The sequence below is a fragment of the Roseobacter sp. HKCCD6576-2 genome (assembly GCF_013179285.1).
Taxonomy (GTDB): Bacteria; Pseudomonadota; Alphaproteobacteria; order Rhodobacterales; family Rhodobacteraceae; genus Rhodophyticola; species Rhodophyticola oceani.
In genome coordinates this window covers 1-114,260 of record NZ_WVNW01000002.1, presented here as the reverse complement: position 1 = coordinate 114,260, position 114,260 = coordinate 1, and the positions used below count along the sequence as shown (strand labels likewise).

The following is a 114,260-nucleotide window of genomic DNA, read 5'->3' as shown; positions in this document are numbered from 1 at the left end:
TTGCGACAAGGATGTCGAGGCCATCCTGCGCGGCCAGGATCGCATCCAAATGCGTTTTTGCCTCCGGTCCGGTCAGATCGAGCGGGATCGGGTGCCAGGCTTTGGGCAGATCGGCCTTGGCCAGCGCATCGGGCAGATCAAGCACCAGAACCCTGGCGCCGGAGGCGGCAAACCTGTCGGCGATCGCCCGGCCGAGGCCTTGCGCGCCGCCGGTGATCAAACAGGTTTTGCCGCCCAATGTGGTCATCTCATTCGACCACGATCAGATCTTGGAAGCCTTTGGTCAGGGCTTCACCGCCGCCAGGCCGGGCCACGATACAATCCTCAACCCGCGCGCTCATGCCGCCATCTTGGAAGATCGACGGCTCGATGGTGAAGATCATCCCTTCTTGCACCAGGGTCTCATCGCCTTTGGTGAGGAAGGGCGGTTCATGCACATCCCACCCGATCCCATGGCCCAAACGGTGCCGGAACGCGTGGCCGTAGCCCGCATCGTCCAGCACATCGCGGGCAGCCTTATCCACCGCTTCGCAAGTGACCTCACCCGCCTTCAGCGCCGCAATCCCGGCAGCTTGGCTTTCCATGATCAATTTGTGGACCAGCACTTGCTCATCGCTTGGCGCGCCGAAAGACACCGTCCGACCGAAGTCATAGCACATCCCATCATGAACCGCGCCGAAGTCGAACAAGACCGAAACCGGCGCTGTCAGAACCCGGGGCCAGCTTTCCAGCTTGGCGCCAAACCGCAGCGGGTGATTGGGGCCGGTGTTATAAAGCGAGGTGGTGAAGGACGGCCCAAGAGAGCCGTGTTTCTTCATCTGGTAATCCACCTCGGACACCACATCGAGCTCGGTCATGCCGATCTTCAACTGCGCGACAACTGCCGCAAAGGCTTTCTCGGTGATCTCACCCGCCTCGCGCAGTTTCTCGATCTCATCGGCATCTTTGATGACCCGAAGCTCCCGCAAGATCGCCGTGGCGGAGATGAAGCGCGCATCGGGGCGGAGCGACTGCAACTCCATCAGCGACTCCGCCTCCGCATCATCGCTTGTCGCGATGCGCGGCGCGTCGGGCAAACCGAATTCGGCCAAGAGACCTTTCACCATCTCCACCGGATCGTCCCAATCGCCAAGCACCCGCACATCCATCTGGTCAAGACCGTCAGGTGCACCATATTCCACGGTCATACGCGGCAAGGTCAGGACCGGCGCGCGCCCTGGCGCCAACCACGCCCCTTCCAACCACATGCCCGGATGCAGGTTGCGGCCATAATTGGGAATGTCTCGGTGGATGCCGGTGAGATAGTCCAGATCGGTCCCGATCGGGATAAAGACCAGATCGGCCCGCCCTTCGATTAGGGTTTGGAACTTCTTCATCCGGTCTTGGTAACTGGCCATTCTGCGGTCTCCTTGATGGTGGTATCGGTATCGGTGGTAATCAGATGACAGGCCGCCTGCCGCCCCGGCGCGATCTCGAGCAACACCGGGGCCTCGCTGCGGCAGCGGTCGGTTGCCAACGGGCAGCGCGGATGGAAATGGCAGCCTTTCGGCGGGTCGAGTGGCGAGGGGATGTCGCCTTTGATCGGTTCATAAGCAACGCGGCGACGGTCCAGCTTTGGAACGCCGTCGATCAACGCGCGGGTATAGGGGTGCTGAGGATGGTCGAAGACTTGTTCCGCCGGGCCGCTTTCGACGATCCGCCCCAGATACATCACCACGATCCGATCGGCGATATGCTCGACCACGCCGAGATCGTGACTGATGAAGACATAAGTCAGGCCAAATTCGTCGCGTAACTCCATGAACAGATTGATGATCTGCGCCTGGATCGAGACATCGAGGGCGGAGACCGCCTCGTCACAGACCAGGATTTCGGGCTTCACCGCGAGCGCGCGGGCGATGCCGATCCGTTGCCGTTGGCCGCCGGAAAACTGATGCGCGAACCGGTCCCGATAGGCCGGATCGATGCCACAGCGGTCCATGATGTCTTTGACGTAACGGTCCAGATCCTCGGGGCTGACGATGCGATGAACGCGGGGGGCTTCCCCGATCAGGTCGCTGACCCGTTTGCGCGGATTGAGCGAGGAAAACGGATCTTGAAAGATCATCTGCATATCGAGCGCACGGGGCGCGCGTGCGCCCTGCCCCTCGGCGGGTTTGGCCAAGCGCGCGGCAGGTGCCTGCCCTTCGATCAAAATCTCGCCCGCGCTTGGCTCCAGAAGCCCGGCGATCATCCGGCCGAGGGTCGACTTGCCGCAGCCGGATTCCCCGACCACGCCAAGCACCTCGCCGCGCGCGAGTGTGAAGCTCACATCTTCCACTGCACGGACCTGTGGGCGCGGTTTGGCCAAGCCAAGCGCCGCCAGCATCTGGGCCAGCAGATCGCCCTTTCCGCCGAAACGTTTCGAGACATGGGAAACGGATAGGATCGGTTCTTCAGTCATTCCGTGGCCTCGGTCAGCGGATGGGCACAGCGCAGCGTGTGATCGGGGCCAATCTCCCGCATTTCTTGCGGGTTACGGCAGGCATCGGTGGCATAGCTGCAGCGCGGTTGAAACGGACAGCCCTCGGGCAAGTCGGTCAGGGCCGGCATGCGGCCCGGGATCTGTTGTAACTTCTCACCCCGCATCCGGCGTGTGGGCACCGATGCAATGAGGCCTTTGGTGTAAGGATGCGCCGGGTGGTCGAGCACCTGATCCACCGGGCCCATCTCGACCACGCGCCCGGCATACATCACCGCAATCCGATCTGCGATGCCCGCCACAACGGCCAGATCGTGGGTGATCCAGATCAGCGCGGTGCCGCGCTCGCGGCAGAGCCGCTGCACGAGGGACAGGATTTGCCCCTGGATGGTGACATCAAGGGCGGTGGTCGGCTCATCGGCAATCACCAGATCGGGCTGATGCAGAAGCGCAATGGCGATGGCCACGCGCTGCCGCATACCGCCGGACAGTTGGTGCGGATAGGCGCGCAACCGCTCTTCGGGCGATGGAATGCCGACCTCGTCAAGCGCGGCGATCGCACGGGCCCGCGCTTCAGACCGGCTCAGTTTCAAATGCGCGGCCAGAACATCGCGCATCTGTGTCTCGATCCGCAGCACCGGGTTCAGCGTCATCATCGGGTCTTGGAAGATCATTGCGATCTTGCGACCGCGGGCTTGGCGCATCTCTTCCGGACCAACCTGCAGCAGGTCTTCGCCGTGGACACGCACTTCGCCGCCCACGACCTGCCCCGGCGGGCTGATCAAACCGTTGATCGAGAATCCGGTGAGCGATTTGCCCGAGCCGCTTTCGCCCACGAGGCCGAGGATTTCGCCCCGAGCGACGCTTAGCGAAATGCCGTGGAGCGCCCGAAGCTCTCCATCACCGGTGAAAAACGACGTCTTGAGGTCGCGCAGTTCAAGGACAGTGGTCATTGGGGTCAGGTCCTCAAATGCGGGTTCAAGACATCGCGAAGACGGTCGCCAAGCAGGTTCGCACTGACGATGATCGCCAGCAGCACCAAGCCCGGCAGGACACTGATCCAGTAGCGGCCCGATTGCAGGTAATCGAACCCATTGGCGATCAGGAGGCCAAGCGACGGGCGTGTCGGCGGCAAGCCAAGGCCAAGGAAGGATAAGGTTGCTTCCAGCGAGATCGCGGCAGCCATCTGCATCGTGGCCACCACCAGCATCGTTGGCAGGCAATTGGGTAGGATATGCCCGAGCAAGATGCGCAAACCGCCAAGCTGAAGCCCACGCGCCGCATCGACATACTCCCGCGCGCCTTCGACCAGCGCGACGCCGCGCACCGTCCGCGCGAAATAGGCCCATTGCACGACAACCAGCGCGAAGATGATCTTGTCCACACCGCGCCCCAGGATCACCAAAAGCACCAGCGCCACGAGGATGGTGGGGAAGCTCAATTGCAGATCGACAATCCGCATCAGGACAGTTTCGACCCAACCCCGGCGATAGGCCGCGATCAGCCCGACAATGGTGCCCACGATCAGCGCGAAGAAGCCCGAGAGGAGGCCGACGATCAGGCTGATCCGGATACCGTAGAGGATCGCCGATAGCATATCGCGCCCCTGCCCGTCCGTCCCGAGCCAATAGGTCATGCCGGTGAAGCTCTGGCTGCCCGGCGGCATGAGACTGTCGAGAATATCGACCTGCGCCAAATCATAAGGGTTCTGCGGCGACAGCCAGGGGGCGAAGAGCGCGGCAAGGCAAAAACCGACAAAGACAACCAGGGCAACCGCCGCCGTCGGCGAGGCCAGGAACAGACGCATGCCCGCGCGAAAACTGCCCGGGCGCGGCCCGGTTGTCGTTGAACTGGCTCCACTCATGCCGCGGCCCCTCCCAAACGGACCCGCGGATCAAGCAGCGAGTAGAGAATATCGACGAACAGGTTCAGAGCGACGAACATGATCACCACGAAGATCAGGTAGGCGACGATCAACGGGCGATCCAAAACCGCAATCGCATCGATCAGCATCTTGCCCACCCCGGGCCAGGAGAAGATCGACTCCACCACTACGGCGAAGGCAATCACACCGCCGAACTCCATCCCCAGCACCGTGACGATGGGGATCAGGATGTTTTTCATCACATGCAGGCTGAGGATACGGCGCTCGCGGATACCATTGGCGCGGGCGAATTTGATGTAGTCGGCATAAAGCACTTCGCGCATCCCCGCGCGGGTCAGCCGGATCACCATCGCCATCATGATGAGCGAGAGCGTGAAGGCCGGCATGGCCAGGTGGTGCAACCCATCAAGGGTAAAGAAACTCACATCGGTGCCCAGAAATGGCACCGTATCGCCGCGCCCGATGGCGGGCATCCAGCCCAATTGGACCGAGAAGACGACGATCATGATCAGCCCGATCCAGAAGACCGGCACCGAAAAGCTGAGCATGGAAAACCCCATGATCATGCGAGACGAGAATGCCTCGGGTTTCAGGCCGGCCCGCATCCCCAGCGGGACACCAACGACCAGTGCGATCACAAGCGCGGAGAACGCCAGTTCCAAAGTGGCTGGCAATCGCTGAAAGATCAGTTCCAGCGCCGGGATCCCGTGGGTGAAGGAATTGCCCAACTCCCCCTGAAACAGGTTGCCCATAAAGATCAGATATTGCTGCCAAACCGGCTTATCGAGGCCGAGATCGGCGATGATCCGGGCCAGGCAGGCTTGGTCGCATTCCGACGAGGCGAAGATGTAGACCGGATTGCCGATCACATTGACGCCGAAGAACACCAAAACTGTCATCACCAGCAGGACGAACAACGCCTGAATGCTGCGACGGATGATGAATTCGGTCATGAGTTTTCGCCTCGTCGGGGGATAGCGCCGGTTACTCGGCCGGGCTTACTTCAATGGCGAGCATGCGCTCGTTGGTGCGAGGGCTATGCTCAAGCGAGCTGATCATCGCCCATTGGTTCACCTGGAAGTGCAATGGGATGTAAGCATAGTCTTCCATGCCGATCCGGATCGCTTCCTGCAGGATCTCCAGACGCTCGTCATTGTCGATCGTCTGCTTGGCCAAGACCGAGCGCGCATCAATCGCCGGGTTCGAATAACGACCGAAGTTGCCATTCCCGCCGCCGGTCGCCGCGTTATAGGTCTCCAGCGTGCCCGAGACGGTATACGTCGCCTCGCCCGCCACAGTGCCCCAACCGGTCATCGAGACCGAGAATTCCGGCACATCGAAACCTGGCATCGTCAGCTCATCGCCCCGGATCAGGCGCGAGAAGAAGACGTTGCGCGGCATGGCGTCAACCTCGGTGGTGATCCCAACACGGCTCCACATCTGCGCTACCGCTTCCAGGATGCGGGCGTCGTTGATGTAGCGGTCATTCGGACCGTGGAGCGTGATCTGGAACCCGTCTTCATAACCCGCCTCGGCGAGCAGCGCCGCTGCGGCCTCGGGATCATAAGGATCGGCTTCCAGCTCTTCGACATAGCCGAAGAAGCCCGGCGGCACGATGTTGCGCGTCGGCAAGGAGGCCCCGCCCATGATCCGATCCCGGATCGCTTCGCGGTTGATGGCCAAGCTCATCGCGCGGCGCACACGCCAATCGCGCATCGGGTTCGGGACCATGACATTGCCGTCATTGTCGCGGATGAACTCTTCGACATGCCGATAGCTTGGCATGATATAGATCAGCCGGTCCGACGGGATCGTGGAAACCGTGAAATCCGGGTCTTCCTGAAGCTGCGGCAAATCGATGGTCGGTGGATAATCGATCATATCCACATCGCCATTCAACAACGCGGCCAGACGGGCGGCGTCTTCGCCGACGGGGCGGAACACAACGCGATCCCAATGAACATCGCCGCCCCACCAGTTCGGATTTCGCACAACCGAAACGCGGCTGCCCGGCACGAATTCTTCGAGCATGAATGGGCCGGTTCCGATGGCCGCTTGTCCGCTGTTGAAGTCCACCGACGCGGTCACCCCTTCGGCCGCGTGCTGGGCCACAATCGGCACCATCGCGAGGTCTTCGGCAACGGTCGGATAGGGCCCATCAGTATAGATACGCACCGTCAAATCGTCGACGATTTCCCAAGTCTTGCCCCCCTTTTCCAGCGTGAAAGCGGGGCTTGCCGGCGCACCGGAAATCCCACCGCGCAGACGGTCGAAGGAGAAGACCACATCCTCAGCGGTGAACGGCTCACCATCATGCCAGGTCACGCCCTCGCGCAACCGGAATTCCCAGGTGGTCTCATCAATCGCTTCCCAAGAGACTGCCAAACCCGGTGATGGTTGCGACGCAGAATCGAGATCGACCAGGTGTTCGAAAATATGTTCTTGCACCTGCAAGTCGGCCGAAAGTTGGGTCCAATGCGGATCCAGCGAGCTGGCCTCCGATCGCACGCCAAATGTCAGCACTTCTTCGGCCAGGACGGGCGTTGCGGCCAGGACCGCCCCCGTCACCAAGCCGGTGATCCAGTGTTTCATCTCAATTACCCTCCACGTGTTGGTGGGGCATCGCGCAGGACTAGAGAGCCCGCACACCCCGGGTTTTGGCGCGATTTCGATCTCGCCAATTTCTGGATTTGTTAGGTAAAAAAAGTTTACTTCGATTCGGGCCGGTGTCTATAGAAAATTTTACTATGCGAACCAAAGTTCGCGTTTTTACTATCCGGTCAAACCGCCGACACAGGTGTATTTCATCTCAAGATAGTCATCGAGGCCTTGCCAACTGCCCTCTTTGCCCAGGCCTGACTCTTTCAGCCCGCCAAAGGGCACTTCGGGGGTCACAATCAGCACTTCGTTGATCCCGATCAGCCCGTATTCCAAGCCATCTTGCAACCGGAACGTCCGACCAAGATCGCGGGTGTAGGCATAGGCCGCCAGACCATATTCAGTGTCATTCGCCGCGGCGATTGCTTCCGCCTCCGTCTCAAAACGGAAGACTGGCGCGACGGGGCCGAAAATCTCTTCCTGCGCCAAGCGCATATCCGCAGTGGCCTCCGTCAAAACAGTGGGTTGAAAGAACAACCCACCGCGATCATGCCGCCCGCCACCAGCCGCGACGGTTGCCCCGTGCTCGACAGCGTCGGCAATCAGCTCTTCTGTCTTCGCCAAGGCCGCCATATCAACCAGCGGGCCCTGCTCCGACCCGGGCTCATCGCCCGGCGCAACACGAAGCGCCGCCGCCTTCTCGGCCAGTTTGGCAACAAACGCGTCATAGATGCCCGCCTGGGCGTAAACGCGGTTTGAGCAGATGCAGGTTTGCCCGGCATTGCGGAATTTCGCGATCATCGCCCCTTCGACCGCCGCATCAAGATCGGCATCGTCGAACACAATGAACGGCGCGTTGCCGCCCAGTTCCATCGATACTTTCTTAACCGTTCCGGCAGATGCTCGGATCAGCTCTTTGCCGATCTCGGTCGATCCGGTGAAGGTCAGCTTCCGAACCGCCGGATTTGACGTCAACTCCCCACCAATCGCGCGGGCCGAGCCGGTGATCACATTCACGACGCCCGGCGGAAACCCGGCGCGTTCGGCCAAGAGCGCCCAGACCAATCCGGAATAGGGCGTGGCCGAGGCCGGTTTCACCACCGCCGTGCACCCCGCCGCCAACGCCGCCCCCAGTTTCCGCGCCAGCATCGAGGACGGGAAATTCCATGGCGTAATCGCGGCGACGACGCCCACGGGATGCCGCGTGGTCATCAGTTTACGCCCCGGCCAGGGCGAGGGGATCACCGCGCCATCGGCGCGCCGCGCCTCTTCCGCAAACCACTGCACATAGGCCGCCGAGGAGAGGACCTCCGCCTTGGCTTCGGCGAGCGGCTTGCCCTGCTCCGCCGTCAGAAGCGCGGCCAAGGCATCGGCATGGTCCACAATCTCCGCGTGGAGGCGCCGCAGCAGCGCCCCGCGCTCGGTCACGGTCAGGGCCGCATATGCCGGAAACGCCGCTTCCGCCGCCGCAATGGCTCGCCGGGCTTCGGCGGCGCCCGCATTGGGCACGGTTCCAATCTCGGCACCTGTCGCAGGATTCGTGACGGATATGACGTCGCCCCCATCGGCCGCGCACCAGGTTCCATCAATGTAATTGGCATCCTTTTGCATCGATGCATAAGCGGACATGGCGGTTCTCTCCCGGGCTGGACTCTATATCGAACATTTGTTCGTATATCGAACAGACCAGAGAGGTGCAATCTGTTTGAGTGCCGCGCGATGTCAGATGTCTGACCCCAAACTGAACGGGGAAAGATCTAGGGCTGGCTGATACCCAAGCGCCAAATCCGCCAGCGCTTCCGAGACCGCCGGGGCCGCCGTGAACCCCATCCAGGGGAACAGATTCAAGAAGAAACCGGGCACACCGGGCGCCTCTCCAAGAATCGGGTGCCAATCGGCGGTTCCATTGACGATGGCCGCCCAAGATCGCACCACCGAGGTATCTGCCAGGCCCGGCAAGACCCGCTTGGCCACGGCCAGATTGCGCAGCATCGAAACCTCACTGACCACCGGCCTGCCCCGCATCCGCGCGGGCCAGCCACCGCCGATCAGAAATCCACCTTCTGCCGCCTGCTTGAGGGTGAGCCGGTCGCCCGTGTAATAGAGCAAATAGGGCAGCAGCGGCGGGCGCTTTTCGGTCACGGCCACCTGAATCGGATGACCTTCCAGGGCCAGATCGAGCCCCAGCATCCGGCCGACCCGCGCGGCCTCCGCCCCGGCGGCATTCACCACGCGATCACAGCGGATCGTGCCGCCTGGCACCCGCAGCGAGAACCCAGTTCCGCAAGCGTCGATGGCCTCCACCGGCGTATTCCTGCGAATCTCGGCCCCCGCCTCAACCGCGCGGCGGGCGAAAAGCGGCGTCGCCCGAAACGGATCGGCCTTGCCCTCGATGGGGCAGAATGCGCCGCCTGCGAGGCCCGCTCCCAAATAGGGGGCCTTGGCATAGAGATCAGAGGCAGACCAGATCTCGACTGGCAACCCGGCTTGGCGCTCAATCTCGGCCTTTTGCTCCAACGCAAGAAGGTCGCGATCGGACGCCGCCACCATCAGCCCGCCCTTGGTCGCAACCCCGAGATCTCCGCCAAGCTCGGCCTCCAAGGCCGCCCAACGCGCAATCGACGCCATGAAAAGCGGAATCGTCGCGGCGTAGCGCGCAGCCCAGTCCGGCCCATAATCACGAAACGCGTCGAACGGGATTTGCGCGTGGATCGACCCCGCATTTGACCCCGACGCCGCAAGGTTCAGATCGCGCCGCTCCAACAGCAGCACACGCGCGCCCCGTTTCGCCGCAAAATAGCAGGTCGCCGCGCCAGACAGCCCCCCGCCAATGATGACCAGATCATATTGCTCCAAAGTCACAGAAATCCCATTGAGTCGGCCCTTGTGTTCGCTATACTAACTTTTGTACGCATAATGAACACCATGACATGCGATACCAACAGGAGGTTTTCCCCATGTCTCAGCTCCAAGTGGCGGCGAGCACCTTTCCATTCTTGTATGCGATGGATGGCCTGGAGGCCCTGCAACATCTGCATGGGCTCGGCTATCGCAAATTCGAGATGATGATCTTCCCACCGCATTGCTGGCCCTCTGAATTGAGCGCGGAGCAGCGCAACGCCTATAAGAGTTGGCTCGACGGCGAAGGTGGCGAGATCACCTCGTTCTGCTACCCGCTTTTGGACAACAACCCAAACTCCACCTGCCCGATCATGCGTCGCTACACGCTTGACCGCTATCGCGAGGCGATTGACCTGTCGGCGGAATGGAACTGCCCCTATGTCGTGGCGATCCCGGGGCCGATCGGCAGTTTGATCAACCCACCGACCAAATGGATGCTGGATTGGTTTGTTGAAGGCATGAAAGAGCTGGTGGACCATGCCAAAGGCACCGGTGTGAAACTGCTGCTGGAAAACGTGCCCTTTACCTTCTTGCCAACCGCGCAGGATATGAAAGACACCGCTGCCCTGATCGGCCCGGAGGTCGGCGTGAATTTCGACGTCTGCAACAGCGCCTATATCAAAGAAGACGTCGGCGCCGCGATCCGGCTCTTGGGTGATCTGGTCGAGAATGTGCATATCTCCGACAGTGGCTATGAGGAGTTTAAACATGACCGGCTTGGCACCGGTATTGTCGACCCTGCGCCAGCCTATGAGGCCCTGACCGAGATCGGCTATGACAAGATGACGGTCCTGGAAATCATCACCGATGCGAATATGCCGGGCGTCGACCCGGATGCCGATATCAAAGCCAGCCACAAGATCCTCGCCGATCACGGCTGGTCCTCCCTCTAACCTCTCAGGAGAGCATCTATGACTCCGTTTCGCGGCAGTTACTCTGTCAATGTCACCCCTTTTACCGCAGATGGCAGCGCCATCGATCTGGAGGCGAACCGCCGTCTGATCGACTGGCAAATCGACCAGGGCGTGCCCGGCATCATCATCCTGGGCACCACCGGCGAGTTTCTCACGCTCACGGATGCAGAACGCGCCAGCTTCGTCGAGGATACGGTGGCCCATGTGAATGGCCGGATCGACGTCTTGGTTGGTGCCTCCAACGCCTACACGCCGAACGCGGCCCGCTATGCGCGCGAGGCGCAAGCAGCCGGGGCGCAGGGGTTGATGATCATCCCACCCTATTACTACACGCCAACCGAAGATGAGATTCTGCACTATTATGCGGGCATCACCGCGACCTGCGATCTGCCGATCATGCTCTACAACAACCCATTCACCTCGAATGTGGACATGTCGGCCAAGCTGGTGGGCAAGCTGACCCGCGAATTTGACACGATCCGCTATATCAAAGAAGCCAGCATGGATGTGGCCCGCGTCTATGACATCGTGGAAGAGACCGAAGGTGTCATGAATGTCTTTGCCGGGGAACGGATTGTCGAAAGCTTCCTTCTGGGCGCGGTCGGCTATGTGAACCCGTTTGGCAACTACATCCCGCGGGCATCGACGCAGATCTGGGATCTGCTGGTCGCCGGACGGATCGATGACGCCAAAGCGATTCAGCGGCATATCAGCGTGATCGAACATACAATTGCCGAGGGTCATCCAACCTATGGGCATCAGTGCTATTCCAAAGCGCTCGCCGCCGAAGCCGGATGTCCGGTGGGCGATGTCCGCGCGCCGCTGACACCTTTCGCCTCGCTTGGTGAGGAAGGTCGGAGCCGTGCGGCGAAACTAAAAGGGATCATGTCCGATCTCGACCGCCTGATGGATCAATTGGAAAGCAAAGCCGCATGAGTGACCTGCCCCCGCTCTTCACCCCCTTCTCGCTCAGGGGGGTGACCTTCCGAAACCGGATCGTCCTCTCGCCGATGTGCCAGTATCAGGCGATCGACGGGCTGCCGAATGACTGGCATCTGGCGCATCACGGGCGCTATGCCACGGCGGGCCTTGGCGGCGCGATTGCGGAGGCCACGGGCATCTCGCCCGGGGGTCGGATCAGCCCTGGCTGCACCGGGATTTACAGCGACGCTCATGTGGCCGCCTGGAAACCGATCACGGCGCTTTATCGGCGCGAGAACATTCCGACCTTCCTGCAAATCGGCCATGCCGGGCCGAAATCCTCCACCATGCGCCCCTGGGATGGTGCAGGGCCGCTGGACGAAACCGGGCCGGAACCGGCGTGGCAGACCTATGGGCCTTCTGCCGTGCCCGCACGCGAGGGATGGCATGTGCCCAAAGCTCTGACCGAGCCAGAGATTGCGCAGATCGTCGAAGATTGGGCGCTAGCCGCAAAGCGGTCGCTGGCCGCCGGGTTTGACGGGGTAGAGATCCACGGTGCCCATGGCTATCTGCTGCACAGCTTCATGTCCCCGGTCATGAACAAGCGTAGCGATGGCTATGGCGGCGACCTGGCTGGCCGTATGCGCCTGCCGATTGAGGTGGCCAAGGCCGTGCGCGCTGCGGTGCCGGACAACACGCCCGTGCTTTATCGCGCCTCCTGCGTCGATGGCGAGGGCGGTGAGCTGACCTTGGATGACACCATCGCTCTGACGCATGCCCTGAAAGAAGTTGGAATTGATATGGTCGATGCCTCCGGCGGCGGCATTCCGTCGGGTGTGCGTTTGGCGCAGATGAAGCCCGAACCAGGGTTCCAGGTGCCCTATGCGGAGCGGATTCGGAATGAGGTCGGTCTGCCAAGCATGGCGGTCGGCATGATCACCGAAGCCGCCCATGCCAATCAGATCATCGCAGAGGGGCGGGCCGATCTGGTTGCGATGGCGCGCGAGATGCTGCGCGATGCCAATTGGCCCTATCACGCGGCGATCACGCTTGGGCATCCTGAACCCGCGTCGATCCTCCCGAAACTCTACGCCTTCTATCTCAAGATAGCCGCCTAACAGGGGCGATCTGAGGGGGCACCGTCATCGGTGCCCCTTTTCTTTAGCGAATGTAACTCGCGCCATTCACATCCAGCGTCGCGCCCGACAATTGCCGACAGCGGCCCGAAAGGCAAAATGCCGTGAGCGTTGCGAGGTCGGACGGCGGCACAAACTCCCCCATCACCAGGCGCTCTTCAATCGCCGCGCGCCCGCCCGGTTGCGTTTCGGCAAAGTCGCGTGACATCTGCGTGTCCACGACACCGGGGGCGATGATATAGGTCTGTATATTGTCCTTGGCATAGCCGGTTGCAGTGGTCTGCAAGGCCGCCTTGAACGCAGCTTTTGAGGCCGAATACGCCATGGTCCGCGGATTGGTCACGCCTTTCTGCGCCGCCCAGCTCGAAATCCCAACAATTGCGCCGCCGCCGCGCGGGCGGAAATGGGTGATCGCCGCGCGGAGCAGCATCGCGGCGGAATAGACATTGATCTGAAATGTGTCCCGCCAGACGCGGTCCCAGACCTCGGGCGGATCGTCGACCCCGCCTTCAAAGGTCATGACCGCCGCATTATTGACCAACCCGTCGATGCCGCCGGTTTTCGCCACGGCCTCGTCAAACAAAGCGGCTGCGCCGTTTGGATCCGCCAGATCGGCCCCGATCAACACCCGCCGTTCCGCAGGGATATCTGCCAATGCCGCCTCGGCCCCGGCCCGGTCCCGCCCGTAATGCGCCACGACGCGCGCGCCCTGCGCCCCAATCTCGCGAGCAACGGCGTGGCCGATCCCTTTCGACGCGCCGGTTACCAGGATTGTCTTGCCTTCGAGCATTTTCCGCCTCTTTCATCGGGAGAGTGATTGACGTCACATACGATATGCGCACATTTGTTCACATAACGAACAAACCATAGAGGGGCAACAGCCGGTGCAAAACAGAGTATTGATCCTTGGGGCGGGCGCGATTGGAACCGCCATCGCTGCCGTCTTTCGGTCGGCTGGCCGCTCTGTCGAGATCGCCGACCCGGCTGAGGCAGCCCGCAAAGCCGCGCCAGAAGCGGTCATGCGCCATCTGGGCGCAATGGCACGCGCCGGATTTCGACAGACGGGCGCGATGGGTCCGCTGCAACTGACCTCCGATCTCGCGGGCGCCTGCCCGGCGGGCCTGGTGATAGAAGCGGGCCCCGAGAATCGCGAAATCAAGGCGGCGCTCTTTCAACAACTACTGTCCCAAATGCCGGATGAAACCGTGCTGACCACGACCTCCTCCGCCATCCCAATCTCCGAAATCCTGCCAGCGCCGGTCGATCAAGCGCGCTGCCTCGTCGCGCATCCCGGCAACCCGCCAAGCCTGATCCGAGTGCTGGAGCTTGTGCCTGGCCCTGGCACCACACAAGCGGCGACCAATACAGCGGTGGCGCTGTTCTCTGGCGCCGGGTTCGACCCTGTCGTTCTCGGCCAAGAAATCCCCGGCTTCGTCTTCAACCGGCTGCAATCGGCGCTCCTGCGCGAAGCGTATCGTCTGGTGGATGAGGGTGTGATCGATGTCGATGGCGTCGACCGGTTGGTGCGGGATGGGTTGGGGCCGCGTTGGGCGCTATCCGGGCCCTTCGAGACCGCCGATCTGAACACGGCGGGCGGGATCAGCGGCCATGCCAAACGCATGGGCCCGGCCTATGCCGCGATTGGGGCGGCCCGCGGCGAGACGCATCCTGACTGGCCCCCTGCCCTGGTGGAGAAAGTCACCGCCGAACGACGCGCCTTGCTCGCCGAAGACGGGCTGCCTGACCGCCGCGCGTGGCGCGAAACCGCGTTGGCCGACCTGTTGGCGGCACGCCGTCCGCTGATTGAGGCGGGCGAAACATGACCGAACCCCTCTCTTTCGAGTTTAACGGCACGCCGCTGGATGCCCGCCCGGGCCAATCGCTCGCCGCCGCCTTGACCGAGGCCGGGGAGCGTCATTTTCGCGATACGGATGCGGGCGGGGCGCGCGGGATTTTTTGCGGCATGGGCGTGTGTCAAGATTGCCTGGTGACCATTGACGGAACGCCAAATCAACGGGCCTGCATGACACCCGTGACCTCTGGCATGGTGGTGACGCGACAGGCGGCGCGGCCACCGCTGACCGCGCCACCGGCTTCGCCGAAACAAGCCACAAAATTGACACCCGAAGTGTTGATCATCGGTGGCGGTGCCGCCGGATTAGAGGCCGGGATTGCCGCGCGGGCCGCGGGGGCCGAGGCCCTTCTGCTTGATGAACGCAAGGTCTCTGGCGGGCAGTATTTCAAACAATCCGCCCTGCCCGACGCGACTCCTTTGGACCCGCAGCAAGCCGATGGCGCGGCTCTTGTCGCCAAGGCGCGGCAGGCGGGCGTCGAGATTAAAAGCGGCGTTGAAGTTTGGGGCGCGTTCGACGGCCCGGTGATCATGGCCAGCAGCGCAACCGATGTCTTCGCGATCACGCCCGGCAAATTGATCGTGGCGACCGGCGCCTATGAGCGCCCGGCGATGATCCCAGGATGGACGTTGCCCGGCGTGATGACCGCGGGCGCGGCGCAGACCCTCTGGCGGAGTTACCGCGTGCCGCCCGGCAAACGTGTGGCGGTTTTCGGCAACGGACCATTGAACGCGCAGGTTGCATTGGAGCTTTGCCAAGGCGGCGCGGAGATCGCCCTTCTGGCGGAGGCCGCACCGGCGGGCTGGCACGACCCGATCAGCGCGGCTCAGATGGCGTTGCGTGACCCGGCGCTGGCCTGGAAAGGAGCCAAGATGCTCTCGGCCCTCCGCCGTCATGGCGTGCCGGTCCGTTGGAACACCCTGCCCCTTGAAATTGCTGAGACGTCTGAGGGGTTGCGCGTGCGATACGCGCAAAGGGGCAAAGTATCGGATGTTACAGTCGATGCGGTCTGCTTGAACTTCGGCTTTCAACCACAAAACGAAATCCTCCGGTTGCTGGGGGCCGATATGAGTTATGACGCCCGCTTCGACCAGCTTCGCCCGACGCGCAGCGCCGAGATGGCGACCAGCGTTGCCGATGTTTATGCGATTGGCGATTGCTGCGGTCTGGGTGGTGCGCCCGCCGCCGCCGTTGAAGGCCGGATTGCGGGCCGCGCTGCAGCAGGCGGCGGCCCCGCCACCGCGGCAGACCAGGCCGAGTTGACGCGACACCGACGGTTCCAGGATGCGCTCTGGCAGGTTTATGCGGCGGAGGTTCCGAAGATGGAGAATGCCCCCCCCGAGACGCTGATCTGCCGCTGCGAAGAGGTCAGCTATGGCACGCTCTCGGCGGCACTTGCGACCGGCACCGAAGATATTGGCGCGGTGAAACGCGCAACCAGGATCGGCATGGGCCGATGCCAAGGCCGCTATTGCGCCCCGGCGCTGGCCGGGATTCTGGCGCATCGGCATGGGCGTGCCTTGGAGGATTTGTCGTATTTTGCACCGCGTGTCCCGATCAAGCCAGTCGATATCGGAACGCTTGTCGCCACCGAACCGCTTTTGGACGATAGCTCCGGAGATGGCTGACCATTTCGACCTTCTGATCATTGGTGGGGGCATTACCGGCCAATCGGCAGCGCGCGTCGCGGCGGAGGCCGGGGCGCGGGTCGCGATTGTCGATTTCGGGCGCAATGCCGGATCTCATGCCAACGCGGGGAGCCTGCATGTCCAAATGCAAAGCCGGTTCCTGCGCCTGAACCCACATCTGGCGGAGAATCTCGAAAGCTCGCTGCCGCTCTATCTGGCCGCCGTCGCGGAATGGGAACAACTGGACCAGGCACTTGGCGGGGTGGAGCTTGGCCGAGATGGCGGGTTGATGCTGGCCGAGACCGAGGCGCAACTCGACTTCTTACATAAGAAAGCCGCGCGAGAGACCGCCAAGGGCCTGTCTGTGGAGATTTTGGATCAGACAGAGCTCCATCGCATTGCGCCCTATCTTGGGCCTGGGATCATCGGCGCAGAACTCTGCCACGACGAGGGCAAGGTGAACCCGCTTGTCGTGAACCGCAAACTAGACGCCGCGCTGGAGAAGGCCGGAGTCATCCGGATCACCGATCGCATTCGGGCGCTTGAGATGGAGCCCACCCCCGTCGCGATTGGCGAGACACGCTATCACGCCGCGCATATCTTGATCGCCTCCGCTTGGGGCGCCGAGGCGCTCACCGCGCCGTTTGGTCTGCAGCTGACGACCCCGCCCGAACCACTGCACATGAACATCACCGAGGCCGGAGAGTATGCGATCCGCCATCTGGTCCAACATGCGGAACGGTCGATCACCCTAAAGCAGTTCCGCTCTGGCCAGGTTGTGATCGGCGGGGGGTGGCCCGCGCAAGATCATGGGCCGGAACGGCAACCCGGCGTGATGCGGGACAGCCTGCTGCCCAATGTGGCGCTCGCGGCCCGCATTGCGCCCGGCATCACGGGCTTGCGTGTTTTGCGAAGCTGGGCGGGCATCAACACACCTGTGGATGGCAAAGCGACAATCGGGCCGATCCGGCAAGGTGCGCGCATCTCCGTCGCGCTGCCGGGCGATGCGGGCTATACACTTGGGCCGATTGTCGGGCGCTGCGCGGCGGAGCAGTTCCTTGGGCAACCGCCGATTATCGACCCTGCCCCCTATGCGCCGAGCCGTTGGCTCGACTAGCGGGCCAATGATTTCTGAATCTGATCCGCGGTGTCCTGCAATTGCGGCAGGTAAATCTCCACCATATCCTCCGGCGTCGCGCGCACCGAAGGAATGGCGATGTTGATCGAGCCGGCCAACACGCCGGAGCGATAATGAAGCGGGATCGCGATCGAGAGCAGGCCCAACTCCAACTCCTGATCAACCAGGGACCAGCCCTTCTGCCGAACATCGGCCAGGATTTCTCGGAACTGCGCCTTCTTCGTGACGCTGCGGGGCGTGCGCGGGATCAGCTGCGCGTTTTTGATGATCGCGTCCCAATGCTCCTCGGGTTGCGCGGCCAGCAATACCCGTCCGTTCGCCGTGTAGAAGGCCGAGATACGGCTGCCCACGGTGATCCCGACGCTGATGATATTATGGGCCTGCACACCGGCGACATAGACAACGTCCAACCCGTCCAAAATGGCTGCGGAGACGGATTCGCCTGTCTGATCTGAAAGACGCTCCATAAACGGACGCGCGCGATCCCAGACGCCAATCGTCGAGAGCACCGAAAACCCGAGGTCGAGCACTTTCGGCGTCAGATCAAACATCTTGCCATCGGTGACCACATAGCCTTCCTTGACGAGGGTCAGGAGAAAACGGCGTGCGGTGGCCCGGCTCATGCCCGTCTCGGCGGCGACCTGGCTGAGCGTCATTTTACGGGAGGTCTGGGAAAAGCTATTCAAGATCGACAAGCCGCGCGACAGCGAGCTGACAAAATCGCGGCTGGAGAGCTTCTCTTCCCCCTCCAATCCGATTTCGGGGTCGACAGTGCCCAAGCGATTCTCACTGACCGCCGAAGGCGCGTTGCGCGAGGTCTGTTTGGCCATGAGTGTCATCTCCTGTTTCGGGTTCGGTTGCCTACCATAATGGCCCCTATGTTGAGAAGACGTAGACCTGTTTTTAGCGGTGCGGTTGCAGGATAAAAAACTGCTTGCGTCATCCAGGGGCGTTCATGCATGATACGAACATAAGTTCGTTATGCGAACACAAATGACAACGGGGAATACAAAGATGAGTCTCAAGAATGTTCTGTCTGCCGGTGTTGACCGCCGGTCCGTCCTGGCCGGGATGGCCGCATCCGGGGCCGCAGCCGCGATTCCCCGCCGGCTTCGGGCGCAAGAGCAAATCACACTGCGCTGGTGGTCGCCGCAAAGCTCGCCCGAGCAGTTGGCCGCCTATGAAACCCAGATCCGGAACTTCGAAGCGCAGCATGAAAATGTCCGCGTCGTCTTCGAACGCACCTCCGATGAAGGCTATGCCCCGCAACTGGCCGCGGCCTTTGCGAGCGGTGAAGTGCCGAATGTCGTCACCCACCTGCCCTCTTTTGCGGTCTCGAACTACTGGCGCAACGGACTCTTGGAGCCCTTCAATGACGTGATCGAGATGATCGGGCCCGAGAAATTCTATGACGGGGCCAATCAGATTTATGAAGTCGATCCGGGCCAATATGCAGGCACGGGCATCGGCAACTCAGCCGCCAATATGATGTGGCTCCGCACTGACCTGATGGAACAGGCCGGTATCGAGGCCGCCCCGCGCACTTGGGACGAGATGCTGGCGGCGGTCGCTGCGATGCAAGGCGGCGGCATCTTTGGCGCGCCCCTGCCCTATGGCCGGAACTCGATGACCTCACTGATCTTCATCGGCGTCATCCACCAGGCAGGCGGCCAAGTTTTCAGCCCCGATCTGCAAGTGGCCATCGACAGTGACGAGACCCGCGACGCGCTGGAATTCTACCGCGCGATGCGTGAGTTCTGCCCGCCGGGTGCCACCAACTACAGCTGGGGCGACAGCCTGACGGCCTTTGTCTCTGGCGCCTGTGCCACCGGTATCTATACCGGCCGCGTGCTGATCAATGTGGCGACGCAGAACCCCGGCATTGCCGATCATGTGACCTGCGAGCTCTATCCGACCAAATCGGCAGATATCGCACCCTGGACGTTTAACGACTTCCCATCGGTCTTCATCCCGCGCGCTGCCGACAACATGGAGGCGACGAAACAGTTCGCGGCCTTCCTGTTCGACCCCGAAGGCTACATTCAGCAGCTTCACGCCGCACCGGGCCATGTTCTGCCGGTGCTCAGCACGATTGCGGATGACCCGGCCTATCAGGCCAATCCGATCATTGAGCGCTATTCGGACGAGGTCAACAAAATGGCCAGCGCAGCGGCCGGCGGGTTCAATCTCGGCTGGGAAAGCACGGCACATCAACCCAATGCAAAGGCCGGTGAGATCATCAATTCCAACGTGATCTCGGAAATGGTTCAGCGCATCGTGTTGAATGACGAGAATGCAGATCAGGTTTTGGGCGAGACAACCGCCCGGATCGAAGAGATCATGACAACCTGAATCTGCACCCTCGGGCGGCGCGCCCACTCCCGTCCTCTCCCTGTCGCGCCGCCCGACATTAACTGAAAGTGCCCATGTCCAGCACCGTCCTTGCCGCCCCTTTGCTCGAGCGCCGTTATGCCCGGCTTGGGGCTCTCCTTATCGCGCCGACCATCGTCGTGTTCAGCTTGGTGATCGTCTATCCGCTTCTGGCGGCGATCTATCTCAGCGTCTTTTCGATCTACACGCCGACCTTGGAAGGCGAGTTCGTCGGGGTCGACAATTACATTCAGCTGTTTACCGAACCTGCTTTCTGGCAATCGCTCTGGACAACCCTGGTCTGGACGGTTGGCACACTGAGCCTGCAAATCGTTTTCGGCGTCGGGCTGGCGCTGCTTCTGCATCAAAACCTGTGGTTCCGGTCGCTGGCCCGCAGCTTGGTTTTGTTTCCCTATTTCGTCTCCACCGTCGTCGCGGTTCTGGTGTGGCGCTGGCTGTTCAATGACCTCTATGGCGCGGTCAATCACGGGCTGATGCAGCTTGGGATAACGGATATGCCCGTCGATTGGTTGGGGTCGATGCCCAACGCGATGATCGGTGTGATCCTGGTCGGCGCTTGGAAGTATTTCCCTTTTGTGGTGATTGCCGTCTTGGCTCGGCTGCAAACCATCCCCGATCACCTTTATGAGGCCGCGAAGATCGACGGCGCGGGCCCAATCTCGCGCTTCTGGGATGTGACCTTGCCGCAGCTTCGCTCGGTTCTCGTTGTCATCATCCTCTTGCGCGCGATCTGGGACTTCAAAGAGTTCGACCTGATCTTCCTGCTCACGGGCGGCGGGCCTGTGACCTCGACCCAAACCTTGCCGCTTCTGGTCTATCAAGAGGCTTTCGCGCTCAACAATATGGGTCAGGCGGCCGCCTATTCGGTGGGGATGATGTTGGTCATGCTGGTCTTCATGTTGATCTATATCCGCCGCACCGGACGGGAGAGCTAGGCCATGCCATTCCTACGCAAACTCGCCTTTAACCTGTTCACCTGGTCGCTCGTCCTCCTGATCGCCTTCCCGCTGTTCTGGATGATCGTGACCTCGCTGAAACCGCAGACCGAGCTGTTCCGTATCCCGCCAACCTGGCTACCCGAGACGGTCACGTTCGAGCATTACGCGCGCCTGCTTTTCGACACGCCTTTCCTGCTCTATTTCCGCAACTCGGTGGTTTTGGCGACGACCACGACGATCTTTGTGGTGCTCCTCGGCACCGTGGGCGCCTATAGCCTGGTGCGGTTCAAGTATCGGGGGCGGGATACGCTGGCGATGTTGGTGCTGTTCACCTATCTCTTGCCATCGGTCGTGCTGATCATTCCGCTCTATCTGATGATGGTGGAGCTTGGGCTCTCCAACACGCTGACCAGCCTTGTGTTGGCCCATACCACCTTCGCCCTGCCCTATGCGCTGTGGCTACTCCGATCCTTCATGGAAGGGGTGCCGGAAGATTTGGAGTCGGCGGCCTTGGTCGATGGCGCGACCCGGCTTGGCGCGTTCAAGGATGTAATCCTGCCGCAATTGCTGCCCGGGATCATCTCGACTGCGCTCTTCACCTTCATCCTGTCTTGGAACGAATATCTTTACGCGCTGGTCCTGGTGAACTCCGACTCCGCGCGCCCGCTGACAACCGGCGTGATGACGATGCTGATCTCGGCCTTCAATATCGAATGGTCGCTCCTGATGGCCGCCTCGGTCATGATGAGCCTGCCTTTGATCATCGTCTTCGCCTTCTTGCAAAGCTACCTGACCCGCGGCTTCGGCGCGGGCGGGGTAAAAGGATAAACACGTGGCTGAGGTAGAGTTAAAAGACGTCCGCAAGGAATTTGGCGCGTTTGTCGCGCTAGAGCGGCTGAACATTTCGATCAATGCCGGCGAATTCGTCGCGCTTCTTGGCCCCTCGGGCTGCGGCAAATCCACAACCCTACGGATGCTGGCCGGCCTAGAGTTTCCCACCTCGGGCGAGATTTCGATTGACGGGCGGGTGGTCAACGATGTGGCCCCGGGCAAGCGCGACATCGCCATGGTGTTCCAATCCTACGCGCTTTATCCGCATATGACGGTGGGTGAGAATATCGCCTATCCGCTGAAGAAACGCGGCGTGCCCAAGGCGGATCGTGCCGCGGCCGTGGCCAAAGCCGCCGCCCTTTTGCAGCTTGACCCCCTGCTCGACCGCAAACCCAAGCAACTGTCTGGTGGGCAACAACAGCGCGTCGCCTTGGGCCGGGCCCTGGTCCGTGAACCCAAAGTCTTCCTACTGGATGAGCCGCTTTCCAATCTCGACGCAAAACTCCGCAGTTACATGCGCGCGGAATTGATCGAGCTGCACCGCCGGATCGGCAAAACCATGGTCTACGTGACCCATGATCAGCTTGAAGCCATGACCATGGCGGATCGGATCGCGGTGATGCATGACGGCCTGTTGCAGCAATTCGATACACCGGATGCGGTCTATAACCGCCCGGCCAACCGCTTTGTGGCCGGGTTCATCGGCACCCCGTCGATGAACCAATTGGAAGGCGAGATCGCTGACGATCGGTTTATGATCGCGGGGCAGTCCGTGCCGATCAACCGCCGCCTGTTCAAAGCGGATATGGCCGATGGCCCGGTCGCGCTTGGCATCCGCCCGGAGAATATCACGCTTTCTGGCGGTAACGTCGACGCCTCGATCCGGCTGATTGAGAACACTGGCCATGAGCAGATCGTGACCCTCGAAATCCCAGGCGGCCATCGCCTCTTGGCGCGCGCGCCCGCTGGTCAACCGCTCTCTATTGGCGAAGCGCTGAAGATCGGCTTCGCGCCCGAGGCCATCCATCTGTTTGAAATCGATGGGCGCGGCACACGGCTTAATCTCGACGATCCGACCACTGTAGTTCCCCTCACTCCATCAAAGGTTGCTGGCGATGACCGCTGACACTCTCGACACCCGCGAGCTTGACCGCCGCTATATGTTTCATCCGTTCAGCGCGCTGAACGCCCATTCTCAATCTGGCGCGGCGATGATGGCACGTTCCGCCGAAGGTGTGTGGATCACCGATGATCAGGGCAAACGCTATCTGGATGCGATGGCCGGGCTCTGGTGTGTGAATGTCGGCTATGGCCGGGACGAGATTGCCGATGCGCTGGCCGATCAGACGCGCAAGCTCTCTTATTTCCATGGGTTTTCCTCCATGGCCACGGAGCCCGCCGCGATCCTGGCCGAACAGGTCATTGCGAAAGCCCCTGAAGGCATGTCGAAGGTCTTCTTCGGCGCCTCCGGCTCGGATGCGAATGACACGCAGGTCAAGCTGGTTTGGTATTACAACAATGCGCTTGGGCGCCCCGAGAAGAAGAAAATCATCTCTCGCGATAGGGGTTATCACGGGGTGACGGTCATGTCGGCGGGCCTGACCGGCCTGCCGGGGCTGCATGCCGGGTTCGATCTGCCCTTGCCGATGATCCGCCATGTCAGCGCACCGCATAACCTGTGGGTACGGCAGCCGGGCGAAAGCGACGATGCGTTCGGCGACCGTCTGGCGCAAGAGTTGGAAGATATGATCCTCGCGGAAGGTCCCGAAACCGTCGCGGCCTTTATCGCAGAACCCGTGATGGGCGCCGGCGGTGTGATTGTTCCGCCGGAGGGGTACTTCCCCAAAATCCAAGCCGTGCTCGACCGTTACGACGTCTTGATGATCGCCGACGAGGTGATCTGCGGGTTTGGCCGTTTGGGCACCTGGTTCGGCTCCGATAAGCTTGGCATTCGTCCCGATCTGATGACGGTCGCCAAGGGCATCACCTCGGGCTATGCGCCGCTCTCAGCCTGTATCGTCAGCGAGAAGGTCTGGCAGGTGATCGCCAATGAAGGGGCCGCGAAATTCGGCCCCTTCGGCCATGGCTACACCTATACCGCGCATCCGGTGATGGCTGCCGCCGGGCTGGCCAATCTCGCGCTCATGGAGCGTGAAGACCTCGTGGCCCGCGCCGATGCCATGGGCACCGTCTTGCAACGTGCGCTTGCCGATACTTTCGGGGATATGCCGATCGCGGCCGAGATCCGGGGCCTTGGCTTGGTTGGCGCGGTCGAATTCGCCAACCCAACCCAAGATGGCTGGACCCGGTTCGATCCGTCCCAAACCGTCGCCCCCCGGATTGCAAGAGCCGCGCTGGAGGCGGGTTTGATCGTCCGCGCCCTGCCCAATAGCGACGCGATCTCCTTCTCGCCGCCCTTCATTATTGACGAGGAACAGATCGGGCTTGCCGTCACGACGCTCCGTCAAGCGGCCGATCAGGTCTTGGAGGCGCTGCGAAGCGACAAAGCTGTAAGTGTTTGATAAAGTGAGGATAAGAAGTTGGATAGAACCAGCGTAAACTGGACCGGCGCGATGCCGGCCATCACAACGCCATTTGCTAGAGACGGCAGCATTGATCATGCCGACCTGGCGGCCAATATCAGCCGGATGATGGCCGCTGGTTCAACCGGCGTCATCGCGGCGGGTTGCACCGGCGAGTTTTGGAGCCTGACCGACCGTGAACGCAGCGCCGTCTACCGCACCGCGAAACAGGCGGTCGGCGATGCCGGGACGACCATCGTCGGGGCCGCCGCGATCACACCTCAGGCGGTGATCGAAGCGCTGCACGATGCCAAAGAGGCCGGTTGCGATGGGGCGCTGGTTCTGCCGCCCTACTTCGCCCACCTGACCGAGGCCGAGATCATCGATCATTATGAAACCGTCGCGGCGGCGGCCCCGTTGCCGATCATGCTCTACAATATTCCGGGCAATGCCGGGAATGCGCTGACGCCTGATATCGTCGACCGGCTGGCCGATCTGGACCCAGTTGTGGCTGTCAAGGAAAGCTCTGGCGACTGGCTGAATTTCCACCAGACCTTGGCCTTGGCGCAGGATCGGATTCTGGTCTTCTGCGGCCCCTCCTCCACGATTGGCGTGCCGTCAATCTTGGCGGGCTGCGATGGGTTGATCGATTGTTTTCCAAATGTTTGGGAACGCTGCCTTGATATGTGGTCCTTGACCAAAGCCGGTCGTCTGGATGAGGCCTGGGAGATACAGTATCTCGCGCGCGAAATCACCGACCTCTTCGTGAGCAATGGCCGGACACTTTATCCCTCAACAAAAGCCGCGATGGACCATCTGGGCTTTCCCGGCGGTGGCGCGCCCCGTGCGCCCCTCGCCCCGTTGACCGGGGCCCCGTTGAAAGAGTTACTGACCGGGTTGGACCAAATTCTCGATATTCAAGACACCGCCGCCTGAGCCAAACCGGGCCCCGCCCAGCATTTTGGACCTGCAAGGCCGCATCACAGAAAGGACACGCCCATGGATTTGGGACTAACCGGACGCACCGCCATTGTCAGCGCCGCGAGCAAAGGCCTCGGCAAAGCCTGCGCCTTTTCTCTCGCGCGGGAGGGGGTGAATTTGGTTCTAAACGCGCGCTCCGCCGACGCGCTTGAGGCCACTGCCGAAGAAATCCGCACTGAGACCGGTGTCTCGGTGACCACCATCGCCGCCGATTATAACACCGACGAGGGCCGCGCCGCGGTTCTGGAGGCCGCGCCAGTCGCCGATATTCTGGTCTCGAACCCAGGCGTTCGGCAGATCCCCGGCGATTTCAATGAATGGGACAAGGCCGAGTGGCTGCATTGGCTGGACGTGCATTTCCTGTCCTCCATTCAGATGATCCAGAGCGTGCTTCCGGGCATGCGCGCCCGGAAATTCGGTCGGATCGTCAATATCTCGGTCAGCTTCATCAAATTCCCGCAGCAGAACTTCGCCCATTCCCATGCGGCGCGTCTAGCACTTTCGGGCGCGATCGCTTCCATCGTACGGGATTGCGCGCCTGATAATGTGACGATCAACACGGTCTGCCCCGGTTTTTTTGACACCGATGCGCTGCACACCAACCTGCACAACCACGCCCGCCGTGGGAACACCACCTATGAGGCGATTGTGGAAAACCGGCTGCAAAGTGTGCCTGCCGGTCGGTTCGCCGATCCCAAAGAATGTGGCGATCTGGTAACCTTCCTCTGCTCCGATCAGGCCGGTTTTATCCTGGGTCAGAACATCATCAATGATGGCGGCGTCTATCAGGGGCTGTTCTAAGATGGCGGACCCACGCATCGTCATGGTCTCCGGCGGCACCCGAGGTTTGGGGGCCGCCATTGTCACCCGATGTTTGGAGGCCGGCCACCGAGTGTCCGTGGGCGCCAGACGGCCCGAAACCCTGGCCGAGGCGTTTCCAGATGCGCCGTCAGACCGGTTGCAAGCCTTCTCCTACGACGCCGAGGCACCAGAGACGGCCCCCGCATGGGTCGCCGCGACCGAAGCGGCCTTTGGTGCGCCGGACGCTTTGGTGAACAATGCGGGCATTCTGAAGATGGTGGATTTCACCCGCGGCGGGGAAGACGAGCTGGATCAGCTCTGGCAGGTGAATGTCAAAGGCCCGTTTCATCTGATCCGGGCCGCGCTGCCACATCTGAAAGCCTCCGGACGTGGGCGTGTGGTCAACATCGCCTCGACCGACGCCAAACGCTATCGCGATGCCACAACGTCGCTTGGCTATGTGATGACAAAACAGGCGCTGCTCGCGATGACCCATGCCGTGCGCTTTGCCGGATGGGAAGAGGGCCTGCGCGGCACCGCGATCTGCCCCGGCGCGATCGATACCGAGATGATTTCGGGCATTCCGGGTGTGACGCCCAAGCCAGAACGCCTGCAGCCCGAAACGGTGGCGGAGATTGTGGCGATGGTCCTGGCCCTGCCCAACCAGGCCAGCATCCCAGAGATCGTCGCCAACACGAGGTTGGAGAGCACAATCTAGCCAACCCGTTATCTGAATGACCAAGGCGCCCCGGTTTGGGGCGCCTTTTTTGCTCCGGAATGGGAGGATTACTCGGCCGCAACAGGCCGATGTTTCCGCAGATAGGCGCGCCAGGTCGTCGCCCATTTCTCCGGGTCCTCCATCCCCTCACCTTTTAGCTGATGGATCGCGCCTTTATGTGGCGCGGTTTTCACCATCTCGGGGTCTTCATAGGCCTCCTTGATCACCTGGCCCATGACGTCGATCCAATAATCGATATCTTCTTTCGACCAGAGCTCCCCCGCCTCGGGCGTGAAGGGCTCGGCCACCAGCCAGGGTTCATGGCTGAGCCAGAGCGCGTCGATCCCGTAATCCGTCATCCGGTTCGAGATATCGACCACGGTGCAGCCAGTGTCTTTCGTCACCTGTTCAAGCGAGTGGCGCGTCATCTCCATGCGCCAGGCATCGATATGCGGGTTGGAGCGGCTGACACCCGGCAATTCGCCCAAGCGCTTATCCATGTAGTTATTCGCCAGAACCGAGATATCCGCCGCCTCGCGCAAGCCTTCGGCCCCCATAGCGCGCGCCCAAGCATAGGCTTTGACCACTTGCGGCGCATTGCCCCAAAACTCGCGGATCTTGCCAATCGAGTCCGGGCGATCCTCGTCCAGCGCGAACCCCTCCCCGGATTTCACCACCAGCGGTGATGGCAGGAACGGCACCAGATGCTCGGCGCAGCCATAGGCCCCAACGGCCGGCCCACCGCCACCCTTCGGCGCGCCGAAGGTCTTATGCAGCATGTACATGCATGCATCGAAACCCAATTCGCGGGCGCGGAGCCGAGTCATCACGCCGTTGAAATTCGCGTGGTCATAGAAACAGAGGCCACCGGCCTCATGCACCAGGCGCACCCATTCCTTAATGTCCGGGTTATAGATACCCATATCGTCAGGGTTGTTGACCATCAGCGCCGCCGTGCGCGGGCCGATCACCGATTTCAACTGCTCCACCGAGGGGTAGCCGTTTTCCTCAAGCGTCAGCGTGATCACCTCGAACCCGGCGGTATTTGCCGTCGCGGGCGAACAGGGATGGGTCTGGATCGTGGTGATGATCTGGTCCCGCTGCTCTAACTCACCCCGACTGGCATGATAAGCGCGCGTGACGCAGGCATGGGTATAGGCCGCATCGGCCCCGCCGCCCGCCTGGAACACGAACTGATCCATGCCCGACAACTCACACAGGATCTCGTTGAAATTGCTGTAGATCTCCAAAACCCCTTGCAGAGTGTCGGGATGCTGCAACGGATGCACCTTGGCCAGATGATCCGCGGCCACAGCCTGTTCGCCAATCCGCGGGTTGTATTTCATCGTGCAGGTGCCGAAGAGCGAGACGCCCATCATGCCAAGCGTCATTTGGCTGAGATGCAGGTAATGGCGCAGCACGTCATGCTCCGTCATCTCCGGTAGAACGGGCGGCACGGCGCGCAGCGCGCCCTCGGGCAGGTCTGGCACCGGCCCAGCCTCGGGAAAGACAGCGCCACGGCGGCCTAGATGGCCAAGTTCCATCACAACGGGTTCGGCCCAACGGGCGGCATGATAGCCTTTGAACCGGGCGTCGGAACGGTTTGAGATTGGGGCAGTCATATCAGATACACTCCTTCAGCGCGGCGACGAGCCGGTCGATGTCATCCTCGGTATGCACTTCGGTCACGCAGTAGAGCGCGGCCGGGCCGCCGATGCCCGGCTCTCCGGTGATGTCCTTGCCGCCAAAGATGCCACGCTCCCGCAGCTTGGCGTTGACGGTGTCCACATCGGCGGTGTCGAACTGAACCACGAACTCCTTGAAAAACGGCTGGCTCAGGTCGACCGAACAGCCCGGGATCGCATTGATCTTCTCCGCCGCAGCCCGCGCGCGCGACAGGATCAAGCGGCCAATCTCGGCAAAGCCGGCGGGGCCCATCGCGGCCATATAGGCGGCATTGGCCAGCGCCCAGAGATAGACCGAATTGCCCGTCCAATCCTTGCCCTCATCCCGCATCCCGTAGGAAGACTGATGGAAAAGCGTCAGGCCAAAGCCCAACTCGCCCTCGGCAATGGTCTCGGCAATCGTGATGTTCAGCGTCGGATATTCGCGGGCGTAACGCTCCTCATCCGGGCTGGCGATAAATCCACCCACCCCGCCACCGGCATTCATATGCACGCCCAACGGCTGCGTCGGGCCAACGGCGATGGTCGCGCCATAAGCCCCAGGGGCTTCCAGCACGCCAAGCGACAACGGGTCCACGCCGACAATCGCCTCGGCACCCACGCCGCGCGCCGCCGCGCAGAGCCCGGCGGGATCGGCCTCAATCACGCCATGATAGGACGGCGTTTCGACATAGAGCGCCGCGACACTGTCATCCAGTTTCGCCGCCAAATCCGCGCGGTCCAGGCACCCATCGGCACCAACCGCAACCACGACAATCTCGATATGGCGCGCCATCTCGGGAGGTTCGCAATAATTCCGCAGGACTGAGAGACGTTCGGGATCCATCACCGCCGGGATCAGCACTTTACGCCGCCCAGTAATCCGCGCCGCCATACGCACCGCATGGCCGATGGCGCAGCCCCAGGAATAGACCGGCAGCCCGACGAAATCCATTTCGACCAAGGCGCCGATTTGCGAGCAAAACTCGAACCAGGCTTGGTTCCGGCCATGGTCCGATGTGGGCGAACCGAAGACCGAGGTTTGCCATTCATAGCGGCCCGCAACTTCGTCACAGATCGCTGGCACGTGATGCGGCCAAGCCCCCGCTCCGAGGAAACACAGATTGTCCGCAGTGGTCCCATTCTTCGACAAAACGTCGGTCAAATGCCGCGACAGCGCGACCTCGGAATCCAATTGTGGCGGCAGGTTAAAAGGCTTGCCATAGAGATGATCCTCAGGGATCTGCTGGAACAGCGTGTCGATCTCATTGACGCCAAGCGCGGCCATCATCTCTTGCTTCACATCGTCGACGGAGTTCGCCATCCATGGATGGGCTTTGGTCATATCCTCATCTCCATTCTATCCTGTTGGTGTCTGTCATGCGGCCACCCGGACGACCTGTCGCCGCCCTGGCCCTGTGATAATTTGGCGAAACCCGCTGAGCGCTTGGTCCAGTTCGGCGTCGCCAGTGTCGACGGCCAACTCTTGGGGGTTGAGCGCCGCGAGTTTCGAGGCGGGGCAAAGGATATCGAGCGCGTCTTGACCAACCGCTGCGATCACGCGCGGCGAGATCTGCTGATTACCCCGGCCCAGCAAGAACCCCTGCCCGCCGATCACGGTCAACACGATCCGGGCCGCCGCGACGGTCTTCAGAAGCGCTAGGATCGCGGCCTCGCTCAAGTCGCGCGCGATGATCTCGCCATCCAACGCGGCATCCACCCCAAGCAATGTGCCGCCGCCCAGACGATCCTTCAGCGCCGCCATCGTCATGCCCGGCCCGATCAGGTAAAGCGTGCCCGCTGTCATATGCGCGGCATAGCGGGCCAAGGCTGCGTCAATCTCGGCCAGCCCGTCACTGCCGCTTCCGGCTTTCGCGCCTTGATGGGCTCTGGGCCCAACAGGCGTGTCCGCGACCCCATAGAGCTGCGCGACAAGGCGGCCTTCGCGGCGGGCGGCCTCGTCGATATCCAGAATATCGGCGGGCTCGACGGCCCTCTGCGGGTCTCGCAAAAATGCCGCGGCCACTTGCCCAGCGCGTTCCGGCGTCCGGGCGAAGACACTGGATTGCATCTTGACCCCGGCAGGCAGCCCCAAGATGGGGACCGCTGCGATATTGGCGGCGGCCACATCTCGCGCGGTGCCATCGCCACCGGCAAACAAGATCAGCCCCACGCGGTCTTGCATCGCTGTTACAAGAGCAATCGTGTCCTCAGCGGTTCCCGTCGGGTGGATTGGTATGCATTCGGCGTCCCCCGCGATGGCCGCACCAAGAGCCCCCGGCCCTGTCACAACGACACCGCCCCCATCCCGCCGAAATGCCTGTAGCGCGCGGGCCGCGCGGGCCTCGGCCTTTGGCTCGGCACCAGCGGCCAAAGCCTCGGCCACAATCTCGGCGCCATCGGTGCCTTTCAAAGCCACGGCGCCGCCAAGCCCGGCAAAGGGGTTCACGATCAGCCCGAGCACAGCGGGGCGATCGGAGGGCTGAGACCGCTCATTCATTTTCGGACTTTTGTTCGCATATTGGAACAATGCCAGCCTTCCCCTGCCCCGGCAACAGAAAATGCCAGTGATCGGATGAAGAACGGGCGCCAGAGATCTGACGCCCGTCCGGATCGCTTAATGGCTCAGTTGCCGGTCGCGGCCTGGATCTGCTCCAGATAGCTCTGCGCCTCGGGGTAATCGGCGAGGATCACGTCCCAGGACGTGCGCGCGGCCTCCATGAATGGGGCGAGATCGGGCTCGATCACGGCCACGCCGCTTTCACGGACCGTTTCCAACCCGGCATCCGCCAGTTCGCGGTGAGCGGCGATGCCCACGGCGATCGCATCATCGGCAGCGGTCTGCACCATCTCTTGCAGATCGGCGGGCAACCCTTCCCAAAACGCGTTCGACAAGACAAAAATCGTCGTCGATTGATGCGCACGGGTCATCGTGTAGCTGTTGACGACCTCATAGAACCGGTCGGCCACAATCGCATCCGGCGAGATTTCCAATGCGTCCACGACGCTGTTCTGGATCGCCATAAAGAGCTCGCCATAAGACATCGGCGTCGGCTGTGTGCCCATCGCATTGTAAGCTTCAACAAATCCCGGGGTCGGCAGAACGCGGATTTTCAGGCCCTGCATATCCTCGATGGTTTCGACCCGGTGCGGATCGCGCGAGGCCACGCTGCGCTCGTAGATCGAGCCGAAGCCAAGCCCATACATGCCGTAATCGCCAAGCAGGTCGAGCATTTCGCGCCCGATCTCGCTTTGCAGCACTTCATAGGCCTGGTCCTGGCCCTCAAACACATAGGGCAGCGACAAGACGCGATAGGCGGATACCACGGTTTCGAGCGACGAGCCGCCGACAAAGCCGCCAGTCAGAATGCCGGTGCGCATCGACTGGATGGCGCGGGTCTCATTGCCCGCCTGGCCACAACACTGCACCTCAACCGCGATACGACCCTCGCTGCGCTCTTCGATCAGGCGTTCGAACTCGTTCAGCGTCACCTGATACGGGCTCGCATCGCTCAGCACATGGGCCAGCACCATCTCATATTCTTGCGCCTGTACGGCGCCAACGTTCAGCACACCGGCGGCAAGCGCGGCGGCAAATGTCGATCTTAGGGTCATGTTTGACCTCCTCCAAACTGTTGGTTTTGATTTATCGGAGCAGCGCGAGCGAGATGCCCGGGATGTAGGTGATGACCATCAGGTTCGCGATCAGAACCATCAGGAAGATCGCCAGCGGCCGCATCAGCTGCTCCATAGTGACGCGCGCAATGCCGCAAGCGATAAAGAGATTGACCCCAACCGGCGGTGTCACCATGCCAACCGCCAGATTGACAATCATGATCAGCCCGAAATGGGTCGGGTCGATGCCATAGCTCATGGCGATTGGAGATAGGATCGGCGCCAAGATAATGATCGCCGCGAAAGTCTCCATGAACATGCCGACGATCAGCAGGAACAGATTGACCAACAACAGGAAGATCAGCGGGTTTTCGGTGACCGTCGTAAGAAGCTGACCCAGCTCTTGCGGCACCCGCAACAGATGCAGCGCAAAGGCGAACATCGCGGCAAACGCCACAATGATCATGACAACCGACGAGGTGACAGCGGCCCCGGCAAACAAACGCGGCAGATCGCGGATCGGAATTTGCCGATAGACAAAGACACCTAAGATCAAGGCATAGACCACCGCCACCACGGCGGCCTCGGTCGCGGTAAAGATGCCGCCGAAAATCCCGCCCAGGATGATGATCGGCAGAAACAGCGACAAGGACGCGCGTCTGAGCGCACGGCCCACATCCGCGGCCCAAGGGCCAAGGTGAAACGGCTGCCGCTCACCATATCCCCGGATCCACGAGATCATAATCACGGTCAGCATCAACGACCCCGCGATCATCAAACCAGGGAGGAACCCGGCGATGAACATATCGGTGATCGACACGCCAGTGATCACGCCATAGATCACCATCGCGACAGACGGCGGGATGATCACCCCAAGCTCGCCAGAGGCGGCAGTGGTCGCCGCGCTGAACGGGCGTGGATAGCGTTGTTTCTCCATTTCCGGGATCAGCATCGAGCCGATTGCAGCAGCCGTCGCGGCGGAAGATCCAGAGATCGTGGCGAACATCATTGAGGTCAAAACGACCGCTGCGGCCAAGCCACCTCTGATCCAGCTCACGATCGCTTTAGCGAAATCCACGAGGCGCTCCGCGATCCCGCCGAACTGCATCAGCCGGCCCGCCAGCACATAAAGCGGCAGCGCCATCAACGCGAAACTATCGAGCGACTCGAAGACGACTTGGGGCACCGCGATCAACGGAATGCTGCGGTCCAAAAGCGTGGGCACCGACGCCATGCCGAGGGCCAAGGCGACCGGCACGCTGGCGGCGAACAAGAGAAGCAGTATTATGAATATAGCGAACATTGGTTCACATTTCTGGCGCGTGATCGGCGACGTAACGAATGTCGCGCCCCTCGCGAACCGTTTCGATGACCAAGGCTATCGAGTTCAAAATCATCAACCCCATCCCGATCGGCATCGCCCAATAGACAAGGTCTTTTCGGATCCCCATCACCGGGCTCGTTTCGGTCTGCCCAAGCATGACAAACTGATGCCCAACCCAGATCAGCATGGCGAAAAACACCACGCTCAGCGCCATGACCCCATAGCGCAGCGTGACGCCCAACCGGTCCGGCACCGCGCGGACGACGAACTCTAAGGAAATCATGCGCGCGTGGCGCACACCGACGGCCGCACCCAGAAAAACCATCCAAATCAATGCATAACGGGCGAGCTCTTCGGTCCACGGCGCGCTGATATTGATGCCCAACGCCGTCAGAACAAAGCGCACCAGCACTTGGAAGAACACAGCGACAGCCACCATCATCAGCAAGCCGCCAACGGCCAGGGTCACGACCTTATTGACCCCATCAATCCCACGCAAAAAACTTTGCAAGACGCCTCCCCCGCGAACTCGTTTTCGTGATCCGCCATCGCCGCCCGCCGGGCGGGACGCCGCATCACGCAGGGCTACCGCCCGCTCCATACCGGACGATGTCGCCGGTTTCTTACAGTCTGGCGGGAATCAGATTTGTTCGCAATACAAATTTTTGTTCGCATAACGAACAAATCACAATTGTACGGTGTCCCTGTCGCCCAAGCTCAGGGGAGGACGCGATGGATCAGAGGGAAAAATCGAGAAGGAGCGGTCGGTGATCCGACACTTCCGGCCGATCCGGCACAGAAAACATGTCGATCTTGATGTCGGGGCTGATAAGAAGATAATCGGCGAACCGCCCGGGTTTGGAATAGAGGCTGGTGCGAGTATCTGTGACGCCGTGGTCAATAATGAGGTTCTTGAGCCCAAGTTGCGCCCATATCTCAAAGGTCCGGCTATCCGGTTGCAAGTTGAAGTCGCCCGCCAGGATTAGCGGCTCTTCTGGCTGACGAAACGCGAGAACGGCATCCAACGCGGCTCGGGCCTGCGCCGCACGGGCCGGAATATCCCCCTTGCCGGAGGGGTCGCGGAGCCCATGAAAATGCGCAAACACCACTTGCCCGCCGCTCGCCGGGTTACAGACGCGCATGATCTGCATCGTGCGCGACACTGGCTCAGGCCCCCACCCATTAGGGCGGAATTGGCCATGAACGAAACCTTGCCACTGCTCGGTCACCGCAAGATGGCGTGCGACCCAAACCGCCTGCCCATGTTCCGAAGCGAAGCCTTCGCCTGCGTCGTCATGGAGCATGCCCCGGGTTGCCGGCGCAAAATACGCTTGGTGGTCGGGCAAAAGCGCGGAGATATCGCCGAAAAGGTCGGCGCGCTGATCCAAGTCGCGGTTCGGGTCGACATAGCGCAACCAAGCTGGCGACGGGACTGGCGCACGTGTCACCTCTTGCAGACAGAGGATATCCGGTGCCACCTCCGGCACCCAATCTTGCAGCGCCGGCCAAACCTGGCCACCCCAAGCATTCAAACTGACAAAACGCATTGATCCCTCGGGAAAAAGCCAGACGATCGGACCCGGATGGTGCGCTCGGCAAATCCGGACGACGAGACGCTTATATCGGCCACTCTTGGCGGCGCATAGGGCTACAGAGGTTCGACATTTCACCCAACCGCATCGGCCAAATACTGGCAACAAAGCACACAGAGGCCGAGCGATCCAAATACGTCGCTCGGCTCCTTAATCCGTGTCGCTTACAGGGCTACAAGGCGTCGATCAAAGATAGTCCGACCGGCTCAACCCGTATTTGGCCATCTTCTCGTTGAGCGTCCGGCGCGGCAGGCAGAGCTCTTCCATCACGCTCGCGATTGAGCCGCGATGACGGCGCATCGTGTTATCGATCAACATCCGCTCGAAGGCTTCCACATATTCCTTTAGCGGCTTGCCCTCGCCCACGGCTTGCGGGCTGATCTCGGCATTGTCGCTCATCAGAAGCGACGCGATGGTGCCTGATCCGCGGCGCTGCTGCAGGATTGCGCGTTCGGCGATGTTTATCAGTTGCCGCACATTGCCGGGCCATGGCGCTTGCAGAAGCTGGGCCGCCTCTTGCGCCGTCACCTCTGGCGCATCCGTGCCATATTCCTCGGCGAACTGCTCCCCAAACCGGTTGAACAGGGTCAGGATATCTTCGCCCCGCTGCCGAAGCGGCGGCAAGTCGATCCGCATGGCAGCCAAGCGATAGAAGAGATCGGGGCGCAGAGCCGCCTCGCACCCCTCGGGCTCTGCGGCATTGCAAATCGCCACAATCCGCGTCTCGGCGGGCGTGCCTTGGTCATTGATCGACGTCAGAAGCCGGGCCTGAAGCGCCTGCGGCAGTGACTCGATATCCTCCAAGACCAGCGACCCGCCGCGCGCCTGTTCGATCAACGGCAGGTCTTGCCCGTCGCCAACCGGGCCGAAGAGCATCGTCGTCAGGGTCTCTTCGTCATGGGCCGCACAGCTTACCGGCACGAAGCTTTTGCCAGCCCGTGGCCCGACCGCATGCAAAGCATGGGCAACCAGCGTCTTGCCGGTCCCGGTCTCGCCGGTGATCAGCACATGGCCGTCAGCCTGGCCGAGGTCGAGAATATCCTCCCGAAGCCGCTCCATCACCGGCGAGGAGCCGATAAGCTTGCGCATCAAGACCGTGCCGTCGGACAGCTCACGACGAAGCGCCCGGTTGTCGAGCGTCAACCGGCGCGTCTGGCTGGCGCGCTTGGCAAGCTCCGTCATCCGGTCCGGGTTGAACGGTTTCTCCAGGAAGTCATAAGCGCCAATTCGCATCGCCTCGACCGCCATGGGCACATCGCCATGGCCGGTGATCATGATGACCGGCAGGCCGCTATCCATGCCCATCAGACGCTTCAAAAACGCCATCCCATCCATGCCGGGCATTTTGATGTCGCTCACCACCACACCCGGAAAATCCGGCCCAATCCCTTTCAGCGCATCCTCGGCGCTGGCAAAGGTCTCGGTGTCAAATCCGCTCAGCGCCAACCACTGGCTGATCGACTGGCGCATATCCTGTTCGTCATCGACAATCGCAATCTTCATGGCGTCGTCCTTTATTGCTCACTCGGCGGCGGCGGTGGCGGACCGATGCAAGATCGGCAGGCGCATCTCGAACACGGCGCCTCCCTTGGCACCGTTGCGTGCGGTCAGTCGTCCGCCCAGGTCATTTATGATCCCCGAAGAGATCGCCAGCCCCAGGCCCACCCCGTCGCCGGGTTTCTTGGTTGTGTAGAATGGCTCGAACAAAGCATCGAGATCGTCAATCCCCCTGCCGCTGTCGCGGACGGTCAAAACCGCCTCTTCTCCGCCGGCGACAATCAGGTCCAACTCGCGGTTCTCCTCGGCCTTCATCGCATCAAGAGCGTTGCGCAAGAGATTGATAATGACCTGTTCCAGGCGCAGCCGGTCGGCCAGCACCATGACCGGCTTGCGCGGCAGGTTCTGGGTGATCTCCACCGTCATCTGCCGAAGTTGCGGCTCCATCATCGTCAAGCCGCCGGTCAGCGCCTCGCGCAGATCGACCGGCTCGAAGGCCTCGCCGCCCTTCCTGGCATAGCTTTTCAGCTGCCGCGTGATCGCGCCCATCCGCTCGATCAGATCATCGATCCGCTGGAAGGAACTGAGCGCCTCTTCCGGCCTCCGACGCTGCAGCAAAAGCTTGGCGCCCGCCAGATAGGTTTTCATCGCCGCAAGCGGTTGGTTCAACTCGTGACTGACGGCGGCCGACATCTCGCCCAAGGCGGCCAATTTCTGGCTTTGCGCCAAGCTCTGTTCCGCCTCTTCAAGCGTCCGTTCGACCTTCTGACGCTCGGCGATTTCCCGCCCGAGCCTATCGTTCAACCGGCGAAGCTCTGCCGATTCCCGTTGAAAAATCGCGCTTTGCAACCGAGCCCGACGGCTCAACACATAGAACGCCCCCGCCAGGAGCAGCGCGAATCCCATGATCTGGAGCGCCAGAACGCCATTCACCCGCTCACGAACCGAGGCATAGGCGGTGAAGGATGTAAGCTGCCATCCTCGAAATGGAATCCGGGTTTCCAGGCGGATCGTGGCATCGCCGAAGAAATAGGGCGTCGGATCGCCAAAGGCCCAATCGCCGGTGGCCTCGATCGCCCGTTGGATGGCCGAAGGCGGCGAGCGAAGCGCGATCGCCTCGGCTTCGGTCCGGCCACGCCAGCGCGGCTCGGTCGACAGCATGATGCGGCCTTCTGAGTTGGCGACAAACACCGCTTCTGTCGTGCCGCGCCAGCGGTCTTCCAGTCGGGCCAGATTGACCTGCACCACAACCACGCCAAGCAACCGATTGTCATCGGTCACGCGCCGCGAGAAGGTGAAGTCAAACGCGCCGGTTTCGCGCTCTCTGGTGGTAAAAACCGTATCTGGCGAGCGCTGCGCCTGCACAAAAAAGGCTTCGTTGTTCAGAAGCTCACCCAACCGGTTCCGGTCCGTCGCCGCCACGATCCGCCCGTCCCGGTTGAGCAGGAACATCGATGCGGCGGCAATCTCTTCCCCATATGAGATCAGACGCTGAGATGTCGTGGTGAAATCACCCTGGTTCAGCGCGCGGATCAAAAGCGGATCGCGGCTGAGCAAAAGCGGCACAACCGAATTGCTCTGCAACTCCGAGACGATAGAGCCAGAGTAAAGCGCAAGCCGCAACTCGGCTCGGTTTCGCGTGGTCTCCGTAAACCGTTCGGTCAGCCAGATATTCGAAATCCAGATCACGGCCACAGCCACGGCCATGAACACTATCATCAGGCCGCGCAAAATCCAGGTGCGTTTCCGATCTGCCGCGCGCACGCTTGGCCGGTTCGTGGTGGTCAGGCTCATCCAGAGGAGAGTACGCGATGGACCCATCCCGCCTCAAGCCATCTTCGAGATGGAAGGCGTTTATGCGCTGACCAGCGCCTCACTGAGCGAGGCAAAGAGCGCGGCACCATCGGTTCCGCCATGGGCCGGATCGGAGCGCCGTTCAGGATGTGGCATCATGCCCAGAACCCGGCGGTTCTCCGACAGAATGCCCGCAATGTTGTCGGTCGACCCATTTGGAGCCTCAAGATAGCGAAACGCCACGCGATCCTCGCCTTGCAACCGCGCCAGGGTCTCTGGATCGACTTGGTAATTGCCCTCGTGATGCGCGATCGGGATGTCGATCTCGTCACCCTGTTTGTAGGCATTGGTGAAAGCGCTTTCGGTCGTCTCCACACGCAAGGTCACGGTTTTGCAGATGTATTTGACGCCCGCATTCTGCAAAAGCGCGCCGGGCAGAAGCCGGGTTTCGGTCAGGATTTGGAACCCGTTACAGACGCCGAAGACATAGCCGCCTCGCTCGGCATGGGTTTTGAGCGCGCCAGAGATCGGGGATTGTGCCGCGATAGCCCCGCAACGCAGGTAGTCGCCATAGGAAAACCCGCCGGGCACGCCCACAAGGTCGATGCCTTCGGGCAGGGATTGTTCTTTGTGCCAAACCATCTCGACCGAGAAGCCCGCCTCACGAAACGCCACTTCAAGGTCGCGGTCGCAATTTGAACCGGGGAAAACAAGAACAGCAGCGCGCATGAGGACAGTTCCTTCTTCAGCTCTGAAAATCGGTGATGACGGCCACGCCGGGCGGCGCGGGCGCATCGAACGCGGCCAACTCGGCCGAGACATTGGAAAGCGCCACATGGCGGGCGATCATCGGGCTGAGGTCGACATTCCCGCCCTCAATCAGCGACAGAAGCGAGGGGTAGCGCCAAGCCGGCATCCCGCGCGTGCCATAGATCGCAAATTGCCCGGAATAAACCGCATCCCATGGCAGAGTCATCGCCGCATGGTCGCCTGCGGGCATGCCCACCTGCACCATCCGGCCCAGTTTCTTCAACGACAGCATGGCGTTCCGGGTCGTCACTTCGACGCCAAGCGCTTCGACCGCCAGATCCGCGCCGCCGCCGGTCACGTCGCGCAGGGCTTGCACGGCGTCCGGTTCCCGGGCGTCAATCACCGCATCGGCCCCCAGGCCGGTCGCATAGGTCAACTTCTCCGGCACCACATCGGCGACCACAACCCGGGCCCCGATGGCTTTGCCAAGGATCAGCGCCGCCGTTCCAATCCCGCCACCGCCCCAAACGGCCAACCATTCACCGGGGCGCAGCGCCGCCCGCCCGGTCAGCGCATGCCAGGCCGTCGTGACGCCACAGCCAAAGGCCGCGGCCAGAGCCGGGTCCATACCCTCGGGCAGGCGTGTTAGGTTCGTGTCTGCAAACGGCACCGCAATCCGCTCGGCAAAGGCGCCATCTTGGGTGAAGCCAGGCACGGCTTGGCGGGCACAGATCGTCTGATGCCCGGCCTGACAATCCGGGCAGGCGCCGCAGGCCAGAATGAACGGTGCGATGACTCGATCCCCAGGTGTCCACGCCGTCACATTGGCACCGGTTTCGATCACTTGACCGCAAAACTCATGCCCAGGGATCATTGGCAAGATCACATCGGGGTCGGCCCCGGACCATGCATGCCAGTCTGATCGGCAAATGCCGCAGGCCAGGACCTCCAGCACGACGCCATCGCGCGGGCAGTCCGGGTCCGGCACCTGGCCAATCTCCAAAGGCTGGCGCCAGCCGGTGAGCCGCGCCGCCCGCATCAGCCGATTTCCACCCGGTAGCTTTCGATCACCGTATTGGCGAGCAGCTTTTCGCACATCTCGGTAACTTGCGCCTCGGTCGTGCCCTCGGCCAGGTCCAACTCGATCAGCTTGCCCTGCCGCACGCCGGCAACACCGTCAAAGCCCAAGGCGCCCAACGCATGGCGCACGGCCTCCCCCTGCGGGTCCAAGACGCCCTGTTTCAACATCACGGTCACGGTTGCGCGCATCGGCCCTGCCCCTCTTTCCCCAAATCGCAAAAGCTACATCCGGCGACCCGGTGCAGCGGTCTTAGTTGATCAGCGTCGGCTTGGTCACCGGCGTCGTGTTGGTTGGCATCACGCCCAGACGTTTGGCCACCTCGGTATAGGCATCGGCCAAATCGCCCAGATCGCGGCGGAACACATCTTTGTCGAATTTCTGACCCGTCTCCATATCCCAGAGGCGGCAGCTATCGGGGCTGATCTCATCGGCGACGATCAGGCGCATATAGTCGCCATCCCAAATCCGCCCGATCTCGATCTTGAAATCCACCAGCTTGATGCCGACCCCCAACATCAGGCCCGACAGGAAATCATTCACCCTAAGCGCAAGCGAGACCATGTCGTCCAGGTCCTGCTGACCAGCCCAACCAAAGGCAATCGCATGCTCTTCACTGACCAGGGGATCACCCAAATCATCGTCTTTGTAATAAAATTCGACTATCGGGCGGGGCAGCGGCGTGCCCTCTTCAATCCCCAAACGCTTTGAGATTGACCCGGCGGCCACGTTGCGCACCACCACTTCCAGCGGAATGATTTCCACCGCACGGATCAACTGCTCCCGCATATTGATGCGGCGAATAAAATGGGTTGGCACGCCAATCCCGTTCAGGCCCGTCATGAAAAATTCGCTGAGACGGTTGTTCAGAACGCCTTTGCCATCAATCACATCGCGCTTTTCGGCATTGAAGGCGGTCGCGTCATCTTTGAAATACTGCACCAGCGTGCCGGGTTCCGGGCCTTCATAGAGAATTTTGGCCTTGCCCTCATAGACCAATTTGCGCCGTGCCATAATGTCTCCGTGAACCGGGTAGAGGACCCTGCCCCCGCATGGTCCTGGAATTTAGCCGGGCTATAGGCCATTGGGCGCTCTGTCGCAAGGCGGATGGACCATAACCGCTTGCGGGGCCGCGCCCACCCGGCATAATGGAGGCAACGGAATTCCTAAGTGGAGATCAGACATGACCACCTTCGATGATCGCGAACACGCGTTCGAAGCCAAATTCGCACATGACGCCGAGATGAATTTCAAGGCCGAAGCGCGGCGCAACAAGCTGATGGGGCTCTGGGTGGCCGACATTCTGGGCAAAACCGGTGACGACGCCGACGCCTATGCCGCAGAGGTGGTTAAGGCCGATTTCGAAGAGGCCGGCCATGAGGATGTGATGCGCAAGCTGATGGGCGATCTGGGCGATCGCGTGGCCGAGGATGACCTGCGCACCAAATATGCGGAGCTTCTGGCAGTCGCCAAAGGCCAGTTGATGGACGAAGCCTAAGATTGGACATCCCTGCCGGTCAGGTGGTTGCGACTTTGAGAAGCCCCGGGAAGATTTGCCCGGGGCTTTTGATTTGCCGCACCGGCAAATCGGACTCATAACCTTTATGCGCCGAATGGGCTTGCGAAACAGGCGTCAAACGGCCATGTCGGCGGTGCTTGCAAGAAGAAAGACCCCTGGACGATGACAGATGCACTTTCGCGGCTTTTGGCCGAACGGGACTGGCTTTTGGCCGATGGCGCGACAGGCACCACGCTGTTTAACATGGGGCTACAATCCGGCGATGCGCCGGAGCTTTGGAATGTAGATCATCCAAATCGGATTGTGACGCTCTATTCCGGGGCGGTGAACGCGGGCAGCGATCTGTTTTTGACGAATTCCTTCGGCGGGACGCGGGCACGACTGAAACTGCATGATGCGCAGGACCGGGCGTTTGAGTTGAACAAAGCCGCCGCAGAGATCGGCCGCGAGGTGGCCGACAAGGCGGGGCGGACGGTGATTGTCGCGGGCTCGATGGGGCCAACCGGCGAGATCATGGCACCGATGGGCGCGCTGACCCATGAGGCCGCGGTGGAGATGTTCCACGAGCAGGCCGAGGGGCTCAAAGCCGGGGGCGCCGATGTGCTCTGGGTCGAGACGATCAGCGCGGCAGAGGAATACAAAGCCGCCGCCGAGGCTGCGAAACTGGCCGACATGCCTTGGTGTGGGACGATGAGCTTCGACACCGCGGGCCGCACGATGATGGGCCTGACTTCGGCGGCGATGTCGGAAATGGTCGAGCGGTTGGATCACAAGCCGCTGGCCTATGGCGCCAATTGCGGCGTGGGCGCGTCGGATCTGCTGCGCACGGTCCTGGGCTTCCGCGCCTCGGGCAATGAGCGGCCCGTGGTCGCCAAAGGCAATGCGGGGATTCCGAAATATGTCGATGGGCATATTCACTATGATGGCACGCCGGATCTGATGGCGCGTTATGCGGTCCTGGCCCGCGATGCCGGTGCGACGATCATCGGCGGGTGTTGCGGGACGCAACCTGATCACCTGAAAAAGATGCGTGAGGCACTTGAAAAAACGCCGAAATCCTCCGCGCCGACTTTGGAAACCATCGCGGCCGATCTGGGTGGGTTTTCCTCTGACAGCGACGGCACCGATGGCGCTGGCCCAACCCGCGCGCGCGCCAGCCGGCGCCGGACGCGCGGATAAATAGGCAGGCCGTGCATGCGCTTTCCCCTGGCCAGATATCGTTTTCCGCACGGAAAACGGACCGGAAAACATGCGTTTTCCGGCGCGGAATTTTCCAAAATTCCGGCGCCGCCGCGCGCCGTGAGACGGTCAGAAGAGGTTCAGTTGATCTCCAGCTTTGGCTGGCGGCTGGAACAGATCGGTCCTCAATGGCGGCAATCGTGCGTCCAACCCAAGAGCCCGGCGCGCGCGTACAAATCGCTTTTGGATCAGATCGGCATAGAGCCCCTCCCCCGTCATCCGCTTGCCCCAATCGCTTTCATAATCCCGCCCGCCATGCATATGGCGGATTTTCTCCATCACGCGATTGATCCGCGCCGGGTAATGCTCCGCCAACCAGTCGCGCCAGAGCGGCGCGACCTCACGCGGCAGCCGCAGCGCAATGGATGTCGCGGCCACAGCCCCCGCATCCCGCGCAGCCCGCAAAATCGCCTCAACCTCATGATCCGTCAGGCCCGGCACGATGGGGGAGACCATCACACGGACCGGGCACCCCGCCTTGCTCAGCGTTTCGATCGCCCGCAATCGGCGCGCCGGAGACGGCACGCGGGGCTCCATCTTGCGCGCCAAATCGGCGTCGAGCGTTGTCACAGACACCCCAACCCGGGCCAACCCCGCCTGCCCCATCGCGCCCAGAATATCCGCATCGCGTTCCACCAGCGTGCCTTTGGTCACCACCCCCACCGGATGTTGAAACGCTTGCAACACCTCCAGAATGCCCCGCATCAGCCGTCGGTCTTTCTCAATCGGCTGATACGGATCGGTATTGGTGCCAATCGCAATCACCTTGGGCCGATAGCGCGGGTTGCGCAGCTCCGCCTCCAAAAGCGTGAGCGCATTGGGCTTCGCCGTCAGCCGGGTTTCGAAATCCAATCCCGGCGACAGGCCCAGATAGGCGTGGCTCGGGCGCGCAAAACAATAAACACACCCATGTTCGCAGCCGCGATACGGGTTGATCGAGCGATCAAACGGAATATCCGGGCTGGTATTACGGGTGATGATGGTCTTCGCGACCTCTTCGCGCACCTCGGTGCGGAGCGGCGGCAGCGGCTCATCGATCTCCCAACCGTCGGAAAACCCCACTCTTTCAAACCGCTCAAACCGCCCGCTCCTGTTGCTGGCCACACCCCGCCCCTTACGGCGCTCGGGCGGAAGATTTGCGTCGGTTTCCATGCCGCCAAACTAGAACGAAAAGAGAACATGTGCAAGGATTGGTCGGTTGCGACGCGTCCTCTGTCGCAATCCAGCGCGTTATTTCGCGGCCTATCCTTAGCTAATAACTCAAACGCGAACAGCACACCCAATAGAGGGAGAGCCTAATCATGTCCGATGAAGAAGACGATATCATCCTTGCCGATCTGGATGATGATGAGCTTGTCCAACAGATGTTCGACGACCTCTATGATGGTCTGAAAGAAGAGATCGAAGAGGGTGTGAACATCCTGCTCGAACGGAAATGGGAGCCGTATCGCATCCTAACCGAAGCACTGGTGGGCGGTATGACCATCGTCGGCAACGACTTCCGTGACGGGATTCTCTTCGTCCCCGAAGTGCTCTTGGCCGCTAACGCGATGAAGGGTGGTATGGCGATCCTGAAACCGCTTCTGGCCGAAACCGGCGCGCCGCGTGTCGGCAAGATGGTGATCGGGACGGTCAAAGGCGACATTCACGATATTGGCAAGAACCTCGTTTCGATGATGATGGAAGGTGCCGGGTTCGAAGTGGTCGATCTGGGCATCAACAACGCTGTCGAGAGCTATCTCGAAGCCCTCGAGAACGAGTCGCCCGACATCCTCGGCATGTCCGCGCTTTTGACGACGACCATGCCCTATATGAAGGTGGTGATCGACACCCTGGCCGAAAAAGGCCTGCGCGATGACTACATCGTTCTGGTCGGCGGCGCGCCGTTGAACGAAGAGTTTGGCAAAGCGATCGGCGCGGACGCTTATTGCCGCGATGCCGCCGTGGCCGTGGAAACCGCCAAGGAATGGATGGCGCGCAAGCATAATCAACTGGCCGCCAACGCCTGAACGCCCCGCACAATCAGATGCAGCGAAAAGGCGGGCCAAGGCTCGCCTTTTTTCTTTTGACCCAGTGGCCTCTGGTCTTGCGCCTGCGCCCATATCCCGGTTTGCTCTCACCATGATCAGCTATGCAATCGGAGACATTCACGGCCATCTGGACAAGCTCCGGGTCGCGCATGATCTGATTGCGGAAGACAGGGCGCGTTACGGGACAGAAGATGCGCCCGTGATCCATGTGGGCGACCTTGTTGATCGCGGCCCCGATAGCGCCGGTGTCGTGGAATTCCTTCGAGCTGCGGAACAGACGGATCCGCGCGTGGTTGTTTTGCTCGGGAATCATGACCGGCTGCTGAGCTGGTTTCTTGAACCGAAACGCCGCGACGATCCGCGGCTGCGCGTTGGTTTGACCTATCTGAGCCCGTCGATGGGCGGGATGACCACGCTCGCTTCTTACGGCGTTGACCCCTCGCTGGCTGAACCCGATCTGCACCAAGCCGCCCGCCGCGCCGTGCCGGAGGCGCATCGCGCGTTTTTGGCGGCCCGACCGCTCTCTCACCGCGTCGGCGACTGCCTGTTTGTACACGCCGGCATCCGGCCCGGTATCCCGCTGGCAGAGCAGACCGAGGAAGACTTGGTGTGGATCCGCGACGAATTCATGACAGATACGCGCGATCACGGGCCCCTGATTGTCCATGGTCACACGCCCGTGGATCAGGTTGAACATCACGGCAACCGCGTGAACCTGGATAGCAGTGTCGCTTATGGCGGGCCGCTCTCCGCGGTGGTCATCGAAGGACGCGATGTTTACCTCCTGACCCCATCCGGCCGTGTGCCGGTGCCGGTTTTGCGATGACATGGAGGAGTGCCCATGCCGCCCCGTGACCTGCTCTTGGTCGCTGTGGTGATCCTCGCCTGGGGCTCGAACTTCACAGCGATGAAACTGGCGCTCGATGAGTTGCCACCGTTTCTTTTTGTGGGCCTCCGCTTCTTGATCCTGTTGCCGCTCCTGGCGCTGCTGCCCCGCCCGCAAATCCCCTGGTGGAAGATCATCGCGGTCGGCGTCTTGATCAATATGGGGCAGTTTGCCTTTCTCTTCGCCGCAATGCGCGCCGATGTGACGGCCGGGTTGGCCTCGCTTCTGCTACAGGCGCAAGCGCCGCTGACCATTCTGCTGTCGGCCCTTTTCCTTGGTGAACGGGTGCGGGGCATCCAGGCGTTTGGCATCGCCGTGGCGGTTTTGGGATTGGTGATTTTCGGCCTGGGCGCGGGCGGGAACCTGACCCAAATTGGTCTCGCCTTGGTGCTCTGCGGTGCACTCTGTTGGGCCTCGGGCAATCTGATCCTGAAAGGCTTGGGCGGCGTGGCCATGCTGCCGCTCTTTATCTGGGCGAGCTTGATCCCCCCCTTGCCGATGTTCGCCCTGTCATTTGCCGTGGAAGGGCCGGACCCAGTCGCGACCATCGCCACCCTAAGCGCGGAGGGCTGGGCCGCCGTGATCTACGTGGCGTTGATCTCCACGGTTCTTGGCTATTCGCTCTGGGGCGCGCTTCTGGCTCGGCACAAGGCGGCGGATGTGACCCCTTTCGCGCTTTTAATTCCGGTGGTGGGCATCGGAACGGCCGCTTGGGTCCTGGGTGAGCGTCTGACAGCGGTTGAAATCCTCGGCGCGGTGGTGATCATGGTTGGGCTCGCCTTCTCGGTTCTCGGGCCGCGATGGCGCCAGACAAAGGAGGCCTGATGCGGCTGGATGATCAGAGCTTGACCGAAACCGGCCTCGCCCCTGAGGGCAAAGGTCAGGTGCTGCTTTTGGCCTGCGGCGCACTGGCCCGCGAAGTCTTGGCGCTGATCCGAGCCAATGGCTGGAGGCATCTGGACCTGCACTGCCTGCCAGCCAATCTACATAATCACCCAGAGAAAATTCCCGATGCGGTCGAGGCTGCGGTCACCACGCATCGCGCGGCGTATCAGCAGATCTTCGTGCTCTATGCCGATTGCGGCACCGGCGGCCTGTTGCAAGCACGTTGCGCAGCACTTGGCGTGGAGATGCTAGAAGGCCCGCATTGCTATAGCTTTTTTGAAGGAAATGAGGCTTTTGCGGAGCGAAGCGAAAGTGAAATCACCGCGTTTTATCTCACCGATTTCTTGGTCCGGCAATTCGACGCTTTTGTCACCAAGCCGCTTGGCCTGGATCGGCATCCTGAGCTGCGCGAGATGTATTTTGGGCATTACACGAAACTGGTCTATCAAGCCCAAACGGACAACCCAGAACTAACTGAAAAAGCAAAAGACTGCGCGGCATTCTTAAAGTTGGATTTTGAACGCCGCTTCACAGGTTATGGCGATCTAGAGGTCGCTTTGAAAACGCTCTAGGCCGCCGCAGCCGTCTCACCCGCCAAATCGCGGATGCGCTCCACCATGGCGCGGAGCCCGTTGGAGCGTTGCGATGACAGATGATCGTTCAGACCCAAACGGGCCAGTTCCCCACCGGCATCCACCTTCAAAACCTCATCAACGGTCAACCCCGAATAGAGCGCATGTAACACCGCGATCAAGCCGCGCACGATCATCGCATCGCTTTCGCCTTGAAACCGGAACACCGCGCCGGAACCCTGCCCGTCGATCTGCGGCAAGATCCAGACCTGGCTGGCGCAACCATCGACCTTGGTTGCCGGCACGCGAAACGCCTCGTCGAGCGGTGGCATGGCCTTTCCCAGCTCGATCACATGGCGATAGCGCTCTTCCCAGTCCTCCAGGAAGTCGAATGTCTCGGCAATCTCTTCAAACGCAGCGCTGGCCATCGGTGCCTCCTTCACTTGATCATGAGGTAAGGCCCGAGATGCGAAAGGTCCAGAGGCGCTTTTCAACGCGCCGTCAATGCGCTAGGCACAAAGCCAAGAAGACGCCGGAGGGGCACCATGACATTCCGTCTGCTGGTCACATTGACATTGATTCTGGGGGTTGCGGCCTGCTCGACCCGGCTGAACCCGTTCAATTGGTTCGGCAATGACCGCGAAGAACGCGTCGAAATCGTGGAAACGGTCACCGTTGTCGATCCACGGCCATTGGTCAGCCAAGTGATCAGCCTGAATGTCGACCCGCATCCGGGCGGCGCGATCATCCGTGCGATGGGGCTGCCGCCGCGCCAAGGCTACTGGGCCGCCGATCTGGTTGAAGTCGAGCGCGCCGAGGGCCGCTTGGTCTTTGAGTTCCGGGTGTTTGAACCGCCCGTTGCAACCCGCGAAGGGACACAGCGCTCGCGCGAGATTCTTGCGGGGACGGAGCTGAGCACGCAGGAATTAGACGGCGTCCGCACGATCGTGGTGCAGGCGCAAAGCAACCGGCGAAGTGTCAGCCGCCGCTAGACCGCGATGATTTTCACCTTCTGACCTTTGGCCGAAAGCGCAATCTCGCCGCGGGTTAGGCGCAATGCGTCCTCGCCAAACACCTCGCGCCGCCAGCCTTTCGACCAAAGCCCATCGTGATGACCCGCCGCGATATCGTCGAGATCGGCAGCTGAGGCGATCAGCTTCTGCGCCACGCCCGCCTCTTCCGCCTTGGCCTTCAGCAGCACCCGCAGAAGATCCGCCAATGCCGGGTTGAGGGCTGAGCGGTCTTTGCCCGCAGGTGGCGCGGGGAAGGTTTTTGGGTCCGCTGAGACGCCGCGCGCAATTGCAGCGATCAACCCCTCGGCCACATCACCGCGCCGCGCCTCGCGCAGCAGCAACCGAGATTTGCCCAAATCCTCGATGGTTTTCGGCTTGGACGAGGCAATCTCCATAAGCGCATCATCTTTGATCACCCGGTTGCGGGGGATATTGCGGCTTTGCGCATGGGTCTCGCGGAATGCCGCCAGTTCTTTCACAATCGCCAGGAACCGGCCGGAATTGCTCCGCAATTTCAGACGCCGCCAGGCGTTGTCTGGTGCCACAACATAGCTCGACGCGTCGGTCAGCGTGCGCAGCTCCTCCTCCATCCAGGCGGTGCGGCCCGAAGACTCAAGCTGCCCGGCCAGATGCTCATAGATCTGCCGCAGATGCGTGACATCGGCCAGTGCATAAGACTGCTGCGCATTGGACAATGGGCGGCGCGACCAATCGGTGAAGCGCGAGGATTTATCAACGCCACTTTTGGTGATCTTGCGCACCAGAGTTTCATACCCCACCTGGTCGCCATAGCCGCAGACCATGGCCGCCACTTGCGTGTCAAAAAGCGGGCTGGGCACCACGCCGCCCTCGACATGGAAGATCTCAAGATCCTGGCGCGCCGCATGGAACACCTTCACCACCGCCTCGTTGCGGAACAGGTCGTAAAGCGGCTCTAGCGATAGGCCATCGATCAGAGGATCGACCAAGACCGCATCCGCCTCGTCTTCCCCCGGCAGCGCCAGTTGCACCAGGCAAAGCTGCGCGAAATAGGTGCGCTCGCGGAGGAACTCTGTGTCGACGGTGATGTAGGGAACAGTGGCGGCGCGGGCGCAAAATGCGGCGAGCGCCTCGGTGGTGGTCAGGGTCTGGGGCAAACCGGGGTCTTTTCCTAAAGGCTGGAAGAACTCTGTGACGGTGGGTGATAGGCCACGACCGCGAAAATGAAAAGGGGCAAGGCCGCTGCGTCGTCGGGGCCAAGGCCCGCTACGATGATCTTCGGCATCGACGAAACGGTGTTGGCGAATATCGAACGGAACGCGCGCCTAGCCTTCCGGCCCCACATAGAGTGGCCGATCATCCCCCGAGGCGAACCGACGTAAGACCTCAGGATAAAGCTCATGCTCCAGTTTGAGCACCCGTGCGGCCAGAGTCTCCGGCGTGTCATCGGGTGCGATCGTCAGTTTCGCTTGCCCCAGGATCGGCCCATCATCGAGCGCCGGTGTCACTTCATGCACGGTGCAGCCATGTTCGGCATCCCCCGCCGCCAATGCGCGAGCATGGGTATTCAGCCCGCGATATTTCGGCAAAAGCGACGGGTGGATGTTGAGCATCCGCCCCTGCCAGCGGCTGACGAACGCCTCGGTCAACACGCGCATGAACCCGGCCAAACAGATGATATCTGGGTCTGCCGCCTCAAGCGCTTCGGTCAAAGCGGCCTCAAAGGCGGGCCGATCGCCTTTGAACGGGCGATGATCCACGACTGAGGTCGGAATGCCCATCTCGGCGGCCTTTGCCAAGCCCCCCGCCTCCGCTGAATTGGCCAGAACCAGGCAAGGCCGCGCCGGATGATCGCCGGTCATCGAACGGGCCATCGCGACCATATTGGAGCCGCCGCCCGAGATCAGGATCGCGACGCGTTTCGTCACCCAAGCGCCCCGGTATAGGCCACGTCCGCGCCCTCAGTCACCGTTCCAAGCTGGCAAACGGTTTCTCCTTCGGCTTGCAACAATGCGCTCAGGGCTTCGGCCCGATCCGGCGCCACGACCAGCACCATGCCGATCCCGGCGTTGAAGGTTTTCAAAGTTTCCGCCTCGGCCAAGCCGCCGGTCTCGGCCAGCCATTTGAAGACAGGCGGCAAGTTCCAGGCGCCGAGGTCGATCTCCGCCCCTGCCCCTTCGGGCAAAACGCGCGGCAGATTCTCAGTCAGCCCGCCGCCGGTGATATGGGCCAGACCATGCACGCCGCCCGCGCGGATCGCGGCAAGCGCCGGTTTCACGTAAAGCCGCGTCGGCGTCAGGAGCGCCGCCCCCAAAGACGTCTCCGCAAAAGGCGCATCTGCATCCCAGCCAAGCCCTGAGACCTCCACGATCCGGCGCACCAGGGAATAGCCGTTTGAATGCACCCCATCAGAGGCAAGACCCAAAAGCACATCGCCCGGGGCCACATCCGCAGGCAGCGCCCGACCGCGTTCCATCGCGCCAACCGCAAAACCGGCCAGGTCGAAATCGCCCGCGCCATACATGCCCGGCATTTCCGCCGTCTCGCCACCAATCAGCGCGCAACCCGCCCCTTCGCAACCTTTGGCGATGCCTTCGACAATCTGCGTGGCGCTCTCCAGTTCCAATTTGCCGGTCGCGAAATAATCCAGGAAGAACAGCGGCTCCGCACCCTGGCACACCAAGTCATTTACACACATCGCCACAAGGTCGATGCCAATCGTGCCCACATTCCCGGTGTCGATCGCGATTCTAAGCTTGGTGCCAACCCCATCGGTCGCCGCCACCAGGATCGGGTCGTCATATCCCGCCGCTTTCAGATCAAAGAGCCCACCAAACCCGCCAAGCCCGGCCATAACACCGGTCCGGTTCGTGGCCGCAGCGAATGGTTTGATCCGATCCACCAACGCGTTGCCCGCATCGATATCCACGCCCGCCTCGGCATAGGTCAGGCCGTTTTTCCCTTGGCTCATGTGGCAGATGTCCCCTTGCAGCTTTGGCCCCCTGCTAACAACGCGCCCGGGCCAAGTCCATGCGCGATTTGCGCCTCAACGCCGCGCCTCTTGTCGCGCGCCGATCCAAAGAAAAAGCATGATCATGGCCAAGGTCAGGCCCCAAACAATCAGCACGGGCATTGTGAGCAGCGTGGCAAACAACTGCGGCGCGAAAAGCCCGATCACGACCAGTTCCATGGCGAGATAGGTGCCGAAAAGCGCCAAGGCCAATTGCCCCCAAGCCGCCCGATCCAAAACGCCGCCCGCTCGGCGCAGCGCTTGCATCCCAATATCGGCCGCAGGTGCCGCGGCCAAAATCACTGTGGTGCCAAGCGTGTTCGGCAAGCCCAGGAACTGCACCGCGAGGATATGCAGCACACGAAGGGCCACGATCCACATCAGATAACGCAGGCACAGCGCAGATAAGTTTGGCATCAAGAAAGCTCCCTGGATCCGTGATCCCAAAGGCCATAGGCCAGCCCGCATCACAGGGCAAGCTTGACGCTCCCCCGCAAGCTGCTAAGCCTCTGCTCCAGGCGGGCCTGTAGCTCAATTGGTTAGAGCAGAGCGCTCATAACGCTTTGGTTGCAGGTTCGAGTCCTGCCGGGCCTACCACTCGCCGCCGACTGCCTGTGTTGCCCAATCTCGGGCTCCCAAACCCGTGTCACGCCGGCCACACGACAGGGTGATGCGACTTATTAACCAATTTGGGCGATACTGACGCCGCGCCAGCACCCAAGGCGCTGGCGCCCTCTTTAACGTGCATGACCGGAGGGACCCAATATGGATCGGCTGAAACTCTTTGCCTTTGCGCTTCGGCAGATGTCGCGCATGGGCTACAACATGGCCGGGGCTGAGTTCTCGGGCGGCGAGATACGACGGCAACGGGCCATGGCGCACAAACGGCTCTATTTCCAAGCAATGGATGCGGCCACGCCGCTGCACCAACCTTGGAACGACTAAGCGCTACCGCGCCAGAACCAGATCGACCCTGAGCCCGCCCAAAGCATCGCTTCGGCTCAGGCGCAACGTGCCGCCATGGCTGCGCGCGATATCATTCGCAATGGCCAGCCCCAAGCCGACGCCTGTGCCGCGGTCCTGGTTGCGGGCCGCATCAAGACGCACGAAGGGTTGGAGCGCTTCGGCCCGATCTTCAGGCGCAATCCCCGGCCCGTCATCCTCGACCGTGTAGCGCACCGCATGATCCAAGACATGCAGCGTCACCCGCGCCCGACGGCCATATCGCATCGCGTTGGACACCAAATTGCCGAGCGCGCGGCGCACCGCTTGCGGGCGAATATCGACCAGGGGCACCGCTTCAGGTGCCAACAACTCGGCCTCTCCACCGCCCCGCGCCGCATCCTCCACGATCCGCTCGGCCAAGGCTTTCGGGTCGGTCGGCACCGGATCATCCAACGCATCTGCGCGCGCAAAATCCAGGAAGGTTGTCAAAAGCGCCTGCATCTCTTCAACATCCTGCTCAAGCGCCTCGATATCGGACGTCTTTTCCTGCAAACTCAGGCCCAACTTCATGCGCGTCAACGGCGTCCGCAGGTCATGACTGACACCCGAGAGCATCATGGTTCGCTGTTCGATTTGCTGCTCGATCCGGTTGCGCATATCAAGGAAGGCGCGCCCGGCGGAGCGCACCTCGAGCGCGCCGCGCGGGGTATACTCCACGATGCGCCCCTTGCCAAAAGCATCGGCGGCCTTCGCAAGGCGGCGGATCGGACGCAGCTGATTGCGAAGGAAGAAATAAGCGATACCGGTCATTAGAAGTCCGGTAAACACCATCAAAACCAGCAGTTGATGCGGATTTGACGCTGAGACTCGACGGCGCTGCAGCGCAACTTCATAGACCCCATTTGCGGTTTCCAACCCGACGATCACGACACGGTGCCGAGCCGCCAGATCGACATAACGCGTCTCTGGAATATCCCGGTTCAGAATGGCAATCACCTCTCGGCCCGAGAAATCATAAAAGGGCCGCACGGTTTCGCCGGACACGCTTTGACCCTCTGTCAAGGTGATCTGCAATGCCGCCGCGGTTGTCATCGCCGCCTCCTCACCGTCTTGTTCCAAACGGGTCAGGACATAGCGCAAGTCGAGCGCCAATCCGGCGGTCAATTGTTGCGTCACATTCTCGAAATGCCGTTGCAGGAACGCCGCCGAGACGACAAGCTGCAATGAAACAACCGGAACAATCAGGATCAGGGCGGCCCGGCCATAAAGCCCCCGCGGCAACACCCGTTTCATCCAACCAAACGCCATGGCCCATGTAACCGCGCGGGGCCTGGGCTGCAAAGAGGCAAGCCATGCAGGTCCCTGAAATCGCGCCGATGTTGCGCAAGATTCTGGCGCCGAACCCGTCGCCGATGACAGAACAGGGCACAAACACCTATCTGATTGGCGAAACCGATCTGGCAGTGATCGACCCCGGGCCGATGAACGAGGCCCATCTGCACGCTATTCTGGCAGCGGTGAGACCGGGCCAACGCATCAGCACGATCCTGATCACCCATTCGCATTTGGACCACTCCCCCCTCGCCCATCCTTTGGCCGCCGCCACCGGTGCGCCGGTTCTGGCCGCTGGCCCAAGCAATTGGGGCCGCAGTCAAGCGATGGAAGCTTTGGCCGAGGCCGGCCTGATCGGCGGCGGCGAAGGCGTGGACGACGCGTTTGTCCCCGACGATCAAGTTGCCGATGGTGATCAGATTGCAGGCGACGGTTGGCAGATCGATGTGATCGCCACGCCCGGCCATATGGCCAATCACCTGAGCTTCGCCTGGAACGGCGCGCTGTTTTCCGGCGATCTGGTGATGGGCTGGGCGACCTCCCTGATCTCGCCGCCCGATGGCGATATGACCGCGTTTTATGCGTCCCTGGCCCGGCTCCAAACCCGCGAGGATCAAATCTACTATCCGGGTCACGGCGCGCCAATATCTGACCCAAGAGCCCGCTGCGCCGACTTGATGGCTCATCGTCAGGCGCGCGAAGCGCAAATCCTGGCCGCACTCGAAGCCACACCGGCCGACACCCGCCGTTTGGCACAGCTGATCTATACCGACACGCCCGCAGCCCTCCTCCCCGCCGCCGAGCGCAACATTCTCGCCCATCTCATTGATTTCATGGAACGAAACCTTGTGTCATCTCGCGGTCCTCTCCATGCCGAAGCGGTTTTTGAACGCCTTTGACAGATTTGCACGATTTTTCGCCCGCGCCCTCTGGACGGGACAAATTCGGCTTGCTATACGCGCCGTCAGTTCCGGCGTAGCTCAGCGGTAGAGCAGTTGACTGTTAATCAATTGGTCGTAGGTTCGATCCCTACCGCCGGAGCCAATTACCTCGTTGTATCACATTGAAAGCCTTAGAAACAAAGGCTTGCTGTGGCCCTAAGGACTAAAGTCTACAGCCGACGCATTTCGACTGAACTCAGGCATTCCCACCCGTTCCCGAACGTGCCATTTTCTTGCGACCGCCCGCTGGTCGAATCCATACTCTTCGATGTGTTGTCTACGCCTGTGTCAGACATCAACTACACGTCGTCAGATTCGCTTGGCCGCTTATGCGCATCTCCAACTCAGGCGGCTTGGACGAGCCCCACATTAGCAGGCAAAGAAACGATCTCCCCGGCATCTATACGACAAGGTGAGATCGTTAACTCCCATACACGCCTCGGGGTTATGTCAGCTCGAACCCCACCACAGAACAACCGATCAATGTTCATCTTTCAAATCGCGGCGGCGGAACGCGCCTTGGACGATCCGGTCGATGACCATGGCGACGAAGAGGATGGCGAGACCACCCAGGATACCGGGGCCTTTGGCCGCGAATTGCAGCGCCTCCAGGATTTCCTGGCCCAGACCGCCCCCGCCGATCAGCGAGATGATCACCACCATCGACAGGCACATCAGGATCGTCTGATTGACCCCAGTCATGATCGACGGTCGGGCCAGCGGCAGCTCCACATCGCGCAGGATTTGCCAGTTCGACGCGCCGAAGGCGCTGGCCGCCTCCTTGATGCTTTCGGGCACGCCCCGCATCCCCAAAGCTGTCAGGCGGATCACCGGTGGCATGCCAAAGATGATCGTGGCCAGAATACCCGGCGGATTGCCGGTTCCGAAAAACGCGATGATCGGGATCAGATAGACAAAGGCCGGCAGGGTTTGCATCAAGTCCAAGACCGGCTCGGCAATCCGATAGGCGTGTTTGGATTTGCCAAACCAGATGCCAAGCGGGATGCCCATCAGCACGCAGAGAAACACCGCCGACCCGACCAGAGCGACGGTCTCCATCGAGACCTCCCAATAGCCCAGAAACGCGATATAGGCGAGCGCCGCAGCGGTGAAGATCGCCACACGCGGGCCCGCCGCACGCCAGGCGACGACACAAATCACCGTCATCACCACCGGCCAAGGCGTGCCGATCAGCGCCACCGAAATGGTGTCTAGGATTTGCCGAATGCCGAGGACGATGCCGTCGAAGGCCCCTGCCCCATTGCGGGCCGCCGCGTCGATCACATCCTCCAGCCACCTAGCCGTATCGGAATAGTGATCGGGATTGGCGGGGAAAGAGGTCAGAAACTCGGTGACGTCTTCCACTGTGAAGCGATAGACCGTGAGCGGCGCAATAGCCAAAGCCAGCGCGATCCCCAAGATCAGGTTGGTTGTGTTCACGCCGGATGGCACAAGATCGGGGTCGATCCGCCAGCGTTCATATTGTTTTTCCAAGGCAATATTGGCCCAGACCCCTTGGATCACCCGAATAGCGACTAGAAGAACCAACCCCGTGATCAGAATCTGAACGGAATCCGCCGCCATCGCATCGGCGGCTTCGCGACTGCGTTCGGCGGCGCGCAGCAAGTTGTTGCCAAGCGTCTCAAACCGGCTGCCATCCTCGCCAGCGGCCACGGCATCCGCCGCGCGTTGCAGGAAGTCCTGCGCGCGGGCCTCCTGGGTGGCGGCGCGGGCCAGATCGTCGGCCCCCAACTCGCCCCATGTACCGCGCCCGATCTGAACCCAGGCGATAATCTCAAGGATCAAGAACCCCCAGAACCCGCCCCAAATGCCACGCGCGGCGGACCAGATCGGCCCGAGCAATGCGGCGGCCCAGTTAAACGTCAGCGGGATGCCCCGCGTGGTGTTGTGGATCTTGCGGAAGGCGCTCGCGTAATACTCGTGGTTCGTAACGGCAAACTCGGCCACCGAGGCGTTGAACGCCGCGTGATCCATCTCGATATCGGCGACATTCTCGGCGCGCGGTGTGGTGGATGTATCGGTCATTACTTGCCCCCCTGGATGCCACGCAGCAGCGTCGCCTTGCTCACAACGCCCGCATCTTGGCCATCAACGGTCACCACAATCGGCCCGTCCGTGCCGACCGAGATATCAATCAATGCGTCGAGATCGCTTTCGTGATCGGCGCGCGGCGCACCGTTCAGCGACGCTGGATCGATGCCGTTCATCGGCTCCATAATCGTATGAGCCCGCACCAGTTTGAGACGCGAGATGCCCTGGACGAACTCACGGACATAATCATCAGCGGGCTGGGTCACGATCTCTTCCGGCGTGCCGATTTGCACGATCACGCCGTCTTTCATGATCGCGATCCGGTGGCCGATGCGGATCGCCTCATCCAGATCGTGGGTGATGAACAGCGTCGTCTTGTCTAGGTCTTCAACAAGCGATTTAAACTGATCCTGCAATTGCAGGCGAATAAGCGGGTCGAGCGCCGAAAACGGCTCGTCCATTAGCAGAATTTCGGGGTCGGAGGCCAAGGCGCGGGCAATTCCAACGCGTTGCTGCATCCCACCGGAAAGCTCGCGCGGCAGCCGGTCTTCATAGCCGTCCAGATTCACCAGGCCGAGCGTGTGATCCGACACGGCCCAACGGCGCGATTTCGGCACGCCGCGTATCTCCAACGGATAAGCCACATTTTCCCGCACCGAGCGGTGCGGCATCAGCGCCATATGTTGAAACACCATGCCAATATGCTTGGCGCGCATCATGCGCAGCTCTTTGGCATCCATTTTGCCCACATCTTCGCCCAGCACTTTGATCGTCCCGGCTGACGGTTCGATGAGCCGGTTCACATGGCGCACAAGCGTGGATTTACCGGAACCCGACAGACCCATGATGCAGAAGATTTCGCCGCGCGAGACCGAGAATGTCGCCTCGCGCACCCCAATCACCGTGCCGAATTCGTCAAGGGCCTCGGGCTTGTTCAAGCCCCGAGATCGCGCGGCCTCAATCGTCTCGGTGGCGCGTTTTCCGAAGACTTTCCAGACATCGGTTAGTTCAACAACCGCTTCATTCATCGTATTTGTCCCCCGAGGACGCGTGGCATGGGATAGAAACGTCAAGAGGGGCCGCGCCAACATTGCGGCACGGCCCCAAAACGTCGCGCGACGCTTAGTTGGTCAACCACCCAAGGACGATATCCTCGTTGTCGGCGATCCACTGAGCTGCAAAATCCGCCGGCTCAACATCGTTGATCGACAGTTCCAGACCCATGGTCGAGAGCACCTCTGCAGGCATCTCATAGGCATCGAACAGGGCCGCCACTTCGGGATAGTTCTCCTGCACATTGGCTGCGTAATGCAGGTGCAATGTGGCGCCGTTCCAGGCCGTTGAAGCCATGGAGTTTTCCAACCAGGCCGGGTCATCGGTCGGCTGGATCACGTTCCAGGTCGCCGGGTCATGCGCCGGTTCTTCGAGATAGGTCAGATCATAGGCCACGAAGATGAAATGCGGATCATAACAAAAGCCGATCCACGGCTCTTCGGCCTCGATCGCGGTGCCCAGCGCCCCCCAGGCCACGGTACCGTCATACTCTTCCAGATCAAGCACTTCGTCATAGCCGTAGGACCGCGCGCGGATGCGTTCGATCACGGTGGAGGCCCAACCCGGCGCGCCGATCCAGACCTGCGGACGGCCATCGCCATCGGTGTCGAAGATCGCCATCTTCTCGGGGTCGGTCAGATCTTCGATCGTGGTGATGTCATATTGCTCGGCGATATAGGTCGGCACACACATGCCCTGATTGGCCTGCACCGGGTTTTCATTCATCACCACCGTGCCGTTTTCGACGACGAAGGTGTCATGCAGGTTCTGTTGGTTCGGCATCCACACTTCGGGATGCACATGCATAGAGCCAGAATCCATTGCCTCGAAGATGATCGGGTTGGTGCCGTTTTGCAGCTCGACCTCAAGGCCGAAATTCGTCTCGATCACCTGTTCCAGGATATTGGCGGTGGCGCTGGCCGAGGGCCAGTTTGGCACGCCGATCACCAGGTCTTGCGCCGAAGCTGCGGTGAAGCTGGCAAGGCCGATGGCCGTACCCGCAAGGGTTGCGCGAACAGTTTTGTTCAGCATTTGGAGAGTTCCTTTCCCTGTTGGTCGGTTTTTTTGTTACCCCGTGCCGCGCCCGACCGGTTCGCAGCATCAGGGAGTGTGGTTGAGGCCAGGTTATGGCCCCGGGAATTCGTCGCGAACGCCACCAATTCCAGCACGAGTATGTCCAGTGTGTCAAAGCCCTTCGTTCCAGCCGCAAGCGCCGACGAGATTAACGAGAACTCGGTGCAGGCAATCATCTGCAGGACCGCGCCTTGATCCCGCAGATCCATCGAGGCGGCTCTGAGAGCTGCGCGTGTCGCATCGCTGGGCCCGTTCGATTTGATCGACCGGATCGCGGACAGCAGTGGGGCTTCGTCAGCGGGATAGAGCGCGGTCAGGCCTTCTGTTGCCAAAGCCGCATCAAACAAGGCCACCTTTCGTCCGGCGGGCGACGCCAAAACGCCGACTTTGCCGCCCGCCCCCGCCAGACGCCGCGCATGAGCCGCCGACAGTGCAATCATATCGAGAAACGGGATAGAGACCGACGCTTGAATTGCGGCGGCATAGTGATGTGCCGTGTTGCACGGCATCGCCAATGCCTCGGCTCCGGCGCGTTCCAAATCCTGCGCCATCCGCACCAAGACGGGCGCCGGGTCTTCGCCCGAGCCATCGATCAGGTGTTTGATCCGCGATGGCACTTGCGGGTTTTGATCCACCAGAAGCGGCACATGATCGGCATCGTCCGTCGCCGGCACAGCGTCCAACACCTTCTGCATCAACAGAAGCGTCGCCTCCGGCCCCATGCCGCCCAGTATGCCAACTTGGCGCATCATATATCTTATTCAGCCGCCATCCGATTTTCGCCCTGAATCAACACGCTATCATATCCAAACAGACCCACAGAGCCGCCCGTATGCAAGAAAATCACGCGCTCGCCCTTCTTAAAATGCCCTTTGCGGCAGTAATCGATCAGACCCGCCGCGCCTTTGCCGGAATAGACCGGGTCCAAAAGGATGCCCTCCAGCTCGGCAAACATCCGGATCGCCTCAATTGTGTCTGCGCGCGGGAGGCCATAACCGGGACCAACATAACTCGTGTCGGCCCTCACGTCTTCGCGGGTAACCACGCCAGGGCAGCCTAGCTTCGCCGCCGTCTTCACCGCCAGATCATAAACCATCTGTTCTTGCTTTTCCTGCGGCGCCCGGGTGCCGAAACCCAAAAGCGGGATGCCGGCGTTCAACGCCTTCAGACCGACGATCAACCCGGCTTGGGTGCCTGACGACCCGGTCGCATGCACCAGATGGTCCACGATCAACCGGCGTTCATTCACCTGGGTCAACAGTTCCAGCGCACAATTCGCATAGCCAAGCGCCCCCGTGGCATTCGAGCCGCCACCCGGTATCGTATAGACTGTCTTGCCTTCGGCGCGCGCCTGTTCGGCGGCCTGCTCCATCTCGCCCGGCATGTCATGACCGCCCGGGAATTTGGCAGTTGTCGCCCCGTGCAGATGATCCAACAGGACATTGCCGTTTTCGTTGTAATTGTGATCTTCGTACCCCGTGCGATCTTCCAGCAAGACATGACATCCCATGCCAAGTTTCGACGCCGCCGCTGCGGTCTGGCGCGCGTGGTTCGATTGGGTCGCGCCTTGGGTCATCACCATATCGGCGCCCATCGCTTCGGCTTCGGCCATCAAGAATTCCAGCTTGCGGGTCTTGTTCCCACCGCTCGACAGCCCGGTGCAATCATCGCGCTTTATCCAAATCTCCGGCCCGCCAAGCTCTTTCGAGAGACGGTCCAGGCGTTCCAATGGGGTCGGTAGATGAGCAAGCGAGACACGAGGAAAACGAGCGAGATGCATGGCAGCTTTCTGATTATGGGTTTTGCGTAGATTGAAGTGTTGCACCCGAAAATCCCTGATGCAAATGCGAATAACTCGGCTTAATATGCATGAAGCGCATGATATGAGGTGCCAATGCGACTTGAATGGCTCGAAGATATTCTGGCGGTTGCGGAGAATGGCTCGCTCTCTGAGGCCGCCGAACGCCGCAATCTGACACAATCGGCCTTCTCGCGGCGGATTCAAAACATAGAAGACTATGTCGGCGTCGAGCTTTTCGACCGGACCCGAAAGCCGGTACAACTGCGCCCGACGACAGCCGATCAGCGGGAGCAGATTGGCCGCCTCGTCGGCGATCTGAGGCAGCTGGTGACCGATCTGCGCCGGGGCGACCGGACCTCTGGCAATCGGGTGATCATCGCCAGCCTGCACTCGCTGACGACATCGCTAACCCCGGAACTGGTCAATGGCATCCAAGCCCGTATTCCTGAGGCATTCGTCCGCCTACGCTCGGCCAATCTGGATGATTGTTTCGGGCTGATCCTGTCGCGGCAAGCCGATATCGCGCTGGTCTATCGGGTGCCGGGCATGGAGCATCCGATTGAGGCCGATTACATCGAAAGCCTTGTCTTGGGCGAAGATCGCCTGATCCCCGTCTTCGCAGTCGACAAGGCTGACGCGTTGAACAGCTGGTTTCAGTCGGGCGAGTTGCCCTTTATCGGTTACCCCGGCGATGTGTTTTTGGGTCAGGTGATGGACACCGTGATCTTGCCCCGCATCCGAAGCTTGGCGCGCGCCGTGCCGAAAGCAGAAACCGCGCTCACTCTCGCGGCGCTGGAACTGGCGAAGGTGGGCATTGGCGTCGCCTGGGTGCCGCTTTCGCTTGCCCGGCCACATATTGCGCGCGGGGCAATCGCCGATCTGTCGGCAAGCTTGGCCTCCTATTCGCTTGATGTGACAGCCGTCCGAATTTCGGGCAGTCCCGGTGTCACCGAAAACGCCATTTGGGATCATCTGGCCGCGCTGTCCGCTGATTGAGGGATGGTAGAGCAGCCCGGCTGGCCAATCGTCCGAAGTCGCCAATTTCTAAGAAATCGAAACTTACCTGTGATAAGTTGTCTATTTCGGCTAGGCTGGCTGTGTTGAAACGTCTCTTCTCTGGCTGCGGATCGGCTTATGAAACAGTCTCAACTTTCTCTCAAAGGCCTAGAGGTCTTTCGGATCGCGGCACAGTCCGGATCGGTCCAGATCACAGCCGATCGGACCGGGCTATCGATCAGCACCGTGTCGCATCATCTGCGCAATCTGGAGACACAGCTAGGCGTTGATCTGCTGGATCACGCCCGTCGACCCATGGTCGTGACCGCCGAAGGGCTGATCTTTCTACGCTATGTCGAAGAGGCCCTCGGTTTGCTCGACAAAGCACAAGTGGAGGTTAGGGCCGCCGCGCCCCATGGCCTCAATCAACTGCGCTTTGCGATGATCGAAGATTTCGAGAATGATATCGGGCCGGAGATCACCCGGATGCTGGCCAAGGCGCTGCCGCACTGCCGGTTCACGCATCACACCCGGGTCAGCCACGAAATCCTCGATCTATTGCGCAATCGCGATCTGGATTTGGGCATCGCGACACAGCCGCAATTCGCGCTGCCGGATGTCGAAGAAATCCCGCTTCTCCGCGATCCGTTTGTTCTCGCGGTGCCGGCGACGCAGAGCCGGTCGGCGGAAGATATCATCACCGGCCAAAGCGGGCTGCCCTTTCTACGCTATAGCCGCAGTCAAATCATCGGCAGCATGGTCGAGGCACAACTGACCCGACTGCGGCTGAAGCTCGACACCACTTTTGAGCTCGACAGCACCGCCTCAATTATGGCGCTGATTGCGCAAGGTGATGGCTGGGCGATCACGACACCGAGCAACTACGTCCGCGCCAAACGCTTTCACGGCCAAGTGCGATTGCTCCCCTTTCCGCGCAAGGAGTTCGCCCGCACGGTCTCGGTGTTTATTGCCGAGGCGCAGGCGGAAGGCATTGCCCGTTTGATCTCTGCGGCAATGCGCAGCCTGATGTCGACCCACGCAATTGGCCCAGCCATCGAGGCCTATCCCTGGCTGAAAGACCGCTTTCGCCTGATCCCCGATGACGTGGTTACGCCAAAATCTTGAACCGATCCCGAATGGCGTTGTCCTGATCCGTTGTCAGATAGGTCGGATGATGGCTCGCCAAGATCTCTTGCGCCCGCATTTTAGCGCGCTGCCAGGCATCGCCCGCCCCATTATCGGCCCAGGTCTGGGGCTGCTCACGATCAGCGAGTTTCGGATAGTGATAATCCCGCTCCATCGCCTGATAGGTGTGATCCGCGCCGAGGAAATGCCCCTCGCCCAGGATAGCGGCGCAGATCGCGTCAAAGCCAAGATTGTCTTCGGTGACCTCAACGCCGCGCAGCGTGCGATAGGTCATCGCATGCATTTCATCGTCGAGAATAAACGCCTCGAAACTGACCCCCAGAAGCGCGGCGGTCATGCCGGAGCTTTCATAGATCAAATTGCCCCCGGCCAACGCCGCGGCCAGGCTGGTCATGCCCTTTTCTACGCCATATTGCGCGTCAATCGCCTTGGCATCGGTCATTGAGCAGGCGACGCCGGACGGCAGGCCCAACCAGTTGGAAATCTGTGCCGAGGCGGCATTCAGAAGCGCCGTCTCCGCCCCACCGCCCGCGAAGGCGCCGCTGCGTAGGTCAATCACGAAGGGCCAGTTGGAAAACACCATCGGAAAGCCCGGCGCGAGCGTGTTGACCACTACAAGGCTCGCCAGCGTTTCGGCCAGAGACTGTGCCAGAAACCCCGCCATCGTGGCCGGTGCCGTCGCCCCGGCCTGGGCCGCTGTGATGCAATTCATCGGGATGTTGTGTTCGACGCATTTGTAGATCACGTCGACTGCATCCTCGCCGAAGCGCATGGGCGAGATCACCGGACTGATATGGGCCGCCATAAAGGGCCGTTTGGAAAACGCACCTGGGCCGCCCGCCACGATGTCGAGCATCGCGACAATCGGGTCCACATGCCCCGCCAGCGTAAACGAGGTCGCGACCGGCTTGGTGGTGTGTTTCACAAGCGCATAGGCCGTGTTCACATCCAAATCCAGAGTGTCGGGCACGTCAGTCGCCACGCAACAGCGGGTGAACCATGCCACATTTGTCAGCGTATCTTGCAGCCGTGTGAAATCATGCAAATCGGCAAGTGTGGAGGGGCGGTAAAGGCCGGTCTCCAGATCCAGCGTGTTGACCGCTGCGCCCCCGGTGCCGAAATACACCCGGTCGCCCCCCACTTCGATGGAGCGCGCCGGGTCTCGCCCATGAAGCAGGAAGGTTTTGGCAGCTTGGGCGATCGTCTGCTCCACCAGCGCCTTTGGAAAGCCGATCCGGCCATTCGCCATCTGCTGCGCGCCCGCCGCAATCAAATCTCGGGCCAGGCGATCTGGCACCTCGCCCATGCCGAGCTGCTCCAACACGCGGAGCGCGGTTGCATAAATGGTTTGCAAATCTGCATCGCGCAAAGGTCGATAGGTTCCGCCCTGCTGGCCTGCCGGGGCTGGATTGACCTCAGGCGGCGCGGCGCGCTTGGCGACGCGCGCGCTACGGCCGGAACGGCGGGGTCTGGAGTGCATATCTGTCATCGCGTCCTCAACCAAAATAGGATGACCGCGCATGGGGTTTGGCAAAGGAAATTTCGCAAAATATGAAAAAAGCGAAACTGTGATTTGAGAAAATCACAGAAGTGCCGTTCCGATTGACCGCCGCCTCTGATTGCCCGCCACTCCGTTCATCTTGTCTGGAGGACCCCGTCGATGAAATCGCAAACCCGTGTCGTTGTCATCGGTGGCGGCATCGCCGGATGCTCCACCCTCTATCACCTGACCCAGGAAGGCTGGACCGATGTGGTTCTGGTGGAGCGCAATGAGCTGACTTCGGGCACCACCTGGCATTCTGCCGCCCAGGTGACGAATTTCGGCATGACGCAGACCATGGTCGGGCTGAAATCCCACTCGATCCAGCTCTATCGCGAGCTTGCCGCCGATCCCGAGTATCCGATCAACTACCACCATGGCGATGGCGGCATCCGCCTGGCCAATACGCCCGAACAGATGGAGGGCTATCACCATTTTGCCTCCATGGCGCGCGGCATGGGGGTCGAGTTCGAGGTGATCGATGCAGAGGAATGCGCGCGCCGCCATCCCCTGATCTCAACCGACAACCTGCTCGGCGGGTTATGGGACGGCCAAGATGGCGATATCGACCCGGCCCAGCTTTGCCAGGCGCTGGCCCGTCGCGCGCGGAAAGCTGGCGCGGAGGTCTATCGCAATACGCCAGTGATCGGCCTGACCCAACACAAGGATCACAGTTGGACCGTCCATACGGAGCGTGGCGATATCGCCTGTGAAATCGTCGTGAATGCCTGCGGCTATCGCGTGAACGAGGTCGGCGCGATGATGGGCGTGCACCACCCGGTGATGTCGATGGAGCATCAGTATTTCGTCACTGAAGAGATTCCGGCAATCCGCGACGCGGGCCATCGCATGCCGCTCCTCCGCTGCCCGATCAGCGATTACTACTGCCGTCAGGAAAAGACTGGCCTGCTGGTCGGGTTTTACGAGCAGGACTGCAAAACCTGGGGGATGGACGGGATCGACCCGCATTTCGTCAATGCGCTTTGCCCAGATGATCTCGACCGGATCACCGATGTATTAGAGGGGGCCTTTGCCCGGATGCCCGCGCTGATGGAGGTGGGTATCCACACGGTGGTCAACGGTCCGATCACTTATACCATCGACGGCGCACCTTTGGTCGGGCCGATCCCGGGTAAGCGGAACGCGTTCTGCATCATCGGCTTGCGCGCCGGGCTCGGCGAAGGCGGCGGGCATGGCTGGCTCTTGGCGCAGCAAATCGTGCATGGAGAGGCCTGTTACGACACCTGGATGCTCGACCCGCGACGCTTCACCGGGCATGCCAATACCGAACTGACGGCCCTGAAAGCGATCGAGGATTACCAAAACGAATTCCGCTTTCATTTCCCCAACGAGCATCGCCCCGCCGGGCGTATGGCCAAAACGACGCCGCTCACACCAGTCTTGGCCGCCGAAGGTGCAGAGTTCACCACCGTCAATGGCTGGGAGCGGGCGGAGTTCTTCAAACCCAGCCCCGATTTTGATGTCACGCCCAGCTTCCGGTTCGACGAGGCTTTCGATCTTGTCGGAGCGGAAGTCGCGGCCGTGCAAAACGCGGTCGGCCTTTCCGAGGTCAATGGATTCAATCGCTTTGAGATCACCGGTGCTGATGCACAAAGCTTCCTCGATCGGATGATCTGCGGTCGCTTGCCACGGAAATCGGGGCGGGTCGGTCTCGCTTATCTGCTCAATCACCACGGCATGCTGAAATCCGAAGCGACGATTGCCAATATCCCGGCTTCGGATCGGGGGCCGGAGCGGATCTGGTATGGCTCGGCAGCCGCAGCCGAATTCCATGACATGGATTGGCTGACGCAGCACATCGAACCTGCCGAAGAGGTCCAGATCAGATCGCTGACCAATGATCAGACAATCCTTGTCTTGGCGGGTCCCCGCGCCCGGGACGTGATCAGCACGGTCAGTCGTGCCGATTGGTCCAAAGAGGCCTTCCCTTGGCTCTCAGTCCGCGAATGTTTCATCGGGATTGCGCCCGCCACCGTTATAGGCGTCAGCTTCTCGGGAGAGTTGGCCTATGAAATCCATGTGCCCAATGCCTCGCTCTATGCCGCTTACACCGCCCTGCGCGAAGCCGGCGCGGCCCATGACCTCCGCCTTTTCGGTGCCCGTGCGGTCGACGCGATGCGTCTTGAGAAAGGCTACCTGCATTGGAAGGCCGATATTCTGACCGAGTTTGACCCGTTTGAAACTGGGCTCGGCCGCTTTGTCCAACTGGACAAGCCCGATTTCATTGGCAAAGCGGCGCTCGAAGCCCGGCGCGCGGCCGGGCCTGCAAAACGTCTTGCAACCTTGGCGCTCGACAGTCGGGATGCGCCCGCCCATGGCGGCGCGTCGGTCATGAAGGACGGCGTCGTTGTCGGCACCGTCACATCCGGCGGATGGGGGTACCGGGTCGCGCAAAACTTAGCTTATGCGTTTCTTGATCCGGCCTTTGCGGAGCCTGGCACACAGCTCCACGTCGACGTGTTGGGCCAGATGATCACAGCGCAGGTGATCGCCGTCGGCCCGTACGACCCGGAAGGCACCGCCTACCGCCAATAGCATGGCGAGACGGCAAGCCTAGTCCACCTCGTCCGGCCCGGTATAGGTCCAGCGATACTGCGGCGGCGTTGGGCCTTTGTTGCGCCCGCCTTGCTGCATCTGCTCCCACGCATGGGCAATCACGCCAACTGAGCGGGACAGGCAGAAAAGGCCGCGGGCCAGCGGCCCGGCGAAACCCAATTCGGCATAGATCACCGCCGTTGCCCCATCGATATTCATCGGCACCGGCTTGCCCTTCCGCGTGGCCAGTTCCGCCGCTACCCCTTCGCCGATTTCTGCGAACCGGCCCGAGACGGTGCCCGCCTCCGCCGACTCTCTGACCAGAGCCATCAGACGTGGCGCGCGCGGGTCGACCGGTTTGTGGAACCGGTGCCCAAACCCGGGGATATACGGCCCCCGCTCCGCCTGCCACCGGTCGATCGCCGCGCCGGTCTCCACGCCGCCATCGATCCAGCCATATAGCTCCACCGCCTGCTCCCCTGCCCCGCCATGCACATCGTCGAGCATATTCACCGCGCTCGCCATTGCCCCATTCAGACCCAAGCCGCAGGTAACCGCCATCCGCGCCGTGGCAATCGATGGCGCTTGCGGCCCGTGATCCACCGCCGCCACCAGCGCCGCCTCCAACAGCCGCGCCTGAGCCTCCGAGGGCAGATCGCCGCGGGTCAAGAGCCAGATCATTTGCGGAAAGCTGACCTGCCCGATCAAATCTTGGATCTCGTGGCCGCGAAAGGCGATCCGTCCAGGCTCCATATCGATGATCTCGGTGGACCACCAATCGGCGACATCGCTCATCCCGTCTCTCCTCTGTCTGGCACTACAATCACCCCATCCTTGGCCAAACCCGCGATCTCCGTGGCGTCATATCCAAGCTCACCCAGCAAGGCCGCGGTATCCGCCCCCGCCTTTGGCGGCGACCGCTCCAGCACTGTCTTCCGTCCGTCCAGTTCCACCGGCAAGGCTGGCAGGCGCACGGCGACCCCACCAGGCAATTCGGTGGGCAACAGCCGTTCCCCAGCCGCCAAATGCGGATCGTCAAACAGTTGCTCGGGCCGCGCCACATGGGCAAAGGGCAATTGCGCGGCGACCGCTTTCTCAGTCAATGCGACCAGCGGCAAACCAGCCACCAGCGCCGCCACCTTCGGCAGCAAGTCGCCCCGGGCCTCAATCCGCTGATTATTCGTGCTCAGGCGCGAGTCGGCCGCCAGCTCGGGCGCGTCAAACACCTCGCAAAATCGCTGCCAATGCCGGTCCGAGGTGATGCCCAGAAACACCCGCTCCCCATCGGCGCTGTCGAATTGATCATAAATCGCCCAAGCCGAAACACGCGCGGGCATCGGCGGCACCGGCGCATCGCTCAACGCCGCATAGGCCAGATGCTGCCCCATCAAGAACATCGCGCTTTCAAACAACGCCGAAGTGACCAACTGCCCCCGGCCCGTTCGTTCCCGCTCGGCCAACGCGGCTTGAACGCCCACGACACCCATCACACCGCCCATCACATCGATCACACTCGCCCCAGCGCGAAGCGGCTGCCCCGGCGGGCCGGTCATATAGGCGAGGCCGGACATCATCTGCACCACCTCGTCCAGGGCGACACGGTTTTCATAAGGCCCTGGCAAAAACCCCTTCAAAGACAGATAGATCAGCGAGGGGAATGCCTCCGCAAGCTGCTCATAACTCAAACCCAACCGCGCCATCGTGCCCGGCCCAAAATTCTCGATCAGCACATCCGCCGTGCCGATCAGCCGTTTCGCGACCGCTAGCCCGCGCGGATCCTTCAAATCCAGCGCGATGGACCCTTTATTGCGGTTATAAAACGGAAAATATCCCGTTCCGAACCCTTTGAGGGCGCGGGTCGGGTCGCCCTTGGCCGGCTCGACACGGATCACCTCGGCCCCCAGATCGGCCAGAACCAGCCCGGCGGTCGGCCCCATCACCGTATGACCGAAATCCAAGACGCGCAGCCCGCTATGCGGCAACTCTTGCCTCATCCTCGTCCCTTTCCCCGCATGACTGCGCCCCTTCTAGCAGCGAATCCGATCTGCGGCGACCAAGACCCGAAGCGCAGCCTCAAAGCGCTTAGAAATGGGGCCGCCCCTGCCCTTTCGGCGCTCAAAAAACAATCATCGGTAGAATCCGACCAACAATTACCGCGCCGCCCATTGGCGGCGATGCCGCGGCGCGGCAAGCTGATCTTGTCAGACAGGTCCGAGAGCGCCTCTCCTCCCTTCCTATGGCCCCCTCGGGCGGTCTGACGCGAAGACATCTCTGGCGGTCGCGGCTCTCGTCTCTCTTCCTCTATGGTCGGACCGCCAGTTTTTTCCCCAAGCTTCTGTGGTTGAATGAACACAGTCTGGGCGCGCCACATTCGCGCCACATTCATGCCGGTGTTAGGACAAAATCGGAGCGGACCCTTCTCGGTCATAGGCATCAAGACCTAACCCGGAGCAGTATCATGCAAACTCGCAAACCCGCGCCGAAAGAGGCGCCCACCAAAAAAGAACACCCCAAGCCTGTCCGCTTTTCCGATTGGGCCAGCATCTGATAGAGCTTTTCGGCAGGAGATCCTGCCATGAGCAACATCGCCGCCGCTGACCCCGTCACGGCCATCCGCAACATTGGACCCGCGCAGGCCGAGCTTCTGGCCCGCGCAGGCATTACCACGGCGACCGAACTGCGCGAAGCGGGCGCAGACGTCGCTTACACGCGGATGCTCGAGGTTGGGGTGCGCCCGCATTTCATCATGTATTACGTGCTCCACATGGCGCTCCAGGGCCGCCCATGGAACGATTGCAAAGGCGCTGAGAAAGATGCGCTGAGAGCTCAATTCGATGCGCTCAAAGCGACACAAGCAGATGACGGCCGTGGCGAGATGGAACGGGTCCTGAACGAAATTGGCGTGGGCCTGCGCCGCTGATCCTCGATCGGGTTGGACCGCGCAACGGGAACGCCCGAGCCCATGACGGTTTTCAGCACCCGCCCTGTCGTCAAAGCGGGAAGCAGCCCAAAGCGCCCGTGACCGGCGCGCCGGATAGCGCTGTTTCATCGGGCGTCGAGGCCCAACCGCGCCATGGCGCAGCGAGCACCAAAAGCAAACGGCCGCGCAATCTCTTGCACGGCCGTCTCGTTTTCCAAGCGGTGACGGCTTAGCCGACCAGCTCAAGACCCGAGAAGAAATAGGCGATCTCTTCTTTCGCGGTCTCCGGCGCATCGGAGCCATGCACCGAGTTTTCGCCGATCGACAGCGCGTATTCCTTGCGGATCGTGCCTGCATCGGCCTCGGCGGGGTTGGTCGCGCCCATCACTTCGCGGTTTTTCGCGATGGCGTTCTCGCCTTCCAGCACCTGCACCACAATCGGCTCGGAGATCATGAATTCGCACAGTTCGTCAAAGAACGGCCGCTCTTTGTGCACACCGTAAAACGTCTGTGCCTGGGCCAGGGTCAGCTGGATCCGCTTGGAGGCCACTACGCGCAGACCCGCTTCCTCGAACTTGGCGACAATCGCGCCGGTCAGGTTGCGTTTGGTGGCATCGGGTTTGATGATCGAAAAGGTCCGTTCCAGGGCCATTGTGTTTGCTCCGCATGGGTTGAATTTGACGCGGCCCCTAACATGGCCGGGCAGCATTGGGAAGACCTGCTTCCCGCTTGCGAAGCGCGCGCTGATTTGTTAGCCCCATCACACTGATCAGCGACCATCTCGGCAGCCATTTCACCTGACGGATTGAAAGGATGTCCGATGACCTTCATGAAACCATTCACCCTTCTTTTGGCGCTGAGCCTGCCCAGCTTGGCTTTGGCCGATAACCCTGAGCCGATGCCGCTCAGCTATGCGGTGTTTGAGGCCGCAATCCCGCATATGGATCTGGCCGAATGCCCCGGAGATCTTGCAGCCGAAGACTGGTTCTGCCGCGTCACGGTCTCGCATGACGAAGTGCATGTCTTTGCCTTTAGCTATGACGGCGACAGCCCGTTTGTCGGTCACGCCGCGTATCCAGCCGATGGGCTGGAGGCGCTTCTGCAGTAATCCCCGTTGACTCGGGCGGAGCACTAAGCCAGTGCTCCGCCCATGCTGCGCATCTCTGACATATCCTATTCGATTGCGGGCCGTCCTCTGCTTGAGGGCGCCTCGGCCACCATTCCTGCAGGCCATAAGGTCGGTATTGTGGGCCGGAACGGCACCGGCAAAACAACCCTGTTCCGTCTGATCCGGGGCGAGTTGGTCTTGGATGGCGGCAATATCTCAATGCCCGAGCGCGCCCGGATCGGCGGGGTGGCGCAGGAAGTCCCCTCCTCCGAAACCTCGCTCCTCGACACAGTGCTGGCCGCCGATACCGAACGCGCCGCCCTTCTGGCTGAGGCCGACACCGCCGAGGACGCCACGCGCATCGCCGAGATCCAAACCCGGCTCGCCGATATCGACGCCTGGTCGGCCGAAGCGCGCGCAGCGACGATCCTAAAAGGCCTGGGCTTCACTGATGCCGAGCAAGCCATGCCCTGCTCCGCCTTTTCCGGCGGCTGGCGGATGCGTGTGGCGCTTGCGGGCGTGTTGTTTTCCGCGCCCGATCTGCTGCTGCTTGACGAGCCGACCAACTATCTCGACCTCGAAGGCGCGCTTTGGCTCGAAAGCTATCTGGCGAAATATCCCCATACCGTGCTGATCATCAGCCATGACCGCGGCCTTCTGAACCGCGCCGTGGGCCATATCCTGCATCTGGCCGACCGGAAACTGACGCTCTACGCCGGTGGCTACGACGCCTTTGCCCGTGCGCGGGCCGAAAAACGTGCCGTTCAAGCGGCAGAGGCCAAGAAACAAGAGACCCGTCGGGCACATCTGCAAAGCTTCGTGGATCGGTTCAAGGCCAAAGCCTCGAAAGCGAAGCAGGCCCAATCTCGCGTAAAAATGCTGGAGAAGATGGACACGATCCGCATGCCCGAAGATGCGGCGCGGACCGTCTTTACCTTCCCCAAGCCCGAGGAACTCTCGCCACCCATCGTGCAGTTGGATTCTGCCGCCGTCGGCTATGACGGACCACCGGTATTGAAGCGCCTGAACCTTCGGATTGACCAAGATGATCGGATCGCCCTTTTGGGACGCAACGGCGAGGGGAAATCCACCCTTTCCAAGCTCTTGGCAGACAAACTTAAAGCCTCCGAAGGTCGCAAGACCCAATCCTCCAAGCTCCGCGTTGGCTATTTCGCGCAGCACCAGGTGGATGAGTTGCATATCGACGAAACCCCGCTCCAACATATTCAGCGCGAGCGGCCGAGCGAGATGCAATCGAAGCTCCGCGCGCGCCTCGCCGGGTTCGGCCTCGGCCCCGATCAGGCTGATACGGTTGTGGCGAAGCTTTCGGGGGGACAGAAAGCCCGGCTGTCGCTTCTGCTGGCGACCATCGATGCCCCGCATATGCTGATCCTCGATGAGCCGACCAACCACCTCGACATCGAAAGCCGGGAAGCGCTCGTCGAAGCGCTCACCGCCTATTCCGGCGCGGTGATCCTGGTCAGCCATGACATGCATCTGTTGAGCATGGTCGCCGATCGGCTCTGGCTGGTGAAGGATGGCGGCGTGGCGCCTTATGCGGATGATCTGGAAGCCTATCGAAAGATGCTCCTGCAAGGTGAAGAAAAGCCTGCAAAGCCCGAAAAACCGAAGGCAAAAGCGAAGCGGCCAAGCCATGCGCAGATGCAAGACCTCCGCTCTGAGGTGAAGAAATGCGAAGCCCGGGTCGAAAAGCTGAACCTGATGCGTGACAAGCTGGCCACCAAACTGGCGGACCAGACGCTTTACGAGGAGGCCCGCGCCGGCGAGTTGGCCACATGGCAGGCCAAATATGCCGAGGTGATGACGGCGCTGGATCGGGCCGAAGCGCTGTGGATGGCCGCGCTTGAGCGGGTCGAGAAGGCCGAAGGCGCCGCGGCATGATCCGGCGCGGTCTGATCCGGTGGCGGAGCTAAGCCATGGACCTCGCCACCGCCATCCCTGCCTTTGTTGCACTCTTCGTGATCATCGACCCGATTGGCATGGCGCCGCTTTTCGTCGCGATGACCCAAGGCATGAGCGCCCGGGCCCGGCGCGGCATCGCGATCCGCGCCTGTTTGGTCGCCTTGGCGCTTCTGACCCTGTTCGGCCTAGCCGGGGAAGCGGTGCTGAATTTCCTAGGGATTTCAATGCCCGCCTTTCGTATGGCGGGTGGCATTTTGCTGTTCCTCACGGCCCTCGACATGTTGTTTGAGCGCCGCACACCGCGCCGACAAGGGCAAGCCGAGGCCGCCCATGCGGAGGACCCATCGGTCTTTCCCCTGGCCATACCCCTCATTGCCGGGCCAGGCTCGATCACCACGATGATCCTGCTGGCCGGACAACCCGGCACCGACGCGCTCCATGTCGCGATGATCCATGGGGTGATGGCGCTGGTGTTGCTCTGCGTCTTTGCGCTCTTTCTTCTGGCCAGCCCGCTGGAACGTCTGCTTGGCCCGGTCGGGATCAATGTGGTGACCCGTATCTTGGGCATGTTGCTTGCGGCCTTGTCTGTCCAATTTGTCATCGACGGGTTGCGCGATTTGCAGGTGATTTAAGCGCCCGAGCTCTTATATGAGAGGCATCTGGAGGATAGGTATATGGTTGCGGATCAAATCGCGTCGCTGATCTATTTGGGCCTCTTTGGCACTGTTATTGCTGGATATTTCCTGTTCGCGAACCGGCACCAGATGGGCAAGGTCGCGCAGATGGCGGCGGTCTGGGTATTCATTTTCCTAGGCGCGATTGTTGCAGTCGGTGTCTGGCAGGATGTGCGCGACACGGTCGCCCCAAGGCAATCGGCGGCGATGGACGGCACAGTGATCGAAGTGCCGCGCGCACCGGACGGGCATTATTATCTGATCATGGAGATCAACGAGGTGCCGGTCCGTTTTGTGGTGGATACTGGTGCGTCGGATATGGTTCTGGCCGAGCAAGACGCGATCCGCGCCGGTGTGGATATGGACCGGCTGATCTTTTCGGGCCGGGCCTTGACTGCCAATGGCATGGTCGAAACCGCGCCCGTGCGCTTGGATCAGGTCGCTTTGGAAGGCGTTGTGGATACCGGCGTGCGGGCCGTTGTGAATGCCGGGCAGATGGAAGAGAGCCTGCTTGGCATGGCCTATCTGGACCGGTTCGACCGGATCGAAATCGCCGATGGGCAATTGGTGCTCACCCGCTGATAGGTTACGAAAAACACCCGTTTCGGGATTTTTCGTAACCTATTTGTCGGCGGCAGCCTCGGCCTTCATCTCCCAAGACCCGCCCTCTTCCGACCAATACTGCGCCGCGCAGCCCGCCCCGGTCAGCGTCTTCCACTGCTCCCGCGCCTGCTGCACCGCGCCCGGATCATGGCCGTCGAACAGCACGCAGACCCGATCCATCGCCGTGACCTCTTCGGCGCTAATGGCGGCGCCCTCGACACTCATCAGACAGGTCGCGCCATTGGGCAGATCTGCAGCAGTGGTCAACAGGATAGGCTGCGCGGCATCATGATCGCCGCCCGCCTTGCCATGAGGCAGAAACCCCTCTTCCGGGCGCAGCCAGAGCAGATCGTCCAACCGCTCCACCATCGCATCACTTTGGGCGCGCACCGCCACCCGCCATCCAGCCCCGCGCGCTTTGCCCGCAAGACTGGCCAGCGTGACCTCTAAGGGCCGCCGGGTCAGGTGGTAGAAATAGGCCGCGCCCAATCGCTTAGCCCTCGTAGCGGTCGTGCACCAAACGGTCGAGCGCCAGAACGCCCCAGCCCGTCGCGCCTTTCGGAGCCAAGACGGTGTCTGATTTGACCGAGGCGACGCCGGCGATATCGAGGTGGATCCAGGGCGTGTCGTCTTTCACAAAGCGTTGCAGGAATTGCGCCGCAGTGATCGAACCGGCGGACCGCCCGCCGATGTTTTTCATATCCGCCACGTTGGATTTCAGCATTTTGTCGTAACCCGCACCCAAAGGCATCCGCCAAGCGCCTTCTCCCTCGGTCGCGGCGGCCTTCAGGAACGCGTCACAGAACCCGTCATCATTGGAAAAAACGCCCGCGTTTTCATGGCCCAAGCCGATGATGATCGCCCCGGTCAAAGTCGCCAGATCAACCATGGCGGAGGGTTTGAACCGATCCTGCGCGTACCACATCACATCGGCCAGAACCAAACGCCCCTCGGCATCGGTGTTGATCACCTCAATCGTGTCGCCCTTCATCGATTTGACCACATCCCCCGGGCGCTGCGCATTTGGCCCCGGCATGTTCTCAACCAAACCGACAAGCCCCACAACATTGGCCTTGGCCTTGCGCAGAGCAAGCGCCCGCATCACGCCAGAAACGACCCCCGCGCCGCCCATATCCATGGTCATATCTTCCATGCCAGCCGCCGGTTTCAAACTGATCCCGCCGGTGTCGAAGACCACACCTTTGCCGACGAGCGCCAAGGGTGCCTCATCCCCGCCGCCATTCCACTGCATGACGACGACCTTCGAAGGCGCGTCCGACCCTTGGCCAACGCCCAACAGCGCGCCCATGCCCAGTTTGCCAAGCTCGTCCTCTTCGAGGATTTCCACCTCCAGGCCGATTTCCTGCATCGCGGCTAGGCGTGCGGCGAAATCATTTGTGGTCAAGACATTGGCCGGTTCGCTCACCAGATCGCGAGTGAAGAACACGCCTTCGGCCAAGGCCATCGCGGGTTTGGCGGCGGCGGCGACCTCCTCGGGTTTCGAGCACATGATGGTGGCCGCCCCGGCTTCGGTTTCTGTCTCGGTCTTGTGATCGGTGAAAGCATAGGCCCGGAGCGCCAGGCCGAGAGATATCTCATCAATCCGGGTCAGGTTGCCCGCCCCAATCAACAGCGCCTCATCCCCTTTGAATTTCGCCAGCGTCGCGCCAGTTTTCCGCGCCAGTTCGACCGACGGACGACGCGGCAGCTTCACCACCATCAGGGCCGTAGCCAGAAGCCCTGTTGGGAAGCTCAACGCAACCCCTTCGCCCTCTTTCACCTTGCTCCATTTCTCCGAGTCCAAAAGCCGAGCGACCGCCCCCTTTGTCAGCCGGTTGGCGCGCCGGGCGCTGGCATCGATCTTGCCATCTTCGGTCGCGAAAACGGCAATCTTGCCCTCGCACTCGCGCATCTGATCGAGATCGGTTTCGACAAAGGAAATGGAGATCGGGCTGGTCATGAGAGTCCTCTTGGGGGAATGCGATTTGGCGCAGCTTAGGCCCCGGCGCGGGGGATGACCAGATGGCCCTGTGCATGGGCGGATGATTGCAGTAAAACCATGCGCAAGAACACGTGCAGCACAAGACAAGGGGGCGAGGCCAGTGGGGCGGTATGACCGGTATATCCTGTCGCAACTGCTGGTATTGTTCGGCTTTTTCAGCCTCGTGTTGATCTCGGTCTATTGGATCAACCGCGCGGTGGACTTGTTCGACTCGCTGATCGCCGATGGCCAAAACGTCGCGGTGTTTCTGGAGTTCACGGCGCTCAGCTTGCCCCAGATTATGTTGACCGTTCTGCCAGTCTCGGCCTTTGTGGCGACACTTTATATCTTCAATCGGATGATCTCCGAAAGTGAGTTGGTGGTGCTTCAAACCGCCGGTATGGGCGGCATACGCCTGTTGCGCCCGGTGATTGTCTTCGGCTTGGTTTTGGCGATCCTGGTCAGCATCTTGGCGCATATCTTGGCCCCCGCCGCGCGAAGCCAGTTCAATGATCGGAGCGTTGAGGTCACACAAGACATGACCGGGCGGCTGCTCCGTGAGGGGCAGTTCATTCACCCAACCCGAGGGGTGACGGTTTACATTCGCGACATCACCGAACTGGGCGAGTTCCGGGATGTGTTCTTGCAAGATCGGTCTTCCAGAAGCAGCGAGACGACATATGTCGCGCAGCGGGCGCTGCTGGTGCGGAGTGAGGCCGGGCCCCGCCTGGTCATGTTTGACGGGCTGGCGCAGACACTCACACTGGAAGACCAACGCCTCTCCGTCGTTGAATTTGACGATTTCACATATGATATCGCTGGCTTGATCGAGGCGCCGGACAGCCGCCGCTATGACCTGGGCGAATTGTCGACGCCGGTTTTGCTGACCGCTGATCCGGATTTTGCGGCCGAGCAAGGATTTCAGCGCAAGCAGATGCAGTTTGAGGGCCATAGCCGGATTGCCCGCGCGATATTTGTGCTGATGGTCCCGGCCATCGCAGCGGCGACGCTGATGCTCGGTTCCTTCTCGCGGTTTGGCGTCTGGCCGCAAATCTTCTTGGCGGTGACACTGATCATTCCGTTGCAAATCACATGGAATGCCGCCGAAGCCCTCGCGCTGCAAGACGGCGGGCATATCTTGGTTGTCTATGCTCAACCGGCTCTCGCGACCCTGATCGTCGCCGGGTTGATCCTTTGGGGCATGCGGGTGCGGCGCCTCCGGCCAGAGGTGGCGGCATGATCTTGCATTTCTATATTGCGCGGCGGTTTCTCCGCGCGTTCATGATTGTGCTTGGGGTCTTTATCTCGATCCTCCTGCCGATTGATTTGGCCGAGCAAATCCGCCGAATTGGCAACCCAGAGGCCGGGTTTGGCGCGGCGTTTGAGCTCGCGTTGCTGAACACACCTGGCACGCTTTATGAGATGCTGCCGCTTTTCATTATGTTGGCGACCTTGTTTCTGTTCTTGGGCCTTGCTCGAACCTCCGAGATGGTGGTGATCCGTGCCGCCGGTCGCTCGGCGCTCCGCAGTACGATGTCGCCGGTGATCGTGGCGATCTTACTGGGCATTCTTGGCATCATGGTGATCAACCCAATTGTCGCCGCGACCGAGCGGCAATATGCGCAGACCGTCTCTCGGTATCAGACCGGTGAAGCGCAAACAGTCTCGATCAGCGCGGAGGGGTTGTGGCTGCGCCAAGGTAGCGAAGCGCAGCAAACGGTGATCCGGGCGGAACGGACCAATGCCGACGGTACGGTTCTGCAAAACGCCAGTTTCTTTGCCTTCGATGAAGATGGCGCCATGCAAAGCCGAATTGATGCGGACACCGCGCGTTTGGAGCTGGGCGCGTGGGAGCTGGAACAGGTCAAAATCTGGCCTCTTGCCGGGAGCAGCAACCCCGAAGCCCAAGCTGAGACGCAGGCCCGCTTCACACTCGCCTCAACCCTGACTCGCGAACAAATTCGGGACAGTTTCGGCAGCCCTTCCACCGTGCCGATCTATGAATTGCCGCGTTTCATTGAGCAGCTCAACAATGCTGGATTTGCCGCGCTGTCGCATCGGGTGTGGTTGCAGATGGAGCTGTCAAATCCGCTGATGCTGGCCGCGATGGTGTTGATTGCGGCGGGTTTCACCATGCGGCACACGCGATTTGGCAAGACCGGGGTGATGGTGCTGTCGGCCATCTTACTGGGCTTCGGCGTCTTCTTCATCCGCCGCTTTGCCGAGGTCTTGGGCGAAACCGGGCAATTGCCGATCTACATTGTTGCCTGGACCCCACCGTTGGCCGCAATTCTCTTGGCGCTCGGGCTCTTGTTGCATACGGAGGACGGATGAGCGCGATCCGCCAAATTCTAGCCGTCCTTGCGGTCTTGGCCGCGTCCGGGCTTGGGCCGAGCGTGGCGCAAGACACCGCCGCCCTGCCCGCGACCCTGATTGCCGACAGCATTGATTTTGAGCGCGCGAGCCAAGTGGTCGTGGCCAGCGGCAGTGTCGAAGTGTTCTATCAAGGCAGCCGGCTTCGTGCACAAAGCGTGCGGTATGACGGGACCAACGATATGCTGGCGGTCGAAGGGCCGCTCACGTTGACCGAAGCCAATGGGCGGACGGTTTTCCTGGCCGAGTTTGCGGAGCTTTCGGGCGACCTCCAAGACGGGATATTGCAATCGGCACGTCTGGTCTTGGACCGACAATTGCAGATCGCCGCGACCGAGATCAACCGATCCGATGGCAGGTATACCCAGCTTTATCAAAGCGTTGCATCCTCTTGCGAGATTTGCGCGGACAACCCCACGCCGCTTTGGGAAATCCGCGCACGGCGGATCGTGCATGATCAATTAGAGCGCCAGCTCTATTTCGAAGACGCGCAGTTTCGCGCTCTAGGCATTCCAATTGCCTATATCCCGCGGTTGCGCTTGCCGGACCCGACCTTGGAGCGGGCGCGCGGGTTTCTGGCACCTTCGATCAGTTCCGACGATCTGATCGGGACGGGCATTCGCCTGCCCTATTTCATCCCTTTGGGCGATCATGCGGACCTGACACTCACCCCATTTCTGACGATCGGTGACAGCCAATCGCTTGAGGCTCGCTATCGCCAAGCCTTCCACAACGGGTTTATCGAAGCCAACGGCGCCCTCACCTGGGATAATCTGACCGATGATGAACAACGCGGCTATATCTTTGCGGACGGGTATTTCCTGCTGCCTCGAGATTTCCGCTTCGATTTTGAGATCGATGCTGTCACAGATCGCACCTATCTCTTGGCATATGGCTTTTCCGAGCAGGACCGGCTGGACAATCGCCTGACGCTGAGCCGGGCACGGCGTGATGAGTATATCGAAGCGGGTTTCAGCTACTTCTCTTCGCTGCGCGAGGGCGACGACAACCGCACCCTGCCCAATCAAGCGCTGAATGCGGAATACACTCGGCGTTATACGCCGCCAGTCATTGGCGGGATCGCGTCGTTAGGCTTCTCAGGCCATACACATTACCGGATCGACGATACCGATATAATCGGGCGCGATGTGGGGCGGCTTTCGGCCAATGCTGATTGGCGGCGCGATTGGGTTCTGCCGGCCGGACTGCTCCTAGCCGTCGAAACCGAACTCAATGCCGATTACTACGCGATCCAGGAAGATAGCAGCTTTGCCGACCATGAGACACGCTTTGCCCCTGCAGCCGCTGTCGAACTCCGTTGGCCTTGGGCGCGGACCAGTATGCGCGGCGTGACCCATCTGATCGAGCCAACCATACAGCTTGCCTGGAGCGATGATAACGGCGCGGTGGTTCCCAATGAAGACAGCGCGGTGGTCGAGTTTGATGAGGCCAATCTCTTCTCGCTGAACCGCTTTCCAGGACGCGATGGGTTTGAGACTGGCGCACGATTGAACGTCGGTCTGACCTACACCCGCACCGATCCCCTGGGCTGGTCGCTTGGCGTCACCGTGGGGCGCGTCTATCGCGACACCGAGCCGGGGCAGTTCACGCCTGGCTCGGGGCTTGATGGCGTCCAGTCCGATTGGCTGCTCGCGGCGCATCTGGGCCTTGGTCAAGACCTCAGCGTGATCAACCGGGCTCTTTTCGACGATGAGTTTGATTTTACCTCAAACGAACTGGCCGTAACCTGGCGCGGCGATGCCCATAATCTGACGTCGAGTTTTACCTGGCTTCTGGCGGACCCGGCAGAAGGGCGCCCACGAGACATGGCCGAATGGGCGCTCGATGCGGGCTATGATTTCGACAATGCTTGGGCCGCCCAAGCCAATTGGCGCTATGATTTTGTGGCGGATGAAGCGACACGGGCTGGCTTGGCGCTGACCTATGCCACGGAATGTGTCGATGTGGAGTTTTCCCTCTCGCGCCGCTTTACCACCTCGGCTACGTTGGAGCCGTCAACCGAGTTTGGCATAACCGTCGCATTGAATGGCTTTGGAGCCACGCGAGACGGGCGCCGCTATGACCGTAGCTGCCATAGATAAGCGGCGCGAAAGGATAACGGATAGAAACGATGAGCATGCGAGCACAGCAGTTTTCCAAAACCCGCCAGTTTACCCGCGCGTTGGTTTTCGGCGGCGCGATGGGTTTGGCCCTGGGTCTGATACCAACGGCGCCCTGGGCGCAACAAAGCCCGTTCACCGCCGCCATCACGGTCAATGATCGGGCGGTGACCTATTACGAGATCGAGCAACGGATCCTGTTCCTCGAGTTGCTCAACGCGCCCGGCGATTTGGAGCAAGAGGCCCGCGAGACACTCACCAATGAGCGATTGCAAGCGGAAGCGGGGGCGCGATTTGGTTTGAGCGCCACGCCGACGGATATCGAGGCCGGAATGGCGGAATTTGCAGCGCGGGCAAACTTGGAACCCGAGCAGTTTATCCAAGCGATTGCCGCAAGCGGCGTCGAGGCCGAGACTTTTCGAGATTTCGTTGCTGCCGGTGTGACCTGGCGGAACGTGTTGCGGGCCCGGTTTGGACCTCGCGCGCAAGTCAGCGAGGAAGAGATCGACCGGGCGCTGACGCTCAGCGGCTCCACCGGTGGAGCGCGGATTTTGCTTGCAGAGCTTGTCATTCCCCTCACGCCGCAAAACCAAGATGACGTACGCACGCAGATTCAAGGCCTGTCTGAAAGCCTTGATGGCGATATCGGCGGGTTCTCTGCCGCGGCGCGACGGCTGTCTGCCGCAGGCACCGCGCGGGCCGGTGGCTCGCTTGGCTGGCGGCCTTTGTCCAGCCTACCACCCGGCTTGCGCTCTTTGGTTTTGACGCTCGGGCCGGGCGATGTGACCGACCCTGTCCCACTCGGCCCCGCGATTGCGATCTTCCAGCTGCGCGATTTTGAAGAAACCGACTTCGTCACGCCCGTCGTGACGGCGGTCGAGTATGCGACAATTCCGGTAACCGATGGGCTTTCCGAGGCAACGGCCCTGCGCGACGAGATCGATACATGCGAAGATCTCTATGGTGTGCGCCCCGACGGGTTCACCCGGATCTCGCAACTGATCGACGAGGTGCCCGGCAATGTGGCGCTGGAACTGGCCCGGTTGGATGATAACGAAATGTCCTTTGGCTTGACCGGCCAAGGCGGCGAGGTCTCGCAAGTTCTGATGCTCTGCGGCCGGTCGACCGAACTGCCCGAAGGCGGGCGGGAGCAGGTGCGCGAGGTTCTGTTCCAGCAACGCCTGGAGAGTTACGCCAACGGGTTTATGGCCGAGTTGCGCGCCGAGGCGATCATCACGGAAGACGAATGAGCTGCGCACCGATTGCGCTAAGCTCGGGTGAGCCAGCGGGAATTGGACCAGAGATCGCCGCCAAGGCTTGGGCGGAGCTTGGCGCGCGATTGCCGTTTTTTGTGATTGGTGACCCGGCGCATTTCGCGGGGTTCGGTATGCCGGTCGAAGTCATTCGCACGGCAGGTGATGCGGATCATGTGGCAGGCCATGCGTTGCCGGTTCTGGCGCAAGAATTCCCGGCCGCCGCTGTACCGGGGCGTCCCGCCCCGGCGAATGCCCAGGCGGTGATTGACGTGATCGCAACCGGGGTTGATTTGGTGATGCGGGGCGCGGCCTCGGCGCTGTGCACCGCGCCGATTCACAAGAAAGCGCTGAAAGACGGCGCGGGGTTCCCCTATCCTGGCCATACCGAATATCTGGCGCATTTGGCGGGCATGGAGCGCGTGGTGATGATGCTGGCCTGCGACGCGCTCAAAGTGGTGCCGACGACGATCCATATTGCCCTGGCCGATGTCCCAGGGGCGCTGAGCCGCGCGCTTTTGATGGATACGATCCGGATCACCCACGCCGCCCTACGCCAGGATTTCGGCGTGGACGCGCCGCGCATCGCCGTCACGGGGCTCAATCCGCATGCAGGCGAAGGCGGCACGATGGGCGGCGAGGAGATCGCTTTGATCACGCCGGTTCTGGAGGCGTTGCGCGCTGAAGGGCTGGCGGTCACCGGCCCGCATTCCGCCGACACGATGTTTCACGCGGAGGCACGCGCCGGGTATGATGCGGCAGTGGCGATGTATCACGACCAGGCGCTGATCCCGATCAAAACGCTGGATTTCGCAGGCGGGGTGAATGTGACCCTTGGGCTGCCGTTTATCCGCACCTCCCCCGATCATGGCACGGCCTTCGACATCGCGGGCACCGGCAAAGCCGACCCTACCAGTCTGATCGCGGCCCTGAAAATGGCCGAGAAAATGGCCAGGGCGCGGGCGGCGAGATGAGTGGGATCGATACCCTGCCACCGTTACGCGAGGTGATCGCCACCCATGGGTTGAGCGCGCGCAAGGCCCTGGGGCAGAATTTTCTGTTGGACCTCAACCTGACAGCGAAAATCGCTCGCGCGGCCGGCGATCTGACGGGTCATGACGTGTTGGAAGTGGGCCCGGGACCTGGGGGGCTGACCCGGGGGCTGCTCTCCGAGGGCGCGCGACGCGTGGTGGCGGTTGAGAAAGACGCCCGCTGCCTGCCCGCCTTGGCCGAGATTGCAGCGGCCTATCCAGAGCGGCTGGAGGTTCTGAACGCGGATGCGTTGGAGATCGATTGGGCCGCGCATCTGACCCCGCCAATCAAGGTGGTGGCCAACCTGCCCTATAATGTGGGCACCGAGCTTCTGGTCCGTTGGCTGACGCCGCCCACTTGGCCACCGCTCTGGGACAGCCTGACGCTCATGTTCCAACGCGAGGTGGCCGAGCGGATCGTGGCGCAACCTGGCAGCAAGGCCTATGGCCGCTTGGCCGTTCTGGCGCAGTGGCGGTGCGAGGCGAGGATTGTGATGAGCCTGCCACCGGGCGCATTTACACCGCCGCCGAAGGTCAGCTCATCGGTGGTGCATCTGGCCGCCCTTCCCGCGCCGCGCTATCCGGCGGACCCGGATGTGTTGCAGCGGGTTGTGGCCAAGGCCTTCAACCAGCGCCGCAAAATGCTGCGCGCCGCGTTGAAAGGGCTGGTACCTGACATCGAGGATCGGCTTTTAGCCGCCGGGCTGGCCCCAACGGACCGGGCCGAGCAAATCCCTATCGAAGGGTTCTGCGCCCTGGCCCGGCAGGTGGCGGCGGGCTAGGCTACTCAGCCGCTTCCTGCGGATTGTCGGGGGTTGGCTCCGCTGGCGGGCTGTCGGTTTCAGCCTCTGCCTTGCGTGGGCGCCGGGTCCGGCTGCGTTTGGGCTTGGGCGCGCTTTCTGGCGTTTCCACCAAACCACTATCGCCCTCGGGTGCCGCATCGATCACCGCGTCAAAACTGGCATCGGGTTGTGCACCTTCGCCCGGTTGAAGCTCTGGTTGCGGGGCGCTGGCGGCCGGTTTGGTGTTTTGTGCAGCGCTGTCATCGGCGCGTTGCTGATTTTGCTGCGCCGCCTCGTCATGGCGCTGCTGGTTTTGCTGACGCTGCTCGCGCTGCTGGTTTTGCTGCGCCTCTTGCGCCTCGCGCTTGGCTTCCATCTCGCGCTGCGCTTCGCTCAACATGCGGGTGTAATGTTCGGCATGTTGTTGGAAATTCTCGGTCGCGACCCGGTCATTGGAGAGTTGGGCGTCGCGCGCCAACTGGTTGTATTTATCGATAATCTGCTGCGGGGTGCCACGCACCTTGCCCTCAGGACCCGAGCTGTCAAACACCCGGTTGACGATATTGCCAACGGACCGGTTCCGGTTGCCCTTGGACCGCGAGCGGTTCTTAGATGATCTCATAAGTTTTCTGTTCCAGTGTTCCTGGTGGGAATTGTCGGACCTGGCCCCCGCCAGATCATGTTACAGGCCAACACGCTAATTCCTGGTTGACCCGATTCTGTGGCAAAACCGCGGGCGATTGGGCAGGCCAATCTGCGTCCGCTGGCAAATGAGTAACCACGCTCCGACGCGCAAAACAAGGGTAAATCGGCGTAAAGGCACATTTTTGCGTGTAAAAACGCCGAAATCAGCACAGTTCAGCGCGGTTTTGGCCTGTTCCTCATATTGGGACGCTTCGTCCGGTGATCAAGACGGCCCGTGCCACGTGCCGCCGACCACGCGATCCCGCCCGTCAAAATCGGGGGTAACCGTGATCTCGCTCAGCCCGGCCTCGGCAAAGAGGTCTGAGACCGCCCTGCCCTGGCTCGGCCCGATCTCCACCAACACCCGCCCGCCGGAGGTCAGGTGCCCCGGTGCAGCCGCCGCGATCGCGCGATAGGCGAAGAGGCCATCGGCCCCATCGGTGAGCGCGCCATGGGGTTCGTAATCGCGCACATCGGGAGCCAGCGCAGCCATCTCGACCGCCGCGATATAAGGCGGGTTTGAGACGATCAGATCGAACCGCCCCCCAACGGCAGAGAACCAATCGGATTCGATCAGAGCAAGCCGGTCGCCGATATTCAACTCCGCCGCGTTCCATTCGGCAATCGCGAGCGCCTGGGGCGAGATATCCGTACCAATTCCGGTTGCCCCCGGACGCTCCGCCAGAAGGCTCAGCAAGATACAGCCAGTGCCGGTGCCCAGATCGAGCACCTCTTTGAACGGGTGGCGCAAGGCTTGCTCGATCAGGATTTCGGTCTCCGGGCGCGGATCGAGCACATCCGCCGTCACATGAAACCAGCGGCCATAAAACCAGCGCCCGCCAAGGATATGGCTGACCGGTTCGCAGGCCAGCCGTCGGCCTAGGGCATTCTCATAGAAGAACTCGGCCTCTTCGCTAAGTGGATCGCGGAGATGCAGGATTACCCGGTCTGGCGTCACCCCCAATGCCGCGGCCATCAGCCAGCGCGCGTCTTTCTCCGCGCCCTCAATCCCCACTGCGCGCAATCGGTCCCGGCCCGCATTCAGCGCGGCCTGGACGCTCACCCCTCCATCTCCGCCAGCATCCGCGCCTGATCATCGGCGATAAGCGCGTCGATCACCTCATCCAAATCGCCCTGCATGACCTGATCGAGCTTATAAAGCGTCAAGTTGATCCGGTGATCGGTCATCCGGCCTTGCGGGAAGTTATAGGTGCGGATGCGCTCGGAACGGTCGCCAGAGCCGACCTGCGATTTCCGATCCGCCGCGCGTTCGTCATCGACGCGCTGGCGTTCGAGATCATAGAGCCGGGCACGCAGGACGCCCATCGCGATCTCCCGGTTGCGATGTTGCGATTTCTCCGACGAAGTCACCACGATGCCTGAGGGGATATGGGTGATCCGTACCGCGCTATCGGTGGTGTTCACATGCTGCCCGCCGGCCCCGCTGGCGCGCATCGTGTCGATCCGGATGTCATTGGCGGGAATGTCGATATCGACCTCTTCCGCCTCGGGCAGCACGGCAACCGTCGCGGCAGAGGTATGGATGCGCCCGCCGGATTCGGTGGTAGGCACCCGCTGCACCCGATGCACTCCGGATTCGTATTTCAGCCGGGCGAATACCCCCTCGCCCGTGACATGGGCCACAACTTCTTTGATCCCGCCCAACTCCGTCTGGCTTTGCTCGATGATCTCCAGCTTCCACCCACGGGTCTCGGCATAGCGTTCATACATCCGCAGCAAATCCGCCGCAAAAAGCGCCGCCTCATCGCCGCCGGTGCCGGGACGGATCTCGATCATTGCCGGGCGCGCGTCGGCGGCATCTTTTGGCAAAAGCGCGATGCGAAGAGCCTGCTCCGCCTCGGGCAAAGCGGCACGCAGCGTCGGCAACTCCTCCTCGGCCAGCGCCTTCATCTCCGGATCGTCCAACATCGCCTCGGCCTCGTCGATGTCGCGCAACAACTGCTGATAGGCGGCAATCTGATCGGCCACGGGTTTCAGCGCGGCATATTCCTGGCTGATCGTGGCAATCTCGGAGGCATCGGGGCCCGCGTTCAGGCGCGCCTCGAGAAACTCGAACCGGTCGGTGATTTGGTGAAGGCGATCCGCGGGCAACATTCTGGCGGTGTCGCTTGAGGCCGCGGAAACGTCAAGAGCCGAGCTGCGACAGCCAGCGCTCCACCCGGGCCGCATTCACCCCCATATCGGAATGCCCAAAGCGCGAGCGCGAGAAGATGTCGATGGCAACTTGGCCCGCCTCATCGGTGGGATGGACCTGCACAGAGATCGCATCGGGATAGCCCATTAGCCTAGTGCGCTGCACATAGGTGATATGCCCGTCAGACACACTTCCCGCGATTAGGTGGGCGCCATCGCCGCGCGCAATCTCATCAAGCTGGGCGGCGATCCCATCAACCGTTCCGGCAAAGCGCGGCGCATCCTCACCGATCAGCAGGACATAATTGGGGCTGTCAGGGGGCGTCACCTCTGCCGGGGTCAGATGCCAAATCTCGGGCGGCATTGGCGCCACCCGCATATAGACCGCCATAGCGCCAATCAGCAAACCGATGGCCACCACTGCAAATAGGATCAACCGCATGAGATACCTCGCAAATCTGACCGCTAAAGTGTGGTGTTCTGAGCGAAGGTCAAGGCCGCTATTCGGCGGCGGCCCAAGCGCCCCTTGCTTCCCGCGTGGCTTCGGCATCACCGAGAGTCGCGACAACCGCGCGCGCGATCACACGTTCCTCGTCGGTCGGCACAACCAGCACCGGCACCGGCCCGGCATCAATCCGCGGCGCGCTCACGTCATTGGCCGCGGGCGCAATGCTGAGCCCAAGAAAATCGAGCCCAGCCACTGCGCGGGCGCGAATGGGGGCTGCGTTTTCACCAATCCCGCCGGTGAAGACCAGCGCATCAACACCGCCCAGAACCGCCGCCATGGCCCCGATCTCTCGGCGGAGACGGAAAACATAATAGTCGATGGCTTCGGCCGCTTCCGGTTCGGGGCTCTGCAACAAGCTGCGCATATCATGGGTGATGCCAGAGAGACCTTTGAGCCCGGATTCCTTGTACAGCAGATTGCTGATCTCGTCGGTGCCCATGCCTTCGGCATCCATCAGATAGAGCAAAACGCCCGGATCGACCTGCCCCGAACGGGTGCCCATCGGCAGGCCGTCCAGCGCCGAGAACCCCATCGACGAGCCGACAGACCGGCCCCCTTTTATCGCGCAGATCGAGGCGCCATTGCCCAGATGCGCAACAATCACCCGGCCCTCGGCCAGACGCGGCCAATCCCGACGGAGCGCGCCCATGATGTAATCATAGCTCAGCCCGTGGAACCCATAGCGGCGCACGCCTTGGTCATAGAAGCGGCGCGGCAAGGCGAATGTGTCATTGACCCAAGGATGACCGCGATGAAAGGCGGTGTCGAAACAGGCGACCTGTGCGGCTTGCGGGAAGGCCGCATGGGCCGCCTCGACGCCCGCCAGGTTATAGGGCTGGTGCAGCGGCGCGAGCGGCTCGAACTGCCGCAGTTGTTCGATTGTGGCGGGGTCAAGCACGCGCGGGCCGTCGAAATCCGGGCCGCCATGCACCACCCTGTGCCCCACGCCATCAATCCCCCGCCCGGCCATCAGCGGCGTCACCGCATCGAGGATCGCTTGCATCCCGCTCGCGTGGTCGGTCGGTCCAAGGTTGGTTTCGACCGGATCCGCCCCGCGTGGGGTTAAGATCAGCTTGGCATTCGGCCCCAACGCGTCGACTTCGCCATTCGCTTCTTCGACAGGTTCGGGCGCATTGGCATAGAGCCCGAATTTGATGGTTGAAGAGCCTGCATTCAGGGTCAGGATCACGCTCATTTAGACGTACTCGCAGCATAAAGCGCGGCAATCGCGCAGGAAGCCAGGCGCGCCTTGTCGTCATCGGCGCGGCTGGTGAGGATGATGGGAACTTGCGCGCCCATGACGATGCCGCCGGCCTCAGCATGGGCCAGGAAGGTCAGCTCTTTGGCCAACATATTACCGGATTCCAGATTGGGGGCGACCAGGATCTCGGCGCGGCCCGCGACCAGCCCTTTAAGGCCTTTGGTCCGCGCCGCCTCCAAATCCACCGCGTTGTCCATCGCCAGCGGGCCATCAACCAAGCCGCCGGTGATCTGCCCCCGATCGGCCATTTTGGAGAGGATCGCGGCATCCAGGGTTGAAGGGATCGAAGCCGTCACCGTTTCAACCGCCGAGAGAATCCCCACTTTGGGTTCCGCCACGCCCAGCCCGATGGCGAGATCGATGGCGTTTTGCACAATCGACACTTTGCATTCCAAATCGGGCGCGATGTTGATCGCCGCGTCGGTGACGAACAGCAGATGGTCGAGCCCCGGAACATCCATGACAAACACATGCGAGAGGCGGCGATTGGTGCGCAACCCACCATCTTTCTTGAGAATTGCATGCAGAAGCTGATCGGTATGCAGATGGCCCTTCATCACCGCCCGCGCGCGGCCCTCATGCACAAGCGCCACAGATTTCAGGGCTGCGGCGCGATGATCGGGAATATCGATGATCTCTAAGCCGCTGATATCACATCCACATTCCTCGGCGGCGGCGGCGATCTTCTTGGCGCAGCCCACCAAGATCGGGTCGATCAGTGTGTGATCCCGGCCAAGCATCGCGCCCATAAGGGCATCGGCGGTTTCCGGCGCCACGACGCTGGTGGGGATCGGCGGCAAAGGTTCGGCCCGCTCGATCAACCGGTCGAAATGCACATGGCTCTGGACAGTCAAGCCCGGCACGTCATGGGCATCGAAGCTCTGCGCCGCATCGGGTGCAATGACCCGCGCCTCGCCCTCGGCGATCCGGCCATTCGGGCCGTCGACCCAGGTCTCGAAACGCACCAGGTTGCCGGGCAGTTTTTCGACAACCCGCACACCGGCGGTCAATTTGTCGCCCGCATGCGCCCGGCCAATGAACCGCAAGGTTTGGTCGCGGTAAAGCGTGCCCGGCCCCGGCAGTTGGTTGCCCAACACGCCCGAAATCAGCGCACCCAGCCAGGCCGATGGGGCCACCGCCTCGGGCAGCCCATCGCCATCCTCACGCGGCAGATGCATCGGGTTCAGATTGCCGCTGGAATTGGCAAAGACATAGAGGTCATCGGCGACGCAGAGACGGTCAATGCTGGCCTGCATGCCGACCTCAATCGCGTCATAGGGCGTGTTGGTGAATATCGTCATCTCTGTCCTTGGGCCGCTCGTCGCCTCTTATCTGGGCACCCTACCCCTGAATTACGACAGGGCTTTGACACAGGTCAGATTTTCACCCGGCGCATGGCGATAAAACGCCCGTGCGGAATGCTGACCGCGCCGCTTAATGATTATCGCGCGGCAAGTCTTTGGCAATCCGCTGATAGGCCGTGGCCAGTTCGAGGCAGCCGCCATCGGCCAGTTGCCCCACATGGGTCCGGTAAAGCTCCTGCCAAGGCGTCTGATGCTCCAGCTCTGGCGGTGTCCAAGCATCGCGGCGGGCTTGCCACTCTGCCGCGGGGATCGTGCAGTCGAGAGTGCCCGCGTTCAGGTCGAGCCGGACCGGGTCGCCGGTTTGCAAAAGCGCCAGGCCGCCGCCCACGACCGCTTCGGGTGAGGCGTTGAGGATCGACGGGCTCTCCGACGTGCCCGATTGGCGGCCATCGCCAACGGTCGGCAGATGGTTGATCCCGGCCTGGATCAGCGCATCCGGCGGCTGCATATTCACCACCTCGGCAGATCCGGGATAGCCGACGCAGCCAACATTGCGAATGAAGAGAATCGTTTCTTCATCAATGCCTAAGGTGGCGTCGTTCACGCGATCATGGTAGTCTTCCGGCCCCTCGAACACGACGGCTTTCGCCTCGAACACGCCGTCTTTCAAAAACCGCGTCCGGAAGTCCTCGGAGATGACGGAGGTCTTCATCAGCGCCGAGTCGAAGAGATTGCCGGAGAGGACGAGGAACCCGGCCTCCTCCCGCATCGGATCGCTGACCGGGCGGATCACATCATGGTCCATGCTCCGTGCGCCGTCCAAGGCGTCGACCATGGCCTGGCCAGTGGCGGTCATCGCCGTGCCATCCAGGTGGCCTTCGGCGAGAAGCTCCCCCATCACTGCAGGCACACCGCCCGCCCGGAAGAAGCTTTCGCCCAGATAGGCGCCCGCGGGCTGCATATTCACGAGAAGCGGCAGATCATGGCCGTGGGTCTGCCAATCGGTCACGTCCAGCTCGATCCCCGCATGACGCGCAATCGCCTGCAAATGCGGCGGCGCATTGGTGGAGCCGCCAATCGCCGTGTTCACTTTGATGGCGTTCAGGAAGGAGGCGCGAGTCAGGATGTCGGAGGGTTTCAGATCGGCCTCCGTCATCTCCACGATCCGGCGACCGGTGAGATAGGCCATCTCCATCCGCTCGCGGAACGGGGCGGGAATGGCCGCCGCCCCCGGCAAGGTCATGCCCAAAGCCTCCGCCATGGCGTTCATCGTCGAGGCGGTGCCCATCGTGTTGCAATGGCCGAGCGAGGGCGAGGAGGCGCAGGCCAGCTCCATGAACTCATCATAGTCAATCTCGCCCTTGGCCAGAAGCCGCCGCCCCTCCCAAATCGTGGTGCCGCTGCCGGCGCGTTTGCCTTTGTACCAACCGTCCAGCATCGGCCCGCCATTGAGCGCAATGGCCGGCAGGTCGACCGTGGCGGCCCCCATCAGCATCGCAGGCGTGGTCTTGTCGCAGCCCGTCGTCAACACCACCCCATCGATCGGATAGCCATGCAGCACCTCAACAAGGCTCAGATATTGCAGGTTCCGGTCGAGCGCCGCCGTGGGCCGCTTGCCCGTCTCCTGGATCGGATGCACTGGGAATTCCAACGGAATCCCGCCCGCATCGCGAATCCCCGCCTTGATCCGATCCATCAGGAACACATGGATCTTGTTGCAAGGCACGAGGTCAGAGCCGGTTTGCGCCACGCCGATGATCGGCTTTTCCGACTGCAACTCACCTTGGGTGAACGCCTGGTTCTGATAACGCTCGAGATAGAGCGCGGTCATGCCGGGATTGTTGGGATTGTCGAACCATTCCTGGCTGCGATAGCGGCGATTGGCGCGGGTGTTTGACATCAACATGTTCCAAATAGTGAAACCTGGGGCCGTATTTTGAAACTCCCCTCCCTGTTGTAGCGCTGTGTGACCGCCTGCAACAAGGGGTTTTGCGCCCGACTTGCCTCGGCAGGTTTTCGCCGTGACGTTACGTTGTATTGCCCCGGATTGAGCCAAATCAAATCGCAGACGCACTCTCTATGTCAGTTCCACGTAGCGACGGACGAAGACCAAGGAGACGGCAGGTGGCGGAGAAAATCTTTCGCACCGAAAACATTACGAAGGTTTATGACACCGGTGAAGTGAAGGTTTACGCCCTCGCCGGGGTCAGCCTGGAGTTATTCGCTGGCGAGTTGGCGGTGCTGCTTGGCCCGTCGGGCTCCGGCAAATCCACGCTTTTGAATATTCTGGGCGGGCTGGACCATGCCACCGAAGGCCGGGTCTGGTTCCGCGATCTGGAATTGACCGACTTGGGTGACCGTGGGCTGACAAAGTTCCGTCGGGACCATGTGGGGTTCGTGTTCCAGTTCTATAATCTGGTGCCGTCGCTGACCGCGCGCGAGAATGTGCAGCTCGTCACCGACGTCGCGCCAAACCCGATGCCGGCGGCCGAGGCGCTCGATTTGGTCGGGTTAGGCCACCGTCTGGATCATTTCCCCTCGGAAATGTCGGGCGGTGAGCAGCAGCGGGTGGCCATTGCCCGCGCGATTGCGAAGCGGCCTGAAGTGTTGCTGTGTGATGAGCCGACCGGCGCGCTCGACAGCAAAACCGGCGTGCAGGTGCTCGAAGTTCTCAAAACGATCAATGACCAGTTCGGCACCACCACGGCGGTCATCACCCACAACGCCGCGATCCAACAGATGGCGCATCGGGTGATTCAATTCCAAGACGGCAAGATCAGCAGCGTTTCGGTGAATGAGACCCGCCTCGCCCCGCATAATATCGTGTGGTGACAGGGATGCAGGCGCTCGACAAAAAGCTCTTTCGCGATTTCAAGCGGCTTTGGGTGCAAGGCGTCGCAATCGCCATGGTGTTGGCCTGCGGCGTGGCACTTCTGCTGACCTCCTTCGGGATGTATCAGGCGCTGGATGACACCCGCTCGGCCTATTACGAGCGCAATCGGTTCGCGGATGTTTGGATCGATGCGCGGCGCGCGCCAGAAAGTCTTCTGCCGGAGATCCGGGCGATTGACGGCATCTATGCCGTCGACCCGACCGTCTCCGGCTTCGCGATCTTGGATATCGAAGGACGGGTTGAAAGCGCGGTGGGGCATGTCCTCTCCTGGCCCGAGGACAACGACCCGCTGCTCAATGTGCCGCTCCTGCGTTCGGGCGATTACCCCGACCCGACATCCAGCAGCGAGGTGATGGTCAACGAGCCTTTTGCCGAAGCCAATGGATTCGAGATCGGGTCGGTGTTCCACGCCAATTTGAATGGCCAACGGCGCGCCTTGCGCATCGTTGGAACGGCGCTCAGCCCCGAATATATTTATACAATCGGCCCCGGCGGCATGATGCCGGATAATGAGGGATTCGGCATTATCTGGATGCCCGAACGCGCGGCCTCCGCCGCCTTCGATATGCAGGGCGCGTTCAACGGCCTGGCGATCAAAATCACTCAGGACGCGCGGGAAGAGGCGGTGATCGACGCGCTGGATGATGTGCTGGAAGCCTATGGCGGGCTTGGCGCTCATGGCCGCGATCAACAGACGAGCGACAGTTTTGTCAGTTCCGAGATCGACCAACTCAGGGGCATGGCGATGGTTGTGCCGCCGATCTTCTTCGCCATCGCGGCGTTTTTGGTCAGCATGGTGATGGGGCGGATCGTGGCTCTGGAGCGCTCGGAGATCGGGCTATTGAAAGCCATCGGCTATTCGGATTTCGAAATCTGCCTGCACTACCTGCTGCTTGCGGCATTCATCGCCTTGGTCGGGATCGGTATAGGCTGGGGCGTGGGCACCTGGCTGGCCCATGGCATGGCGTTGCAATATGTCGAGTTCTTCGACTTCCCCTATCTGTTGTTCCGGGTGCCGGGCTGGGTCTATGCGATCTCGGGCCTGGCCGCACTTCTGACTACGATGCTGGGCGCGGCTCGTGCGGCGATCGCGGCTGCGCGGCTAGCCCCTGCGATTGCGATGCAGCCCCCCGCCCCGCCTCGGTTCAAGCGCAGCTTCATCGATGTCTTGATGGCGCGCGCACGGCTTTCGCAGCCGACCATTATGATCCTGCGCAGTTTCTTCCGCTGGCCGGTGCGCAGCGCGATGACCTGTTTGGGCCTTGGCTTCGCAGTTTCCGCCGTCATCGCGGCGTCCTTTGTCCATGACGCGTTGGACAACATCGTCGATGTGGCGTTTTACCAATCGAACCGGCAAGACGCGATGCTGCTGTTTACCGATGATGTGCCTGAGACCACGATTGCTGAAGTGCGCCGCCTGCCCGGGGTTTTGCAAGCCGAACCGCAGCAATATCTGCCCGCAATCCTGCGCAATGGTCCCTTGGAGAAAAGCTTAGCCATCGAGGCGCGCCGCCCCGGTACAGATTTGAGCCGGGTGATCGGCGCCGATGGCTCGGTCAGTACGGCGGAACCCGGCGGCATCCTCCTGGCCGAGCGATTGGCCAGTCAGTTGGATTTGGGCATCGGTGATCTGGTCGAAGTCGAGTTTCTGAGCGGTCGGCGAGAGACCCATGAGATGGTCGTCACCGGGTTGGTCGAGCAGTATTTCGGTCTCGGGGCCTATATCGATCTGGGCTATCTCAACGAGATATTCCGGCAAAGCCCCCGCATGTCAGTCGTGAATGTCACCTTGGATGACAATGAACTCGACGCGTTGCACGCCCGATTGAAAGACTTGCCGCGCCTATCGGGTCTGATCATGATGACCGACACCAGGCGCAGCTTTCAGGACACGATCCGCGAAAACGTCATGGTGATGAACACGGTCTATATCGTGATCGCTGTGCTGATCACAGTCGGGGTCGCCTATAACGGTGCGCGTATTCAACTGAGCGAACGGGCGCGCGAGTTGGCGAGTTTACGGATCCTCGGCTTTTCACGCGGCGAAGTGTCTTATGTGCTGGTGGGCGAAACGATGTTTCTGGCGCTTGTCGCGCAGCCCGTTGGCTGGCTTCTCGGGGCGGGCATCGCACAGGTGATGGTGAACGCGTTTTCCTCCGATCTCTATGCGATGCCTCTGATCCTGAATCCCGATATCTTTGCCCGGGCCAGCTTGGTTGTGCTGGCCGCGGCCCTAGCCTCGGCGCTGATCGTGCGCCGCAGGCTGGACAATCTCAATCTCGTATCCGTTATGAAAACAAGGGAGTAGCAGGCTTATGTCTCTGAAACCAAGAACCCTAGGCATCCTGGTCGTTGGTGGTGCCATCCTGGCCGGGCTGCTCTATGTCACCTTCCGGCCCGAGCCGATTGCCGTGGATCTCCATGAGGTCACGCGCGGGCCGCTGCAGGTCACTGTCGATGCCGACGGGCAGACCCGTATCCGCGACATTTTCGAAGTCGCAGCGCCGATCAGCGGCACGGCGCTCCGCTCTCCCGTTGATGTGGGAGATGCGGTTCTGGCCGGTGAAACGGTTGTGGCCCTGGTGGAGCCTGTGCCGCCAAGCCTGCTCGACAGCCGCACGCGGATGCAGGCCGAAGCCTCCGTTGGTGAGGCCGAGGCGGCGTTAAACGTCGCCCGGACCGAACTGCGCCGCTCGGTCGAGGAACAAACCTATGCCCAGATGCAGTTTGACCGGGTGCAGGTTCTGGTCGAACGTGGGGTTTCGTCGATCACCGCGATGGAGGATGTGACGCAGCAATTGGCGATTGCGGATGCGACGGTCGATGCTGCGGAAGCGCGGATCAATATCGCGCAAAGCACGCTGGATCGGTCGCGCGCCGCATTGATTGGGCCGGATGGCGCGAATGGGGCCGCCGATGGGGATTGCTGCATCGAATTGATGTCGCCCGCCGATGGCGTGGTCCTGTCCGTCGCCAATATCAGCGAACGCCCTGTGACGGCCGGCACGCCCTTGGTCAGTATCGGCGACCCGACCGAACTCGAAATTGTCGCCGACCTGCTCTCCTCGGACGCCGTGCGCTTGGCCCCCGGGGCCGTCGCAATGGTCGAACGGTGGGGCGGCCCAGACACATTGATGGCCGAGCTTGACCGGGTCGAGCCTTCGGCTCGGACCCATATCTCCGCCTTGGGGATTGAGGAACAACGGGTCGACGCGATCTTTCATCTGACCACACCGCAAGAGGCGCGCGCCGGGTTGGGCGATGGGTTCTCGACCTTCTTGCGGATTGTCGAGTGGCAAGCCGACGAGGTCACTCAAGTCCCGCTCAGCGCGCTGTTTCGCCGTGGCGACACCTGGGCGGTGTTCATAGCGAACGGCAACACCGCCCAAGAGGTGACGGTTGAATTGGGCCGCAGAAGCGACCGGTTTGCCGAGGTTCTGAGCGGGCTTGAGCCAGGCGCAATGGTGGTGACCCATCCCAATGATGACCTGGTCGATGGCGGTTTGATGATTGATCGCAGCGCGCTTTGACGCGCCTAAATATCAAAAAAGACCGTTTCGGCCTCCCCTTGCAGCCGGATGTCGAAACGGTAGACGGCTTGGCCGTCCCTTTCCGCCCGCGCGGCGATAAGCGTATCGCGGCGGCGCTCCCACTCGATCCCGTTGAGGATCGGATCCTGCGCATTGGCTTCGGCTTCATCTGAAAAATAGAGCCGCGTGTTGAGGCCCAGATTTATCCCACGGGCCACAATCCAAAGATTGATATGCGGCGCCATCATCTGGCCGTTTCGGCCCATGACCGGGCCGGGTTTAACCGTATCAAAGCCCCATTCGCCGCTGTCAAAATCGGTGATCACGCGCCCCCAGCCTCGGAAACCTTCCTCGATCTCACCGGCGCGATCCGGGTGCGGATAAATTCCGGCAGCATTTGCCTGCCAAGCCTCGAGCAGCACATCTTTGATCGGGCTTCCGATCCCGTCGATGACCACCCCTTCGACGCGAATACGTTCGCCCTTGGCATGCGGTCCAGCGATGTCCCACCCCAGCTCTTGATCGTAGATCTCAAAGCCCGCCGCGCCTGGTGCCAAGCCGATATGCACATATGGCCCGGCTGTCTGAGAGGCGGTTTCTTTGAGATACCCAAGCTTCTGCGGCATCAGTTCCCCTCCAACCGGTTTTCGAACAGGGTCGAGCGCGCGCCGCGCAGGACGATGTCGAATTTATAGGCAATCGTGTCGAGCGGGATTGTGGCGTTCAGGTCAAGCGCGGCCACCAATTGGTCAATGGCGTCGGGATCGGGGATCGTGTTCACGATCGGGCATTTGGCAATCAGCGGATCGCCTTCGAAATAGCATTGCGTGATCAGACGCTGCGCGAAGGCCCAGCCAAAAACCGAGATATGAATATGCGCGGGGCGCCAGTTGTTGACCCAGTTGCGCCAGGGATAGGCCCCCGGCTTCACGGTGCGAAACACATACGCCCCGTCGGCATCCGTAAGCGTCCGGCCGCAGCCGCCAAAATTCGGGTCGATTGGCGCAAGATAGGTATCTTTCTTATGTCGATACCGCCCGCCGGCATTGGCCTGCCAAATCTCGACCAAGGTGTTTGGCACCGGCCGCGCGTTTTCGTCCAGCACCCGGCCATGCAACAAAATCCGCTCACCGATTGGGCTTTCCCCCGGCTGAACGAAGTTTGCCAGGAGATCACTGTCGATTGGGTCGATGTCATTATGGCCAAAACGCGGGCCGGTCAGTTCGCTTGCGGTGTTTTCCAAACTGATCAGCGCATTCTGCGGCGACCGGGCCACGGATGTTTTATAGCCGCGGGTCAATGCGGGGGGATGGCGCTCGCGATCTCGTTGGTAGAGTTCTGGATAGCCCGGCATGTTACGCCCCTTCCGGCTGATTGGTCGAGGTTGCCTCGTCCGCTTCCATCTCAACATAGGTCTCTTTGGCCAGTTTCAGCGCCTGATTGGCGCGCGGCACGCCGGCATAGACGGCCACATGCTGAAACACCTCCAAAACATCGCGTTTGCTTGCACCGGTGCGGGCCGTGGCGCGAATATGCATTGGGATTTCCTCAAAGTTCCCCAAAGCGGCGAGCAAGGCAAGTGTCACCATAGACCGTTCGCGCAACGTGATCCCGTCACCCGCCCATAGATTGCCCCAAGCCATCTCGGTGATCAGAGCTTGGAACGGCGCATCGAACTCTGTTGTTGCGGCCTCGGCGCGGTCCACATGGGCATCGCCCAAAACGGCACGGCGGATCTCCATCCCTGTCTGTTTTCGATCTGGCATCAGTATGGCAACCCAACATAGTTTTGCGCCAGAACGCTCTGCGCGGCGCGGTTGGTGCGCAGAAATGCGATCTCCGCCGCCTGCATCTTCTGATCGAACTGGTTCTCATCGGGGAAGCGGTGCAAAAGATTGGTCATCCACCAGCTAAATCGCTCCGCCTTCCAAACCCGCGCAAGGGCTTTTTCCGAATACGCATCAAGCCCAGCGGTCGCGCCGTCTTGATAATACTCAGCCAGACCATTGAAGAGATAGTAGATATCGGAGGCGGCGGTGTTCAAGCCCTTGGCCCCAGTCGGCGGCACGATATGCGCCGCATCCCCGCAGAGAAACAGCCGCCCCCACTGCATCGGCTCCGTCACGAAAGAGCGCAAGGGCGCGATGGATTTCTCTATCGATGGCCCGGTGATCAGCTTGTCGGCCACATTTTTGGGAAGGCGGCGCTTCAGCTCTGACCAGAAAGCTTCATCCGACCAATCTTCAACGGTGTCTTGTAAAGAGCACTGGATGTAATAGCGGCTCAACACAGGGGTTCGCATGGAACAGAGTGCGAAACCACGCTCAGAACTGGCATAGATCAATTCATCCGCAACAGGCGGCGTTTCTGACAGAATACCAAGCCATCCGAACGGATAGACTTTCTCATACTCAACGCGCACATCATCGGGGATGGTTTTGCGACTGACTCCATGAAATCCGTCACATCCCGCGACAAAGTCACAAGTGATCCGCTGCGCGACGCCATCGACCGTGTAGGTGACGTAAGGCGCCTCTGACTTCGCATCGCAAATCTGCACATCCTCGACGTCGTAGATGATCCGTCCACCGGTGGCCTCACGCGCATCATAAAGGTCGCGCGTCAATTCGGTCTGGCCATAGACCATAACCCCGGTATTGGTGTGTTCTTTGAAATTGATACCGAATATCTCATCGCCGTAGGAGATGATTGTGCCGTCATGGAGGATGCCCTCACGGTCCATGCGGTCGCCGACACCGGCTTGGCGCAGCAGGTTCACCGCCCCAACTTCCAACACCCCCGCGCGGATCCTACCTAGAACATAGTCCTTGGTTCTTCGCTCCAAAACGATGCTGTCGATGCCGCGCGTCTGTAACAACTGCCCAAGCAGCAGCCCCGAAGGTCCCCCGCCAACGATCGCCACCTGTGTCTTCATAAACCCCTCCACACGGCAACGTTATCTTGTTAAAACCGATAACAAAAATGAGAATTACTATACGATAGATGCCCAAAAAAGAAACCATATTCGAGCGGCGCGTTAAATTCCGTCACATTCAATGCTTTGTCGAAATCGCCCGGGAGGGGAGTTTAAAACGAGCGGCTGAAAAGCTGTATCTCACACAACCGGCGATTTCGAAGACCTTGAAAGAATTGGAAGACATCGTCGACGCCAAGCTTATGCAGCGCAGCAGATCTGGCGTCACGCTGACGAAACAGGGCGAAGTGTTTCTGCATTTTGCGCAAATGTCGCTCGCCAATCTGCAGCAGGGCGTGCGCGGCATCGAAACCGCGCGGCAGCAGGTCAAGACACGGCTTCGCGTCGGATCACTCCCCAGTGTGGCTGCCTCGATGATGCCGGAGGTCGTCGCCGAGTTCTCGGCCTTGGCACCGGACGCCATGCTCCAAATGCTGGATGGGCCGCATGGCTATCTGATTGAGCGATTGCGCTTGGGCGAACTCGATGTGGTGATCGGGCGGCTTGGGCAGCCGGACACGATGCAAGGCATCTCGTTCACACAACTCTATATGGAACAGGTGGATTTTGTCGTGCGCGCCGGTCATCCGCTCTTGGCGGCGCCGGACCTGCACCGGATTGGTGAATGGCAGTTGATCTATCCACCGGCAGGATCCGCGATAAGACCGATGGTGGAGCGGTTTTTGATCGCCCATGGGCTAACCGAGCCGCCGAACCGGATCGAGACCGTTTCAAGCACCTTCGGTCGCGTCTATACGCGGCAATCCGATGCGATTTGGGTGATATCGAGCGGTGTTGTGGCCAACGAAACCGCGGATGGCACGCTTGTCCGGCTTCCGATCGACACGGCGATGACAGATGGGCCGGTCGGCCTAATGGTGCGCCCGGATGCGCCGGAGGTGCCAGTCTATGCTCTGTTTCGGATGGCGGTGCAGACAGCGGTCGAACGCAGTCGACTGGCAACTTGAGACATATCGGGGCATGCGGCACCGCGATCTTATGAAATCACCCAGAGCGTCTCGTTTGGAAGGTGGATGGGCACCAGCGCACCAACGCGGTATCCCTCCGCTTCTGTTGGGTTCACGATTGCCTCGATCAGCATATCACCAACGCTGAGTTTCAGGCGGGTTTGGGTGCCCAGATAGATGACCTCGATCAGATCGGCGGTTAGGTTGTTTTGACCGCTCGGTGCGTGCCCCAAGCGCACATTTTCGGGTCGGAAGGTCAGCATGCCCTGCCCCGTTGCGGCCCTAGCCGACAAAACCAACCGTCCCAAGGCGCTGTCGAAAACACCATCCGCAGAGGTGCCCGAGACGAAGTTGCGCCCGCCGAAAAACCGCGCCGTCGCCTCATCCGCAGGGCGTTTGTAGAACGCATCGGCCGTGTCGTACTGCTTCATCTGCCCATCAAGGATCAGCGCGACACGGTCCGCCAGCACGACGGCATCTTCCTGATCATGGGTTACGAAGATCGTGGTGATCCCGGTCTCTTGCTGCAAAGATCGGATCAGATCGCGCATTTCAAACCGCAGATGCGTGTCGAGGTTCGAAAGCGGTTCATCCAGCAGCAAAACCTCCGGCTGCACAATCAGCGCGCGGGCGAGCGCAACCCGTTGTTGTTGCCCGCCGGAAAGCGCGCTTGGCTTGCGCTCACCCAGATCGGGGAGGCGGACCAGATCAAGCATCTCTCCAACGCGTCGTTTGATCTCGGCGGAGTTGGTTTTGCGCATCTTGAGACCGAATCCGACATTCTCCGCCACGCTCATATAGGGAAACAGCAGATGGTTCTGAAACACCATCACGGCGCCCCGGTTTTCGGGCTTTTCCCGTAAGATCGAGCGGCCATCAAATCGCACATCACCCGAGCTTGGCTCTAAAAGTCCCGCGATGATCTTCATCGTCGTGGTCTTGCCACAGCCCGATGGCCCGAGCAGCGCGGTCAGCACGCCACTCTCGATCTCAAGGCTCAACCGGTCGAGGGCCGGGTGATCGCCGCCGGGATAGAGTTTGGTCAGATGTTGGATAGAGACATGCGTCATAGACGTCCGAAGCCTCCAACCGCGGCACTCCGGCCCGAAAGCTGCTTGGCGGTGAGAAGGAGAATGAGGATGCCAGGCAGAATGTAGATCATGCCGATGGCGCCGGTGATGTCATTGCGCCCAGAGGTCGCGAAGTTGAACAGCAGGAGCGGCAGGGTCACGACCCGCCCGCCGCCGATCAGCAAGGTGAGGATGTATTGGCTCCAGGAGACCAGAAACGCGAAAAGGCCACCGACAATAATGCCGGGCAAGATCGCCGGGAGTGTCACATACCAGAATGTCTTGAGTGGGGAGGCTCCGAGGCTGCGCGCCTGCGCCTCAAACGCGGGATCATAATTCGAGAAAATGCCAGCCATGACGAGGGTCATGTAAGGCAGCGTCGGGATCAGGTGGACCAGGATTACACCCTGCACCGTGTTGGTCAGCCCAAGCCAGATAAACACCGAATGAATGCCCAAAGCCACCGCAATACCTGGCACGATCATGGGCGCAAGGATCATCATTTCGACAACCTCCTTGCCCCTGAATTTATGCATACCAAGCGCCCGGCCCGCTGGTACGCCGATCAAGATCGAGAGCGCGGTGGCCGCGAGCGAGATGCCGATGGTCAGCCAGAGGCTATCTAACACGCCAGATGTGTCAGACATGGCGTAGTCCCACGCGTCTAAGGTCCAAACGCGGGGCAGAATGTCCGGAAAGAACCAGCCCCGGGCGAAGGACCAAATCGCCAAAGGGATAAGCGGCAACACCAGCCAGATCACAAGAACCAGGCACGTGAGATAGCGGAAGGTTTTGGTCCAGAGACCGTCTTGCCCGATCATCTCACCCCCCTCACCCGTCGGCGCGCATAGCGGATGTAGATATAGATCATCACCGCGCTCATCACCGCGATCAGAATGGCCAACGCCATGGCCTCAGGGCGCGCCGCCAAATCGACATCGGTGTATTTGCGATACGCAAGCACCGGCAGCGCTGCGGGGTAATTCGCGCCAAGCAGCGCCGGGATTTCATAGGCCCCAAAGGTGAAGGCAAAGACGATCACCGAGGCTGACAGAAGGCCCGGAAAGATCAATGGCAGCAGGACATAGCGAAAGCTCTGCCATTTTGATGCGCCCAAAGACCGGGCGACACTTTCATAGTCCTCCCCCATGGCCTGCATGTTTGCCAGGACGATCACCCCGATAAACGGCACCTCTTTCCAGACATATTGCAGGATGATCCCGATGGCGTAGGGGTCGAAGACCAGCGCGGGAAAATCGGCGGGCCGCGCGATCATGCCGAACTCGGCTGCCAAGCGCGCAAAGCTGCCCGATTGCGAAAACAGGTAGAGAATGCCGATGGCGCCGACCAAATGCGGCACGGTCAAGTTCAACTGAAACAGGAAGTTGATAATGGCACGACCAATGAAGGCGCGCCGCAGCAGCAACGCGGCGCCGACGGCAAGGATGCAAGAGATCACCGTGGAGGTGAAAGAGATATGGAAGCTTAGCAGGAAGGAGTAATAGAACTCCTCCTCCGTGAAAATTGCGGCGTAGGCCTGCAAGTTCGGCTCCGTCAGCCCAATCACCGGCATGTAGTTGAAGCTGCGCATCAGGCCGATCAAGAGGCCGCCAAAGAACAGCCCCACAATCACCAAGAGCGCCGGCAGCAACAGCAAGAAAATCTTCAGACGGTCAGACAAAGCGGGCCTCGCCCCAAATGGGATGCAAAACCATCTCGCGCCGGGCCGAGATGGCCCCCGCGATCATCGGCTCAATTGCCAACGTTGTCGATCCAACCCTGCTCAATCGCAGAAATCCAGGAGGCCTGCAGTTCCGGCAATGCGGTCGCGGCCAAGTCTTCGGCGGGCACAACGTTTGGATGGCGCGCGATTGAGTCAAAAACCGCCCGCACCTCTCCATCCACGCGGGTCATATCGATCCCCGGTTGTGCCCCCCAAACATCCGGCCTTGCCTTGTGAACCTGCGCCTCAGCCGAGAGAAGCAGGTTTTGCAGCACCAAAGCGGCGGCTTTATTGGGCGAATTGAATGGGATCAGCGTGTAGTTGGTGTTGCCGATTGTGCCATCCGTCATGGCATAGCCTTGGGTCGTTGGTGGAAAGATGCCGTTTTCGATATTGATGCCGACGCTGGCGGGTTCATAGTTGAACACCAAACCGACTTCCTGATTGGCATACAGCTGTTCCAGCGCCGTGATCGACGTTGGATAGGTCGCGCCTTCACGCCAAAGATAGGGCTCGATATCGTTCAAGATCTGCCAAGTCGCGGCTGCGGCGCCGTCAAAACGGTCCTGATCAAACTCTCCCAGCAGGTTCTCGACGCCGCCTGCAGCATGATAGAACACATGCCGGACAAACACCGATCCGTTGAAATCGGGCGGTGCGGAATAGGTGAACTGACCAGGATTGGCCACGATCCAGTCCAACAAATCCGGGATCGAGGTTGGCGGTGCGTCATGGAGCGCCGTGTTGTAGGCGAAGGCAAATTGCGCGGTTGACCAAGGCACTTCGCAGCCGTCGACCGGCACACCGAAATCATTGGCAATCGCCGGATTGCTCCAGTCGATCAAAGCGTTGTTCGGCAGAAGATCGGTATATCCGCAATAGACCAAATCTCCCTGCATCATGGTGCGGAAATTCTCGCCGTTGATCCAAATCATGTCGACGGAGCCTGCATCCATCACACCGGCTTCGCGCTCGCTCAGGACCAGGTTGACCGCCTCCGCCGTATCGCTGAGGCCGACCCGGTTCAACGTGATGCCGTATTCATCCATCAGCCGCCCGCCGATATATTCGATCACATATCGGTTGATGTCATCCGACCCGCCCCAGAGGAACCAGTTGACCTCCCCACCCCGGGCCAATTCGACGATTTCATCCCATGTCACAGCGTTCAGCGCATCGCCATCCGCCGTGTCGGCCATGGCTGCCAGGGGCAACATAGCCGCGCTCACCGCCAGGGCCGCCAGCTTGGAAACATATCTCATTCGGTCTTCCTGGTTTCTCAGGGTTGCTTTCGTTTGCTCCGGTTCTAACCGCAGAGCGCCGCCGCAGCCACAACCTCAAGCACAACCTCGAACACAATCTCGTTTGATCGCATCGGTCAGGTGATGTGTCTGACCGCGACAGGGTCACAATGTTTCGACCACATGAGAGGTCATCCCGCATTCCAAAGCTTGCGAACAAACACGTCCGCCCGGCACCCCGCTTGCGCGTAACAAGCATTGCCGGCGGGGCCTTTATGAAAGCCGCACAATCATAATCTGACCGGGATGATCTATGGAGCGGAGGTCGCCGCGATCGCCTTGAAACCTGCACTGATATAAGGAACGACAATCTCCTTATAGACCGCCCAAGACAGGTCACTTCCGGCCATGCCGAGAAGGCCCTCGACGCGCGCGTCCTGCACGGTTGCCGCGTGCATGATCGCCATCAAAAAATGAAAACCTCGAATGGCGTCGCTATGTTCAAGCTCTGGCAGGGCCCGCATAAAAGCGTCGATATAGAGCTTGGCCACATTGTCGAAACTCTCGCTCATATAGCTGGACAGCGTGCCGTCCCAGACCGAGCGCCCAACGAAAGTGGCAAAGTGGCGCCACTGTTCGTTTTCGCCATCAAGCTTGTTGTAATACGGCAGGATAAGCGCGCGGACGAGAGGTTCAACCTCGACATTGTTCCGCCCAACCAACTCTTCGTACTGCTCCAGGAGGACAATCCGCTCGCGATTGAGCTCGCTTGCGCGGCGCTGAATGGTCTCCCGGACCAGCGTCTCTTTCTTACCGAAATGGTAGGCAATCTGACCAACATTCGCGCCAGCCTCGGCGGCGATCTCTTTCAAAGTGACGATCTGATAATTCTGCTTGGCGAAAAGCCGTTCGGCGGCGTCAAGCAAACGGTCGGGTGTTTCGATATTATATGCGCGCACGCGCGGGGCTGTCTGGGTCATCGTTCCGCACATCCTCCCAGCAATCTCGCAAACGCGAGGGCATGACGCTTCTCACGCAGAATCCGCCGCCGCATCATGGCCCCTGCGACTGTCAGATAACAGACCGCCGCAAAACAGGGCAGAGCGCGACTCTGGCTGATAATAAAAGAAGCTGATCCAAAAATCATAGTTTTAATACGGTTTTTATACCTGATAGCAGTGTTGACAATTGATTTATTAGCCAAAAACATAGTTGCACAAGATAAGGATTCGGAAAATTGGCACGATAGGGGCTTCGGAACGATGTCGGCTTCACTCACTCTCGCGGACATAGAAGGCGCCGAACGGCTTGCCGGGCTAAGCTACACGCCCCAGGAGCGTCAGCAGATGCTGGAAAACCTGGAAGGGCAGATTGCGTCGGCCCAGATGCGGCGGGCTGTGCGGCTTGAGAATGATGAGCCGATGGCAAGCCGCTTTGACCCGCGCCTGCCGCAGTTCGTGATGCCGACATCCGCGGGGAAGGCGCAATTCTCCGACACCGATGGCGGGCCACTGCCAGATGATGACGAAGATATTGCTTTTGCGCCGATGACGCAGCTTTCCGCGTGGCTTCGGCAGGGCAAGCTGACCAGTCGGCGGCTCACCGAGATTTATCTGGCCCGTATCGAAGCGCGGAACCAGGACCTTGAGTGTTTCGCCACGGTGACGCCCGACCTCGCGCTCACCGAAGCTGATGCGGCGGACAGTCTCCTTGGTGCGGGAGAATGGCTCGGCCCGCTGCATGGCATTCCTTACGGCCTGAAAGACCTTTTCGACACGCAAAGCATTGTCACGGGCTGGGGTGCAGAACCGTTCCAGAACCGAATCCCCGAAAATGATGCTGTGATCGTGCAGCGCCTGCATGCCGCCGGTGCGGTTCTGCTTGGGAAAACCACCGTCGGCGCGCTGGCTTATAACGATATTTGGTATGGTGGGGTGACGCGCAATCCGTGGAACTTGAATGAAGGCTCAAGCGGATCTTCCGCCGGGTCCGCGTCGGCCACGGCGGCAGGGCTCTGTGCTTTTGCTATCGGAACCGAGACGCTTGGCTCGATCACATCACCCTCTCAGCGCTGCGGGACGACGGGCCTACGCCCGACCTTCGGGCGGGTCGCGCGCACCGGCGGCATGGCGCTCTGTTGGACACTCGACAAGGTCGGCCCAATCTGCCGCTCGGTCGAAGACACGGCCATGGTCCTTGACGCGATCAATGGCAGCGATATTGGCGATCCCTCCTCTATCGAGGCACCATTCCATTTCGACGCCAATGCCTCGTGGAAAGACCTTCGCGTCGGCTATCTACCCGACGCGTTCGAAGACGGCGCAACCGAGGTCGATCGGGCCGCTCTTGAGGCCGTGCGTGATCTCGGCGTTGATCTGCGCGAGGTCAGCTTGCCGGACCTGCCTTATGGGGCCCTGATCAACATCCTTTATGCTGAGGCTGCGGCGGCCTTTGAGGAACTGACGCTAGAGAACACCGACGATACGCTGACCTGGCAGGATGACGGGGCCTGGCCCAACACGTTCCGAAAGGCGCGCTTCTTGTCTGCGGTCGATCATGTTCAACTCGACCGGCTCCGCTTACGCGTGATGAAGGCGCTCGACGGCCTCTTCAATGAGATCGACGTGTTGGTTGGACCGTTCATGACCGGCCCGATGCTGGTTGCGTCGAACTTCACCGGGCACCCCTGTTTGCATCTGCGCGCCGGATTTCTTGAGCTTGGAACGCGCGGCAAAGCCAGCCTTGGCGCTGGCAAGCTGAGTGTTGGCGAGGAAGATGTCGACGGCCAGGTTTTCACGGTGCCGCAGGGCATCTCGCTTTGGGGGCGGCTGTTCGAGGAAGGGCCGTTGCTGAACTTCGGCATGGCGCTTGAAACCGCGCTCGGCGTCGCCGAGCGGCGCCCAACCTTTGCGCGCTAACCCAATGTTCCGCCGGTCCTATGCCGGCGCTGCGCATGTGCCACGGGGGCCAAGCTTGCAGCCCCCGGCCAATCCAACCGCTGGACGCATCCAGCGGCAACAGAGGAGATAAAGACCATGAAACGTAGGGAGTTTCTCGCCACCAGCATCATCGCCACGGGTGCGCTTGGATTTGGGTTCGGACCCGGCCCGCTTCGCGCGCAAGAGCCCGTGTCAGGCGGCACGCTGATCTGGGGCCATTCGGAGACCACCCAGAACCTCGATATGCACCAGACCGGCACCGCCTCGACCGCCCGGGTGCTGCAAAACATCCACGACTCCATCGTGACGATCAATTCGGAGATGGAAGTGGTGCCGCAGCTTGCCGAGAGCTTCGAGGTCTCTGAAGACGGGCTGACCTATACGTTCAACCTGCGCGATGGCGTGAAATTCCATGACGGCTCGACGATGACCGCCGAGGATGTGATCTATTCCTTTGAGCGCTGCCGCGACCCTGAGGTCGGCGCGGTCAATTTCGAAGTGTTCAACGATGTTGATGCCTTCGAAGCGCCGGACGATCTGACGGTCGTGATCCGCATGTCACGCCCGAACGCACCGTTCCTGGCCCGTCTTGCCGAGAATGGGGCCGGTGTGGTCATGCCTGCCGGATCAGGTGACACACAAGGCACCGCCCCAACGGGCGCAGGCGCGTTCCGTTTCATGCGCCGAGAGTTTGGCAATGAAGTGGAACTTGAGCGCTTTGACGAGTACTGGGATGGCCCAGCCTATCTCGATGGCATTCTGGCTCGAGAGATCACCGAACCCACCGTGCGGCTGACCGGGCTGCAGACAGGGGAGTTGCATTTCATCAATGACATCCCGGCCGAACGCGTCGCGCAAGTGGAAGGGGACGCAGATCTTCAGGTCGTAACCTGGGCACCCCTGAACTTCGACTTCCTGAATTTCAACCATGATCGGGAGTTGTTCCAAGACCGTCGGGTCCGCCTGGCCTTTGACCTGATGATCGACAAAGAAGCATTGCTTCAAGGCGCGCTCTGGGCGCAAGGCGATACCACCCCAACGCCAAGCTTCCCCAACGATGCGACGCGCAACGGCGATCTGACGCAGCGGGCGCAGGATATCGCGCAGGCGCAGGCCTTGTTGGAAGAGGCCGGATATCCGCCGGGGACGCTGAACGTGGTATTCAAGGTGACCACCAACTATCCCTACCATGTCGACAGCGCTCAGATCATCGCGGAATGGGCGCGCGCGGCGGGCGTCAACATGACGATCGAACAGCTCACTTGGGCCGATTGGCTAAGCCAGGTCTGGGTGGATCGCGACTTTGAGATGACGATGATGAACTTCTTCACCATCTGGGAGCCGGATCGCCTGTACTACAGCCTCTACCACAGCACCGGTGGCTTCAACTATCGCAGCATCAGCGATCCGCTCATTGACGAGTTGACCGAACAAGCCCGGGGCGAAGTCGATCCCGCCGCGCGCCTTGATCTCTACCGCCGCATTCAGCAGCACCTGTTTGACGAGGCGCTTGATGTAATCCTCTGGTATCGCAACGGCACGATTGGTGCGGCGCCGGAGGTCGGCGGGCTCGACACGGTGGTTCATCCCAACGGGTCCAACCTCAATTTCCACAAGGTCTGGCTCGCGAGCTGACGAGCTTCATGCGTGAGGCGGCCCGCCGCCTCACCGCTTTCCCTGTCTCCAACCTTCGGTCCCCCTCTGATGGTCTATCTCGTCAACCGGCTCCTGTCGGTCGTTTTGACCCTGTTCCTCATCTCCATCGTCACCTTCGGGATCACCAATATCCTGCCGGGTGATGTGGCGATGATGATCATGGGCACGCAATCGAACCCCGAGGCGCTCGCAGGTTTGCGCGAGTCGCTTGGGCTGAACGACCCGTTGATTGTGCAATACGGCCGTTGGATCGGCGGCATGCTAACCGGAGACTGGGGCGAGTCCTTACTGTTCCGCGAACCGATTGCGCCACTCATACAACAGAAAGTGCTGGCCAGCGGGCTGATCGTTCTGCTCTCCATGGCGATCGCACTGGCGCTCGCGATACCCTTGGGCGTTTGGGCCGCACGGCACCGCGACCGGTGGCAAGACACGACTTCCTCGACCACCGCGCTCTTGGGACTCAGTATGCCGGATTTCTTCATCGGAATCATGCTGATCCTTCTGTTTGCCGCCACGCTTGGATGGTTGCCCTCGTCGGGCTTCGTTGACCCGACCGAGGACTTCTTCGGCGCTGTCCGGCACGCGCTTCTGCCGTCGCTGGCCCTGGCGCTCGGATTGATGGCGCATCTGACGCGCATGACCCGGTCGGCGATGATGGGTATCTTGAACCAGGAATTCATTCGCGTTGCGCGGGCCAAGGGTTTGCCAGAACGCACGGTGGTTTGGCGCTATGCGCTGCCCAATGCTATCGGACCGGTGATGACGGTGGCGGGGTTGCAGATCGGCTATCTGTTCGGCTCGATCATCGTGATTGAGAGCCTGTTTTCTTACACCGGCATGGGCTGGCTGACGTATCAGGCGCTTCTCAACCGCGACATCCCGTTGATCCAAAGCACGGTCTTCGTGATCGCGGCGGTGGTGATGCTGGTCAATCTGGCCGTCGATCTGCTCTACCGCGTGATTGACCCGCGCATTCGGTTGGAGTGAGGCGATGCGTAAGTTTCTCTCTGCCAAGGCCCTGATCGGCTTCACCCTCGTCGCAATTGTCCTTGCGGTGGCCGTGCTCGCGCCGCTTTTCATCCCGGCCGAACGCGCCACGCAGATGGTGATGACTGCCCGGCTGCAACCACCGTCTTTCGAATACCTGCTCGGTACCGATCAGTTGGGGCGGGATCTGTTTGCACGGGTGATGCTGGGTGCCCAGACGTCGCTCACCATCGCGGCGCTCGCGGTGGGCATGTCCATCGTCTTGGGGCTGCCCCTCGGCATCATCTCCGGGTATTTCGGCGGACGGGTCGACAATGTCCTGATGCGGATCATCGATGCGCTGCTCAGCTTTCCGGCGTTGCTTTTGGCGCTGACAATCTCGGCGATCCTCGGCCCCAATTTGCAGAATACGATCATCGCAATCGGCATCGCCTTCACGCCTTTCCTTGCTCGGATCGTCCGCGGCGAAGCCCTGCGCGTGGTGCAGATGCCTTATGTCGAGGCGGCCCGCGCTGCGGGAACGCGGGACGGCGCGATGATTATCCGCCATATCCTGCCCAACATCATGCCCGCGCTCATTGTCCAGGCCACGATCAGCCTCGCCTTCGCGGTGCTTGCTGAGGCCGCGTTATCCTTCCTCGGGCTCGGGACGCAGCCCCCGATGGCCTCCTGGGGCCTGATGATCCAGGCGTCGCGGCAATTCCTCGACATCGCGCCCTGGACCGCGCTGGTGCCGGGCGCGGCACTGGCCATCACAATCCTCGGCCTGAACCTTCTCGGCGACGTCCTGCGCGACGTTCTCGACCCCAGAGTACGGTGACCCGGATGCGCGACCAGACCCAACCCGCCGCCCCGCTTCTGTCGATTGAGAACCTCCGCGTCGAGTTCCAAGGCGAAACCGGGCCGATCACCGGCGTCAAAGATGTCAGCTTCACGGTTCAGCCCGGGGAGACGGTGTGTGTTGTGGGCGAGTCTGGATCGGGCAAATCAGTCACCTCCTTGTCTCTCCTCCGTTTGGTAGAATTTGGTGGCGGCAAAATCGTCTCCGGCAAACTCTGGTTCCGTCCTGACGAGAAGGATCCCATTGATCTGGCCCAATTGCCGACCGAACAAATGGTCGACTTGCGTGGCGATCAGATCGGGATGATTTTCCAAGAGCCGATGACCGCGCTCAACCCGATTTTCACCATTGGCCGACAGTTGACGGACGGGTTGCGCCGCCATCGCAAGCTTTCGGCCAGCGAGGCCGAGGCGCGCGCGCTAGAGCTTCTGAAAGAGGTCCGTCTGCCCGAACCCGAGCGGCGGCTGACGCAATATCCGCATGAGCTGTCCGGCGGCATGCGCCAACGCGTCGTGATTGCGATGGCCATGGCCTGCCGCCCGCAACTTCTGATTGCGGATGAGCCGACAACGGCACTCGACGTGACGATCCAGGCGGAAATCCTGGGGCTGATCAAGCGGCTCAAGCGGGAAACCGGCATGGCCGTTTTGTTCATCACCCATGACATGGCCGTGGTGGCACAACTCGCCGACCGGGTCGTGGTGATGCGCCACGGCGAACTTGTCGAGGAAGGCCCGGTTGAGCAGATCTTCACGGACCCACAGGCCGATTATACCAAAGCCCTCCTCGCCTCCGTCCCCAAGCTGGGTGAGATGCGGGGCAAGCCCGGGCCGGAACCGTTGCGTATCCCCGGGCAGCCCGATCCTGTTGTCGCACCGATCAGGGCTGATACACCCGGGGAAGATCGCCCGATCCTCTCGGTCAAAGGGCTGACCACACGATTCCCCATTCGGGGCGGCCTCACCCGCCGCGTCGTGTCAAATGTGCACGCTGTTGAAGACGTGACCTTCGATCTCGCCGCGGGCGAGACGCTGGCCCTTGTTGGGGAGTCCGGCTGCGGCAAGTCGACCACCGCACGCTCGATCTTGCGGTTGGTGGACCCGACCGCTGGCGATGTTGTTCTGGACGGGCAAGATATTCTAGGCCTCAATCCCCGCGATTTGCGTCGGGCGCGGCGCAATATGCAGATGGTGTTTCAAGATCCGTTTGCCTCGCTCAACCCTTTCATGCGGCTGCGCAAGCAGGTTGCCGAGCCGATGATGAATTTCGACTTGGCAACCGGCTCCGATCTCGAGGACCGGATCGCCACCCTGTTTGATCGCGTCGGCTTGCCGCGGAATTTCATGCGCCGCTTTCCGCATGAGCTTTCTGGCGGACAACGCCAACGCGTCGCCGTTGCCCGAGCGCTTTCGGTCAATCCAAAACTCATCATCGCGGACGAAGCCGTATCGGCGTTGGATGTGTCGGTGCAGGCGCAGGTCCTGAACCTCTTGATGGAGCTGCAAGCGGATTTCGGGCTGTCTTACCTGTTCATCAGTCATGATATGGCGGTGGTCGAGCGGGTCTCGCACCGGGTCGGCGTAATGTATCTCGGGCGACTGGTCGAAATCGGACCTCGGGCGGCCATATTCGAAGACCCGCGCCACAGCTACACGCGCGCACTGCTCAGCGGTGTTCCCATCGCCGACCCGACGCAACGGGCCCTCAAAGAAAGCGTCGCATTCAAACCGCTGCCCTCACCGATATTCCCAGTTGGGCATGCCCCCGCCCCACCGGTCTATGACGAGGTTTCTGCGGGTCACTTTGTGCTTCAGATTTGACGCTTGTGATCTGTGACCTTGAAGTAAAGGTCCATATGCACTGAGCCACAACCGCAAATGTAAGAACGCCGAAAGCTAACATGTTATGTGAACCTGCATCTCTGTCCCCGTAGGGGCAGTCACATTGCCTTTGATCGGTCTAACTGTATCTGCGCAGAGACTTCTTCTATAGCCGAAGCGTCGACGCCCATCTGACCCGCCATACCTCGATCACGAACCCGCCAAGACATCAAAGCCTGCCCGCCTTGTCGGCGCAACTCAGCAACCATCGCCGCATCGTCTGGATCAAACGTCTCATATCCACATCCATCCTTGCGACATGCAACTGGTGAGACCATCGATGGAAACCTGCGAACAGCCATAGACAAGGCCTTTGCCTGCTTTGGAGCGACGCTGACCTTGGTCATGATCCTGAGGCCACTGGCCATCTGACGCGCCATCATGATCCGATGCTCCCGCGCTGCTTCTTCACCGCCTTACCCGAAGAACCTTTCATAGGCTTCATTCTCGGGTTTCTCTGAAAGCCAATCGATTAGCTCACCCGAGACGAAAAGGTTTCGCCTAGATGCCGTTAGATATTCGTCAACGATACGTCGGCGTTGCTTCTTGAACGTCGTGTCGACCTCCTTTGTATTGACCACCGTTCCTGGTTAATCTTTCCCCAAACCCCTCCTCCCGCGACGAAGAGTAACCCCGGAAAGGTTTGTTTTAATTCTGGTGATCAATGTTGGAAGATTTCACATCTTGGGTTGTTGAACCCCGTCCTGTAACTGCCTAATATTCGCTGGTACGGCATCCGCTCTGCTTACGGCGGTTTTGTCGGGTTAGCTAGCGTCAGCAGGGAGTATTGTTAAGGGTTTGACTTGGCTAAAAAACACTCACTTCTGGAGCGAATGGCAGAGAACTCTTGCCACGATTGGACTATTGTAAAGGTCGAAAGTAATAAACATGATTTTCTTTAAGAGATTGTTATCATTTACTTGTTCCGCTTTAATATCTCTGGTATCGTTAATTCTAACCATTAGAGCTGCATACCCCATAAGACTTCGTATGGAATCTGGCGATTATGCAGGGGCGTTCGGGTATGCACTAGGAAGCGCTCTATTTATTGGGCTGCTCCTATTCGTGTCATATAAGTTAGTAAAAGTTACCTTTAGAAAACAGACTGAATCTAAATAGATGCAGAAAACCGGTGACTTTTGTACCACCCGAAATAAGGCCCTTAGGGACAAGGGCTGCTGACATCTTCAAGGTTGCTGTTGTGAGCACCATGTTGGTGCTGGCTTGAACAGCCGCCGTTGAGGCTACAACCTCCTGAATGCTCCAGTCGGCCTACAATTTGGTAAGGCGTGGAACTGCCGTCGAAGTATCAGGTAACCACTCAAGGAGCAACACATGACGAGATGGGCATCTGAACACCCCTTTTTGTCGTCCGTCCTTCTATTCGGATACATGATCAGCGTCGGCAAAGTCATGGGCTTCGTTGGTGAACGGTTCGACACAAGCGTTGCGATCTTTGTGTTTTGCGCTCTCGGCGCCGTCTTCATGTACTTCTGTTTTGTGATCTTCTTCGCTATCATTAAGGCGTTCAACTGAAGACAAAGTCGTCACCTGACAGGTTTTGAAGATCCGCTTGCGAGACGTTCAGCAACTGCAGCGTATTCCCACCGAAGGAAACATCGACATCGAAGATGCCCAACGTACTTGTCTCGACTGAACTGACCGTTAGATCGCCAAAGCTTGCTGCGCCCCACGCGGAGATGTCGAGCAAGTCTTCAGCTTCGTCAAAATCAGTCACTTGATCTGCGCTTAGCGTATCATCCGAGAAGACGAATACGTCGGCCCCAGAACCGCCTGTCAGTGTATCGGCGCCCAAACCGCCCGCGATAGTGTCGTTTCCATCACCGCCATCCAGAAGATTGTCGTCAGCATTGCCGGTAATCGTGTTGTGACCAGCTCCAGCAATGACGGCCTCGAAGTTGAGGATCTGCTCAGTAAAGCCATCCGAAAACACGGCGCTCTCAAGGTAAAGATCAATCGCGACATCATCAGCGGAATACGTAAAGTCTAGAGTGTCGTAACCATCTCCGCCATCCATGGTGTCATCGCCAAAGCTCCCATATACGTGATCGTTACCCGTGCCGCCGTAGCTGTAAGTGTCGCCGTCACCGGCGTTGAGCGTGTCATCACCGGCGCCACCATAGAGACTGTCATTCCCCGCTCCGCCAAAAAGACTGTCAGCGCCGCCATTGCCATGCATTGTGTTGGCGCCACTCTGGCCGACCATGGTGTCATCACCTTCTGTCCCGACCCACAGCCGCGCAGCAATATCGGCCACGTCGAACACGGTGCCATCTGCAAAGCTAATTCTCTCCAAATCGTAATCGTTTGACCTGAAATGATCGACGATTGTGATGGTCTCGCCATTGCCGAAGG

At 60.9% G+C, this 114,260-nt stretch carries 107 protein-coding genes and 2 tRNA genes (1 of these 109 running past the window's edge); 49 read left to right on the top strand and 60 right to left on the bottom strand.

Annotation, left to right across the window (positions count from 1 at the left end; all coding sequences use genetic code 11):
- The 9 genes from GTF44_RS07595 to GTF44_RS07555 form a co-directional block, all read right to left on the bottom strand.
- On the bottom strand, positions 1-247 hold the 5' portion of the coding sequence (locus tag GTF44_RS07595) for an SDR family NAD(P)-dependent oxidoreductase (protein WP_171560546.1). The gene continues 506 nt to the left of window position 1, outside the view; only the first 247 of its 753 coding nucleotides appear in the window; the start codon lies at positions 245-247; the stop codon falls past the left edge of the window.
- 1 nt (position 248) lies between these two features.
- A complete protein-coding gene (locus tag GTF44_RS07590) occupies positions 249-1,397 on the bottom strand; it encodes a Xaa-Pro peptidase family protein (protein WP_171560543.1) in 1,149 nt (382 codons plus the stop codon).
- Entirely contained in the window at positions 1,373-2,443 is a 1,071-nt protein-coding gene (locus GTF44_RS07585; RefSeq protein ID WP_171560540.1) for an ABC transporter ATP-binding protein, read from the bottom strand. The genes GTF44_RS07590 and GTF44_RS07585 overlap by 25 nt, the downstream gene beginning before the upstream one ends.
- On the bottom strand, positions 2,440-3,414 hold the full coding sequence (locus GTF44_RS07580; protein ID WP_171560528.1) for an ABC transporter ATP-binding protein: 975 nt from the start codon (positions 3,412-3,414) through the stop codon (positions 2,440-2,442). Before GTF44_RS07580 ends, GTF44_RS07585 begins: the two co-directional genes overlap by 4 nt.
- 5 nt (positions 3,415-3,419) lie before the next feature.
- Positions 3,420-4,325, bottom strand: a complete 906-nt coding sequence (locus tag GTF44_RS07575; protein WP_171560525.1) for an ABC transporter permease — start codon at positions 4,323-4,325, stop codon at positions 3,420-3,422.
- Positions 4,322-5,299, bottom strand: a complete 978-nt coding sequence (locus tag GTF44_RS07570) for an ABC transporter permease (RefSeq protein ID WP_145209575.1) — start codon at positions 5,297-5,299, stop codon at positions 4,322-4,324. Before GTF44_RS07570 ends, GTF44_RS07575 begins: the two co-directional genes overlap by 4 nt.
- Positions 5,300-5,330: 31 nt before the next feature.
- Complete coding sequence (locus GTF44_RS07565; RefSeq protein WP_171560523.1) at positions 5,331-6,938, bottom strand: ABC transporter substrate-binding protein; 1,608 nt, start codon at positions 6,936-6,938, stop codon at positions 5,331-5,333.
- A 180-nt stretch (positions 6,939-7,118) separates the two neighbouring features.
- On the bottom strand, positions 7,119-8,573 hold the full coding sequence (locus GTF44_RS07560) for an NAD-dependent succinate-semialdehyde dehydrogenase (protein WP_216365008.1): 1,455 nt from the start codon (positions 8,571-8,573) through the stop codon (positions 7,119-7,121).
- Between the two features lie 93 nt (positions 8,574-8,666).
- On the bottom strand, positions 8,667-9,806 hold the full coding sequence (locus tag GTF44_RS07555; protein WP_171560520.1) for an FAD-dependent oxidoreductase: 1,140 nt from the start codon (positions 9,804-9,806) through the stop codon (positions 8,667-8,669).
- 95 nt (positions 9,807-9,901) lie between these two features.
- On the opposite strand from GTF44_RS07555, the gene GTF44_RS07550 reads away from it, so the two are divergent.
- From GTF44_RS07550 to GTF44_RS07540, 3 genes are read left to right on the top strand one after another with little or no spacing between them, the layout of a single operon-like run.
- A complete protein-coding gene (locus GTF44_RS07550) occupies positions 9,902-10,738 on the top strand; it encodes a sugar phosphate isomerase/epimerase (protein ID WP_171560517.1) in 837 nt (278 codons plus the stop codon).
- An 18-nt stretch (positions 10,739-10,756) separates the two neighbouring features.
- On the top strand, positions 10,757-11,695 hold the full coding sequence (locus GTF44_RS07545) for a dihydrodipicolinate synthase family protein (RefSeq protein WP_145209587.1): 939 nt from the start codon (positions 10,757-10,759) through the stop codon (positions 11,693-11,695).
- Positions 11,692-12,798 carry an NADH:flavin oxidoreductase/NADH oxidase gene (locus GTF44_RS07540; protein ID WP_171560513.1) on the top strand — a complete coding sequence of 369 codons (1,107 nt, stop codon included), beginning with the start codon at positions 11,692-11,694 and terminating at the stop codon, positions 12,796-12,798. The genes GTF44_RS07545 and GTF44_RS07540 overlap by 4 nt, the downstream gene beginning before the upstream one ends.
- A 43-nt stretch (positions 12,799-12,841) precedes the next feature.
- Here GTF44_RS07540 and GTF44_RS07535 read toward each other — a convergent pair whose 3' ends face one another.
- Positions 12,842-13,606, bottom strand: a complete 765-nt coding sequence (locus GTF44_RS07535) for an SDR family NAD(P)-dependent oxidoreductase (RefSeq protein ID WP_171560510.1) — start codon at positions 13,604-13,606, stop codon at positions 12,842-12,844.
- A gap of 94 nt (positions 13,607-13,700) precedes the next feature.
- On the opposite strand from GTF44_RS07535, the gene GTF44_RS07530 reads away from it, so the two are divergent.
- The 3 genes from GTF44_RS07530 to GTF44_RS07520 are packed head-to-tail and all read left to right on the top strand — an operon-like array spanning position 13,701 to position 17,414.
- Entirely contained in the window at positions 13,701-14,639 is a 939-nt protein-coding gene (locus GTF44_RS07530) for a 3-hydroxyacyl-CoA dehydrogenase NAD-binding domain-containing protein (RefSeq protein WP_171560507.1), read from the top strand.
- Positions 14,636-16,297, top strand: coding sequence for a 2Fe-2S iron-sulfur cluster-binding protein (locus tag GTF44_RS07525; protein WP_171560504.1), 1,662 nt, complete (start codon positions 14,636-14,638; stop codon positions 16,295-16,297). Before GTF44_RS07530 ends, GTF44_RS07525 begins: the two co-directional genes overlap by 4 nt.
- On the top strand, positions 16,290-17,414 hold the full coding sequence (locus GTF44_RS07520) for an FAD-binding oxidoreductase (protein ID WP_171560502.1): 1,125 nt from the start codon (positions 16,290-16,292) through the stop codon (positions 17,412-17,414). The genes GTF44_RS07525 and GTF44_RS07520 overlap by 8 nt, the downstream gene beginning before the upstream one ends.
- On the opposite strand, the gene GTF44_RS07515 is transcribed toward GTF44_RS07520, so the two are convergent.
- Entirely contained in the window at positions 17,411-18,265 is an 855-nt protein-coding gene (locus GTF44_RS07515) for an IclR family transcriptional regulator C-terminal domain-containing protein (RefSeq protein WP_171560499.1), read from the bottom strand. The genes GTF44_RS07520 and GTF44_RS07515 overlap by 4 nt on opposite strands.
- Before the next feature lie 184 nt (positions 18,266-18,449).
- On the opposite strand from GTF44_RS07515, the gene GTF44_RS07510 reads away from it, so the two are divergent.
- The 8 genes from GTF44_RS07510 (at position 18,450) to GTF44_RS07475 (ending at position 26,617) form a co-directional block, all read left to right on the top strand.
- Positions 18,450-19,787 (top strand): ABC transporter substrate-binding protein, encoded by a 1,338-nt coding sequence (locus tag GTF44_RS07510; RefSeq protein WP_171560496.1) that lies wholly within the window; start codon positions 18,450-18,452, stop codon positions 19,785-19,787.
- Positions 19,788-19,861: 74 nt separating this feature from the next.
- A complete protein-coding gene (locus GTF44_RS07505; RefSeq protein ID WP_171560492.1) occupies positions 19,862-20,761 on the top strand; it encodes a carbohydrate ABC transporter permease in 900 nt (299 codons plus the stop codon).
- A gap of 3 nt (positions 20,762-20,764) precedes the next feature.
- Positions 20,765-21,592: a carbohydrate ABC transporter permease gene (locus GTF44_RS07500; protein WP_145209615.1), complete on the top strand. Its 828-nt coding sequence runs from the start codon at positions 20,765-20,767 to the stop codon at positions 21,590-21,592.
- Positions 21,593-21,596: 4 nt separating this feature from the next.
- On the top strand, positions 21,597-22,721 hold the full coding sequence (locus GTF44_RS07495) for a sn-glycerol-3-phosphate ABC transporter ATP-binding protein UgpC (protein ID WP_171560489.1): 1,125 nt from the start codon (positions 21,597-21,599) through the stop codon (positions 22,719-22,721).
- Positions 22,711-24,117 (top strand): aminotransferase, encoded by a 1,407-nt coding sequence (locus tag GTF44_RS07490; RefSeq protein ID WP_171560486.1) that lies wholly within the window; start codon positions 22,711-22,713, stop codon positions 24,115-24,117. The genes GTF44_RS07495 and GTF44_RS07490 overlap by 11 nt, the downstream gene beginning before the upstream one ends.
- Before the next feature lie 18 nt (positions 24,118-24,135).
- Positions 24,136-25,053, top strand: coding sequence for a dihydrodipicolinate synthase family protein (locus tag GTF44_RS07485; RefSeq protein ID WP_171560483.1), 918 nt, complete (start codon positions 24,136-24,138; stop codon positions 25,051-25,053).
- A gap of 63 nt (positions 25,054-25,116) precedes the next feature.
- Positions 25,117-25,899: an SDR family oxidoreductase gene (locus GTF44_RS07480; RefSeq protein ID WP_171560481.1), complete on the top strand. Its 783-nt coding sequence runs from the start codon at positions 25,117-25,119 to the stop codon at positions 25,897-25,899.
- A 1-nt stretch (position 25,900) separates the two neighbouring features.
- Positions 25,901-26,617 (top strand): SDR family NAD(P)-dependent oxidoreductase, encoded by a 717-nt coding sequence (locus GTF44_RS07475; RefSeq protein ID WP_171560478.1) that lies wholly within the window; start codon positions 25,901-25,903, stop codon positions 26,615-26,617.
- Between the two features lie 68 nt (positions 26,618-26,685).
- Here the strand turns inward: GTF44_RS07475 and gcvPB are convergent, their stop codons facing one another.
- From gcvPB to purC, 13 genes are all read right to left on the bottom strand, one after another.
- Positions 26,686-28,239, bottom strand: coding sequence for an aminomethyl-transferring glycine dehydrogenase subunit GcvPB (gene gcvPB / locus GTF44_RS07470; protein ID WP_171560475.1), 1,554 nt, complete (start codon positions 28,237-28,239; stop codon positions 26,686-26,688).
- Position 28,240: 1 nt separating this feature from the next.
- Positions 28,241-29,626 carry an aminomethyl-transferring glycine dehydrogenase subunit GcvPA gene (gcvPA, locus tag GTF44_RS07465; protein ID WP_171560473.1) on the bottom strand — a complete coding sequence of 462 codons (1,386 nt, stop codon included), beginning with the start codon at positions 29,624-29,626 and terminating at the stop codon, positions 28,241-28,243.
- A gap of 33 nt (positions 29,627-29,659) precedes the next feature.
- Positions 29,660-30,781: an ATP-NAD kinase family protein gene (locus GTF44_RS07460; RefSeq protein ID WP_171560470.1), complete on the bottom strand. Its 1,122-nt coding sequence runs from the start codon at positions 30,779-30,781 to the stop codon at positions 29,660-29,662.
- Positions 30,782-30,906: 125 nt separating this feature from the next.
- Positions 30,907-31,896, bottom strand: coding sequence for a TRAP transporter substrate-binding protein (locus GTF44_RS07455; RefSeq protein ID WP_171560467.1), 990 nt, complete (start codon positions 31,894-31,896; stop codon positions 30,907-30,909).
- Positions 31,897-31,927: 31 nt separating this feature from the next.
- The gene (locus GTF44_RS07450; RefSeq protein ID WP_171560465.1) at positions 31,928-33,199 is read right to left on the bottom strand and encodes a TRAP transporter large permease; all 1,272 of its coding nucleotides are present in this window, start codon (positions 33,197-33,199) and stop codon (positions 31,928-31,930) included.
- A gap of 4 nt (positions 33,200-33,203) precedes the next feature.
- Positions 33,204-33,731: a TRAP transporter small permease gene (locus GTF44_RS07445; protein WP_171560462.1), complete on the bottom strand. Its 528-nt coding sequence runs from the start codon at positions 33,729-33,731 to the stop codon at positions 33,204-33,206.
- Between the two features lie 226 nt (positions 33,732-33,957).
- Positions 33,958-34,767, bottom strand: a complete 810-nt coding sequence (locus GTF44_RS07440) for an endonuclease/exonuclease/phosphatase family protein (protein WP_171560459.1) — start codon at positions 34,765-34,767, stop codon at positions 33,958-33,960.
- 231 nt (positions 34,768-34,998) lie between these two features.
- Positions 34,999-36,315 (bottom strand): sigma-54 dependent transcriptional regulator, encoded by a 1,317-nt coding sequence (locus GTF44_RS07435; protein WP_145209656.1) that lies wholly within the window; start codon positions 36,313-36,315, stop codon positions 34,999-35,001.
- 18 nt (positions 36,316-36,333) lie between these two features.
- Positions 36,334-38,028: an ATP-binding protein gene (locus GTF44_RS07430; RefSeq protein ID WP_253261330.1), complete on the bottom strand. Its 1,695-nt coding sequence runs from the start codon at positions 38,026-38,028 to the stop codon at positions 36,334-36,336.
- Positions 38,029-38,163: 135 nt separating this feature from the next.
- On the bottom strand, positions 38,164-38,832 hold the full coding sequence (gene purQ, locus GTF44_RS07425) for a phosphoribosylformylglycinamidine synthase subunit PurQ (RefSeq protein ID WP_171560457.1): 669 nt from the start codon (positions 38,830-38,832) through the stop codon (positions 38,164-38,166).
- 16 nt (positions 38,833-38,848) lie between these two features.
- On the bottom strand, positions 38,849-39,892 hold the full coding sequence (locus tag GTF44_RS07420; RefSeq protein ID WP_171560454.1) for a zinc-dependent alcohol dehydrogenase family protein: 1,044 nt from the start codon (positions 39,890-39,892) through the stop codon (positions 38,849-38,851).
- On the bottom strand, positions 39,892-40,122 hold the full coding sequence (purS, locus tag GTF44_RS07415) for a phosphoribosylformylglycinamidine synthase subunit PurS (RefSeq protein ID WP_171560451.1): 231 nt from the start codon (positions 40,120-40,122) through the stop codon (positions 39,892-39,894). The genes GTF44_RS07420 and purS overlap by 1 nt, the downstream gene beginning before the upstream one ends.
- Before the next feature lie 61 nt (positions 40,123-40,183).
- Positions 40,184-40,945: a phosphoribosylaminoimidazolesuccinocarboxamide synthase gene (gene purC / locus GTF44_RS07410; RefSeq protein WP_171560449.1), complete on the bottom strand. Its 762-nt coding sequence runs from the start codon at positions 40,943-40,945 to the stop codon at positions 40,184-40,186.
- Positions 40,946-41,114: 169 nt separating this feature from the next.
- On the opposite strand from purC, the gene GTF44_RS07405 reads away from it, so the two are divergent.
- Together GTF44_RS07405 and bmt are read left to right on the top strand one after the other, a co-directional pair.
- Positions 41,115-41,429 (top strand): DUF1476 domain-containing protein, encoded by a 315-nt coding sequence (locus GTF44_RS07405; protein ID WP_171560446.1) that lies wholly within the window; start codon positions 41,115-41,117, stop codon positions 41,427-41,429.
- A 183-nt stretch (positions 41,430-41,612) separates the two neighbouring features.
- Entirely contained in the window at positions 41,613-42,629 is a 1,017-nt protein-coding gene (bmt, locus tag GTF44_RS07400; RefSeq protein WP_171560444.1) for a betaine--homocysteine S-methyltransferase, read from the top strand.
- A 129-nt stretch (positions 42,630-42,758) separates the two neighbouring features.
- Here the strand turns inward: bmt and GTF44_RS07395 are convergent, their stop codons facing one another.
- A complete protein-coding gene (locus GTF44_RS07395; RefSeq protein ID WP_171560441.1) occupies positions 42,759-43,841 on the bottom strand; it encodes a PA0069 family radical SAM protein in 1,083 nt (360 codons plus the stop codon).
- Between the two features lie 149 nt (positions 43,842-43,990).
- On the opposite strand from GTF44_RS07395, the gene GTF44_RS07390 reads away from it, so the two are divergent.
- From GTF44_RS07390 to GTF44_RS07375, 4 genes are all read left to right on the top strand, one after another.
- The gene (locus GTF44_RS07390) at positions 43,991-44,698 is read left to right on the top strand and encodes a corrinoid protein (protein WP_145209686.1); all 708 of its coding nucleotides are present in this window, start codon (positions 43,991-43,993) and stop codon (positions 44,696-44,698) included.
- A gap of 112 nt (positions 44,699-44,810) precedes the next feature.
- The gene (locus GTF44_RS07385; protein ID WP_171560438.1) at positions 44,811-45,545 is read left to right on the top strand and encodes a metallophosphoesterase family protein; all 735 of its coding nucleotides are present in this window, start codon (positions 44,811-44,813) and stop codon (positions 45,543-45,545) included.
- Between the two features lie 15 nt (positions 45,546-45,560).
- Entirely contained in the window at positions 45,561-46,430 is an 870-nt protein-coding gene (locus tag GTF44_RS07380) for an EamA family transporter (protein ID WP_171560435.1), read from the top strand.
- The gene (locus GTF44_RS07375; RefSeq protein WP_171560433.1) at positions 46,430-47,062 is read left to right on the top strand and encodes a DUF1638 domain-containing protein; all 633 of its coding nucleotides are present in this window, start codon (positions 46,430-46,432) and stop codon (positions 47,060-47,062) included. Before GTF44_RS07380 ends, GTF44_RS07375 begins: the two co-directional genes overlap by 1 nt.
- Here GTF44_RS07375 and GTF44_RS07370 read toward each other — a convergent pair.
- Entirely contained in the window at positions 47,059-47,490 is a 432-nt protein-coding gene (locus GTF44_RS07370) for a SufE family protein (protein ID WP_145209698.1), read from the bottom strand. The two genes, GTF44_RS07375 and GTF44_RS07370, sit on opposite strands and share 4 nt — an antisense overlap.
- A 117-nt stretch (positions 47,491-47,607) precedes the next feature.
- Between GTF44_RS07370 and GTF44_RS07365 the strand changes: the two genes are divergently transcribed.
- On the top strand, positions 47,608-48,054 hold the full coding sequence (locus GTF44_RS07365; protein WP_171560430.1) for a hypothetical protein: 447 nt from the start codon (positions 47,608-47,610) through the stop codon (positions 48,052-48,054).
- Here the strand turns inward: GTF44_RS07365 and rnd are convergent.
- The 4 genes from rnd to GTF44_RS07345 form a co-directional block, all read right to left on the bottom strand.
- Positions 48,051-49,211: a ribonuclease D gene (gene rnd, locus GTF44_RS07360; RefSeq protein ID WP_171560427.1), complete on the bottom strand. Its 1,161-nt coding sequence runs from the start codon at positions 49,209-49,211 to the stop codon at positions 48,051-48,053. The two genes, GTF44_RS07365 and rnd, sit on opposite strands and share 4 nt — an antisense overlap.
- 168 nt (positions 49,212-49,379) lie before the next feature.
- The gene (gene purN, locus GTF44_RS07355; protein ID WP_171560425.1) at positions 49,380-49,982 is read right to left on the bottom strand and encodes a phosphoribosylglycinamide formyltransferase; all 603 of its coding nucleotides are present in this window, start codon (positions 49,980-49,982) and stop codon (positions 49,380-49,382) included.
- Positions 49,979-51,025, bottom strand: coding sequence for a phosphoribosylformylglycinamidine cyclo-ligase (gene purM / locus GTF44_RS07350; RefSeq protein ID WP_171560422.1), 1,047 nt, complete (start codon positions 51,023-51,025; stop codon positions 49,979-49,981). Before purM ends, purN begins: the two co-directional genes overlap by 4 nt.
- 75 nt (positions 51,026-51,100) lie before the next feature.
- A complete protein-coding gene (locus GTF44_RS07345; RefSeq protein ID WP_171560419.1) occupies positions 51,101-51,481 on the bottom strand; it encodes a hypothetical protein in 381 nt (126 codons plus the stop codon).
- A 103-nt stretch (positions 51,482-51,584) separates the two neighbouring features.
- On the opposite strand from GTF44_RS07345, the gene GTF44_RS07340 reads away from it, so the two are divergent.
- Positions 51,585-51,661: transfer RNA gene (locus tag GTF44_RS07340), tRNA-Ile, on the top strand.
- 168 nt (positions 51,662-51,829) lie between these two features.
- Entirely contained in the window at positions 51,830-52,009 is a 180-nt protein-coding gene (locus GTF44_RS07335) for a hypothetical protein (RefSeq protein ID WP_145209717.1), read from the top strand.
- A gap of 3 nt (positions 52,010-52,012) precedes the next feature.
- Here the strand turns inward: GTF44_RS07335 and GTF44_RS07330 are convergent, their stop codons facing one another.
- Positions 52,013-53,302: an ATP-binding protein gene (locus GTF44_RS07330; RefSeq protein ID WP_253261324.1), complete on the bottom strand. Its 1,290-nt coding sequence runs from the start codon at positions 53,300-53,302 to the stop codon at positions 52,013-52,015.
- Between the two features lie 59 nt (positions 53,303-53,361).
- Here GTF44_RS07330 and GTF44_RS07325 point away from each other — a divergent pair, with 59 nt between their 5' ends.
- Together GTF44_RS07325 and GTF44_RS07320 are read left to right on the top strand one after the other, a co-directional pair.
- Positions 53,362-54,240 (top strand): MBL fold metallo-hydrolase, encoded by an 879-nt coding sequence (locus GTF44_RS07325; protein ID WP_171560414.1) that lies wholly within the window; start codon positions 53,362-53,364, stop codon positions 54,238-54,240.
- Between the two features lie 70 nt (positions 54,241-54,310).
- A tRNA-Asn gene (locus GTF44_RS07320) sits at positions 54,311-54,385 on the top strand.
- Between the two features lie 377 nt (positions 54,386-54,762).
- Here the strand turns inward: GTF44_RS07320 and GTF44_RS07315 are convergent.
- The 5 genes from GTF44_RS07315 to GTF44_RS07295 form a co-directional block, all read right to left on the bottom strand.
- On the bottom strand, positions 54,763-56,328 hold the full coding sequence (locus tag GTF44_RS07315) for a proline/glycine betaine ABC transporter permease (protein ID WP_171560411.1): 1,566 nt from the start codon (positions 56,326-56,328) through the stop codon (positions 54,763-54,765).
- A complete protein-coding gene (locus GTF44_RS07310) occupies positions 56,328-57,362 on the bottom strand; it encodes a glycine betaine/L-proline ABC transporter ATP-binding protein (RefSeq protein WP_145209765.1) in 1,035 nt (344 codons plus the stop codon). The genes GTF44_RS07315 and GTF44_RS07310 overlap by 1 nt, the downstream gene beginning before the upstream one ends.
- A 94-nt stretch (positions 57,363-57,456) precedes the next feature.
- Positions 57,457-58,419, bottom strand: a complete 963-nt coding sequence (locus tag GTF44_RS07305) for a glycine betaine ABC transporter substrate-binding protein (RefSeq protein ID WP_171560408.1) — start codon at positions 58,417-58,419, stop codon at positions 57,457-57,459.
- Positions 58,413-59,213 (bottom strand): amino acid racemase, encoded by an 801-nt coding sequence (locus GTF44_RS07300; protein WP_171560405.1) that lies wholly within the window; start codon positions 59,211-59,213, stop codon positions 58,413-58,415. Before GTF44_RS07300 ends, GTF44_RS07305 begins: the two co-directional genes overlap by 7 nt.
- A gap of 5 nt (positions 59,214-59,218) precedes the next feature.
- Positions 59,219-60,241, bottom strand: a complete 1,023-nt coding sequence (locus GTF44_RS07295) for a D-cysteine desulfhydrase (protein ID WP_171560402.1) — start codon at positions 60,239-60,241, stop codon at positions 59,219-59,221.
- 114 nt (positions 60,242-60,355) lie between these two features.
- Here GTF44_RS07295 and GTF44_RS07290 point away from each other — a divergent pair, with 114 nt between their 5' ends.
- A complete protein-coding gene (locus GTF44_RS07290; protein ID WP_171560400.1) occupies positions 60,356-61,258 on the top strand; it encodes a LysR family transcriptional regulator in 903 nt (300 codons plus the stop codon).
- Positions 61,259-61,396: 138 nt separating this feature from the next.
- Entirely contained in the window at positions 61,397-62,383 is a 987-nt protein-coding gene (locus tag GTF44_RS07285; protein WP_171560397.1) for a LysR family transcriptional regulator, read from the top strand.
- Here GTF44_RS07285 and GTF44_RS07280 read toward each other — a convergent pair.
- Positions 62,367-63,884, bottom strand: coding sequence for a trimethylamine methyltransferase family protein (locus tag GTF44_RS07280; protein WP_171561031.1), 1,518 nt, complete (start codon positions 63,882-63,884; stop codon positions 62,367-62,369). The genes GTF44_RS07285 and GTF44_RS07280 overlap by 17 nt on opposite strands.
- Positions 63,885-64,064: 180 nt before the next feature.
- On the opposite strand from GTF44_RS07280, the gene GTF44_RS07275 reads away from it, so the two are divergent.
- Positions 64,065-66,500: an FAD-dependent oxidoreductase gene (locus tag GTF44_RS07275; RefSeq protein ID WP_171560394.1), complete on the top strand. Its 2,436-nt coding sequence runs from the start codon at positions 64,065-64,067 to the stop codon at positions 66,498-66,500.
- A gap of 18 nt (positions 66,501-66,518) precedes the next feature.
- Here GTF44_RS07275 and GTF44_RS07270 read toward each other — a convergent pair whose 3' ends face one another.
- Both GTF44_RS07270 and GTF44_RS07265 read right to left on the bottom strand, forming a co-directional pair.
- Positions 66,519-67,295 (bottom strand): citryl-CoA lyase, encoded by a 777-nt coding sequence (locus GTF44_RS07270; RefSeq protein WP_171560392.1) that lies wholly within the window; start codon positions 67,293-67,295, stop codon positions 66,519-66,521.
- On the bottom strand, positions 67,292-68,494 hold the full coding sequence (locus tag GTF44_RS07265; protein WP_171560389.1) for a CaiB/BaiF CoA-transferase family protein: 1,203 nt from the start codon (positions 68,492-68,494) through the stop codon (positions 67,292-67,294). Before GTF44_RS07265 ends, GTF44_RS07270 begins: the two co-directional genes overlap by 4 nt.
- A gap of 581 nt (positions 68,495-69,075) precedes the next feature.
- Between GTF44_RS07265 and GTF44_RS07260 the strand changes: the two genes are divergently transcribed.
- Positions 69,076-69,420, top strand: coding sequence for a TfoX/Sxy family protein (locus tag GTF44_RS07260; protein ID WP_171560386.1), 345 nt, complete (start codon positions 69,076-69,078; stop codon positions 69,418-69,420).
- Between the two features lie 229 nt (positions 69,421-69,649).
- On the opposite strand, the gene ndk is transcribed toward GTF44_RS07260, so the two are convergent.
- A complete protein-coding gene (gene ndk / locus GTF44_RS07255) occupies positions 69,650-70,072 on the bottom strand; it encodes a nucleoside-diphosphate kinase (RefSeq protein WP_145209794.1) in 423 nt (140 codons plus the stop codon).
- Between the two features lie 168 nt (positions 70,073-70,240).
- Between ndk and GTF44_RS07250 the strand changes: the two genes are divergently transcribed.
- From GTF44_RS07250 to GTF44_RS07235, 4 genes are read left to right on the top strand one after another with little or no spacing between them, the layout of a single operon-like run.
- The gene (locus GTF44_RS07250; RefSeq protein ID WP_171560383.1) at positions 70,241-70,528 is read left to right on the top strand and encodes a hypothetical protein; all 288 of its coding nucleotides are present in this window, start codon (positions 70,241-70,243) and stop codon (positions 70,526-70,528) included.
- Between the two features lie 42 nt (positions 70,529-70,570).
- Positions 70,571-72,430, top strand: a complete 1,860-nt coding sequence (locus GTF44_RS07245) for an ABC-F family ATP-binding cassette domain-containing protein (RefSeq protein ID WP_171560380.1) — start codon at positions 70,571-70,573, stop codon at positions 72,428-72,430.
- Between the two features lie 35 nt (positions 72,431-72,465).
- Complete coding sequence (locus GTF44_RS07240; protein ID WP_171560377.1) at positions 72,466-73,083, top strand: MarC family protein; 618 nt, start codon at positions 72,466-72,468, stop codon at positions 73,081-73,083.
- A gap of 42 nt (positions 73,084-73,125) precedes the next feature.
- Entirely contained in the window at positions 73,126-73,707 is a 582-nt protein-coding gene (locus GTF44_RS07235) for a TIGR02281 family clan AA aspartic protease (protein ID WP_171560375.1), read from the top strand.
- A gap of 39 nt (positions 73,708-73,746) precedes the next feature.
- Here the strand turns inward: GTF44_RS07235 and GTF44_RS07230 are convergent, their stop codons facing one another.
- Both GTF44_RS07230 and GTF44_RS07225 read right to left on the bottom strand, forming a co-directional pair.
- Positions 73,747-74,217, bottom strand: a complete 471-nt coding sequence (locus GTF44_RS07230) for a DNA polymerase III subunit chi (protein WP_171560372.1) — start codon at positions 74,215-74,217, stop codon at positions 73,747-73,749.
- 4 nt (positions 74,218-74,221) lie between these two features.
- On the bottom strand, positions 74,222-75,688 hold the full coding sequence (locus tag GTF44_RS07225; RefSeq protein ID WP_171560370.1) for a leucyl aminopeptidase: 1,467 nt from the start codon (positions 75,686-75,688) through the stop codon (positions 74,222-74,224).
- A gap of 142 nt (positions 75,689-75,830) precedes the next feature.
- Between GTF44_RS07225 and lptF the strand changes: the two genes are divergently transcribed.
- Genes lptF through rsmA form a run of 6 tightly spaced genes read left to right on the top strand, consistent with a single transcriptional unit; the run spans position 75,831 to position 83,268 of the window.
- Positions 75,831-76,949, top strand: coding sequence for an LPS export ABC transporter permease LptF (gene lptF / locus GTF44_RS07220; protein ID WP_171560367.1), 1,119 nt, complete (start codon positions 75,831-75,833; stop codon positions 76,947-76,949).
- Positions 76,946-78,043 (top strand): LPS export ABC transporter permease LptG, encoded by a 1,098-nt coding sequence (lptG, locus tag GTF44_RS07215; RefSeq protein WP_171560364.1) that lies wholly within the window; start codon positions 76,946-76,948, stop codon positions 78,041-78,043. The genes lptF and lptG overlap by 4 nt, the downstream gene beginning before the upstream one ends.
- Positions 78,040-80,184 carry an LPS-assembly protein LptD gene (lptD, locus tag GTF44_RS07210; RefSeq protein WP_171560362.1) on the top strand — a complete coding sequence of 715 codons (2,145 nt, stop codon included), beginning with the start codon at positions 78,040-78,042 and terminating at the stop codon, positions 80,182-80,184. The genes lptG and lptD overlap by 4 nt, the downstream gene beginning before the upstream one ends.
- A gap of 29 nt (positions 80,185-80,213) precedes the next feature.
- Entirely contained in the window at positions 80,214-81,452 is a 1,239-nt protein-coding gene (locus GTF44_RS07205) for a peptidylprolyl isomerase (protein ID WP_171560359.1), read from the top strand.
- Positions 81,449-82,429, top strand: a complete 981-nt coding sequence (gene pdxA, locus GTF44_RS07200; RefSeq protein WP_171560356.1) for a 4-hydroxythreonine-4-phosphate dehydrogenase PdxA — start codon at positions 81,449-81,451, stop codon at positions 82,427-82,429. The genes GTF44_RS07205 and pdxA overlap by 4 nt, the downstream gene beginning before the upstream one ends.
- Positions 82,426-83,268 (top strand): 16S rRNA (adenine(1518)-N(6)/adenine(1519)-N(6))-dimethyltransferase RsmA, encoded by an 843-nt coding sequence (gene rsmA, locus GTF44_RS07195; protein ID WP_171560354.1) that lies wholly within the window; start codon positions 82,426-82,428, stop codon positions 83,266-83,268. The genes pdxA and rsmA overlap by 4 nt, the downstream gene beginning before the upstream one ends.
- Before the next feature lies 1 nt (position 83,269).
- Here the strand turns inward: rsmA and GTF44_RS07190 are convergent, their stop codons facing one another.
- The 7 genes from GTF44_RS07190 to GTF44_RS07160 all read right to left on the bottom strand — a co-directional run bounded on the left by GTF44_RS07190 (position 83,270) and on the right by GTF44_RS07160 (position 91,079).
- A complete protein-coding gene (locus tag GTF44_RS07190) occupies positions 83,270-83,890 on the bottom strand; it encodes a DUF4167 domain-containing protein (protein ID WP_171560351.1) in 621 nt (206 codons plus the stop codon).
- Between the two features lie 285 nt (positions 83,891-84,175).
- Positions 84,176-85,015, bottom strand: a complete 840-nt coding sequence (gene prmC, locus GTF44_RS07185) for a peptide chain release factor N(5)-glutamine methyltransferase (protein WP_171560348.1) — start codon at positions 85,013-85,015, stop codon at positions 84,176-84,178.
- The gene (gene prfA, locus GTF44_RS07180) at positions 85,012-86,067 is read right to left on the bottom strand and encodes a peptide chain release factor 1 (protein WP_171560345.1); all 1,056 of its coding nucleotides are present in this window, start codon (positions 86,065-86,067) and stop codon (positions 85,012-85,014) included. Before prfA ends, prmC begins: the two co-directional genes overlap by 4 nt.
- Before the next feature lie 31 nt (positions 86,068-86,098).
- On the bottom strand, positions 86,099-86,548 hold the full coding sequence (locus tag GTF44_RS07175) for a DUF1499 domain-containing protein (protein WP_171560343.1): 450 nt from the start codon (positions 86,546-86,548) through the stop codon (positions 86,099-86,101).
- A 58-nt stretch (positions 86,549-86,606) separates the two neighbouring features.
- A complete protein-coding gene (locus GTF44_RS07170) occupies positions 86,607-87,809 on the bottom strand; it encodes an acetate/propionate family kinase (protein ID WP_171560340.1) in 1,203 nt (400 codons plus the stop codon).
- Positions 87,806-89,176: a bifunctional enoyl-CoA hydratase/phosphate acetyltransferase gene (locus GTF44_RS07165; RefSeq protein WP_171560338.1), complete on the bottom strand. Its 1,371-nt coding sequence runs from the start codon at positions 89,174-89,176 to the stop codon at positions 87,806-87,808. Before GTF44_RS07165 ends, GTF44_RS07170 begins: the two co-directional genes overlap by 4 nt.
- A gap of 133 nt (positions 89,177-89,309) precedes the next feature.
- Positions 89,310-91,079, bottom strand: a complete 1,770-nt coding sequence (locus GTF44_RS07160; protein WP_171560335.1) for an IlvD/Edd family dehydratase — start codon at positions 91,077-91,079, stop codon at positions 89,310-89,312.
- Positions 91,080-91,303: 224 nt separating this feature from the next.
- Here GTF44_RS07160 and GTF44_RS07155 point away from each other — a divergent pair, with 224 nt between their 5' ends.
- Genes GTF44_RS07155 through GTF44_RS07145 form a run of 3 tightly spaced genes read left to right on the top strand, consistent with a single transcriptional unit; the run spans position 91,304 to position 95,602 of the window.
- Entirely contained in the window at positions 91,304-92,011 is a 708-nt protein-coding gene (locus GTF44_RS07155; RefSeq protein ID WP_367383412.1) for an ABC transporter ATP-binding protein, read from the top strand.
- Between the two features lie 5 nt (positions 92,012-92,016).
- Positions 92,017-94,380, top strand: coding sequence for an ABC transporter permease (locus GTF44_RS07150; protein WP_171560330.1), 2,364 nt, complete (start codon positions 92,017-92,019; stop codon positions 94,378-94,380).
- Between the two features lie 7 nt (positions 94,381-94,387).
- Positions 94,388-95,602, top strand: a complete 1,215-nt coding sequence (locus GTF44_RS07145) for an efflux RND transporter periplasmic adaptor subunit (protein WP_171560327.1) — start codon at positions 94,388-94,390, stop codon at positions 95,600-95,602.
- A gap of 5 nt (positions 95,603-95,607) precedes the next feature.
- On the opposite strand, the gene pcaG is transcribed toward GTF44_RS07145, so the two are convergent.
- The 4 genes from pcaG to pobA are packed head-to-tail and all read right to left on the bottom strand — an operon-like array spanning position 95,608 to position 98,537.
- On the bottom strand, positions 95,608-96,228 hold the full coding sequence (gene pcaG, locus GTF44_RS07140; RefSeq protein WP_171560326.1) for a protocatechuate 3,4-dioxygenase subunit alpha: 621 nt from the start codon (positions 96,226-96,228) through the stop codon (positions 95,608-95,610).
- Complete coding sequence (pcaH, locus tag GTF44_RS07135) at positions 96,228-96,956, bottom strand: protocatechuate 3,4-dioxygenase subunit beta (protein ID WP_216365006.1); 729 nt, start codon at positions 96,954-96,956, stop codon at positions 96,228-96,230. Before pcaH ends, pcaG begins: the two co-directional genes overlap by 1 nt.
- Before the next feature lies 1 nt (position 96,957).
- A complete protein-coding gene (gene pcaC, locus GTF44_RS07130; protein WP_171560322.1) occupies positions 96,958-97,368 on the bottom strand; it encodes a 4-carboxymuconolactone decarboxylase in 411 nt (136 codons plus the stop codon).
- Positions 97,368-98,537 carry a 4-hydroxybenzoate 3-monooxygenase gene (gene pobA / locus GTF44_RS07125; RefSeq protein WP_171560320.1) on the bottom strand — a complete coding sequence of 390 codons (1,170 nt, stop codon included), beginning with the start codon at positions 98,535-98,537 and terminating at the stop codon, positions 97,368-97,370. The genes pcaC and pobA overlap by 1 nt, the downstream gene beginning before the upstream one ends.
- Positions 98,538-98,605: 68 nt before the next feature.
- On the opposite strand from pobA, the gene pcaQ reads away from it, so the two are divergent.
- A complete protein-coding gene (pcaQ, locus tag GTF44_RS07120; protein WP_216365005.1) occupies positions 98,606-99,544 on the top strand; it encodes a pca operon transcription factor PcaQ in 939 nt (312 codons plus the stop codon).
- Positions 99,545-99,573: 29 nt separating this feature from the next.
- Here the strand turns inward: pcaQ and GTF44_RS07115 are convergent, their stop codons facing one another.
- The 5 genes from GTF44_RS07115 to GTF44_RS07095 all read right to left on the bottom strand — a co-directional run bounded on the left by GTF44_RS07115 (position 99,574) and on the right by GTF44_RS07095 (position 104,558).
- The gene (locus GTF44_RS07115; RefSeq protein ID WP_171560318.1) at positions 99,574-100,614 is read right to left on the bottom strand and encodes an ABC transporter ATP-binding protein; all 1,041 of its coding nucleotides are present in this window, start codon (positions 100,612-100,614) and stop codon (positions 99,574-99,576) included.
- On the bottom strand, positions 100,611-101,435 hold the full coding sequence (locus GTF44_RS07110) for an ABC transporter permease (protein WP_171560316.1): 825 nt from the start codon (positions 101,433-101,435) through the stop codon (positions 100,611-100,613). The genes GTF44_RS07115 and GTF44_RS07110 overlap by 4 nt, the downstream gene beginning before the upstream one ends.
- Complete coding sequence (locus GTF44_RS07105; RefSeq protein ID WP_145209881.1) at positions 101,432-102,295, bottom strand: ABC transporter permease; 864 nt, start codon at positions 102,293-102,295, stop codon at positions 101,432-101,434. Before GTF44_RS07105 ends, GTF44_RS07110 begins: the two co-directional genes overlap by 4 nt.
- Positions 102,296-102,366: 71 nt before the next feature.
- Positions 102,367-103,599 carry an ABC transporter substrate-binding protein gene (locus GTF44_RS07100; RefSeq protein WP_171560313.1) on the bottom strand — a complete coding sequence of 411 codons (1,233 nt, stop codon included), beginning with the start codon at positions 103,597-103,599 and terminating at the stop codon, positions 102,367-102,369.
- Positions 103,600-103,889: 290 nt separating this feature from the next.
- Positions 103,890-104,558 carry a TetR/AcrR family transcriptional regulator gene (locus tag GTF44_RS07095; RefSeq protein ID WP_171560310.1) on the bottom strand — a complete coding sequence of 223 codons (669 nt, stop codon included), beginning with the start codon at positions 104,556-104,558 and terminating at the stop codon, positions 103,890-103,892.
- Positions 104,559-104,840: 282 nt separating this feature from the next.
- On the opposite strand from GTF44_RS07095, the gene GTF44_RS07090 reads away from it, so the two are divergent.
- The 5 genes from GTF44_RS07090 to GTF44_RS07070 all read left to right on the top strand — a co-directional run bounded on the left by GTF44_RS07090 (position 104,841) and on the right by GTF44_RS07070 (position 111,824).
- The gene (locus GTF44_RS07090) at positions 104,841-106,496 is read left to right on the top strand and encodes an amidase (protein ID WP_171560308.1); all 1,656 of its coding nucleotides are present in this window, start codon (positions 104,841-104,843) and stop codon (positions 106,494-106,496) included.
- 117 nt (positions 106,497-106,613) lie between these two features.
- On the top strand, positions 106,614-108,152 hold the full coding sequence (locus GTF44_RS07085) for an ABC transporter substrate-binding protein (protein WP_171560305.1): 1,539 nt from the start codon (positions 106,614-106,616) through the stop codon (positions 108,150-108,152).
- Between the two features lie 69 nt (positions 108,153-108,221).
- Positions 108,222-109,163 (top strand): ABC transporter permease, encoded by a 942-nt coding sequence (locus GTF44_RS07080; protein ID WP_171560302.1) that lies wholly within the window; start codon positions 108,222-108,224, stop codon positions 109,161-109,163.
- 4 nt (positions 109,164-109,167) lie between these two features.
- A complete protein-coding gene (locus tag GTF44_RS07075) occupies positions 109,168-109,983 on the top strand; it encodes an ABC transporter permease (RefSeq protein ID WP_145209901.1) in 816 nt (271 codons plus the stop codon).
- Positions 109,984-109,988: 5 nt separating this feature from the next.
- Entirely contained in the window at positions 109,989-111,824 is a 1,836-nt protein-coding gene (locus tag GTF44_RS07070) for an ABC transporter ATP-binding protein (RefSeq protein ID WP_171560299.1), read from the top strand.
- Between the two features lie 119 nt (positions 111,825-111,943).
- On the opposite strand, the gene GTF44_RS07065 is transcribed toward GTF44_RS07070, so the two are convergent.
- Complete coding sequence (locus GTF44_RS07065) at positions 111,944-112,267, bottom strand: hypothetical protein (protein ID WP_171560297.1); 324 nt, start codon at positions 112,265-112,267, stop codon at positions 111,944-111,946.
- Between the two features lie 952 nt (positions 112,268-113,219).
- On the opposite strand from GTF44_RS07065, the gene GTF44_RS07060 reads away from it, so the two are divergent.
- Positions 113,220-113,420 carry a hypothetical protein gene (locus GTF44_RS07060; RefSeq protein WP_171560294.1) on the top strand — a complete coding sequence of 67 codons (201 nt, stop codon included), beginning with the start codon at positions 113,220-113,222 and terminating at the stop codon, positions 113,418-113,420.
- Here the strand turns inward: GTF44_RS07060 and GTF44_RS07055 are convergent.
- On the bottom strand, positions 113,413-114,260 hold an 848-nt coding region (locus tag GTF44_RS07055), incomplete at its 5' end, for a calcium-binding protein (RefSeq protein WP_301270804.1). The two genes, GTF44_RS07060 and GTF44_RS07055, sit on opposite strands and share 8 nt — an antisense overlap.

Excerpts from the sequence above, each read along its gene's own strand:
- GTF44_RS07590 (WP_171560543.1), bottom strand. The coding sequence starts at position 1,397 with ATGGCCAGTTACCAAGACCGGATGAAGAAGTTCCAAACCCTAATCGAA.
- GTF44_RS07585 (WP_171560540.1), bottom strand. The coding sequence starts at position 2,443 with ATGACTGAAGAACCGATCCTATCCGTTTCCCATGTCTCGAAACGTTTC.
- GTF44_RS07580 (WP_171560528.1), bottom strand. The coding sequence starts at position 3,414 with ATGACCACTGTCCTTGAACTGCGCGACCTCAAGACGTCGTTTTTCACC.
- GTF44_RS07575 (WP_171560525.1), bottom strand. The coding sequence starts at position 4,325 with ATGAGTGGAGCCAGTTCAACGACAACCGGGCCGCGCCCGGGCAGTTTT.
- GTF44_RS07570 (WP_145209575.1), bottom strand. The coding sequence starts at position 5,299 with ATGACCGAATTCATCATCCGTCGCAGCATTCAGGCGTTGTTCGTCCTG.
- GTF44_RS07565 (WP_171560523.1), bottom strand. The coding sequence starts at position 6,938 with ATGAAACACTGGATCACCGGCTTGGTGACGGGGGCGGTCCTGGCCGCA.
- GTF44_RS07560 (WP_216365008.1), bottom strand. The coding sequence starts at position 8,573 with ATGTCCGCTTATGCATCGATGCAAAAGGATGCCAATTACATTGATGGA.
- GTF44_RS07550 (WP_171560517.1), top strand. The coding sequence starts at position 9,902 with ATGTCTCAGCTCCAAGTGGCGGCGAGCACCTTTCCATTCTTGTATGCG.
- GTF44_RS07545 (WP_145209587.1), top strand. The coding sequence starts at position 10,757 with ATGACTCCGTTTCGCGGCAGTTACTCTGTCAATGTCACCCCTTTTACC.
- GTF44_RS07540 (WP_171560513.1), top strand. The coding sequence starts at position 11,692 with ATGAGTGACCTGCCCCCGCTCTTCACCCCCTTCTCGCTCAGGGGGGTG.
- GTF44_RS07535 (WP_171560510.1), bottom strand. The coding sequence starts at position 13,606 with ATGCTCGAAGGCAAGACAATCCTGGTAACCGGCGCGTCGAAAGGGATC.
- GTF44_RS07525 (WP_171560504.1), top strand. The coding sequence starts at position 14,636 with ATGACCGAACCCCTCTCTTTCGAGTTTAACGGCACGCCGCTGGATGCC.
- GTF44_RS07520 (WP_171560502.1), top strand. The coding sequence starts at position 16,290 with ATGGCTGACCATTTCGACCTTCTGATCATTGGTGGGGGCATTACCGGC.
- GTF44_RS07515 (WP_171560499.1), bottom strand. The coding sequence starts at position 18,265 with ATGGCCAAACAGACCTCGCGCAACGCGCCTTCGGCGGTCAGTGAGAAT.
- GTF44_RS07510 (WP_171560496.1), top strand. The coding sequence starts at position 18,450 with ATGAGTCTCAAGAATGTTCTGTCTGCCGGTGTTGACCGCCGGTCCGTC.
- GTF44_RS07505 (WP_171560492.1), top strand. The coding sequence starts at position 19,862 with ATGTCCAGCACCGTCCTTGCCGCCCCTTTGCTCGAGCGCCGTTATGCC.
- GTF44_RS07500 (WP_145209615.1), top strand. The coding sequence starts at position 20,765 with ATGCCATTCCTACGCAAACTCGCCTTTAACCTGTTCACCTGGTCGCTC.
- GTF44_RS07490 (WP_171560486.1), top strand. The coding sequence starts at position 22,711 with ATGACCGCTGACACTCTCGACACCCGCGAGCTTGACCGCCGCTATATG.
- GTF44_RS07480 (WP_171560481.1), top strand. The coding sequence starts at position 25,117 with ATGGATTTGGGACTAACCGGACGCACCGCCATTGTCAGCGCCGCGAGC.
- GTF44_RS07475 (WP_171560478.1), top strand. The coding sequence starts at position 25,901 with ATGGCGGACCCACGCATCGTCATGGTCTCCGGCGGCACCCGAGGTTTG.
- gcvPB (WP_171560475.1), bottom strand. The coding sequence starts at position 28,239 with ATGACTGCCCCAATCTCAAACCGTTCCGACGCCCGGTTCAAAGGCTAT.
- gcvPA (WP_171560473.1), bottom strand. The coding sequence starts at position 29,626 with ATGACCAAAGCCCATCCATGGATGGCGAACTCCGTCGACGATGTGAAG.
- GTF44_RS07460 (WP_171560470.1), bottom strand. The coding sequence starts at position 30,781 with ATGAATGAGCGGTCTCAGCCCTCCGATCGCCCCGCTGTGCTCGGGCTG.
- GTF44_RS07455 (WP_171560467.1), bottom strand. The coding sequence starts at position 31,896 with ATGACCCTAAGATCGACATTTGCCGCCGCGCTTGCCGCCGGTGTGCTG.
- GTF44_RS07450 (WP_171560465.1), bottom strand. The coding sequence starts at position 33,199 with ATGTTCGCTATATTCATAATACTGCTTCTCTTGTTCGCCGCCAGCGTG.
- GTF44_RS07440 (WP_171560459.1), bottom strand. The coding sequence starts at position 34,767 with ATGCGTTTTGTCAGTTTGAATGCTTGGGGTGGCCAGGTTTGGCCGGCG.
- GTF44_RS07435 (WP_145209656.1), bottom strand. The coding sequence starts at position 36,315 with ATGAAGATTGCGATTGTCGATGACGAACAGGATATGCGCCAGTCGATC.
- GTF44_RS07430 (WP_253261330.1), bottom strand. The coding sequence starts at position 38,028 with ATGATAGTGTTCATGGCCGTGGCTGTGGCCGTGATCTGGATTTCGAAT.
- purQ (WP_171560457.1), bottom strand. The coding sequence starts at position 38,832 with ATGCGCGCTGCTGTTCTTGTTTTCCCCGGTTCAAATTGCGACCGCGAC.
- GTF44_RS07420 (WP_171560454.1), bottom strand. The coding sequence starts at position 39,892 with ATGCGGGCGGCGCGGCTCACCGGCTGGCGCCAGCCTTTGGAGATTGGC.
- purS (WP_171560451.1), bottom strand. The coding sequence starts at position 40,122 with ATGCGCGCAACCGTGACCGTGATGTTGAAACAGGGCGTCTTGGACCCG.
- purC (WP_171560449.1), bottom strand. The coding sequence starts at position 40,945 with ATGGCACGGCGCAAATTGGTCTATGAGGGCAAGGCCAAAATTCTCTAT.
- GTF44_RS07405 (WP_171560446.1), top strand. The coding sequence starts at position 41,115 with ATGACCACCTTCGATGATCGCGAACACGCGTTCGAAGCCAAATTCGCA.
- bmt (WP_171560444.1), top strand. The coding sequence starts at position 41,613 with ATGACAGATGCACTTTCGCGGCTTTTGGCCGAACGGGACTGGCTTTTG.
- GTF44_RS07395 (WP_171560441.1), bottom strand. The coding sequence starts at position 43,841 with ATGGAAACCGACGCAAATCTTCCGCCCGAGCGCCGTAAGGGGCGGGGT.
- GTF44_RS07390 (WP_145209686.1), top strand. The coding sequence starts at position 43,991 with ATGTCCGATGAAGAAGACGATATCATCCTTGCCGATCTGGATGATGAT.
- GTF44_RS07385 (WP_171560438.1), top strand. The coding sequence starts at position 44,811 with ATGATCAGCTATGCAATCGGAGACATTCACGGCCATCTGGACAAGCTC.
- GTF44_RS07380 (WP_171560435.1), top strand. The coding sequence starts at position 45,561 with ATGCCGCCCCGTGACCTGCTCTTGGTCGCTGTGGTGATCCTCGCCTGG.
- GTF44_RS07375 (WP_171560433.1), top strand. The coding sequence starts at position 46,430 with ATGCGGCTGGATGATCAGAGCTTGACCGAAACCGGCCTCGCCCCTGAG.
- GTF44_RS07370 (WP_145209698.1), bottom strand. The coding sequence starts at position 47,490 with ATGGCCAGCGCTGCGTTTGAAGAGATTGCCGAGACATTCGACTTCCTG.
- GTF44_RS07365 (WP_171560430.1), top strand. The coding sequence starts at position 47,608 with ATGACATTCCGTCTGCTGGTCACATTGACATTGATTCTGGGGGTTGCG.
- purM (WP_171560422.1), bottom strand. The coding sequence starts at position 51,025 with ATGAGCCAAGGGAAAAACGGCCTGACCTATGCCGAGGCGGGCGTGGAT.
- GTF44_RS07345 (WP_171560419.1), bottom strand. The coding sequence starts at position 51,481 with ATGCCAAACTTATCTGCGCTGTGCCTGCGTTATCTGATGTGGATCGTG.
- GTF44_RS07335 (WP_145209717.1), top strand. The coding sequence starts at position 51,830 with ATGGATCGGCTGAAACTCTTTGCCTTTGCGCTTCGGCAGATGTCGCGC.
- GTF44_RS07330 (WP_253261324.1), bottom strand. The coding sequence starts at position 53,302 with ATGAAACGGGTGTTGCCGCGGGGGCTTTATGGCCGGGCCGCCCTGATC.
- GTF44_RS07325 (WP_171560414.1), top strand. The coding sequence starts at position 53,362 with ATGCAGGTCCCTGAAATCGCGCCGATGTTGCGCAAGATTCTGGCGCCG.
- GTF44_RS07315 (WP_171560411.1), bottom strand. The coding sequence starts at position 56,328 with ATGACCGATACATCCACCACACCGCGCGCCGAGAATGTCGCCGATATC.
- GTF44_RS07310 (WP_145209765.1), bottom strand. The coding sequence starts at position 57,362 with ATGAATGAAGCGGTTGTTGAACTAACCGATGTCTGGAAAGTCTTCGGA.
- GTF44_RS07305 (WP_171560408.1), bottom strand. The coding sequence starts at position 58,419 with ATGCTGAACAAAACTGTTCGCGCAACCCTTGCGGGTACGGCCATCGGC.
- GTF44_RS07300 (WP_171560405.1), bottom strand. The coding sequence starts at position 59,213 with ATGATGCGCCAAGTTGGCATACTGGGCGGCATGGGGCCGGAGGCGACG.
- GTF44_RS07295 (WP_171560402.1), bottom strand. The coding sequence starts at position 60,241 with ATGCATCTCGCTCGTTTTCCTCGTGTCTCGCTTGCTCATCTACCGACC.
- GTF44_RS07290 (WP_171560400.1), top strand. The coding sequence starts at position 60,356 with ATGCGACTTGAATGGCTCGAAGATATTCTGGCGGTTGCGGAGAATGGC.
- GTF44_RS07285 (WP_171560397.1), top strand. The coding sequence starts at position 61,397 with ATGAAACAGTCTCAACTTTCTCTCAAAGGCCTAGAGGTCTTTCGGATC.
- GTF44_RS07280 (WP_171561031.1), bottom strand. The coding sequence starts at position 63,884 with ATGCACTCCAGACCCCGCCGTTCCGGCCGTAGCGCGCGCGTCGCCAAG.
- GTF44_RS07275 (WP_171560394.1), top strand. The coding sequence starts at position 64,065 with ATGAAATCGCAAACCCGTGTCGTTGTCATCGGTGGCGGCATCGCCGGA.
- GTF44_RS07270 (WP_171560392.1), bottom strand. The coding sequence starts at position 67,295 with ATGAGCGATGTCGCCGATTGGTGGTCCACCGAGATCATCGATATGGAG.
- GTF44_RS07265 (WP_171560389.1), bottom strand. The coding sequence starts at position 68,494 with ATGAGGCAAGAGTTGCCGCATAGCGGGCTGCGCGTCTTGGATTTCGGT.
- GTF44_RS07260 (WP_171560386.1), top strand. The coding sequence starts at position 69,076 with ATGAGCAACATCGCCGCCGCTGACCCCGTCACGGCCATCCGCAACATT.
- ndk (WP_145209794.1), bottom strand. The coding sequence starts at position 70,072 with ATGGCCCTGGAACGGACCTTTTCGATCATCAAACCCGATGCCACCAAA.
- GTF44_RS07250 (WP_171560383.1), top strand. The coding sequence starts at position 70,241 with ATGACCTTCATGAAACCATTCACCCTTCTTTTGGCGCTGAGCCTGCCC.
- GTF44_RS07245 (WP_171560380.1), top strand. The coding sequence starts at position 70,571 with ATGCTGCGCATCTCTGACATATCCTATTCGATTGCGGGCCGTCCTCTG.
- GTF44_RS07240 (WP_171560377.1), top strand. The coding sequence starts at position 72,466 with ATGGACCTCGCCACCGCCATCCCTGCCTTTGTTGCACTCTTCGTGATC.
- GTF44_RS07235 (WP_171560375.1), top strand. The coding sequence starts at position 73,126 with ATGGTTGCGGATCAAATCGCGTCGCTGATCTATTTGGGCCTCTTTGGC.
- GTF44_RS07225 (WP_171560370.1), bottom strand. The coding sequence starts at position 75,688 with ATGACCAGCCCGATCTCCATTTCCTTTGTCGAAACCGATCTCGATCAG.
- lptG (WP_171560364.1), top strand. The coding sequence starts at position 76,946 with ATGATCTTGCATTTCTATATTGCGCGGCGGTTTCTCCGCGCGTTCATG.
- lptD (WP_171560362.1), top strand. The coding sequence starts at position 78,040 with ATGAGCGCGATCCGCCAAATTCTAGCCGTCCTTGCGGTCTTGGCCGCG.
- GTF44_RS07205 (WP_171560359.1), top strand. The coding sequence starts at position 80,214 with ATGAGCATGCGAGCACAGCAGTTTTCCAAAACCCGCCAGTTTACCCGC.
- pdxA (WP_171560356.1), top strand. The coding sequence starts at position 81,449 with ATGAGCTGCGCACCGATTGCGCTAAGCTCGGGTGAGCCAGCGGGAATT.
- rsmA (WP_171560354.1), top strand. The coding sequence starts at position 82,426 with ATGAGTGGGATCGATACCCTGCCACCGTTACGCGAGGTGATCGCCACC.
- GTF44_RS07190 (WP_171560351.1), bottom strand. The coding sequence starts at position 83,890 with ATGAGATCATCTAAGAACCGCTCGCGGTCCAAGGGCAACCGGAACCGG.
- prfA (WP_171560345.1), bottom strand. The coding sequence starts at position 86,067 with ATGTTGCCCGCGGATCGCCTTCACCAAATCACCGACCGGTTCGAGTTT.
- GTF44_RS07175 (WP_171560343.1), bottom strand. The coding sequence starts at position 86,548 with ATGCGGTTGATCCTATTTGCAGTGGTGGCCATCGGTTTGCTGATTGGC.
- GTF44_RS07170 (WP_171560340.1), bottom strand. The coding sequence starts at position 87,809 with ATGAGCGTGATCCTGACCCTGAATGCAGGCTCTTCAACCATCAAATTC.
- GTF44_RS07165 (WP_171560338.1), bottom strand. The coding sequence starts at position 89,176 with ATGACGATATTCACCAACACGCCCTATGACGCGATTGAGGTCGGCATG.
- GTF44_RS07160 (WP_171560335.1), bottom strand. The coding sequence starts at position 91,079 with ATGTCAAACACCCGCGCCAATCGCCGCTATCGCAGCCAGGAATGGTTC.
- GTF44_RS07150 (WP_171560330.1), top strand. The coding sequence starts at position 92,017 with ATGCAGGCGCTCGACAAAAAGCTCTTTCGCGATTTCAAGCGGCTTTGG.
- GTF44_RS07145 (WP_171560327.1), top strand. The coding sequence starts at position 94,388 with ATGTCTCTGAAACCAAGAACCCTAGGCATCCTGGTCGTTGGTGGTGCC.
- pcaG (WP_171560326.1), bottom strand. The coding sequence starts at position 96,228 with ATGCCGCAGAAGCTTGGGTATCTCAAAGAAACCGCCTCTCAGACAGCC.
- pcaH (WP_216365006.1), bottom strand. The coding sequence starts at position 96,956 with ATGCCGGGCTATCCAGAACTCTACCAACGAGATCGCGAGCGCCATCCC.
- pcaC (WP_171560322.1), bottom strand. The coding sequence starts at position 97,368 with ATGCCAGATCGAAAACAGACAGGGATGGAGATCCGCCGTGCCGTTTTG.
- pobA (WP_171560320.1), bottom strand. The coding sequence starts at position 98,537 with ATGAAGACACAGGTGGCGATCGTTGGCGGGGGACCTTCGGGGCTGCTG.
- pcaQ (WP_216365005.1), top strand. The coding sequence starts at position 98,606 with ATGCCCAAAAAAGAAACCATATTCGAGCGGCGCGTTAAATTCCGTCAC.
- GTF44_RS07115 (WP_171560318.1), bottom strand. The coding sequence starts at position 100,614 with ATGACGCATGTCTCTATCCAACATCTGACCAAACTCTATCCCGGCGGC.
- GTF44_RS07110 (WP_171560316.1), bottom strand. The coding sequence starts at position 101,435 with ATGATCGGGCAAGACGGTCTCTGGACCAAAACCTTCCGCTATCTCACG.
- GTF44_RS07100 (WP_171560313.1), bottom strand. The coding sequence starts at position 103,599 with ATGAGATATGTTTCCAAGCTGGCGGCCCTGGCGGTGAGCGCGGCTATG.
- GTF44_RS07095 (WP_171560310.1), bottom strand. The coding sequence starts at position 104,558 with ATGACCCAGACAGCCCCGCGCGTGCGCGCATATAATATCGAAACACCC.
- GTF44_RS07090 (WP_171560308.1), top strand. The coding sequence starts at position 104,841 with ATGTCGGCTTCACTCACTCTCGCGGACATAGAAGGCGCCGAACGGCTT.
- GTF44_RS07085 (WP_171560305.1), top strand. The coding sequence starts at position 106,614 with ATGAAACGTAGGGAGTTTCTCGCCACCAGCATCATCGCCACGGGTGCG.
- GTF44_RS07080 (WP_171560302.1), top strand. The coding sequence starts at position 108,222 with ATGGTCTATCTCGTCAACCGGCTCCTGTCGGTCGTTTTGACCCTGTTC.
- GTF44_RS07075 (WP_145209901.1), top strand. The coding sequence starts at position 109,168 with ATGCGTAAGTTTCTCTCTGCCAAGGCCCTGATCGGCTTCACCCTCGTC.
- GTF44_RS07070 (WP_171560299.1), top strand. The coding sequence starts at position 109,989 with ATGCGCGACCAGACCCAACCCGCCGCCCCGCTTCTGTCGATTGAGAAC.
- GTF44_RS07065 (WP_171560297.1), bottom strand. The coding sequence starts at position 112,267 with ATGATGGCGCGTCAGATGGCCAGTGGCCTCAGGATCATGACCAAGGTC.
- GTF44_RS07060 (WP_171560294.1), top strand. The coding sequence starts at position 113,220 with ATGACGAGATGGGCATCTGAACACCCCTTTTTGTCGTCCGTCCTTCTA.